A 115,343-nucleotide genomic window follows, 5' to 3' on the forward strand; every position below is an offset into this window, starting at 1 on the left:
ATCCGGAAGCGGTAATGCCGGCGTAGTATCCCCGCACGTTATCGGCTCCCGGCGTCGCGCTTTCCGTTCGGAACAGCAATCCGGCATCGCCGGTGCGGTCGGCCAGCGCAATGTCGGCTTCCAGCGTAAAATCCTTGAATTTCCGGTCCTTCGCAATCGCTTTATATCCGAGTCCTTTCGGAACGGTAAGCTTTCCCGCATCGACGGACCACGGCCCTTCGATTGCCTCCCAATTGTCGTTGATCGATACTTTGTCAAAATGATCGGCAAAATACTCGGGAACCGGCCCGATCTCTTCCGCCTGCGCCTGGCAGGGAGCAAGCAGCGTCATATAAATCGCGAGAACGAGCAGCTGAACGAGCGCTATTTTCGCTTTTCTCATACATGGCACCTCTATTGAATTCAGAATGTAACCCGGCGTTGCCGTCATAATCCTCATTGTCCGGCTAGACGCCCAACCTTCTCCTGCAGCTCGAGCGGGTCTATCATATGGAAGGTATCCAGCACGAAGCCGTTCTTATCGATCAGAAACACCGTGGGCAGCGCATGGAGCTGATACAGATCCGCGGCATGCTTATGCTCATCCAGCAATATCGGATACGAAAGCCGATTATCCTGTATGAACTTCTCCATATTTTCCGGCTTTTCCTCGGTGAACACATTAATGCCGAAAAAATCGACCTGATTCTTGTATTGCTCATACAGCTTTCTAATCATGGGTACTTCAACGGAGCAGGCCTCGCACCAGCTGGCCCAAAAATGAATGACAAGCGGCTTCTCCCTCTTGCCCCCGATCGAATAATAGGCTCCGTTCGTCGCTTTCAAAGTAAAGGCGGGCGCCTTCACATCGTCCGGCCCCGGCTTTCCCTTGGATTCGGCGAGCCGAATAATGTTCTCCAGCTTATGAAAGTCCAGACGCTGTCCGTCGCCGGAAACAGGCTCGGCGCTTCCGTTGGACATGCTGAAATAAAATGGAAAAAAGCTGAGTATGGCCAAACCGATGAACAACCCGATCATCTGTTTCAATGCAACCTCTCCCTTGAAGCTTTTGTCGGAGCTGCCGATTCGATGCGATGGACGAAAAACGGCTCCCCGCAGGTCATCCATAAGGAAACAGATAAGGTATCTTGCGAAAAGATACCTTATCTGCGCAGTTCGTTTTATTCCAAGATCTTCTGAGCGAGCGTCGCCAAGTCTACAAGATCGACGATGCCGTCATTGTTAATATCCGCCTCTTGATACTGCTCCCAATCGGGATCGATCGATTTTTTGCCGTAAGCGGCGGCTACGATAGCAAGGTCGCCTACGGAGAACTTGCCGTCGCCGTTAACGTCGCCGGAGTGAGCCGTGTTGACCGAGTGGATGAACGTTTGCAGGGCCGCGTTCAGCGCGACGATCGCTTGCTCCACTTGTTCCTTGGTCGCTTGCGCATCGTTATAGACGGCGAGCGCCTGATCGATTGCGGTTTGCAGCGCCGCTTTGGAGCCCGGCTTGTATTGGCCGACGGCATTTCCTTCCGTTGCGGTGTCGTGCTTGCTTTGAGCCGTAGCGATCAGCGAGCCCAGCGCGCTCTTGTCTACGCCCGCTGTAATGCGAACGCTCAGCGATGCCGGCTCCAGCTCCGTTTCATTCCCCTGCCCGTCGGCGACGATAAGCTTGGATAGCGCAATCGTGCCGCTTGTCTCCGCTCCCGAGTCTTTCGCTTTCCATTGAAGCTTGAACAGCTCGCCGGAAGCGTCCGCTCCGCTTACATTCGCCGTGATCAGCCGGACATGTCCGGGCTCGGCTTTCTTGTCGACGATGATCCATCCGTCCTTTGCGCTGCTCGCCGATACGAAGTCCAGCCGGTCCGCGTCATAGGTGAAGTTCAAATCTTGCGCATAGACGGTTTGCGTAACATTGTCCAGACTGACCGCCGTCTCGAACGGCTGGCCGCTCACTACGGATGCCGGTCCTGTCAGCGAAGCCGCAGGATCGTTCGTTACGGGAGCGGTGGCGAAGTAATCGAACTTCGCTTGAATCGAGGTAGCGTCCGTAGAAAATGCGTAGAAGCCTACTTTCAGATCGGACAACTGCACGGTCATCGGATCGGCTGCCGGCTTCCAGGCGGAGCCGTCCCAGTAATACGTGGTATAGACGTTGCCCACCTTGCGGATCTGCAAATAGGACGTGTCGTATCCCGGATGAAGAGCCATATTCGTCGCTTTGCTATATTTCGCGTTTTTCTCGTAAGCCGACTCCAGCGATTTGCCCGTCGCTCCCTGCGTATCCCATACATGGCCGAACCTGACGTAATTATCCTCGTTCTGCCAGACGATCAGACCGGCCTGCTGGAAGTTTCTCCTTACCGGGGCGGTTACTTTCGTCGTGATGATGAAGTCGCCGTCAGGCGCATTTTGCAAAAAGACGTTTTTAATCGCATTCGAGCTCTCGTAGCTGTCGCCGTTTTGCGTCTGGATCGTCAGATTGCCCGGATTGGAGGTTAAGCTCCAATAGTCGTTGTTCGGGCGGTAAATGCTCCAAGCGTCGTTCAGCGTCGTGCTGTCGAAGTTGTCGACGGCAGCGCCCTTCGAAACCGGATCGTGAACCAGCGTGAACATGAGCTCCTGCTCCGAAGACAATTGATTCAGCGCTTGCTGGTAATCGCTTGAAGTCGAGCCGATCGCCGCAAGCACTTGTTTGGCCGACTCTATAACGCTATGGAAACGGTCCAGCGCGTCTTGAGGATATTGACCCGGCTTATCTCCCGCCTGGAGCTTGCTGTAAAATTGCTCGGCGGATTGAATGCCGTTCGACAAATCTTCGTTGTTAGTCGTACCGATCAATTCGCGGTGCGCTTTGGCAATACGATCGAAGTCCAGCTTCTCCACTTTGCGGTCGTACGACAACAAACCGTTAATTTCATATTCCACGTCGGAAATTTGCGTATAGATTGCTGCGCTCAAGCCGGGACTCGCTTTCAGATTTTTCAATTGATTGATGAAATCGATGTATTTATCCGTAATTTCCTTCTTGTCTTTCATTTCCTGATACGAGAATACGAGCGGGCTCCACTCATGTCCCGGCGTATGCAGACCGAGACCGCCGTATTCGCCCAAGACGGCCGCACGGGTATCCGTAGGCGTAGGAGCATTCGGAGCAGGGTACGAGTGCATGTCGACGAGATCGCCCGTTCCGGAATCCTGCCAGCCGCTTGCGTTATTGATCAGGCGTGTGGAATCGAGGCTCTTCACATAATTGACGGCGTCCTTCGTCTGCTGGCCGCCCCAGTCGAACTCTCCCCAGCCTTCGTTAAATACGGTCCATTCGATGATCGACGGCGCGCTGCGCAGCTGATCGACCATCTCTTTGTATTCCTTGAGCCATTGCGTTTTGGCGGCTTGCGTAATATCCGATCCGTGGTTGCCCTGACGGTCCTCCAGACTCGGCATATCCTGCCAGACGAGCACGCCGAGCTTATCCGCCCAGTAATACCAGCGGGCAGGCTCTACTTTAATATGCTTGCGGATCGTGTTCATGCCGATGCGCTTCACAGTTTGAATATCGAATTTCAACGCGTCGTCGGTCGGAGCCGTATAAATGCCGTCCGGATAAAAGCCTTGGTCCAACGGCCCCATTTGGAAGACGAATTTGCCGTTGAGCAGCGGTCTTGTAATTCCGTCGACCTTGCCGAGCTTAATTTCCCTCATGCCGAAATAGCTGCTGACTTGATCGACCACTTGATCGCCGTTTTTCAATTGAACCTGCAAATCGTACAAGAACGGATCGTCCGGAGACCAAAGCCGCGGATTAGGAACCGGCAGCTTGAGCTCTTCTCCCGCAGGGCCGCTGATTCTTCCCGCTTCCTGGCCGTCCTTGATGGCCACCGCTTCGACCGTAAGACCTTGGGCCGGCTCGGCAGGGACGGTTAATTTCAATACCTGATCCTCAATGTCGGGCGTCATATCCAGCTTTTCGATATGAGCTGCCGCCACAGGCTCCAGCCATACGGTTTGCCAAATGCCGGATACGGACGTATACCAGATGCCGCCCAGCTTTTTCACCGTTTGCTTGCCGACGGCCTGATCTTCGCCCGTGTCCGTATTATCCAGCACTTGAACGATCAGCTCGTTCTCGCCGGGCTTCAGCTGATCGGTAATGTCGAAGCTGAATGAAGTATAACCGCCCTTATGCGTGCCGACCTGCTGTCCGTTGACGTACACCGTCGCCAAATAGTCGACAGCGCCGAAATTCAGCTTCACCCTTTGACCGCTCCAATCGCTCGGAATCGTGAAGCTGCGTTTATACCACATCAGGTTTTCAACGCGATGAATGCCGGAGAGCACGGATTCCGCAGCGAACGGAACGAGAATTTTTTCCTTCAAGGTTTGCCCCGCAGGAGCGGCCTCTCCCGCTTTGGCCGATTGAAACTCCCATTCGCCGTTCAAATTTTGCCATTGATTCCGCACCAGCTGCGGTCTCGGATATTCCGGCAGCACATTTTCCTTCGTCACCTGGCTCGCCCATGGCGTCATGATTTGATACTTGGATTCATTCTGAAGCGACTTGTCAAAAGCCGGAACGACCGTTCCGTCCTGGGCTTTCAGACCGCCCTGCCCGTCATAGCTTGCGCTGACGAGCCATACATCCTTCGAATAAACGGGATTTTCGAAGGTCAGAACCAGCGTGCTGTCGTCGCCCGGCTTCAGCGACGCCGAAGCGATCGGCCAGTTCGTACCCATCACCTTTATCTTCAGATGATCGATCAATCCGCCCGGAAGCGCTTGAACCGCCTGGTCGAGCTTCACTTCAGCCGTGGCGCCGTCCACGGAAATTTTACCCCCGTAGGAGAACCCGCTAGGCGGAGTCAATGCTTCCGTCGGAACGGCGGATTTGGACACAGACGGGCTGGACCAGCGCAGGTGAATATTGGAGCCTCCGGTATCTTCGAAATATTCGACTTTGATTGTATACTTCTGTCCTGCATTCAAATGGATCGGCTTGCCGACCTGCTCCTTATCCCAATCGTTAACCCAATGATCGATAATCAGCTTGTCGTCGACCCAGAGCCGGAAACCGTTGTCTCCGGTAATGTAGAAGGTGTAGTCTTCCGAGTATTCGGGCTCGATAAACCCGGTCCAGCGCACATTGACTTTATCCTGCTGTCCGGTAAGAATACCGAATGCGGTCTCCAGGCTGCCGAAGTCCAAATTCGGGTCCAGCACCGTCGACTTCAGGGTGCCGAAGTTAAACAGCGGTGAGCCCGAATTCGTATAATACTCCCCTTTTAACCCGTGAACGGCGGAATCGGGAAGCCCCTCCGCAGCTTGCGCCGACGGGGATAGCATACCGCCTGTCGATAACGCAGCGACGGTAGTCGCCACAACAAGCAGCTTGCTTATCTTTCGCTTTAGCTTCATCTTTCTGCATCCTCCTTGAGCTTTAAAATAATATAGGCAGGGGGAGACCGGCCGGCGGCCTCTCCCGTGCTTTAACATGGGATTCCCAATGGCGCTTCACACCGTTCGCCATTCTCAATGATCCAGTGTCATGCTGGCGGCAATAACTGCTAAATCGGCAATATCAATTTTGTTATCATGGTTGATGTCCGCCTTTTTGTATAAATCCCAGTTCGCATCTGCAGACGTTTTGCCATAAAAGGCAGCGGCTATTGCCAAATCTCCAATGGTGTATTTTCCATCTCCGTTCAGATCGCCCTGAAGCACAATAACCGAATTCATAAACGTTTGTACTGCGGCAGTCAAGTCATTCACCGCTTGTTGAACTTCGGTCGGCGTTGCTTGTGGACGTTCGGCAACCGCTCTTGCTTTGTCGATTGCAGATTGCAGAGCTGCCTTGGAGCCTGCGGGATACTGACCCGGCTGCGTACCTTCTGAAGCTGCATTCAGCTTATTTTGCGCATCGGTGATTAAAGCCAGAAGCGTCTCCTTGTCTACAACCCCTATTTGTACACTGTGAGAAACAGCGGCTACTTGTATTTCATGTCCGGTTTTATCAGCCACGATAGCCTTCGACAATGTGATCATCGCGATCTGCGAAGTGGAGACTGCTCGAGCCCTCCAATGCAGAATCAATTGATCGCCGTCTGCCTCTGAGGCTGGATCGCCTGGACTGGCCACCAGCATGCGGACTTGCCCGGATTTCTCCGCTTGGTCTACAATAACCGTTCCTTTCCTGACCGACTCCGCCGAAATAAACTCCAATTGATTCGGATCATAAGTAAAGGTAAGGTCCTGTGCGTATATATTTTGACCGTGTTTCAATTGATAGCCGGTCGTAAATTCGGTTCCTGCGGTTATCGCGTCCGTCCCGTTTAATACCGCTTGCGGCGAAGAAGACTCAACCGGCATTACCGTCAAAGCGGAAGTCGCCTGCATACCGCCAAATGCTGCCGTAATGATCGCTTCGCCCGGGCTGATGGCACGGATCGTACCTTTTCCATCAATGTCAGCTATATTCTTATCGCTGCTGCTGAAGATAACTCCGTCCGTTACCGGCCTCATATCCGTCTCACTGTAGGTGGCGTATACGACAGAAGACACCGTGTCGCCAACCCGCAGCTGTGCAGGAATATTCGCCAATTGAATGGAGAGTAATGGAGCACCTTGCGGCACGGACTTGACTGGGGCGGAATAATCGCTCTCCCCGCTGGAATTAACTGCTGTCGCCACGTAGTAATACGCAGTGCCGTTGGTCAATCCGACATCCGTAAACTCGGTCTGCTTCACTTGTTCAGCTATCCTTGTGAAAGGCCCTTCTGCCGATGATCCCCGGTATAGGTTGTAACTATCCGCACCGCTTAATGGATTCCATGTCAACCGGGTTTGAGCATCGCCGGAAGAAGCGGTTAGTCCTTCAGGCGGCTGCAGCCCCAACTCTCCGAGCCTAGCTAACTCAAACGAATCAAAAGCCATAAAATAGTTCGAGGAATAGCTGTTTTTGCCAACGACTTTGAAATCCAGTTTGGCGCTATTTCCTTGAATGGGAACATTCCCGAAATCGACGTCGTAGTAGTCGAAGGGCCCGTATGTATCCTTAGGACCTCCATACGCCTTTCCGTCTACATACAACTGAAAAATACCGCGAGTTGCTTCCGACTTGACTCTAGCCTTCACATGATATATTCCTGCCGACGGTACAGGGATAGTGTAAGTAACCGAATCCCCAATAGAGGTTGATTCGAGAATGGCGGCAGCCCCTCCGCTCGCTGCAGATTCATTGTATGTCCGGTAAACGCGACCTGGGGTGCCCTGAGCCTTCAGCGATTCAGCTTCTTCATGCAAGGAAGGCGCCTCTGAAGTATCGGACGTAATATAAATTCTGTAGGCTGCCTTGGGAAGCAGAGGCGGAAGCTTCACAGTCAACGATCCGTTAGCAACGGTATAATCGCCCTCCAGCATCGTGTAAGGCGACATGAGTACCTCTGCGGTAGGAATCATCTCTGCCTTAAGGTGCAGCTTCCCGTTTCGGATTAAATAAGAAACATTGCTCAGGTGATTCAAATGCAAGGTTATTTCCGCAGGCTCTCTCCAATTTTCACTCCCGATTAACACAACGGAACGATTCATGGCAGGGTCGTGACTGGCCAAAACTTCTATATTGTTTTTATTAGATGATTCCGCTTTCACTAAACGTCCGGTCATATCTTTATAGGCGTTATACACCCACCAGATGCCTTTGGGTAAAGTGCTGCTGTTTCGATCCGCAAGATCTCCCAGGCTTGCCATAAATTTAGGGTCGTCTCCGACGTAATCCCAAGCCGATTTCAGGCCGTACAGAAGGCCATTTTTCGCGGATCTTTCCAGCCTGGCTATATAGGAGACTGCCATGCCGCTTTCCCATCCGTTAATGTTATTGTACGTACAGCAGCCCTGGTATTCCGTAATGGCGATGGGCATTGGGGTAATGCCGCTCGCGAGCATCCAGTTCTTGATCTCCGCCGTATGCGCTTCAATGTCCAACGCCCCGCCCGATAGCTCATGCCAGCTTAATATGTCGGGCAAGCAGCCTTGCTCTTTGCAGTAGGTAAGAAACTTTTTCAAAAAATCAAAGTTATACGAATCGTCTTCCGGAGCCTGGATTTTCGCCGAAGGATTCAACGCCTTTATTTTATGAGAGGCAACGTTATGCGCTTCCAAATACCTGTTTATGTTTCTGTCCGAACCTGACCACTGCAGCCGGGGCTCGTTCCATGGAATCCAGGAATACACATCATACCCCTTCGTCACCGATTCTTTATAAACGCTTTCTATTACGCTTTCCCAAGTTTTCCAATCCCCATTGTCTCCGGGCCAATAGGTATTGCCCGCTCGGCTGGTGTAATAATAAAGTCCCACCATAAGCTTCGCATCAGTCGCTTTCACCCGGTTATACGTCTTCTCATCGAACAGACTCGGCAAATTCGGGTGATGATCGGCACCTCGTATCGCATTGACCTTAATTCCGTCTATTAAATATTGCGACGGCTTTTCCCCTGATATCCCGTGCAAAAAACCGCTTGCTATTTGCCGGGATGCCCCGTTATCTACCGCATAGTCCACTTCGACCTCATCCGCTGTAACGGCGGCGGCCGGAAGCGGAAGCATCGCTAAACACATCGCCGTCACCATGAGAACGGATAGGAGTCCCCTGATTCTCATTATTTCACTTCCTTTGATTTATTCCTCAATCCGAATGTTCTTGGAGATCAGCAGCTTGTAGATCAGCATTGCCGCTTGCGCCCGGTTCGTCGTTTCTTTCGGATAAATGCCTTGGTTGTAGCCCTCTACGACACCGGAGCCGACCAAAGTCGAAACGCTGCCGACCGCGTAATCGGAGATGTCGCTCACGTCGGCATAGCCTTGCAAAACGGACGCATCCAAGCTGACGGATAGCTTGTTGGCCGCGCGCAGCGCGCGGTCGGTCAGGACGATCATATCTTCCCTGGTCACCGGAGCGCCGGGATGGAAGTTATTGTATTCGTCGCCTTCGGCGATGCCCAAGCTTCTGGCCGCGCCCAAAAGTCCCTCATAATACACACCCTGCGGCACGTCGTCAAAGCGCTCGCCCGCATTCTCCCGAACCTTGAGCAGCCTCATCAGCAGCACCAAATAATCGGCGCGGGTTACCGGCTGCCCGGGACTGAACGTATGCTCCGACGTTCCGTTTACGATGCCCTTGTCGAACAAATAGGCGATCGCTTCCTTGGCCCAGCCGTAATCGCCGAGATCGTCGAACGGAAACAGGCTGTCGATCGCCAGCGCCACCTTGGATTCCGACGCATGGTCGGTGCTTGTCAGAATCGAATCCAGCAGCTTTACATGATCGATCGCCAGCTCCGTCGTTCCTCCCTGCAGCGCTTCAAAGGTTAACGTATACAAGACCTGATCTCCGTCGTCCCCCATCACTCGGCCGATCCGCGTATGCGCAAGCTGAATATGGTTGTCTGTGACAATGGGGGAAACAGAGAAGCCGGGAAGCTCGGTCGTCGCTCCCTTCAACCTCAGCGCGGTCGGGTCAAAGTTTAAATTCACTTCATAGGCGTAGACATCTTTTAGCTCATGGCCTTTAACAATCACTTCCACATTTTCTCCCTTGGACGGCTTATCCGTAGAAAGCGTAAGGGTGAACGAAGGGGAAGGTTCGTCCGCTGCCGCCGCCGGCATGGCAGGTGCGGCCGCAATGACGAGCAGCGCGACGACAAGACCGCATGTAATGATTCGGGGAAATCTCATAAAGGACAGCTCCTTTCCGCGTATTGCCATGAATGTTATCGTGCTTGATTCTGTCGGAGCCCTTGCTCAATGACACGTATTGTATCACGACGAAGCCGGGCTTTGGCTGTATGGTCCATGATGCCGATGTAACCGATTCCAAGAGACTGCTGAACAAGAAACGATGCGAAACAGTGAAAAACCCGGTTATACTGCGGCTTTGTCCCCCCTATGCGTTGATTTCGACCTACGTTAAATATAAGTAACTTCCTCTGTGTTGTATTTAGATTAATAAGAAAATTTTTGCTTTATTCGGCCATTTTCCATTTCCAGGGCCGATTTTGATACATTTTGTATAATCCCGACGAAAACGCAAACAAGCGCCTGTTTCTCGAGGAAACAAGACGCTTGCTCACTGCTGCCGCGCGGGCGATTCGGTTATTTGTTGAATACTTTTCCCGGATTATCGGGCGTAAAATCGGGATATTGAATACGTTTGGTTTTGCCGTCAGAACCTATGTCTAAAATCCGCACAACAACCCCCCCCCCGCCCGACAGACGAATCTGTACGGACGGGGGTATGGCCCTCGTTGTTTAAGTTATAATCCGGATGCCGGGGCTTGCCTCAATGTCGGCCTGACCTTTGACCACAAAGATGCGAACGGTTCCCGACGGCAGCGTCAGGCTAAGCTGAAGCTCCGTTAATTGCGGCGGAATCTGCGGGTTGAAGCGGATTTCCTCCCAGCCCGGCTTGTGCGGCTTCAGCCCGATAATCTCCTCGATCAGCAGCGGAATCGGCGAGCTGGCCCAAGGATGGCACAGGCTGGTGTTCCACTTCTGGTCTTTGCCCCATGCTTCGAAGCAGGTCGTGGCGCCCTCCCGAAGCATATTGACCCACGAATGCTCATCCTCGCCGCGAATCAAATCGTACATCAGGGCATATTCCCCCGCCTCGGCCAATGCCTTCAAGACAAAATACGAGAAATAGACGCCGCAGCTAAACCTTTTGTCACGGATCAGCCGAACGATATTCGGCACGCTCTCCCGCTCAGCCAGACCGAACAGCAGCGGCAGCACGTTGGCGTGCAGCGAAGAATGCCTGCTGCCGACCGCATCGACAAACAGACCGGCTTCAGCATCGTAAAATGCCGCTAAGAACGCATCCTTCAACGGAGCGAGATCTTCCTCCGGAAGCCCGAGCTCTTTTCGAATCTCGTTCATCGTTTTTTTGCAGCCGTAGTAATAAGCGTTGACGACATTATGGCAGCCTTCCGTCACAGGCCGGGTCAGAGGAAAATCGTAACCGTCCCGAAGATTGTCCGGCCAGTCGACCAAATTCCATTTTTCCGCAACATGGTACAATAGTCCGGTATGATCCTTGTATTTGTCGAAATAGGCGACAAGCTTCTCGCCGACCGGGGCCATTTCCATCAGGAATGCCAAATCCCCGGTATGCCGATAATACTGCCACAGCTGCATCGGCCACTGGAGCGAGAAATCGGCGATTTCCTGCATAAAATTGCCCGGCGCGACCGCCATCATCCCCGAACAAACGGCCGTGCTTCTCGCAAAGTCTTCGAGCGCTTTCTTAACGAGCCGCGCATCTCCGCTGAGATACATATGCGTGTGCCCGATGACCGTGTTGTCTCCGAGATATTGGCCCTTCTCCCGACTCGGGCAATCGACGAAGTTTTCCTGCGCGCCGTATTTGACACCGTTCGCGCAAATCGACCAGATTTGGTCGAGCACCGGATCGGAGCTGGAGAACCGGCAGCTGCTTTCGTCGAGCGGATAATGACGGACGACGGCCGCGAAGCTGTCCTCGTCGATCGCTTCTTCGGAGCCGAGCACTTCGACGTACCGGAATGCTTTATATTCGTAAAAGGACAGCACGTCCTCGCCGCCGGATAAGGTCCATACTTCCTCATACTTGCAGTTGCAGCGCAGCTCATAGCGAACGCCGTCCCCGTCCGGATTCAGCTCCTCCCCGCAGCGGATCACGATCCTCTCCCCGCTCCCGCCGCAGGCACGCATCGTAAATTGCCCCGTCAGCTCCGTGCCGAAGTCAATGACATAACGGCCCGCAGACAGCCGCTGTACGGATTGAGGCCGTCTCTCATACACACTGAGCGCCGGAGTCGGCTGCAGCTCCAACTGATGATCCGCAGCGGCGGCGAGTGCCGGGCGTTCCCAATCTGCGTCGTCATACTCCGCCGCCGTCCACCCTTTATGCTCCAGACGACTATCGATATTTTCCAAATATTGGGTATCATAACCGACCGTTTCTTCCCCGATATACTCCTTAGCAGCGGTGCATGTCCAGCTGTCGTCTGTTATCAGGCACAGCCTGCGGTCCGTATACACCTCGGCAATTAAGCCTTGGCGCAAATCGCCGCTGTTCATCGACCGGTTTACCAAGCCCTGGTAATATACGTGAACCGCTATGACATTGGTCCCCGTCCGCAAATAGGCGGCGATATCCAACCGGTTATAGAAGTAATGGGTCGGATAGCTCTGGGCCGGGCCTTGAGCGACGAACACCCCGTTTATGTACAGCTTGTAATAATCGTCCGCCGATATATTCAACTCGGCTTGCTTAGGCGCATCCGTTAATGTAAACGTTTTCCGAAACAGCGTATGCCGGTTTTTCAATGCATCGGGATGCCGGTTTTCTACCGTGTCCAATTCTTTATGCAGCATCGGCAAAGGCTTAACGCCCGAGAAAATCGGATCTTGAATCCATTGCGCAATCCATTGTTTACTCATGAGCCGCTCCTTGGTATCGTATTTGATCATCGCATCGCGAAAATAAACAAACATGTATACCATACCATAGGAAACGGCCCGGAGCTAGGCAAAATATGAATATGCGATGTATAGAATGCGCAGGGCATTGTTCGCATTCCCGCTTGCTATGCTTTATAGTAATAGTATTACCAAACCGACAGAGCTTTCGGGCGGCTTCGGTTCCTATCTTCTCATTCGGAGTGGAAATCATGCTACGCAAAGCAAAACAATGGGATCTGCCTATTCTATTGATCATATTCCTTTTTATGGTATTGAGTACGCTCGTCATTTATAGCGCTACTTTCGATACAAACTATCAAGGGCTGCACAAGAACAATCTGATCACTTATTTGGTATTATTCGTGCCGATGCTCGGCCTCAGCTTATTGGATTACCGCGTCATCATCCGGCATCTATCCTATATATTATACGGCATTGGCATTTTGCTGCTGCTGATAGTGATGTTTAAAGGGATGGATATTAACGGCTCTCAGCGTTGGCTCGACCTCGGCGCAATGGCTTTCCAGCCTTCCGAGATCATGAAGCTGTTCGTCATTCTGGCATTGGCCAATTGGCTGAAAGCCCGCGACGGACACCCGCTCCGTTTCTTCCGCGATTTGCTGCCTTTGTGCGCCCTCGTAGGCGTTCCGTTCCTCATCGTGCTGAAGCAGCCCGATCTTGGAACTTCCGTCGTATTTATAAGCATACTCATCGGAATGCTGTGGATCGGGAATATCCGCATAAAGCATATTGGCATGGGAATCCTTCTCATGATCGCGATCGGCGCAGGCATCACCGCTCTCTACTTTTATAACATGGAATGGTTTTCCAAAATAGTGAAGCCCCATCAGCTAGACCGGATTCAAACGTTTCTCGATCCAACGGCCGATGCGAACAACAGCTGGCATGTGACGAACTCGATCCATGCGATTGCCGTTGGACAGCTGAAGGGAGAAGGCTTCCTGCAGGGAGCGATGGTCCAAGGAGGATTCATCCCTTACGATTATGCGGACTCTATTTTTGTCGTGATAGGGGAAGAATTCGGATTTATCGGCGCCTCGGTGCTGCTGCTCCTCTACTTCGTGCTCATTTACCGCATGATTTATTTGTCCAACCGCACGGCGGATTTGGAGGGCAGATACATGATCGTCGGCATCATCTCCATGTTTACGCTGCAAATATTCGAGAACGTGGCCATGCATACGGGACTGATGCCCTTGACGGGAATAGCCCTTCCGTTCGTCAGTTACGGCGGCAGCTCGCTGCTGACGAATATGCTGGCCATCGGCCTGGTGCTCAGCGTTAAACTTCATCGGAACTGAGCGCTTGCGGCCGGTTCTTACGGCAACCCAATATAGGGGAGACTCTCCGGCCCGATAAACGCGAAACCAAATAAGGCCGAAGCTCCCCATATTCGTAAACGAGCCTAAAAACAAATCGGCCCTGCCGCCGTAAGGCGGGCAGAGCCCTCCGTTAAACGAAACCTATGAAGCCTGCCTGCCTATGAAGCTACTTGACGGCCCCGCCGGTTAAGCCTTTGACGATTTTCTCCTGAGCCAGGAAATAGACCAGCAGGATCGGCAGGCTGGCTGCCGTGAGCGCCGCCATCAGCGCCGGGACGTTCACCGTGAGCTCCCCATAGAACTTCTGCATCCCGAGCGGGAGCGTCATATTCTCCGGGCTTGTAATCAAGACAAGCGCAAAAATAAATTCCGTCCACACGTGAATAAAGTTGTAGATGACGATAGTTGCGAGCGCCGGGGTCACCATCGGCAGAATGACGCTCCAGAATATGCGCCGGTGCGAGCAGCCGTCGATCTCCGCCGCTTCCTCCACTTCCCGAGGCAGCTCGGTCATGAACTGCGTGAGGATAAAGATCGAGATCGGCAGCCCGAAGGCGACGTACGGCCCGATGAGCGCCATCCAAGAATCGTAGATGCCCAAATCCTTCGTCAGCTTGAAGATCGGAATCAAGGTCGAGTGAATCGGCAGCATCATCCCTGAGACGAACAGCATAAATAGCGGCTTGTTCAGCGCAAAGCGCATCCGGCTCAGCGGATAGCTCGCAAGCGCGGAGAAGATGACGATCAGAAATACCGACAGCACCGAAATAAAAACACTGTTGAGAAAGTAGCTGGACAGCCCTTTTTGAAAAGCCAATACATAATTGCCGAATTGAATCGACGTCACCAGCGTAAACGGGCTTTTGAAAAATTCCTGCTGCGTCTTAAACGACGTCATCACCATATACAGGAACGGATACCCGGTAAACACCAGCAGTACGATGGCGGCTGCGTACAAGGGAGCGGAACGGATCGTTTTGAGAGCCATTACAACGCCTCCTTTTTCTTGCGGGCGTACTCCATGTATTGAATAATTCCGGCGGCCAGAAACGCCAGCACAAACATGGTGAAAGCCACTGCGCTCGCAAAGCCCATATTAAAATGAATGAACGCCTGCTTATACATGTAGATTCCCAAGAGCTCCGTAGCGTTGCCCGGTCCGCCGCCGGTCATGATGAAGAAGATGTCGAAAGCCTTCAGCGAACCGACGATAGCCAGAATCGAGGAGGTCACGATGGTCGGCACGAGCAGCGGGAAGGTGATCCGGGAGAACCGGTCCCACGGGCCCGCCCCGTCGATCTCCGCCGCTTCGTACAAATCCTCGGAGATGCCGACGATGGCGGCTTTGAACAGGATCATGTAGAACGGAGCGTACTGCCAGACGATGACGATCAATATCGCGGCCATCGCCGTCTTATTTTCGCTGAGCCAGGCGATATTCTCGAACCCGAACAAGCCGATCAGCTTGTTGACGGCTCCGCTGAGCGGATCGAACATAAACACCCAGAGCATCCCGATCGCCACGGTGGACATCAGAAAGGGCATGAAATAGATCGTCTGGAAAAAGCGCAAGCCTCTGATCGCCGAAAACAATAACAGCGCCATCAGCAGCCCCAGCGGGATTTGCAAAAACACCGAGGACAGCACAACCTTCATATTGTTGGCGAGCGAGCTCCAGAAGACCGGCTCGATAAAGAGCCGGGTATAGTTGGCGATGCCGACAAACGTTTTGTCAGGGCCGCCCTTCCAATCGAACAAGCTGTAATATAACGTTCCGTAGATCGGATAGATGATATACAGCAGGTACACGAGAAAGGCCGGAGCTATAAACATGACGATCGTCCATCTCTTGTCCCGCAATCGTTGCTTCTTCGCGGCCGTTGCCGCATTTGCCGCCGTCTTCTTCTCCCATTCGGCAACCGAGGTATTCATAACGTCCACCTCCCCGCTAAATTAGTTGATATCCGGTTTTGTCATTTCAGAATTTGCTTAGCCTTTTCTTCCATCTTCTTGGCGGCCTCTTCCGGAGTCATCGAGAGTCCGAACAGAGCCTGTGTCGTGTCCTTGTGCAGCTCGGCCAAATCCGGCGGCAGCGTTTGGTCGTACGGCCAGTGAATATCCTTCGCTTTCTCGGTCAGCGCGCCCAGCCGCTTGGCGAATTCGTCCTTGTAGGTGACTCCTTTCACGCCGACGAGCGAGCCGGTGCGATCGGAATACGCTTGAGCCGTCTCCGTGCTAGACAGCTCCTTGATGAGCTCGATGGCCAGATCCGGATTTTTGGATTTGGCCGATACCGACCATACCGGCGCCGACGCACCGCCCAAATCGGAAGGATCGCCCTTGCCGCTCGGCAATATCGGGAACGGGAAGAAATCCAGCTTTTTCTCATAATCCGGTGCTTCCTGGCGCACGTTGTTGACGATGGATTGAGACATGACCAGCATCGCCGCTTGCTCGGTGTACAGCAGCTGGCGGCCTTGTCCGGCATCCCACGGAATGCCGTTGAAGCCTTTGTTGAAAGCGTCGCGTTTCACCAGCTCCTGAATATATTTACCCGCCTGCACGTAGCCGTCGTCGTCGAAGCCCTGACCTTTGCGGCCCAAGGCGTTCTTGAATAAATCCGAGCCGGCGGCGCGATCCGCCAAATACATGAAGTAATAGGCTCCCGGCCATTTCGGCTGATTGGCCAGCGCAATCGGTATGACTTTGTTCTGCTTCAGCGTATCGACGACCTTCAGCAGCTCTTCCCAGGTAGCCGGCGGTTTCAAGCCGTGCTTGTTGAAAATATCTTTATTGTACCAGAATGCCGTGATGGACAAGCCTAGAGGAACGCCGTACGGCTTGCCGCCGAACTTGGCGTTGTCGAGCACCGTCTTCACATAATTGTTCTCGTCGATCTTGCCGGTAAGATCGAGCACATTGCCTTGGTTCACGAATTCCTTCAGCCAGCCGCCGCCCCAGGAATGGAAGACGTCCGGCGGGTTGCCGCCCGACATGGCGACGGCGAATTTCTGCTTGTAGGTGTCGTTCGGCGTCTGCAGCGCCTTGACCTCGACGTCGGGATGCTTTTTCTTGAAACGCTCGACCGCCTCCAAATACACCTTCTCTTTATCGCCCGGATCGATATACCAGAACTCCAGCGTCTTCTTGTCTCCCGTCTTCACCGCCTCGGCGGCGGGCTTCTTGTCTCCCGCGGGCGCCGCCCCGCCATCCGTCTTGCCCGTGCCGGCCGGTGCCCCGCCGCAAGCGGCCAGGAATGCCATAGATATAACCGTCAACGATGTAACTGCCTTTTTCATGAGAAGCCTCCCCTAATGGTTTATACGGTGGTTCGTTTCCTCTCTGGCTGTTCAAATATGTGACACTTTTATTGTAAAATTGCGTCTTTCATTTCAAAAGGGGAGAATCTTCAACAATAGGTTAGAAAAACTTCAGGAGTTCCTCCGATTACCCGCCGTCCTCCTCAGCCGACCCGCTGCCGAGCCGCCGCTCCCTATATTCCGAAGGCGTCAGCTGGTAGTGCCGCTTGAATAGCTGGCTGAAATATTTAACGTCTTCATAGCCGACGGAACGGGCGATCTCGCTTATTTTCGCGGCCGGGTCGCTCAGCAGCTCCCTGGCGCGTTCCAGCTTCTCCCGGACGAGAAAATCATTGAAGGTGCTGCCGGTCTCCCTCTTAAACACCTCGCTTAAATATCCGGGATGTACGTGCACAAGCCTGGCCGCCTGATGGAGATTCATTTTCTGGCTTCCCAAGTTGTCCTTGATATAGCCGATCACGCGCCGCACATAGGCGGCCGCTCCCCGATGCACCGTGGCATGGTATGCGTTCATGATCTCATGCAAATATTGCTGGAGCTTCTCTTGCAGAGCCGGTTCATCCCGGTCTCTCGCGACGGAGAAATCGGCTAAGCTCTCCTTCATCGCCTCGGAAGCGGACATTCTTTCGAACCAACGGGTTCCGCTCAAAGCCAGCGATTGGATATAGGACGAAAAGGATTCATAGGTCAGATCGGGTTGGCTTAAATAATCGCATAACCGCACCTTGAGCCACTGATTCAGCCGAATCGCGTCTCCGGCCGACAGCAGCTCCGCAAGCTCCACTTCCTCCTCGCGCGAGCATAGCGTGCGAGCTCCCTTGCGATGCTCAATCTGCCTGTAATGCAGCATTCGGTCCGGCAGCAGACCCCAATACTTGGACGTCTTCACGGCATCCGAATAGGAATCCGGCAATTGGTTAGGGGAAGCCGCCGGTCGGCCGGCGGCCCCGTAAATCGAGCATTTCAGCAGCTGCTCGATGCTGCCCAAGACGGCGCGCAGCTTCTCTTCCCATGCCGCCCCCTCCACGGGCATTAATGCGGTCACATGCTTGCTCGTGATCAGCGTTTCGCACGGAATCATCTCGCGCAGCATATTTTCGGCGGCGAAGCGCAGCAGCTGTCCGCCGCTTTCGCGCTCTCCCCAGCCTGTCGGCTGCAGCAGCACCACTTGCAGCGGCGTCTTGCCGATCGGGAGCAGCGGGAATGCCGCCGCGAGCCGGGCTTCCTCCACCGCAGCTCCGCCGGTCAGCCATCTCTCCAGCAAATGCTCGCGCATTTCCTTCTCCTGCCGGAACACTTGGCTCCTCGCCCCCCATTTGTCGCGGATGCGCTGGGCCGCACTCACCACAGCTTGAATAATATCGCCGGGGCGGCTCGATTTAAGCAGATAATCGCTGACGTTCTCGCGAATCGCACGCTGCATGTATTCGAAGTCGTCATAGCCGGTCAGCATGATGATCTCCACGTCCGGCAGCAGCTCTCTGGCCTCCTTGGCCAGCGCGAGCCCATCCTTGCCTTCCATTCGGATATCGGTCAGTATCAGGTCCGGCTTCTCTTGCTGTAGACGGTCCAGCGCCTCCTCGGCCGACTCCGCCGGCTCCAGAAGCTCGAAGCCGAGCTTCCTCCAATCGATAACCATGGACAAGCCTTGCCGGATAATAATTTCGTCATCAACGATCAATATTTTCATGTTCGTCCTCCTTCGCCGGAATGATAAAGGAAATCCTTGTGCCCAAGCCGGGCGCGCTTTCCAGAACGAGCTGGGAAGAAGCCCCATAGTGAAGCAGCAGCCGTTCGTTGACGTTGCGCAGGCCGTAGCCGCCGGTCGCATCCTCCGCTTGCTCGGCCGGCTGCAGGATATCCTCGGCAAGCCGGTTCAAGATCTCGGGAGACATCCCGATCCCGTCGTCCTGCACCGTAAAGCGGATGCCTTGCTCCTCCAGCATGGCCGTGACGTAGATCATGCCCTTGCGTTTGACCTTCTGCACCCCGTGAATCATGGCGTTCTCTACGAGCGGCTGCAGCAGCAGCTTCAGCATCGGCAGCCGCCCCGCCCTCGGGTTGACCTCGAAGTGAACGTCGAACCGGCCCGGGAACCGGATCGACTGGATCAGCGCATAATTGCGCACATGGTTAATCTCCTGCTCCACGGAGCAAAAATCCTTCCCCTTGTTCAGGCTGAAGCGTAAAAAATCGCTAAGCGCCCCCACCATATCGGCAATGCGCTGTTCCTGGCGCATCAAAGCGATCCAATGGACCGATGACAGTGTGTTATACAGAAAATGCGGGTTAATCTGCGACTGCAGCGCGCGAATGTCCGCTTCCTTCTTCCGCGTCTCGGATCGGATCAGCTGCTGCTTCAGCCGCTTGATCTGCTCTCCCAGCTGATTGTAGCTGGAGACGAGCTGGCCGATTTCGTCCGGGGATTCCAGCTGGTACAGCGGCATCGGCTCGTTCGGGTCGAGGCGGACCAAGAGCCTCCGCAAAATTTTCAGCGGCTTGGTCACATGCCGGACCAGAAATAAAATCAGTCCCGCAGTCAGCACCGTCGCCAAAGTGACCGCCGATCCCGTCAGCAGCCAAATATACCGGTTCTCTTCGGCATACAGCTCATAAGGGACGAGGCTGACGAGCATCCAGTCAAACTGGGGAATTTTGGTATACAGCACCGTCTTTTTGTCATGGCCCTCGCCTTCGGTATAAACCCCGGACGATAGCGTCGAGTCCAGCAGCAGCGATTCGGGAAACATCTCCTCCCACCGCTTGGAGAGCCACTCTTTGCGGCTGCCCGAAATGACCTCGCCCTGCTTGTCCAGCAGCATGACGTCACCCGGCCCGACGCCGAAATTCGGCGTTCCGAGATAGCGCGACAGCTTCTGCTCGTTAATGCTGATCGCGACGAAGCCGAGCGAATCGAAATTATCGGTGCTTTTCACCGCCCGGAGGAAAGAGAACACGAGCTCCGGTCCGTGAATGCTCTGCGTCCAATACAGCTCCGTCCACTTTTTGCCGGTTAAATTCCAGTCCTCAATGACGCTGGACAGGTTGGAGGAATACAGGTTCGGCGCTTGCAGCGGCTGGGTTTTATTTTTCGAATAAATCGAGATGTTCGTAATGTAATCCTTGGATTGAACCAAATTGGCTATTAACGTAAGAATGCGCGTCCTCTCGGGCGAATCGTAATCGAAGTCGCTCATATACTGCTGAACGTCCTTATCCCCGATTAAGAAGATCGACATATCCTCTACGTCCTGGGCGATAAACCGAACGTTGGCCTGAATCCGCCCCAGCGCGTCGATTCCGGTCTGCTTTGTTTTCTCCTCGTTGACGCGGGAAGAGGTCATGTACGAGAAGGCCCCGAGAAAAAATAACGGAATTACCGTAGAAATCAGCATCATGACGGACAGCTTGGCCTGCAATGATCTGTTCAGTGTCAGCTTCATCTTGTCCTCCGTCGTCAGCGCAGCTTGCCGAGTACACTCGCCTGAGTGTTCTGCAGCTTTTGCGCCAAAATTTCCGGGCTTCCGCCCTTCATCAGCTCCTGCAAACCGTCGCTGAGCGTCTCCACCGCCGCTGTCGTCAATTGGGTCTCATAGGAGGGCAGCAGCGTCACCCCCATCATAAGCTCATGGAGCTCGACGAATAGGGGATGGGCAATGGTGCGGTCAACCTCCATCCGATAACTGACCAGGGTGTTGCTGTCCAAAATTTGCCGCTGGGCAGAAGGGCTCGCCATCGCATAAATCAACCGGAACGCCGCGTCCAGCTTGTCGCCCTCCAGCTTGCTGTTGACCGCAAACCCGTTGCCGACGACCCCCGAGGTGGACATCGGCTTGCCTTTGCCGCCGGGAATGGTCGGCAGCAGCGCCAAATGGGTATGTTCGAGCACATCCTTCGGGGCGCTGTCGATCAGATTGCCGACGGCCCATCCCCCTTCGATAAACATCGCCGCCTGTTTCCGGTAGTACATTTGCTCCATTTGCATATTATCGATATAGTTGAAATTATCCTGGAAAGCCCCTGCTTTAACGAGCTGCCGCATTTTTGTAAGCGCATCCAAAAATTCTTGATCCGTAAACCGGGCGTTATTCTGCGAGAGCACATGCATAAACCAGTCCGTCCCGGTTACACGGTCGGCGAGCGTACTGAAAATGGTCGACTGCGCGACCCAAGAGGACTTGTTGCCCAAAGCGATCGGGGTAATCCCGTTCCGGTTAAACACCTTGATGGCGGCGAGCAGTTCGTCCCATGTGGCGGGCACGCCAACCTCGTATTTATCGAACAGCTCTTGGTTATAAAAGACGAAGGACGTCGGAGACATCGTCATCGGTACGGAATATTTTTTCCCGTCGACCGTGAAGGAATCGAAGGAATGCGCCATGAAGCTGCCCGCCCACTCGCTCTTTTGCCGAAGCAGCGAATCGATCGGCTGGATAAACCCGGCATTAGCGAATTCACGGGTCATCGAATCGGGCCAGATCAGAAACACGTCGGGCAATTCGTCGGCCGCCGCCATCGTCTTAAGCCTCGACCGGTAAGCATCCCGAATAATGCTTTGGACACGAAGTTCAATCTCCGGATTATCCTCGGCGAATTTGTCCAGCAAAGCTCTGAATCTTTCGGATGTGGAATCCTGCCCCGCCCAATCATGCCACACGGTTAAAGTAACCGTGTTCTTCCCGCGATCCGCGTTTCCCTGAACCGGAAGCTCCTGCGCAGGGAGAACTGAGCACCCGGAAATAGTCAGGATGAGCAAAATTCCATGCAAAGGGCAAAGAAAGCGCTTTCCCCAACTGGCAAAACCCATCGTTAGCTTCCTCCCTCTCTTGAGTCCATTGCATAAATTTGGACTAATGTTTCGAACATTTTATCATAGCGGCAAGGCGCGCGGCAATATGGTTTATCGTGAAGCGGCCGAGAGCCGCCCGGGGATGTCCGGTAGGAGCGAATCCTTTTCCGGTGATAAAGAAAAACGGAGCCTCACGGCCCCGTCTTCGGCTTAATGCTTAAACTTAAACCAATTGATATTGAACAAATACCCGCTTCCTCCCGTAAACTTCAGATACACATCGTGCGTCCCCGCAGCGCTGCCGCTTAAGGCGCATGATTGCGTCGCCCAAGTCTGCCAGCCGCCGGTACTCGTGACCGGACAAGTTCCCAGCAGGGTTCCGTTCAGGCTATCCAGTCTGATCTCGATGCTTCCTCCGGCCGTAGTCGCTACTCCTGCCTCGAATTGCGCCGGTCCGGCGGCGCCAAAGTTGACATTTTGAAACGCAATATAATCGCCGTTGTGAATATAACCGACGTTTTGGCCGCCTTCGGAGCTTGCTTCGCTTTTGACGCCCGACATGCTCGTGTAGTTTTCCGCTTCGATCGTCGAATAGGCGTCAATTCCTCCATACGCGGTTTTCAACCAATCCGCCGCACTCAACGTTACCTTCGATGCGCCGGCGTATTGGGTTACCGTGGACACTACGCTGGAGAGCGGGAATGTTTTGTAAGCGTAAGGCAGTTGCTCGGTATACCCGTAAGTGAAAGTAAACGGCGTCGACGGCGGGTTCGATTTACTCATGTTCTCGACCCCGACAATATGCGATGACCACGCCCAATTCCCGATCGTCGACTTGTCGTACCAGGTCATCCCGTTCGTGAACGCATTAACGCCGTTATTGTCCCAGCTGCTGCCGGTATACGTTCCGCTGCTGTTGGTCACAGTCGAATTGACGATTAAGCTATGGTTCATCGCATTTTGGAACAATGCGTCAAACGGCGGATTCATATTGGCCGTATCGTCTCCCTGGCGTTCCGCGCCGACCAGCGGTTCGTTAAATCCGTTATACACGTTCGTATCTCCGGCGATGGAAGCGCCGTTTCTGGCGTTAACTCCGCGCGATAATTTGTCCTTTCCGTAAGTTGAAATCGCTGCGACGGTATCCAAAATATTTTGATGCGTCGAATCGTCAAAATAATTATTGAACAAGTGCCCGGTGCCTTGACGAATCATCGGCAGGCGCTGCCCGACATTCGTGTAGCGGTTATACGCCATCGTGAGCCGGATTCTCTGATTGCCGTCTTTAATTTCGACTCCGTTGGAGCCGACATAGTTCGTATAATCCTTATCGCCGGAGCCCGACAAATGTACTTTGGAGTGGTAGGCCGCATAAGCCATAATCTGATTTTTGGCAGCGCCTCCATTGCGCATTTTATAATACAGGCTCGCAGACGGGTCCAGAGTGCCTGCCGCATATTTTTGCTCCATATAGTCGATAGACTTATAAATGGAGCTGCTCGAAGCCGGATTCGGGTTCGCCGCCAGTCCGAATTCATTCCAGGAGAATGTTACATTGGACGCGCCGTTTTCCAAATCGATCATGCCGTCGGCCGCGATAGAAAATTTGCAATGATCAATCCAAACGTTGTTGGCGCCATTCACCTTAATAAACGTCCAACCCACCTCTTTATGATCGCCGGAGTCGTCCCACTGCCACATTTCGTCAAAATTCAGATTCCGAATCACGATATCGTTGGACGTAGCCTGCAATTTCAGCTCGGCGTGCCTGATCGTCTTACCCGTAGCCGAGAAAATCGTCAGCCCGTCAATATTGGCGATATTCAGCTTGGATAAGCCGGAGGCGATTAACAGCGGATTCGTAAACCCGTTCGACGGATCGGGATATTTGCTGATGAAGCTGTATTGTGCGATTTCAGCGGAAGTGAGAGCTAATTCCGTCCATCCCAAGTTAATATCGGCCGTCACCTCAATCACTTTGACCGCGCCGCTGCCGGCGTCCTGAATCGCCTGCAAAAACTGTTTGCCGCTGCTGACCGTCCGATAATAAGAGGTGCCGACATAACTGCTCCGATCCTTCACTCCTAAAGAGGCGTAACCGGGAACCGATAAAAAGCTGCTGTCGTAACTCGTCTCCACCTTCGTCGCGTTAGGGATCGCGTTAATGACGGCCGCCTCCGCTGCGCCCGCACCCGCAAGAGGAGAAGTAATCAGCAGACCGCCTATAAGTACCGAGCTAAAAACTTTTCTAATCACGCTTCAATTCCTCCTTTAAATGTAAAATGAGCTTATTCATCCCGCCTTGCGCTTATCACCCCCTTCTAATTTAAAGCGTTTTCATAAAATGGCAAATATTTACTTGAATTATACCATAGCGCATGGTATGAATTTAGACATAAAGTATTGAAAGTTAGACAAAAATTGCACTAGGTGGATGAACATGCTGCCGTTCTACGAAATCCAAACGAAAGATTTGAGATTATTCCGCTTAACCAAGCCGTTGACGTTTCCGGCCCACATGCACAGAAACATCGAGCTGCTCTATGTGCTCTCCGGCGTTCAATATGTGCGGATCGATGAAACGGAGTATGCCGTCCATGAAGGCGAGGCGGTTGTCATTTTCTCTGATATCGTTCACAGCTATTTGAAAAAGGGCGACGAGCCCGCCGAAGCTGTTCTGCTCTTATGCAACCCGCGGTTATTGGGAGGCATGTTTCCCGATTTGGAAAATGTCCAGCCGGTCAATCCCTTCGTAGCCAAAGATAGCATTCATGAAGAGGCTGCCTATGCGCTAAGGCATATCAAGAAGAAGGAGGAATTTGCCTTAAAGCTTGGCTGGACTTACGTCATCATGTCCCATCTGCTTCGCCGTCTTGAATTCGCGCAGCGGCCGCGCGTCCCTGTCCGGGATATGTCCCAAAAAATCATCGAATATTTATCGGCAAATTTCAAGGAACCGGTAACGCTCGATTCTCTCGCCGCCGAATTTTGCGTCAGCAAATATTACATTTCCCACATATTTTCCAATAGAATCAAAATGAACCTTCGCAACTGCCTCGGCATGCTCCGCGCCGAATTCGCCGCCCAACTGATCCGCACGACCGATGACTCGTTATCGGAGATCGGCAGCCGCGCCGGGTTCGAAAGCCAGCGTACCTTTAACCGCGTGTTCCACGCCAAATACGGAATGTCCCCGCGCGAGTTCAGACATCATATCCGGAAATGATCTTTAAACGGATGCACTCTCCAGTCTTGTTCGCCGAGCAGCTTCTCGTCGTTCAATACAACGGTATGCGCATGCCGAATCATCTCCGTTCCGTCCATTTGCATGCCTTCATGCAGGTCCGTCAGTACGCCGTCACTCACGAAAGCGAGCGCAGCAGCTGCATACCACCCTATCCGGAATTCAAAGCTGTCTTGGCTGCTTATGCGAAAACGAACTTCCGTATCCGCCTCGCTCAGCTTGTCTTCAATACAATTTGGCGCCTTTTTTTTACCGAAAATTTTGGAGAAAAATGTCCCTTTCTTCCCCTCCATGCGGCTAACGGACAATTCAAATCCCGTTAACCATTCGGTCTGATTCAGATCTCGGTTGGGACAATCATAGACGACAACCTTGAACGGAAGAAATCCGGTATGATTACGGAACGAAAAGCCCGGAGCGATTTCCGCGTCTATATGAAACTTTCTTATTTCAGACAACCATTCAGGGATGATGCTGTCATCAAGCCCTTTAAGATGTACCGAGAGATCATAGCTCATATCCAGTCTCCTTCATCGCGCAATGAACTTCATAATCGACTTGCCTGGCTGTAATTTCAAGCGAAGCATTGTCGTCATCATCCCAGCCTATCTTTCCATCTACCATATTTTAACACAAGTCTCCTCAGAAAACTGCCGCTTATCAAGAAAAAGACCGCGCGAAACGCCGCGCAGCCTTATGCGATTCCCCATATATTTTATCCTGAATTTCGAAAGCGCATAAGAATGCGGTGGCGATCATCCAGGAGCGGATCAACAACTGTGAATAAGTGGGAGTGGGACCAGCGAAATTTTGAAACCAATATCCACATGGGGATAACTCCCCCCTCCCCAGAAAGGGGCATTGTTGTTTTCCATGTGAAATGTTGGAAGCCGTCACTCCAATTGAACCACTTTGGCTTCGATTCGTTTCCATGCATGACGACCGTCGAAATCCTTGATCAGCTTGAGCACGACCGCGCGACTATGCCGAACAAGCGTCGCCGCGCAATGAAAGAACTCCAGTCGGAATCTTGCAATCGTATAACCCTGATGCATCGGTTCGCAACAATCGCGCTTAAAGCGTTCGAACAAATTGTAGGCCAGCAACTTGATCAGCAGATCGACTTCATTCGCTTCAAAATCACTGGTCGCGATCCGGTCCATGGAAAAACCGTCTTTCGCCTCTTTGATGTAATTTTCCATGCAGCAACGCTGGTTGTAAAAGCGCCATAGGTCAATTGGTTCCCACTCCAGGTTGGTTACAATCGCTTCATACTGCCAGTCCTCGTCGAATACGATGCGGCCTTGACCGTCTTCGCAGACTTGCGTCTTACGAATGACCGCTACGCGACGGGGCTTTTTCCAGGACGTAGCTTTGTAAATCAAAGTGATGCCCTCGATGATCCAGTCCTCGTCGACATAGCGCGTCCAGTAGCGACAAGCCGCCACGTCGCTTGCGAGGCGTTTGGTCCATTTCATTTTGCCGACGTAACCGATCTTGCGGCCTTCCCACAGTTGGTAGAAATCCTCGCCGCCAAAGCCTTTGTCGAACCGGGCGTACGCCACTTGGCGCTCGCCGAGCAGTGCGAAGGTTTGCTGCAAAAAGTCGATTGCGTCGGTTGAAGAATGCGTGTTGCCGGGGCGAAGCCTCGCATTCAGATTCAAGTGGGTTTGCCCTTCAAAAGCCAGCAACGGATGGTAGCTGTTTCGTCCGGGCTTATGCGGATTGATGCCTTTGGCCGCGCCGGCCTGCTCCCCGTATACCGTCTCCACCGAGGAGTCCAGATCAAGGATTGGCTTGGACGGCAAGCAGAGATGAATGATTTCCATATTCAGCTTGCGCAGTTCCGTCGGGAGCTGCGGGCAGGATCTGCCCAGACGCGCGAGCTCCTTGTACAGCAAACTGTGATGCGGCAGACGGCCTCCCAGAAAACGACAAAGCAACACATCGTGCTGTAACTTGCGGAAATGAAAAATACGCCCGCAGCCCAGCATCCAGCCAACCATTAGATAGAGCAGGATGCGATGAACAGGAAAAATGGCGTTGTGCGCTTTGCCGCCGGAAAGGCGCTGCATGGCCTCGGCGAGCTTGATTTTTTCGAGATAGGCCAAAAAGATTTTGACGCCGCCGAAACTCGTGGCGTTCTGCAGCGAAAATTCGCTCTTGATTTTGCTGACCGGTGTGGTAGACTTCACCTAAAAGGTGCTCCTCTCTTTGGGTGATGTTGTCCTGGACAAACACCATTCTACCAAAGATTTGGAGCCCTTTTTATGTTTTTAATGCGCAGTACTTTCGAAATTCAGGTTTATTATAAATTTCCCCGCATCAAAGAGCAGCGGTCTTTGTACCTGCTTTCCTAGAATGGTGAAATGAGAAATTCGGCTCCGTTTCCGGGTCGGCTCCGTCTTTACTGCACCAGCTGTGCGTGGCGAAACAGCGAAGGGTCCTTCGGCGTCGTTCCGACTCCCGAGCCCCACTGCAAGAACCCGTCGCGGGAATCGCCCGTGGACCCCCGATCGTCGTCATTCACCAGGAACGACATTCCGACGGTTTGCGCCGGCGGTCCGTCAAACCCGAGCGACTCCCACGGCACAGAGATGACATAGCGGATGACGCCGCCGCTTTGAACGATGCTCGCTTGCGCGCCGGGAGTCGGTCCCGCCTGCTGGCCGGCCGGCGCTGCGAAGGTGTATACCGCCGGTCCGCTGTCGAGAAGCGCCGCGCCGAATTCGACGCGCTCGCCTCCAGCCTGCCCCGGCGCCCGGTCGTAGATGCTGAACTGGATGGAATCGGTCTGCCACATGGTACCCGGCACGCGCGCTCCGAAATGTTTGTCGTCTGCGATCGTGGCGTCAATCACAAGCGCATCATTGTTGTAGTTCATATACAGCTGCCCGCTTAGATCGCTGTCACCGCTGCGCGTCCCCAGCATCGATACCCAGCTCGCTTGCGTTGCCAGGTCGATTGCAGGCAAGGTGCGGTGGTCTATGGGCTCGATGGGAGCGTAGGAAATCGTTCCGGACAAGGCATCCGAACCGCCGACGCTGTCGACGGCCACGCTATAGCTTAAGGAATCGAACAACGGGATGCCGGAGAGCGGGACGCGCATCGACGCGGTTTCACTTGCAGGGACATACACCGCAGACGATACGGTCCCTGATGCCGGCCCGACCTGATAGGTCACTTGAGTTACCGCGAGAGTGCTGCTCCGATTGTTCTTCAGCGCGATGTCGAGAAAGTAGCTGCGGGACGCCGCATCCGATGTAATCGTCGGCTGGACGCTGATCTCGAACGGCTTGACGACCGTTGTCGCCGCCCTCAAGCCGGCAATAAGACTCGGATTGTGCGTATGCTTGTTTTTGCCCCCTTTTCCCGGCTGCGCTTTCATCACGTCTACGGCTACGGTCCGCTGACCGAGGAGCGCGCTTGCAGGAACGCTGACGTCGGCGCTCGTTACTTTGCCCGGAGAGGTGCGCAGCTTAACCGGCTGCGCCCCGTGCGCCATGATGGTCAGTTCATTGGGAAGATCCGTCCTGCGATTCGAGCGGTCTGCAGTTACCGTAACTTGGACCGTATCTCCTTGGATCGACTGGCCGCCAACTTTCATTGTGATCGCGGACTGCGTCGCCCCCAAGCGGTTTATGCCGCCTGTGACGTAGATCGGACTGCCGGTGAGCGTAAGAACGACCTGGCCGTCTGTCGGATTGACCGTCTGCGTTGAGCCGTACTCATTCGTGATGCTCAAAGGCTGGGTCGTGTGCAAAGCAACGGTCTCGGAGCCGGTGGACCACATCACCCGAGTCGTCGAGCCTCCTCCCGTGAACGGGTACGAGTAGGCGGTAGCGGAACCGAGGTCGTCGCGCGCGCCAAGCGTCTTTCCGGTCACCGCGCGAATGAGCACGGCGTTGGCGATAGCGCCCGGTTTCGGGGCTACACCGGCTACGCCGGCGACCGGCTGCCTGAACAGCCCAAAATGATGCTCCCTATTATTGGGGTCCGTACCGTCATCCATGGCGGAGTACCAGTTGAAAACGTCCACGCCCGCAGCCTTTGCCAGCACTTGAGCGCGCACCAGATTATCCGCTTGCTGGAGCTCGGTGGAGCCTGGGGCATACGTCGGCCAACCGTTCTCCGTAATCCACACGGGGACATTCCGGCTCCCGGCCGCCTGCTTCACCTGCTGCACCAGCGCAGGAAGCTTCGAGACCAGCAATGTGTGCTCGGGCGGGGTGTTTGCCCCCTCCAGAGCGTAGCCGTAGACATTCGTCGCGAACGTATCGATGTAGTTGATGCCGCCGGCCGCGAAAAAGGCATTATTCCAGTTATCGTCAATCGTGGAGGTAATCGGGCCCATGACGTTCGCGTCCGGGTTTCCTTCGTGAATCGGTCCGTACATCGCTTGAAGCATCTGCACATAGCAGGCTGCAGTAGTGCCGCATGCGCCGTTGTTGAAGCCGGTGCCGTTAAACTCGTTGTAGATGTTGAAGTCGCTGACCTTGCCCATATAGTGTGCGGCGGCAGCTTTCCCGAACTGGCCGAATGCGGCCAGACCTGCCGCAGAGCTCGGCGTTTTCCCGTTGTCGTAATTGGCGTTGTTGTAGGCCAGGACGCCCTGAGGGGTCATGCCGAGGTCAAGAGCCTGCTGTGACTTGGCTTCAAAGTCATACCCGGCCCAGTTGTACACGCCCGGCTGCTTTTCAATGAGCGACCAATTCACATCGCTTCGAACGTGTCCGTAGCCGATGGTCGCCAAAGCGTTCATCAGCCCGTCTTCAAGAGATTTGTAGTGACCGAAATGGGTGCTGATCCCGAAGAAGGAGCCGGGACTCAACGCGTCCGCCGGCGGCGGGGTCACAATGCCGAACGTTGTGGTGTGCGTTACCGTTTGGCCGTCAATCACGCTTGAGAACGTGAGGTTGTAGAATCCGGGCCCAAGGTCCTGCACGGATAGCGGAGCATGTCCATCGGCGCCTACGGGGATCGATCCCGTGCGAAGACTAACGCCCTGATCATCTGCAATGTCGTATGAAATCGAGTCGCCCACCGTACCGAAATCAAGGCTTGCCGAATCGGTTGTGAAGAGCAGGCTCGGGTTCATCACCGACAATGCCGGTGTCGTTGCAAAGGTCACTTGGACTCGTGCGAAGCAGATTTCTGGCATGACCCCGTTAACGCTGTGAACGCGCAGACGGAAATCCGCGCCGTTCGTGCCGTTGGCGAACTTGATTCCGCTCAGTTCAAAGATCTGGCTTTTCCAAGTTTGACTGCCGCTCGTGGGCATCCACGGGGTAGCCTGATAGGCGTTGCTCTGGCCGTCGTACTCGATAGCCATGGTCGTCGCCGCTGCGTCAAAGTAATCGACGGCCACAATCGCATACGTCGCGCCTGCAGGCTTCGCGGAGCTTGCGACATCGACATAGATATAGGGATTCAGCGGATTTTGCGACGTCGCCCAGCACGCCGTGCCGCTTTGGGTCGTCGCGGCATGCGCCGGATCTTTGTCCGCGTCGCCGGGCCAAGCCTTGCTGACCCCGTTGTACGCGGGGGGCGAACCTAGTACTTCGTAACGGAAGAAATTAATGGTAAAGCTACAGCCAGCCGATTTATTCAATAAAAAGATATGAGGGACTGGCGATGGAAAAAAGATGGGTAGTCGAATTGAGCCAAGAAGAACGCGAACAATTAGAACAACTGATCAATAAAGGGAAAGTGGCCGGTCACAAAATCAAACATGCGCACATGTTGCTGAAAGCCGACGAAGGCGAACATGGACCGTCGTGGCCAGATACTCGGATTGCAGAAGCCTATAATGTGAGTGAAAGCACCGTTCGGAATTTGCGAAAACGGTTAGTAGAAAAAGGCTTTGAAGCCGCGCTGGAGCGAGAAAAGCAAACCAATTATAGGACCAAGCTAGATGGCGAAGCCGAGGCGAAACTGATCGCGATCGCATGCAGTCAGCCGCCGGAAGGCTACAGCAGATGGTCGGTTCGGTTGCTCGCCGATCGCTTGGTCGAACTGGAAATCGTCGATGCCGTTTCGCACATGACCGTGCAGCGGGTGATGAAAAAACAAACTCAAACCATGGTTGAAGAAGCAATGGTGTATTCCGGAAGCTTCCGGCGAGTTTGTCGCACGCATGGAAGACGTGTTGGATGTCTACCAGCGTCCTCATGATCCCAAGCGCCCATTGGTCTGTCTGGACGAAACGAATCGGCAACTGACACGGGAAACGCGGCCCTCCATCACCGCCAAGCCGAATCAGCCGGAACGGATCGACTATGAGTACAAACGCAATGGCGTCGTCAATTTGTTCATGATGTTTGCGCCGCTGGAAGCCAAACGTCATGTGTACGTCTCGAATCAGCGAGCGCGAGTCGATTTCGCGGCCTGCATCAAGGAATTGGTGGACGTTCACTATCCCGAAGCCGACCGGATTGTTCTTGTCATGGACAATTTGAACACGCACAGCGTCGGTTCGCTTTATGAAGCATTTGAACCCGCTGAAGCCAAGCGATTGGCGGACAAACTGGAAATCCATTATACACCGAAGCACGGAAGTTGGCTCAACATGGCCGAAATCGAAATTGGTGTCCTCAGTCGCCAAGCCTTGTCCGGTTATGTCTCTACAAAAGAAGAAATGATCGCACGCGTTGCGGCTTGGCAAGCCGCACGGAATGCTGAACGCTCCACCGTCAATTGGCAATTTACGACACAGGACGCTCGGGTCAGGCTCAAAAGGTTATACCCTGTAATTTAAGCGTTACGGAGTACTAGAACCGCGTCGGCCTGCGGCTGAGCAGCGGCGGCTTGGGGCGCCGTCTCTCCAAGAATGCTGACGGCCACAAGCAAAACAAGCATCAAACGGATCATCCACTTTTTCACGAACATCAATTTCACTCCTTTATCTTGGCCCTAAGGCTAATTGCAGGCATTTGTAAGCGTTTACTATTTTGGGTTTATACGACCGCCTCGACGTAAACTAAAAAAGTAACGGAACAGGCGGCCTGACCGGCCGCCCGGATACGGAAACGATAGCTCGCTCAGCTTGCTGCCCTTCAAGATTCTTTCATTTCTGCCGCCCACGCAGCGCTTGCAGGCATCGGGGTCCGCTCCACCTCCCCTTCGATAAATTGCCCCCGCAGCTGGAGAATGAACCGGATGTGGGCGGGGTTAACCTCCCGGACATCCTCGAGCCCCTGGAACACGCAGAGCGCGGCGGCCGTTCCCGCCGCTTCCCCGATGGCGCTGACCGAAGCCATGATCCGGTAGGAGCTGTGGGCTTCGTGAGTGCCGCTGATGCAGCGCGAGCTGAGCAATAGATTGGCGCAGCCCTTGGGAATCAGCGAACGGTACGGGATATGGTAATAGCCCGGCTCGGGAATGCTTTCCAGCCTGGTTGCGCCTCCATCCGGACTATGAATGTCCAAGGCATAGGCGCATGCCGCCACCATATCGTCAAAGCGCCTGCTCTGCAGGCAGTCCTCTGCGGTCAATACATATTCTCCGACAATGCGCCGCCCCTCCCGGATACCCAGCTTGGGGGCAATGTAATCCAGCTTCGCATGATGGAAAGCGGGATGCTGCCGGATCGTCTCAAACAACTCCTGCGCCTGCCGAATGCCCTCCTCCTTGCCTCTGGCAACGGTTTCCGGCCGGGTCGGGTCTACATCCAGCACCGAAGTGGAGTTGAACAGCAGCGCTTTTCCGTCCGGATAAGGAAAACAAGTGATGCTTTGCCGGGGGTTGCCGGTGCGCCCCGCCGCTTTCATGTCGAGATAATAAGGCAGCAGCTCCTTGCGCAGCGAATGAATGGCCTGCCATTGCCGAATATCCGGCTCCTTCAGCAGGGAGCAGTCGATCCCGCTGACCTTGAAGGTGGCGGTGGCGGACTGCAGCTTACCGTCGCCTTCTCTGCCCAGTTGATACTCCATTCCCGCCAGCGCGGAAAGGTTGCCGTCAGCCGTGGCGTCGAGGTATACTTTGGCGGTAACCGCAGCCGTGCGGCTGCCCTCGATATGCAGACGGACAATGCGTCCGTCCTGCCGGTCCGCTTGCGTCACCTGACAGTTCGTCCATAACGTAAGGGTCGGTTCGGAGGCCAACAGCCTCTCGTACGCAGCCTTCAGCTCCTGCTCGTCGTAAGTGGGAACCAGCTTCTCATTGTAATGCGTATATGCGGCGGGAAATAACTCCCGGTGAATGCCGCTCGTAATCGGTCTGCCCTGCGAATCCCGGAAGGTGCATATCAGCGATACGCTGGAAAATACGCCTGTTCCCCCCACTTCCCCGGCTTGCTCAAGCAGCAGCACCTTCATCTGCAATCTTGCCGCAGCCAGCGCCGCGCTTATTCCTCCGACGCCCGCTCCCGCGACAATAATATCAAAATCAAAAGACTCGCTCATGACGCACCTCGTTTTCTTGACATAACCGCATTATTTCTTGGCCTGCTTCGCATACAGCTCCGTATAATCCTTGATCATCTGATCCCCGCCTTGAGCGCGCCACTTCTCCACTTCTTTGTTGAAGCCGGCTTCATCAAGGGTTCCCATAATGAATTTGACGCGAGCGTCGGCAATGATCTTGTTCAGCTCCGTTCCCTTCTCCACAGCAGTCTGGGAGATCAAAGGCTCGGCCGGGTTGGATACTGCAATGGGCTCATTGTCCTTCATCATGATGCGGAATTTATTGTCCGCTTCTCCCTTGCCCTTCCAAACCATCAGCGCGCCGTCATAAGTAGGCAGCTGCTTGAGCGGAGATACCTCGTTCGCATAAGCCGTCTGGTCGGAGATGACCGGTTCTCCGTCCGCTCCTTTGGTATAATGGACGCCCTCGATCCCCCATGTCCACGTATACATCATTTGATCGTCGACGATTTTGTCGAAGAAACCGAGAAGCTGCTTCAGCTCCGCCTCCGACTTGACGGTCGCTTTCGGGAACACGAACATGCCGTTGTATCCCGTGGTTGCAAACACCCGCTCTCCCTTAGGTCCTTGAATTCTGCTGACAATATCGATCTTGGCGGCCGGATTCGCTTTCTTCAGCTCGTTTCCTCCGGTAATCACGAAGTCCAGGGTCGTAAACAGCATGCCGGCCTTGCCTTGATAAAATTGCTCCTGCTGCTTGCTGCCTTTGGTTGCCGCAAAATCCTGGTTAATCAGCTTTTCGTCGTAGAGCTTCTTATAAAATTTCATGGCGTCCATATTTTCTTTGGTCATGAACATGGGAACGGCTTTGCCGTCCTGAATATCCCATTGGTTGGGCGCCCCGAAGAACGAAGCGATCGTCTGGAAGCCGGTCAGCCCCATGGAGCCGGCGTTTCCGGAATCCTCGGCCTCTACGAGCCCGAACGTATCGTTTTTGCCGTTTTTGTCCGGATCGTTTAAGGCGAACGCTTGGATGACCTTGTAGAGATCGTCGATCGTCTTCGGCTGCTGCAAGCCCAGATTATCCAGCCAATCCTGGCGGAAGGCGATGCCCTGGCGAGCCAGCGCTCTGGCGCGGTATAGCCCGTACACCTTGCCGTCCACGGAAATATTGTTCAGCACCTGTTCATTGGCGTTGTACTTGCTCAGATTCGGAAACTCCTTGAGATAAGGCCCGATCTCCCAGAACATGCCCGACCGCTCCGCATTGATAATGGATGACGATTTGGTATCCCCGATCATCAGTACCTGAGGCAGGTCATTGGAGGCGATGGAGACGTTAACCTTGTCATTGTAAGCGGACGCCGGAACCCAAGTGGTATTGATCTTGGTATTCGTGTATTCCTCGATCTTCTTGACAATCGGATTGTCGGCCTTGGGAGGCTCGGTCGACGTATACTGGTTCATCATCGTGAATGTTAACGGCCCGCCGGCCGCCGCATTCGCGTTCTTCTCTTCCTGGTTGCCTCCATTACCGCCGCACGCCGACAAACCGGCGGCCGTCACGATAGCCGCGATACCCGTTAATGCCATTTTGCAATTGAACTGTTTCATGTCTTCTTCCCCTAGTCATACTTAAAAATATTGTATCAAAAGATGAACGAAAGGTTCATCCTTTAACCGAACCGAGCAGCACTCCCTTGGCGAAGTGCTTTTGCAAAAACGGGTACACCGACAAAATCGGGACCGTGGAAAACACGATAACCGCCATGTTAATAATCTTGGACGGCGGCGGAGGCGCCTCGTTCATATCGGACAGCCCCTTCTCCGACAAGATGACGATCTGTCTTAACAGAACCTGGATCGGCCATTTTTTCGAATCGTTGATGTACAAAATAGCGCTCAGGAACGTGTTCCAATGCGTTACCGCGTAGAATAGCGCAAAGGTGGCAAGAGCGGGCAGCGATAACGGGATGACAATCCGGAATAAAATTCCAAGGTCGTTGCAGCCGTCGATCTTGGCCGATTCCTCCAGTCCGTCGGGCAGCTGCTGGAAGAAGTTTTTGATGATAATCATATTAAAAGCGCTGATTGCCCCGGGAATGATAAGCGCCCAGTAGGTATTGGTAAGATGCAATGCTTTGACGATCAAGAAGGTCGGTACGATACCGGCATTAAACACCATCGTGAAGATTACCATAAGCATGACGGGCCGGCGTCCGTACAAATCTTTGCGCGCCAGCGGATACGCCATCAGCACTGTCAGCAGCAGGTTCACAAGCGTCCCTATTACCGTCACCCCGATAGTAACGGCCAGGCTGCGAAGCAGTATGGTCGTAGAGAAGATGTAGCGGTAGCCCTCAAGCGAGAATTTCGTCGGAAATACGAGGAAGCTTTTGGCCAGCACCTCCTGCTCCGTCGCGAAGGAAATCAGTAGAATATATAGAAACGGGATGAGCATCACAGCCGCTACCAACAGCAGGATGGCGGCGTTCGCCCAGTCGAACAGACGGGTTCCCCAGCTTCGATTTTGTTGATGCATCGATTAGTACACCCCTTCCTCGCCGATTTTTTTGGCAAACCAATTGGAGCCGATGACCAGTACAAATCCGACGACCGACTTGAAAAGACCGACGGCAGTGCTGAAACTGAACTGTCCTTGCGTAATCCCCGCCGTATATACATAAGTGTCGAACACTTCCCCGACCTCGCGGTTAATCGGGTTCAGCATCAGGAAAATTTGCTCGAAGCCAGTATCCAGAAACGTGCCGAGCCGGAGAATAAACAGAATAATAATGGTAGAACGGATGGTCGGAAGCGTCACATGCCATAGCTGGCGCAGCCTTCCCGCACCGTCCATTTTGGCGGCTTCGTAAAGCTGAGGGTCGACTCCGGCCAAGGCGGCGAGAAATATAATGGTTCCCCATCCCGTTTCCTTCCAAATCACTTCCAATGTGATCATAGTTCTAAACCAGTCCGTGCTGGCGAGAAAATTGATCTTGTTCCCGCCCATCGCCATGAAGGCTTCGTTGACCAGTCCTCCGTCGATCGTAAAGAACGTGTAGGCGATGCCGACCACCACGACCCAAGAGACAAAATGCGGGACGTAGATGACGGTTTGTACGGCCCGTTTGAATTTCTCCCGGCGCACTTCATTAATCATCAGAGAGAGCAGGATCGGTGCGGGAAAAAAGAAGATGATATTGTATCCGGCCAGCACCAGCGTATTCCTTAGAAGCATCCAGAATGCCGGATCATGGAACAGCCGCTCGAAGTGCTTCATGCCGACCCACTTGCTTCCAAAAAAACCCAAGTAAGGCTGATAATCCTTGAAGGCCATAAGAAGTCCCCACATAGGGGCGTATTTGAACAACAGGAAGTAAAGCACCCCGGGGGCCAGCATCCCGTACAGCCATTTGTTCCTCCGTATCTGGCCCCAGAAATAAAGTTTCTTCGGCTTAGCAGCAGACATATCCAGCGCAAGATTTCCTTTGATTTGATTCATCTTCGACTCCACCTTCGTGTTTCGTGTCTTTTTTGTGCGTATCTTCACGATAAGCGGCCGGCAAGCCGGCGTCTATAATCGAAGGATAATCATCAGGAAGGGAGTTTGCCGCTGCGGGGGCTATAATCATCATCACGTTCGGAATAATCATGTTCACATCAACATGAAGAAGACCCCCGACGACAGGCTGGGAAACCTATCGCGGGGGTCTTCGGACTACAACGTTTATATTTTATGATGGCCGTGCAACTCCCTGTATTGTCCGGGCGTCATATTCTCCATCTTGCGAAAAAAACGGATGAAATTTTGAGGATTGGTGTAGGTTAACCGTTCCGCGATTTCCGCGATCTTCATATCCGTCTCGACCAGCCATTGCTTCGCCGTCTGCAAACGGTAGTTTTGCAGGTACTCGCTGAAGCTGATCCCTTTTTCCTTGCTGAAAAGCGGTCCCAAATAGTTAGGATGGTAATTCAATTGCTTCGCGCATGCCTCCAGGGTAAGCTCGGTGTCGAAGCGCCGGTGGATCAAATCCGCTAGCTGATCCGATATTTTCTTGGCGTGAGACTTGCTCTGCTGCTCCAGCCTGCGCATGATCGGGGCAATGACCGTATCGCTGAACCAGAGGCGAATTTCCTCTTGGGATGTAAGATCGAGCAGTCTGTCAAAAAGCTGCTTTTCCTGATCGGGCGGCAATTCCGTCTCCGTATCCTTCTTGGTGTCGGCTGTTGTCTCAGACTGTCCGAGCTCAGTCAGCATCGTGTACAGCCTGACCAATGCCATCCGGTATTGGCGCCAGTCGGCTTGTTCTTGAAAAATAAGTCCGATGCAGCGTTCCAGCAGCTCTTCAGCCCTTGTCCGCTCCGCCAGCTTAACCGCATCGTACAGCTCTTTGGCCGCACGGTGCGGGAACACGCTGGTTACTACGTCCTCGGGCTGGACATCGTCGATAAACAGAACGGATTCCGGGCCGTAACGAACCCGGTAGCGAAGCGCCTCCAGCGCCTGCTCGGCGGAGACGGAAATATCGATGAGCCGCTTCTCCGGACGGCTGATGCCGATGCTAATTTGCAGCTTCAGATAATGCAGCACCGTTCTCCGGATCAGCTCCGCCATGGCAAACAACCGGTTTTTGTACTCCTCGTCCGTAGTTCCGGCGCCTCCGACGACCGTAATCTGGGATTGTTCCAGCAGCACGGGGTCCAGCCGTTCCTCGGCGGGAATCAGCTCGCCGGCGATATTGGCGATGGCGAAGAGCAGCAGATCGCGGTCATTTTCATTATACTGGGACTTCTCCAGAGAATCGATCTGAATGGCGAGCACGGCATGCCACTCCCAATCGGCGTGATATCCGTACTCTTTCCATCTGGCCGGCAGCTGAGACTCTTTCTCTTCGCCGCGAATTAGCTTCATGACAAAAAACTGCTTCAGCTCCCGCACTTGTCCCGTAAGTTGAGCCACGAGACGGGATTCCGTCTGCAGCATCGATTGCAGCCGATTGCCGATCATGGCGAATTCATCGGTGCGGGCTTCTTCCGGCGGCTCTCCGAATCTGTCGGCCATCGTCGCGACCAAATTCCGAACCGGCCGATAGAACGTACGGGAGCCCAGCAGCGCCAGCCCGCCGGTTACCAGAACCGTAAGCAGGCATACAAACAGAGTGACCCAGCCTATTGAGCGGGAATCCTGTGTAATATCCTTTATGGATACGGCAGATACATAAATCCAGCCATTATAGCTTGATCTGCGCATGATAACGCTTGTGTTATCCCCGTCAAGCTCTACGTTGAATTGCCCTTCCGTTTCGCTTCGCCTTTGCACCTCGGCGGCCAGCTGCTCCAAGCCGGATGGCTGAACAATGGGATCGCTTCGGGACAACAGACGATAATCTTGATCCATGACCATGATGCTGCCGATCCGGTTGTCGGCCGCCAGAAGTCTCGCCAGCTGCGATTCGGCGATGGTTACGATGGCCAGTCCGTCGGCTTTCAGCGAATTCAGCGGGATTTTCTTCACAAGATGAATGCTTGGCGAACTCTCGTCCTCATCCGTTACCCACAGAGAAAATGAAGGCAGCTTCTCATATCGGAGAAGCCGATCCGGATTCTTGATATCGTCGAATGTAAAAATATTGTTGTTGTCGACGCCCCATTGACCTTTCAAATTCAGTATCGTCATATTGTTGATCGTCAGCTCGAAGGTTTGGCTGCGCACCATGTTCTGGTACATTTCATTATAAATCTGATAATGGGCTGCCGAGTAAGGCAGCGACATCGCATTCACGACAAGGGGCGAGCCAATATACTGTGTAACCGAATGATCGATCGTCTTAAGAATTTGCTCCACGCGAAGCTGGGTCTGCTGAAGCGTCGCCATGCTGCTATGGTTGACCTTGTCCTGAACGATCGAGGAGGCTTTATAATAGGAGATGATTCCGACGACGATAGCCGGAATAGAACCGATGAGCAGACTGTACATCAAGAGACGTGTGAAATATTTGCTGGAACGAATTTTCATAGGATCTCCCTCGCAAGCCGTTGTGCCTAATGTTTCTCCTAATTATAGAGACGAGACCGAAGGAAGTCCATAATCAGGGCATAATCATTAGAACGGATTGTCGGGCGAAGGCAGCGCCGAGGTTATGAAGAACGATTCGGCATCGTTCGTGATGCAGTTTGACCGGGGATCGTACAATCGCTTATCCGTTCAGGTATGCTTCCGCCCCCACGAGAAAAGCTGCTTCCCGGCAGAACGACCAGACAGGAAGCAGCTTCTTCATCTTAGTATCTATTTCAATTGCAAGGCTCTCAGCACAATTGCCGCCGCCTCGGCGCGGGTCGTGTTCGCTTTAGGCCTTACGGTACCTTCTTCGTATCCGTTAATCAATCCTTTGACTGCTGCGGCGGCAAGCGCCGCACGAGCCCACTCGGATACCTCCGCCTCGTCCGCGAAGCTGATGTCGTTGGCGCTCAGTTCGATGTGCGCGACGCGAACTACGATCGCCGCCGCTTGTTCGCGGGTAATCAAGTCGTCCGGACCGAAGGCCTCGTCCTCATACCCGTCGACGATACCGATCGCCGCTGCCGTTGCAATCGCCTCCTGCGCCCAATGTCCCCGAGTGTCGGCGAAGCTTTTGCCGTTTTGCTGCTGCAGTCCGAAGGCTTTGACGATAACCGTCACGAATTCGGCTCTTGTGATACGGTTATCCGGTTTAAACGTGCCGTCCGGATAGCCGTTGATCGCGCCGAGCCGCACCAAATCTTTGACACTTGCTTCGCTCCAGTGTCCCTTCATATCGGAGAAATTCACTCCGCTAGTCTGAGGCGTTTCGGTCGTGCCGGTTTTTTCGATGCCCAGCACGGCGAATTTAGTAAAATGCGCGACAGAGCCGGATACTTCTGCGCCGGCCGTGTTCACACGCTGATCATCCAACGGTATCCATTCGCGTGTCTGCTCGTTCAGCCAGTACAGCCCAATCGTATATTGGTTCGCATCCGCTTTCGCGTTGTCGTAAGGAAGCGTAATGACAATAGGCTTGACGAAGTCGCCGTCCCGATCCTTCGTAATCTCATAGACGTCGCTTAGCAGAACCCATGCCTGGTTTGTCGGCAAGCCCGCGGGATCGCTTACTTGGTTAATGGTTATTTGCATGGAGCTGTCCGAAGCCGCCGCAGGAACTTCGATCCGAACTCCGTTCAAGGTCAGCGTTCCTCCGTCGACACCCGAGACCGTTCCGGTATTGACCGCTGCGCTGCCGCCGCCTCCGCCGCCGTTCCGGCGGTTCGAAGGGGTAACCGGCGCGTAAACGACAAATTGGGTGAAATGCTTCGTCCATATGACCAGATCGCCGCCTACCGTAATAACCGCATCTCCGCCGTCCGCAATTTCCCGGTTAGCCGCCTCTTGAGTATCCTCCGTCACCGTGCCCGTAATCGGTACGACCGCGCCGTCCTTGATGAAGCCGGCCAAATTCCCTCCCTGATTCGGGATGAGCAAGCGTACGGCCTGATCGAAAATTAGCGATTCGTCCGGCGCGCCGACTTCAATAACGGCGTTCACAATAGCGTTACTGACGCTAACGCCGCTGCTGCTCCGTATCTCCGGAAGCCGGATCGTGCCGTCCCAGCCGGCGGAAGCCGATACTTTCGTCCCGGCCGGAAACACCGCCGTCACATTGCCCAGCGTAGTCGCCGCCTGGACTTCGATGAGCGGAAGCATCGCTTCCTTCCGTTCTCCTTCGGTTACAGGAGTAACGGCAATCCTGGCGTTTGCAGCGCCTGCAGGAACGCTGATCGATACAGGATCGTTCGCGATTTGCACCGGCGTATCGCCGCTTGCCGTGATGGCAGCCGCTCTGACCGCGTTTACGGTATACGTCTTGCTCACGCCGTCTTTTGCCGCAACCGCAATTTCGATGACGTTGCCGCCTACATTAAGCGGGATGGCGGCGCTCGCTTGTCCGCTCGCTGCCGGAAGGCCGTTCACCGTCAATTCGGCTGCAGAGTCGTATACGTTAGCCGTGACGGCAAGACTCGATACGCCGTTGCCGACTTGAGCCGTATACGCAGTAATATCCGGCGAAAAAGCGGGACTCATCGTTCCGTTCGACAGCGTCAATCCGCTCAGTTCAGCGCTGCCGGTTTCTGCTGCCGCTCCCCGGGTCACATTTACGGTATACGTGCGGACGGAGCCGTCCTGCGCCGTTATGGTGAACGGAATGGCATTGGTTCCGTCGGACAGACTGAACGATTGCACAGTTCCGCTAGCATACGGGCTGCCCTTGGCCGTGAGCGTCGCTTTGCTGTCCGTAGCCGTCGCTTTCATCTCGATGGACGTTATCGTGTGATCGACGGCTACCTCATACTGGGTCACTCCGGCTGCGAAGGGCGGGGACAACGCGCCCGCATTGACGGACAATGCGTCCAGCGTCGATACGTCGATCAGCTTACCGGCCAGCATGCCGCTGTGGACCAGCGCAAAATCGGCCGCAACCTGATGCGAATAGTCTTCGGCGGCATTTAAGATGAAGGCTTCCAAATCGCCCCAGACCGGAACGATCTGCGCCGCAAATCGATCCTCGAACTTGTAGTTCAATTGTGCGGATATGCCGTTCAAACGGGCATGCGCATAAGCGTAAGCTTTTGCCGCATCCGTTACGTATTGCTCCAGATCGGCTTTATTGGAGAAAGTTTTGTCGGTGTAATCTCCTTTAAATGGCGATACTTCCCGCACCAGGTAGGAGCGGCCGGAGCCCTTCAAAACGCCCAGGTAGGCGTCGGTATCCGGCGACATTTTGAGATAAGCGTCTTTGGACAAGTACGCATCCCGCAGCTGCTCCTTGACATCGAGCAAAATGTCGTCCGTGCCGGCCGCGCTCGCTCCTTCGATCAGAACGTTATAGCGTGTCGCGCCTACGCTGCCGATGCCCTGATGGATGCGCCGTGCGATGTCTTTAATCGTGAAATAAGAGTTGAACTGCTCATCGTCCAGATTCGGGAAGTTCCTTCTAAGCTCGGCCTTGTAGGCTTCCCAAGCGGCTGTAACCTCTGCGATCTCAGCCTCGGATGCCGATTCATACTTGTCCTCGTTGCCGACGATTTTAATTTTTCCGTTCGCCGCCCGCTTGCCCAGCAGCTTTTGCAGCGCTTCGTCGTAGGAGCCGGTAGATACCTTGTCCATCACTTTTTGCGTATAAGTGGTTACATTGCTTCTCGTCAGCTTGTCCGCTTTGCGGGCGGCATCGCTGCGGATGTCGAGCAGAGTGTTTTTGTACGTTTCCAGGAAGGTCTGGGACACATCGCGAAAATCGGCGTCTTGAAGGCTGGAAATGCCTGTGCTGTCCTTATCGGATTTCACGACGTAAACACTCGTTACAAAACGCAGCAAATCGTTATAAAAGCTTCCGATGCCCGCGGAATCGGGATCGTTCAGATCGAATACCATAACGCCTTTGTTATCGTTAAAAGTTCCCACGTTTTGAATGTGGGCGTCGCCTTGCGTATACGTTAAAATTTCCTTCCAGCCGGGGATGACCGTGCCTGGAGAAGGGATGACACCGGAATTCAGGTCCGAGCGGAATAAAGCGTTCGTGCCGCGGAAAAACGTAAACGCGTTCGCTCCCATCGCGTCGCTTCCGTATTTATAGGCTTTGATCGCCGGATCGTTAAAGAACGTGTTGTCCGCTATAATATTTTGCTTCACAGCGTTTTTGCGCGCCTCGTCGGAACGGACAGGCTGGCTGTAACGAAGCAGCGAGATTCCCGTAATCGGATCGGAATCCTGCCAGCCTTCGCCCTGCACAGCCGAACCGTTCAAGGTTACGCTGAGCGGCATCGTGTTCATCACGGGCGAATTCGCTATGCCGGCAACGGAGAAAAGGATCATGCTGTCTTTGCTCCGCCCCTCGGCCTTGATCGTCCAATCGCCTGCGGGCAACCCGTTCACGCTGTAATAAGTAGAGCTGATGACGCTGTCCCAAGGCACGCCCGCGGACAGCTGAATTTGGAACTGAGCGTTCAATTCCTTCGCCCCGCTCATGCGGATTGCCGACGATGCCGGTTCCGGCGCGCCGACGATCTTGTTGGCGGGCGTGTATTTGGCCAACGTAATCGTATATGGCCCCTGGTCGGCGATGACGGCAGCGGTCGGACGGTTCGTCTGATTCCATGCGCCGGGAAAAATGCTGACCGCAAGGTCGGTGTCCGCAGCGACATTGCCGGAGCCGTCTCCGGTTACTGTGAGCTTGATCTCGTCGCCGTTGGCACTGGCCGCCGCTGTCAGACCGGCAGGAAGCCCTACTACGGCGAAATCGCCGGCATCCCACGCGCCCTGCTTGACGATGCCGTTGACGGCCTTCAGCGTGATCGCATTATAGCCGGGGTCCACATCGGAGCTTGAGCTCATCCGCACGGTCTGGCTGCTTTCCGCAATCGCATAAGCCGCCGTACTGTCCGAATTGCGCGGTTTTGCGCTGTTGACCTTCTCGAAATCTCGTCCGTTGTTTCTTGTATCCCAGTTGTTGCCGCGGTTCGGATAGGCTGCAGCCGGTCTGCTTGTCGCAGGATTCAACGGATCGAAGACGTAGCGTTGAATCGTATTTTTTTTGCCGGCTTCGGGAGCCGGTGTGCCGCAATAGGCGTCGACGGCACCGTACCCGACGAAATCGACGACGCTGCTTGCCAGCGGATCAGCCATCGGGTCTGCGGCCGTCAATGCGCTGGACTGGTTCGATAGGACCAGCTTGCCGAGGTTGTTGTCCAGCTTGAAGGCGGGTTGTTCGGCGTCCGAAGACGGCAGGTTCTTGTTTGCGCCGACCGTTCCGTTGCTGCCGAGCCCGATCAAATAATAGCCGTAGGCGGGAATATCCGCCGTTTTAGTACCTAAATCGACTTTTTTCCAATTGCTCTTGCCGTTATCGGCAAATTGAACGGACCAGCCCGAGAGCGGGATGTCCTGGGCGGTCGGGTTAAATAATTCGACAAAATCCTGCGCGTACAGACTATCCGTATCGTTCGCTTTTCCCCCGTAAAACTGGCTGATAACCACGTTCTCCGCCAGATTGCCGATCTTGACTGTACAGGCGGACGATGCTGCCGCATAGCTCGTCCCTGCGACCGTCCACAGCGACTGAACCGCTACTGCCGCCGCAAGGATGGAGGCCATCCAGCGTTGATTTAATGTTCTCAAATCGTTCGTACTCCTCTCTCATCTCCAAATCTTAAGCTATTCTATCATCTGAATGTAAAATGAGAGGGGCAGAGAGATTAAGCCAATGTAAAAAATTCAATGAGAACAACGTTTATCGACGTCCTTGCAGCAGCCACAAAAGCGGCTCCCGGATCGCCATATTGCGCCGAATTTCCGTGTCCTGCGGGTCCTTATCGAGGCAAATCCACAGATCGACGCATTCATCCCGCTTCAAGGCCAATCCCGCGAACAGCAGTGAAGATATGCCCGCAGGCCAACCATCGAAGGCTTCGACATCGGGCGGGTAAGGCCAGCTTTCCTTATTAACCAGGTACGGGAACAGAAATCGAAGCCCCTGCTCAATGCTGCGGCCATCCGGAAGGCGGTAGGCCCATAAGTTGTCCTCAGGCGTCGAAAGCACATGGCATAGCGTCACCAGATTATCCAATTGAAAGATCGAATACGCGTACGGCTTGGTGCGGGCCAGCTCCCGCGGGAAGCTTCCGTCCACATCCATTTGATCGGGCAGCAGCTTTTCTTTGTACCTTTTTCTGCAAAAATCCATCATGGCGTCGTTTCCGGTAAAATGGGCGAATACGGCAGCTTGAACAAACCAGCAAACGCTGTGGTTGTTACACTCGTTCATCTCTTCGAGCCCGTTCGCATGCGTGCTCATCCAACGCAGATAATCGGCGAACCATAGCTTCAAGCCTGCTGCGACTTCCTCGCACATATGCGGAGAAGACAGCAGCGCCTGAACCGCGATCGGAACATCGATCAAATGCAGCGTATCAATGATGCCGATTCCCCTGCCTTCACAAACGCCTGGAATCGCTTGCGCGTATAGGAGATGAGGGTTCATTCGAGTCTCCTCGTCCAGAAAAAACCGCTTCAAGAATAGCACGGCCTTATCGGCGAACTCCTCCTGCCCCGTAACGGCGTAAGCGCTGGCGAGCCGGGCGACATGGGTTCTCATCTGCCGCAGCAGGATGCGGTGGCTGTGGAAATTGTCCGGATTACTTTCGCCATCTCTGCGGATGTAGGGCAATCCGTCCGGAGTTCCCGGATTCGGCCACCAATAGTCGCCGTTCGAATAATAGTCGTGCATATTACCGGGACTCATCATAGCAACCGCGTCGGTAATATGGACCGGTTCAGCCTCCAAGGACATCTTCGCTTTTCGTATCATGAGATCCGGGTTAAACAAACGCTCCAGGCGATCCCGACCGACGGATGTCATAAATGGCAATAGAAACAGCTCCTCTTTATAAAAATACCACTGTACAGCGTCGTTCGGCACCATACAGCGGTATTTATATCGGTTTATTATTTACTGATAAGGCTTCTCGCGTTGAAATCAGGGATGACTACGCGCTTGACGGTGCCGTCCTTCTCCGCGGTGTCAAGTCCTTCGTTGTAGCGCTTGTTCATATCATCGATCGCTTTATCGAGCGGAAGCACGCCGAGAATGTACTCCGCAACGACGCTTTGCCATGCTTTTCCTTCCACCTTATGAACCGGATACACCGGCCAAATCGCGTCGTCCTTCGGCGCAAAATCCTTGAAGTTTTTCAACGACGGCTCTTTCGCTTGCGAGATTACGGAAGGGATAAGGGCAACTCCTTTGCCTTGCTCGAAGTACGGAACGAGCACATCGTCGCTATAAATGAACTGCATGAATTCCCATGCTTCTTTCTTATGTTCGCTGGTCGAAGAGATATACAGCCAATTGCCGGCCGCGTTAATATAGTTAGCTCCTTTCGGTGCCTGGCCGTCAATGGTCGGCACTTGCGCTACGCCCCAGTTGATTTTGGTCGGAAACTGGGAGTCATACACGCTAGGTTCGGCAGATAGAGACATGTACATCCCGATCTTGCCGGCGGCAAATTGATTTCGGAGCGGGTCGATGTCGAGCGATTCGTAACCCGGCAGCATACTGTTATTGTCGACGATTTTCTTAATCGTTTCCACATACGGCTTCAGTGTGGAGAAATCGTATTTACCGGTTTTCCAATCATAGATGTCCTTGCCGTCCAGACGCATCATCGGCATGATGCTTCGCTCGTAAGCGGCCACCGGATTTTTCATATTGAGCGCGAAGCCGTATACACCCTCCGCTTTGCCGGCTTCGGTAATTTTTTGCGCATAGGCGACAAGCTCGTCAAGCGATTTCGGCGGTTCGGTAAGTCCCGCCTTGGCGAACAAATCCTTGTTGTAGATCAAACGGAAGGTCGAGCCGTAGTTAGGCAGACTGTAAAGCTTGCCGTCGAATGAGTTGATCCCGTCCAGCTTAAGAAGATTTTCGCCGAATCTCGTCTTCAGCTCCGGTGTGATATAGCTGTCAAGCGGCTCGATAGCCTTCATTTTAACCAAATCGTTGATCGCGAGCTTGCTCTTGGCGTTCATGATGTCCGGCGCTTCTCCGGCCAGAATGGCTGTTTGCAACGCTTGCTCGTAGTTATCGGTCATCACTTGATATTCGACTTCGACATTGCTTTTATTCGTTTCGTTGAACTGCTTGATTTTTTCCTGCATCAGATCGGTGTCGTGACGGGCGTTCGTCCAAAACTTCAGTTTCATCTTTTGTCCGGAGGCGGTGGCATTACCTTTGCCGTTGTCCGTCGGTTCTGTCGTTGCACAGCCCGCCGCAATCAGCGAAAGCGCCAGAAGTCCGGCTACAGCTGCTTGTTTTTTGCTCTTCATCGTTTGCTGCATCTCCTTATTCTAATTCGGTTTCGTTATCTATAGCTGATTATAAATTTCATAGCTTCAGAGCGGTAGAGCGGTAAATTTCCGGAGAGGGGGGATTTTTTTGCGATCCTTGCCCCTCTTGTTACCCTTTTACCGAACCGCTTGTAATTCCGCCGATAAAGGACTTGTTGGTCATGAAATAGACGACCAGAATAGGCAGTATCGACAGCATGGAGCCGGCCAGCATCAGGTGCCATTCCGCAGCGGCGTTCGTTGAGTACTTCAAGGAAATGACCCCCACCGTCAGCGGCCTCAGACTTGGGTTCGTCATTGTAAAAATCAGCGGCAAAATGTATTGATTCCATGCATCGCGGAACGTAAACAGACCGACTACGCCGAGTCCCGGCCCAAGCAGCGGCAGAATGACCCGCCAATATATTCCGAAAAATCCGCATCCGTCGATGGTGGCCGCTTCGTCCAGATCCTTCGGAACCGCTTTAACGAAACGTTCCAATAGGAAAATATAGAACGACAAGTGAGTGCCGATAAAAATCAAAATGATGCTCCACAGCGATTTATGCATATGAACCGACTTCATCATATCGTACAGTGGGCGATATGTAATCGCGCCGATCGTAATGAACATCGTCGCAGCAAGCACGAACATGATCGTCCCTCGTCCAGGGAAATTCCTTCTTGCCAGCGCATAAGCGCCCATAGAGCAGATGATCAGGTTCAACACCGTCGATATGACGGAAATGAATAAGCTGTTCCACGTATATAGCGCAAAATTCGCTTTTTTCCAAGCTTCGATGTAATTAGGCCACTGCCAAGCTTTGGGTATCATGTTTGTGCTGCCGAGCAGTTCGGAGTTGGTTTTGAGCGAGCCGAATAAAGTAAACAAAACCGGATAAAGAATGGAAAATACGATGATGAGCAAAAACAGCCAAACGATCACCCAACCGATCATCGAAGCGAGGCGAACGGAGGATTTGGCCCCCATGCCGCCGGCCGGATTGACTCTTGAAGAAATGCTGTTCATAGTTGGCTGACCTCCTTAATGCGACTCGCTGGACTTGCGCGAGATAAACAAATATAGTCCGGTAATGATTCCGACAATCAAGGCCGATACGAAGCCGGCCGCAGCCCCGTAGCCGTATTGCTGCACAACCGCTTCTCCTTCGGATACCGGGAAGAACAGCTTATAGATGTATAAATACATCACTTCCGTTTTCCCGACAGGCCCTCCGGCGGTCAATACCATGATGCCTTCATAGCTCTTGAGCGTATTGACGATCGCCAACATGATGATGATCTGCATCACGGGTCCGAGCATCGGAATCGTGACGTGGATGAACTGCTGAGTTTTGTTGGCGCCGTCGAGCGAAGCGGCTTCGTACAGATCGTTCGGAATGCCCTGCAGTCCGGCGAGGAAAAGCACCATGTAATTGCCGAGCGCTCCCCAGATCGCCACGATAATCGCCGTCGCCATCGAGTATTTAATGCCGAGCCATTCGATGGGGGATTGGATAATGCCGAATTGAATAAGAACGTTGTTTATAATGCCGTTGTACGAGTTGAACATCAGGTAAAATACGAGCGAAATGACCGCCGCACTAATAATCGTCGGCATGAACAGAATCGCGCGGATTGTGTTTTTACCGAAAAGCCGGCTCTGGTTCAAAATAAACGCCAGAATCAGCGCCAGCGGCAGCGTCACAATCAGCTTGCCGAACGTAAACACCCCGGTGTTCCTTACGGACTGCCAAAATTCGGCGTCCCGGGTAAACAGGCGGACGAAGTTGTCCATCCCGATAAACCTCGCGTCGGAAAAGCCGTCGTAATCGTAAAACATATATTTGAACGCCCAACCCATCGGGTAAATCGTAAAGAGAGCAAGCAATATAACGCATGGAAGCACCATAAGATACGGACCGGAATACTCTCTCCATTTTTTTTTGAGTAACATTGACGGTTAATCTCCTTTCTCCTGTTGTGTTTGCTAAACCAAGTATACGGGCGCTCGGCCGATTCCACTAGGGAGGCAATTTTCATCAGGAGGGGGGAGATTTTACGCTGCCGTCATTCGTCGAGAGTTACCGTTCCAAGCAGATGATCCCGGTATCCGGATGGCGTCATTCCGGTTTTTTTCTTGAATATTTCACGAAAATATCGTCGGTCGTGATACCTGAGTCGTTCCGCCACTTCATAGATGGGGATATGCGGATCGGCGAGCCATTGCTTCGCTTGCGCCAGCTTTCTGTCTGTAATAAATTCCACGAAGGTGATCCCGGTTTCTTTTTTAAATAAGCTGCTCAGGTAGTTGGGGCTTACACCGACATGATCGGCTACAGCGGGCAGCGTAATCGTTTGCAGCAGGTGCTCCTCGACGTACTGCTTAACCTGCTCGGTGATGTTTTTCGTTCCATTCTGAATCCACAATTTCACCTGCTGCGCGGAGGCCATACAGAGCTCGAAGACCCGGCTGCGCAGATCCGCCAAGCTTGTGTCCTCGAAAGTTCCAGGCCACGTTCTGCTGAAATCGTCGGACAGTCCGCCCTCGATATCCATTTCCAACATCTGACGGTACAATACCGCAGCCAGCTGAATGCAGGAAAGACGGGTTTCCTGCGGAGTGCATTCGCTGCTGTGCAGGCTGGTGAAAAAAACATCCACTGCTTGCGGAATAAGCTCCGTTTGTCCTCTTCGGACGACGCTCATCAACTCGTTCTCCGCGTGCATCGGGTATTCGCGCCCCCGGAGACGGTAGCGTGACAGATCTTCGTAGTGAATAACCTGATTCATGTCGAAGAAAGACATATGCTCGATGGCTTCGCACGCCTGCCGGTAAGCATCCGGCAGATCCTTCAGCTCCGGACAAAGGGAGCTTTGCCCCACAGTGACGGTAATTTTGGAGTTTTGTTCAATGGATGTTCTGCAGTATTCGGCAAATTGCAGCAATTGTAGCTTTACTTCCTTCTCTGATTTGCCCGGATCGTAATTGACGAGCAAGGTGTGCCGTCCCCATTCGGAATAAAACGCGACGCCGTTCCCCCACGAGACCAGGCAGTCACGGATGATATTTTCGACGATAAACCGCGTCAGCTCCACTTCCTGAACGGGCTGTTGGGAAATCTCGGCGAACCGGTCGATCGAAAAAACAAGCAGCCCGAAGTGCGCCGGCTTCACGGGTATTTCCGCGAAATTCCACTTGTCCTGCAGCCGCAAAGGCTGATGATCCCGGAACAGAACCATTTCCGTCAAATATTGCTGCCGCATGGCCGGGAGGCTCACTTGCACTTTCCGCTGAAACTGCTTGCGCTGCTCTTCCATCTCAAGCTGCTTGCGAATGGCGGAAAGCTCCTTTTCGATGATCGTCGTCAGCTCTTTAATATCGACCGGTTTCAGCACATATTCGGATGCGCCGAGTGAAATCGCCTGCTTGGCGTAATCGAATTCGTCATAGCCGCTCAACACGATGAACCGGATCTGTCGCTGCTCCGTTTGCAGCCGGCTCATGAGCTCGATGCCGTTCATATTCGGCATCTTGATGTCGGTGATCACCAGGTCGGCTGGAAAGGAAGCATACTTGTCCAAAGCCTCCACCCCGTCCAAGGCGATCTCCACTCGATCGACGCCTAGCTCTCCCCAGGGCACGTGCTTACGAATCCCCAGTACCACGCTCTCTTTATCATCCACCAGCATTACATTCATCGTTGATCACTCCTTGACGCAAAAAATTTGAATTTCCATGACTGTACCTGCTCCCAGGCTGCTTTTGGCGCGCAGACAAGCCCGGTCTCCGAAAAAATACAACAGCCGTTCCTTAATGTTAGCGATCGCATACCCTCCGCTTTGAACGGAGACAGAGTCATCGGCATGCTGAACTGATTCATTAAAATCTTTGATACGCTCAGGCGGAATGCCACAGCCGTTATCTTTGACCTGCAAAATGACCGTGCCCGACTCCATGACCCTGCAGGACACATGGATATGGAAGTCTTTATATTCGTTGGCCTTAAATGCATGCAGGACGCAATTTTCGACGAGCGGCTGCATGATGATTTTGGGCACCAGAACGTGTTGAGCGCGCGGGTCCGCTTCGATGTCATAAGTGAACTGCCTCTTGTACTGGTGATTCACCAGCTTCAAATAATGCTCCACATGCTCCATTTCACTGGCGATGGTCGTTTCCTCTTTGCCCTTGTTAAGGCTGAGTCGAAAAAAACGCGATAAAGACAATATGATCTCAGGAGCTGCAGGGTCCTCGAACTCAAGCGACTTCCAATACAGCTCATCCAGCGTATTGTATAGAAAATGCGGATTGATCTGCGCCTGAAGCGCTCGCATCTCCGCTTGGCGCTTGGCCTTCCCTTCCTCGAGAATTTGCCTCAGCAGGCCTTGAATACGCTCCAGCATCTCGTCAAACCGGTTACCGAGCTCGCCGATATCGTCCCGGTAAGCGGAAGAGAAGCGCACGTTAAGATCACCCAGCTTGACCTTATTCATCAGCATCATCAGCTTACGCAACCGATTGGTTACCCATTTGGCAATCCAATTGTTTACAAGGAACGAAACGATCAATAAAAAAACGGTCATCAAAATCGTGAAATACTTGATGAACTCGACCTTCCTGAGCAGAGTATCCTTCGGCTGGACGACGACAGCCCGCCACTGCGTAAACGGGATTTCCGAATGGTTGACTAGGACCGTTTCCTTGTTGATATCCATTTCAAAATGGGACGGCGCATCCTTCAAACGGGCGAGCGCTGAATTTTGAATAAATTCCGCCACAGCCGAAGATTCCTCGGACATCAGCAGAGGCTTGCCGAGCTCGTCCAAAATGAGGGAAAAGCCTTGCGGGACAAGGTGGATGCTCTTCAAATTATTGACGAATTTTTCCGTCGATAGCGTCATCACCAGGTAGCTGTCTTGATCCAGGTAACTCATATCCGCCGCCGGCCTTGTGAGCAGGCTGATGACATCCCCTTGACCGCCGAATAACGGATCACTTTGGCTGTGCACCCACACGTTTTTCGGTGAGTTGACGATTGCGGCATAATAAGGCGTCTCGCTAAAGGGTATATTTTTCTTCTCAAAGGGCCCTTCAAAAAAATCTCCCCTCGGCGTATTCATATAGATCGCCTTAATCGAAGTCGAGTTGGTCCGCATTTGTGAAAACAACGAGAACATCGTATTGAAAACCTTCGTATAAGGTTCATTCGTTTTATTCAGGCTCCAGCTCATCGCCAGCTTCATCGCTTCGCTGGAATTGATCAGGTACATCCGGTCGCTGACATTCTTCATTTCATTGCCCATGTAGCCACTCAGTTGATTTACCGTTTGGTCGGCCGCGTTATAGGCGTAGTCCTGCAATATTCGGGAAGCTTCATTATAAGAGAATGCTCCCGTTAGCGGAACCGCCAAACAGACGACGATTGATGTAGTAAGGAATACTTTACGCTGCAAGCTGTAATTTTGAAATGTGGTTAAAATCCGCCGAATCAGTCCCATTCGTGTCTCCCTTGGTTGAATTTTTCCGCTTTGCCCCTTTCATTATAAGGTAAGTATTATACAGAATGAAGTCTGCAATAATGTAATGTTTTCACATGCCGTGCTCGCTGCTGTCGTTGTGCAGATTTTGACGAGCTTGTACCGGCACCGGCTGCAGATCGCTACGTTACGCCTGCCGGCTCCTTATCGGCTGCCGCAGAGTAGCGGAGATCGCCTCCGCCGTCGGCTATGCCGATCTGAAATTTTTCCATCGGCTATCCTATAAAAAAACCGGGGTCGCCCCCCGGCAATTCTGGTCGCAATCGCAATCTGGCTAACCGAAAGTGTCATCGCAAGAAAACGGCCCCAGTCCCATGGAATACAGGACCGAAGCCGTCTAATGCTTTTACTTATTTATTTATACCGTTTCCTTAACGCGGGCTGCCGTTCCACACAGCCTATCACCGCGGGGATTATACGTTTATCAAAGCTGGTTCTTGACCATCATCTGATGAATTAACTCCCGATTGCGGCTGTTGAAAATATCATTATGCGAAGATACGGTTCCGCTCTGATGCGCTTCAGGCTGCAAATACAGCTTAGCCTGGTTTACCGCATTCGCCGCATCTTGAAATGCCCCTGCAATCAAGTGCAGCTTCTTATCGTATTTCAGAATATCTCCCGCCGCATAAATGCCCGGCACGGAGGAGCCGCTGGGGTCCTGACCGTCAATATAATGCCCGTCGATCAGCTTAAGATCCACTTTGCTGTTCTCCAATAAGGAGCGGTCTCGTTCGTAACCATGATTGATAATCACTTCGTCAATTGCCAGCTCGTCTACCTCGCCCGTTAGATGATTGGTCAGCTCGACTTTTTCAATCTTCTCGTGATTGGGATGGGCCATCAGCTTCGTTATCGTAGTGTGGAAGAAACATTTCACAGAGCTGTTCAGCAGCTGCTTCACTTGGGCTTCATGTCCGGACAAAGCGTCTTTTCGATACGTCAAATACACTTGACGGGCGATGGGCTCAAGCTCGTTCGCCCAATCCACCGCCGAATTTCCTCCGCCGGAGATGATCACCGTTTTATCCTTGAACCGCATAAGCGATTTGACGACATAATGGAGGTTCGACACCTCGAACTTCTCGGCGCCTTCCAGGTCAATTCTTTGAGGCTCCAGAATGCCTCCGCCGATCGCTACGATGACCGTTTTGGTATAATGCTCTTCTCCCGATGCGGCCCGCAGCTTGAATAAGCCGGAATCATCGCGCTCAATCGATTCCACTTTCTGATTCAATACGACGGTCGGATGAAACGTTAATCCTTGTTCCACCATCTGTTCGATTAATTTTTCGCCAAGGATGGGGGTAAGGCCGCCAACGTCCCAAATCATTTTTTCCGGATATACATGAACTTTGCCGCCCAGTACCGGCTGATACTCGATCAGCTTGGTTTTCATTTCCCGTAAACCGCTGTAAAACGCTGCAAACAGTCCGGCCGGTCCCCCGCCAATGATCGTAACGTCGTATAATTCCTCGTGCTTCATGATCTGGATCTCTCCTTTGCTGCGAACCATGGTTTCGTATCCTTATTGAGATAATACATTGTTAACAATCGTCTTGACCCCGAGTTCGATTCCCAGCGGTCCTCCGGCTGCAATCGAGCTGTCCAAAGGATACATATGCTTGTTCTTGACGGCATGAAGCGAATTCCATACAGAATCGCTCTCCAAGTTTTTCAAATATCCCTTTAATTTCTGGGAAGATCCTCCCAGATCGGCGACAAACATGTAATCGGGATTCATGGTCGCCAGTCCTTCCAGAGAAATCTGTTCTCCTTTTTTGGACATATCGACATATTGGCTCGGAGGATTCAAGCCAAGCCCGCTGTCCTTATTGAACACGAATTGAGTGGTAAAGGCCCAATATTGCTTATCTCCCAGCATCGTTACGCCAAACGTTTTATCGTTGTATGCTGTGAGCCGCTCTCTCGATTGCGCAACGAAAGCTTCAATCCGCGCGATTTCATCTTCTGCCTTCTGTTCTTTGCCGAAAATTTTTCCGTATTCCCGCAGCGCGCCCTGCCAGTTGTTTTCGTTGCTGTCGACGGTAATGACCGGGGCGATTTGATCCAGCTTGCCGCCGTAGCTCTCATACCGGTTTGAGACCGCGATAATCAAATCCGGGTCAACCGCCAGCAATTTCTCTATATTGGGGCTGGCTATCGAACCGAGATCCTCAATCGTATTGTTTTTGTACGGGGCCAAAGATTCCCACTCGCTGAGCACATTGATGTCCGTAGCGGCTACAGGGGATTCGCCAAGTAAAAACAGATGCTCGAAATTACGGAAAAACAAGAGGGCGACCTTCTCGGGTTTCTTCTCTAGCACGACCTCGCGGCCAAGCGCATCCACATAAGTTCTCGGCCATTTAGCCGCTTCCTGCCCGCTGGTTCCGGACTTGTCAATCTCCGCTGCAGGCGCTGCCGTATTCGGTGATCCGGCTGTGCCGGAATTGGACGTCCCGGCACAGCCGGCTAATATACTTACCAAAAATACAATGGAGACCAACAGTCCCATAAATCGTTTCATGCTAACTCCTCCGATGACAACTTTGTTTTGCCTTGTTAATGGCCAGTTTAGCAAAACCGATTTTAGATGTGAATGGAGCCATCCTGAAATCCATATGGATTATTCCTGAAATGACTCCTGAACTCACCGGGGGAGACGCCGAACTGCTTTTTAAACAAACGGCTGAAATATAAGGCGTCGGCATAACCGACGCTGTTGGCCACCTCGCCGATCGGCGCGTCGGTAGCCAGCAGGCCATCCTTGGCTTGGTTCAGACGATAGGCCATCAAGTAATTGCCCGGTCCCATACCCGCGTACTTCTTAAACACATAAAACAGCCTGTTTTCATTGATATCGTTTTGTTCCGCTAATGCTCGCACGGTCAGCGCGTCCATATAATGCTCATGGATATAATTCGAGATTTGCTCAAATAGCGCTTGTTCACCGTCGCTGCTTTGGTTGCGGACGCAAACGAATATCTCCTCCAGTACGCAGCGGAATATCGTCTCCGTCTGAAATGCCGTAACGCCTCCCGGCTGGCGGGACAATCGCCACAGAAGCTTAAGCAGCTCCGTCAGGCGGGGGCTTTGGCCCGGTGCAAGCTGGAAATGCGATTTGAGCAGAGAAAAGCCTGTCGGCTCGGGAGCGCAGATGCGATAGTGTACAAGCAGGTACTCCCAGCGGGTATTGCCGATCACCTTTCTATCCAATTTCATATTCGCTCCGCCATGAACCACAACTCCCGGCGCTAATATATAAGGCGTACCGCCAAACACAAATTCCGCCTTCCCTCTTAATGGAAATACAAAACCGGGAAAAGCTTCGGTATAGCCGTCGCCGCGCCTTCCCGGATCATGCCCGTACAGGCTGACTTGCTCTACCCGAAACGAGGTATGAGCAAAATGCTCGGCGAGCTTGTTAATGTCGATTTTCATTGTACACCGCTCCCACTTGCTCCTTAATGAGTAATCGCGTCGATAAATCACACACTTTAATCATACTCTTATCGATATTGATAATCAATATCAATTGATTCAAACAAAAAACCGGCCCCAACGTAAAGGACCGATTTTAAAGGATGTATGATTTTATAGCGGGTTAAAGAACTAAGATGTACTCGAAGCCCGTCAAGCTGTGCTTAGACTATCTTTTTAGCCGCCTCTATGAAGATATTCCGCTATCCGCCCTTGCCGAGTTTACCGGATACAAACCCGAATCGAGCAAGCCATTTGCGCAATACGCGCATGAGCTTCTTATACTTACGCTTTGATAGGCGCTGCCGTATTCATGTCGGCGCCTGCAGAGGCAGATGCTGGTTCAGACACTTCGGAAGAAGACTGCTCCTTCGCTTTCTTCTTTTCTCTCAACAAAAAGACAAGAGGAATGCAAATAAATGCCGGAATCGCCGAAATGTAGAACGTATCCGCAATGCCGCGAACCAGAGCTTCCTTCTGCATAATGCCGGCCAAATAGCCGATCGCCGTACTGCTGCTCGTCGCGGAATCGACGCCGCCCTGCGCCAGAACCCCGGATAAAGCCGAGATGAAGGAGGCCGCAGTATCCGAATAGCTGGGCACATTTTCCGTTATGCGATAATAATGAAGATATTGCCGCGAATTCATGAGGGTGGTCAAGATAGCGATCCCCATCGAGCTCATCACTTGGCGGGTTACGTTAGAGAGCGGCGACGCATCATTGATCAGTTCTTTGGGCACACTGCTCATCCCAACCGTCGAGATTGGCATCATGCATAGCCCGATACCGAAGCCGCGAATCGTCAGGATGACATTGATCCACAGATGCGACGTATCCGCCGTGAGCATGCCAAGCTCATACGTCGTTACGCCGAGGATAAGCAGCCCGACAACGCCCAGCGGGAGAACGCCGATTTTCTCCTGAAGCTTCCCGCTGATCGGCATCATCAGTGCCATGACTACCGACTGCGGAAGCAGTAAAATACCGGAATCCAGTGCTGTCATGGATTGCACGTTCTGCAAATAGATCGGCATCATGAACGTGCCGCCCATCATGGCCATCGTGATTAGCCCCGCAGTTAACGTACTTGCGCTAAACCGAAGGTTTTTGAACACCTTCAAATTAAGAAGCGGCGCCTCCGCGGTTAATTCCGCCCACAGCAGCAGCGCAAAGCTTACCGCCGAGATGAAAAACAGCGTGACGATATACAGCGAAGTCCAGCCTTCCGTCTGCCCTTTACTCAGGGCGAGCAGCAGCGATCCGAAAAAAATAACGGACATAACGGCCCCGAGTGTATCAAACTTCAGGTTGGTCTGTTTCACGCCGTCTTTTAAAAAGAAATAACTGGCTGCGGCTGCAACGATGCCAACCGGCACATTCAGAAAGAACAGCGTTCTCCAGCTGTAATACTGGATTAAGAAGCCGCCGAGCGTAGGACCTAGTGCCGGCGCCACCATCGCCGCTACCCCCCAAATCCCCATCGCCAGACCGATTTGCTGGCGCGGTACAATCGTATAGATAACAGCCATTCCGATAGGCATTATGAAGCCGCCCGTTAACCCTTGAAAAATGCGAAACGCAATCAGGCTTGAATCATTCCACGCGAGGCCGCACAATAAGGAGCCTACCGTAAAGCCGATTACGGAAAGAAGGAGCACCTGCTTGCTGCCGAATCGGGCGGACAAAAAGCCGCTTGCGGGAATAACGACCGCGGACGCCAGCATGAAGCCGGTGACAACCCATTGAATCGTTGTTGTCGGCACTCCGAATACGGTAGACAGCTTGGGAAGCGCAACGTTCACCAAGCTGCTGCTTAATACCGATACGAAGGTAGCCAAAATGATAGCAATCAGAGGCAGCCAAAAATTGGACTCCTCCTTATGTTCGAGCGGAGGAACCGCTGCTGTAGATTGAGACTGGTCAGCCATGTGAAACGCCCCCTATTCTATCGTCACCTTACTGCCGTCCAATAACTGCTCCGATGGATTAAGGACGATTTGTACACTGCCTTTCAAATTCGGATTGTCCATCACATAGACCCAGTCCGCGCTTTTGTCCGTTGTCGCGACTTCAATCAGTTTCGCCGTACCGTCCTGGATTGTGAAAACAAAGGTTTTATTATCTTTTTGAATCAGTGCGCTTTTCGGTACTTCCAGCCCGTTCTGGGCATAATCTTTCAGGTATACCTCTGCAAGCATCCCCGCCAGCAGTAAGCCGTCCGGATTGCCGATCGTCACTTTGACCGGGAACGTCGTGCTGTTCTCGTTGGAAACCGGACTTACGAAAGAAATTTTTCCCGCGAACGTTTTGTCCGGCAAATGGAGAACTCTCACTTCAACATCAGAGCCAGCCTTCATCTTGCCGATTTGCGCCTCCGGCACGCTAAGCTCTACTTGAACCGGGTCCATCTTCACGATGGTTAACAGCATCGTTCCAGCCTGCGCCATCTCGCCCGGCTGGATGTTCCGTTGTGACACGATGCCGTCGATCGGTGAGATGACGGATGCATCGGCAAGAACATGGTTAGACAACTCCAAACTCGCTGCAAGCCGTTCCACATCGGCCTGCAGCGCTTCGATCGTATTGGCGGTGGCTCCGCTCTTGGCCAGATCCAGCTTGGACCGTGCCGCAGCTACCTGGGCTTCCGCCGCCTTCTGCTGGGCCGAACTCTGATCGTAGGCCGCCTTGGCTTTCTCATATTCGTATGTGCCTTTATCCATATCCTCTTTGGTTACGGTAGACGTACTATCATACTTATTTCTCAGACGGTTGTATGTCTTCTGCGCCAGGTCCACGCCGGATTTGGCCTGCTCTACGGCAGCGTTCACCTGGTTTAAGGAGGCTTCGGCGCTTTGAACCGCGCTCTCGAGGCCTGCAATCTCCTGACTGCGGGCGCCGGCCTGAGTGTCAGCGAGCTTCGCCTTGGAAGCGACCAGCCCCGCTTCGGCCTGCTTCGCCTGCGAGATCAGATCGTCGGTTTCCAATTGGATCAGCAGATCCCCCTTCTTCACGACAGCCCCTTCGTCCACTTTTACCTCAGCGACTTTGCCGCTCGTTTTAGCTACGATCTTATTCTCCTGATCCGGAATAATTTTACCGCTCAGACCGTAATCGACGCTTTGTCCCAGCTTGACTGCTTGAACCGAAATAACTTGCGCTGCGCCTGCCGTGTTGTCGGCTACTCCGCATCCGGGCAAAGCAAAAACAACGGCTAATGAAAGGATCGCCCGGAGCCATGCCGTCTGTTTTTTTCTCATGGTTATGTCCCCTCCCCTTAGCCTTTCAAACGAATTTTGATCGTAGTATTCATGCCCGGAATGATCGCGAGTCCTGCTTGGTCATCGATGGAAATTTTGATCGGTATGCGCTGCGTTACCTTGGTGAAATTGCCGCTTGAGCCGGAAGCCGGAGCTAACGAAACGGCTGAGGCCGTCGCTTCGCCGATCTCCATTAATTTGCCGTGCAGCGTGTTCCCCGGGAAGGTGTCGACCGTAAAATCGACCGTTTGGCCAAGCTTGAGGCGATTGAGATCTCCTTCTTCAATGTTAGCGGAAACGTATAGCTTCGTTTTGTCGACAATCATGGCCACTGTCGTGCCGGGTGAAACCACCTCACCCGTTTTGGCCATCGTCTTGATCACCGTTCCGTCAATAGGCGAACGAAGCGCGGCCTGATCCAACCCCCGGCAGCAACAATCACCGCAACCGCTAGGATAGTATACAAAGCTTGCTTCCTCTTCATGATTTCTCCTCATCCTTCTTCTCTAATAAGTTCCGAATGATTCAGGTGTTTCACAATTATTTCGCATACGAAATATAAATGCGCAAACGCACTCTGAAGAAAACGTCAGGTTCACCTCGCTGTTCAAACCAAGTTGATTGCAAATTTAATTTACATACTGTTGTATAATGGACATCACTTAAAATAGATTACAGGAGGAAGAACCGAATTGACAAGCAACACATAACGGCATTGTGTAAAATAATAGACACACTCTTTTGATTCGTAGCCTACTTTCAAAAAATACTACATTTTTTTGTAAAATTGTATTTTTACACAAATATCATTCGGGGAATTAGCGTCACTCCAGCAATAAAGAGCGAGGTTCCGGGTAGATCCCGACGAACGTTCGCTCTTTTTTTCTAAGGGATTATTCAAGAATCGCGGTCTCCCGGGCACGAATATTGCGCCTAAGCGCATTGGCGACCTCCCGGGAAATTTGATTGCGCTCGTACAGCAATTGGACTTCGTTGCGTTCCGCCTGAATGGCGATCCACTGCAAATCTCGTTTCGTTTGCTTATTTCCGCGAGAAGCCTGATAGGGTGCCGATAATTGCTCCCGGATAAATCGGTAATGGTGGATCACATCCGCCGCTTCGCTCTCGGGAGAGGCGGAACCGATGCTTTCGAAGGTTTCAATGACGGCGTCGCACGTTCGAAGTTTGATGTTTCGCAGTTCCTCCCAATCAGATGCCGATATAAGGAATTTTTTTCCGGATATATAGCCGACGATGCTCTTAATCAGCCGCCGCAGAACGATGAGCCAAGGCTGAACCCGCCCAGATTCGATCTGTTCGATTTCGCTCAGGTTCCATAAGGACAAACTAGCATGCCGTTCACTTATAACACCGCTATCGAGCAGCTGGCATATGACATCGCGCTCGATTTCTATAGCTTTGATTCTCAACCCTGTCTTACGGCACTTGCGCTTATCGAATTGTGCATGCCGAATCCAACGATGATATTGAGTGATGACCAGCGCGGCCTCCCCTTCATTTTCTTCCGTTGTCGCATGACGGACCGCTAGTATGGCGGAACGCATCATTCTAAGCTGGCCTTCATGCTCCTGCTTGGCCATATCCTCCTCGCCGTCCTCCGTTTTATTTCTGGCCAACAGCGGCAGAAAGATGCTTGCCGACAGCAGAGACAGCACGATGACGCAGGCAGCCAGAAATATGGTCAGGCTTCGTTCGGGGAAAGGATCGCCGCTCGCGATGGTTAACGGAATCGTCATAGCGCCAGCAAGCGTCACTGCTCCGCGAACGCCCGACAGCGAGGTCATCGTTAATAATTTGAGAGAAACTTTCGTTTGATTCGGATTTTTCATGCGTGAATAAGCGAAGACCCATACGAAACGAAGCAATATGAGCAGAATATAGATCGCCACAGCGTACCCGATGACTACGAAATTATTAAAGTCCGCGCTTTCGAAAACAACGCTAAATACGTCGGGGAGCTGTACGCCGAGCACGATAAACACGAGACCGTTCAACAAATAAGCGATAATCGACCAAGTATGATCGGCCGACTCATCAGGACGGGATTTGATTTTGTGGGAATGATCCCGTTCGATCGCATGCACGACACCGCCGGCAACGGCCGCAAGAATACCGGATAAGCCGAGCTCTTCGGCTATTAAAAAGAGTGTGAACGGAGTCAGAATATGAATTAGCGTATGTAAGGTCTCATTCTCGAGACCCGAACGGCGGAGCAGCGAACGTATTCCGGTTATAACGACAGCTGTGACGGCCCCGGCGAGAAGACCGCCGATGAAAATGACCAAGAAGCTCATTGTGGCGTTCGCTAATGAAAAAATGCCCGTGACGGCAGCAGCAATGGCGAATTTGAATGCGACAAGGCCCGAGGCATCGTTCATCAAGCCTTCGCCTTCCAACAAATGCAGTAAGCTTTTGGGCAAACGGATTCGTCCGGCCAACGCACCGACAGCCACTGCATCCGTCGGAGATAAAATCGCAGCAAGCCCGAACGCTACCGGAAGCGGCATTGATGGAATCATCCAATGAATGCAATAGCCAACGACAAATACGGTGGCAAATACGAGACCGACCGCAAGTAAAAAAATTGGCGTGCGAAGGCGCCACAACTCGCCTCTGGGTGTATGCTTTCCGTCGTTATATAGAAGGGGCGCGATAAATAACACGAAGAAAAGTTCAGGCTCCAAATAAAAATTGAAATGCGGAGAAACCAACGTTATTGCGCTTCCTAGGGCAATTTGAATCAGCGGAACCGGAATGGACGGAAACAGATGATTTATCACATTCGATATCCCGATCAAGGCAAGGAAAATGAGTATTGTAACAAATAATTCCAATTGCAGAATCTCCTCCACGTTGCTTAGATGATTTGACGGACGGCGCACTTAATGGAATGGTTGTTCGCGTGCCTTCTTCATTGTTTCCATCCATCGCGGCATTCAAACCGGCCTGGCTTAAAGCGGCCATTCTCTTCAAAGAGCAATCCTTCGGATTATACCGACTGATCGTGACTTAATCTACACATTGTTGTATAATTAACAGCATATAAATTTGATTATAGGGAAGACAGCCATATTTACAAGCGACACATCACGAAAAAATGTAAATTAGAATACAGAATAAGTCGTTTCTGTAGTTTATCTTTCAGAAATACTACGGTCGGGAAATCATTTGAAGTTTTTAATCCTATGAAGAAAGGACAGAACGGATGGAGAAGATGCCTCCTCGTACAGACCCTCGTGTACTTCGTACACGCCAACTGCTTAGAGATGCCTTTATTGAATTACTCCATGAAATGGATATCGAGAAAATATCGGTCAATCGCCTCACCGAACGAGCTACTATCAACCGCGTTACCTTTTATCTGCATTATAGGGATATTCCCGATATGCTTGAAAAGATGGCGGATGAAATGATTTCGGAAATTAGAGGGGTTTTGCAAAAAACACCGGCAAGCTCTAATTCTCCGGAAGAAGAGCTGTCGGTGCTGGTTCATCTGCTTGAGCATATTGCAGAGCATGCCCAATTTTATAAAGCCGTTCTTGCATTGAAACGCATTCCGATCTTTACAGACCGTCTGTTAAAGCTGCTGGCGGAGTTAGTTAGCGCAAGAATAGTAGAACTCATAAAAGAAGGCTCCCGTTCGACGGATGGTATTCAACAAGATATTGCCATCTGGTACGGATCTTCCGCCTTAATTGGCACGATCGTTTCCTGGCTGCGCAATGACATGCCGTATACACCGCTCTATCTTGCCAAACAGTTTTATTTATTGCGGACGTTACCGAGATAAGAGGCAGGAAGACAAAGCCGGCGTCTGGGCAGAGCAAAACTCGATCATGCGGAATGCTCAGCTTTCATGATGCGGTCTTTTCCATATTCTGCACTATCGTTTGCTCCAATGGATTAAGGCAATATCATGAATCATGCCGTTTTTTCGCTGCGTCGGAAAGGTCACATAGGTATGCGCAATATTCAACTCATGCAAAATCTCGGATAACACTTCCGCTCGTTCCCGTTCCGTAACATGCTCATCCTTTTTCACTCGAAGCGGTCCTGCAAATGGCCTGCCGACAGACTGTATTAAAAATACATGACGTCTTGCGGTTTCGTTCATTTTCAGCAAGCTTGCTTTCATATCGCGAATACGGTAAAAAGCGTTGGCCCCAAATACGATATCCGTCTTAAGCTCAGGAGCATCCTCCCATTTCGTAATGATCGCTTTAGGAATAGGCCCGTCTTCGCTCGGCCAGCTGCCGCATAGCTCTGTATACATCGCCTGCGATGGTTCAATAAGTGTAATCTCATCGACATAAGGGGCAAGCAATTGGGTAAAGCCTCCCGTTCCAGGCCCGATCTCAAGCAGATGATCCGCAGGCGAGATCAAGCTGTAGACGGTATTCATTAGAGCCTGGGCGTAAGGGGCTAACGGATTTCGGCTATCATATGCCGATGCATAAGTAGACCAGTACTTTTCTTCCTCTGCATCAATGGCTACGCGAGAGTCTTCCTCTGCCGCTTGCTCCCAGGCTTGAATCCAATACTCGGAAGGCATCAACGAGAATATTTCACCTTGGTTTGGCATGGGCTGTTCTCTCCTTTATGTTCATGGGTTCACACTGAGTCGCTGCACGATGAGCAGCAGCCATATACATCAAATTTATACTGCAGCGGTCTAAAATGATCCGGAAGTTGTTCCGTCAGCTTCGACGGATCGAAATGCATGGAGATGATTTTCTCGCAATGCACGCATATCAGATGATAATGTTCTTGCTGGGCATGGATGCAGCTCATCTTGAACTTGACGCAGTCGTCGTAAACGAATTGTTCAATCAACCCCAGCCCCCTAAATAATCGGATATTTCTATAGACGGTATCGTAACTGATACCCGGATAGATTTTGGACAAATCGTTGTGGACATCCATTGCCGAGACAAAACCGGGTGCTTCCAGAAAAACGAGCAATGTCTGTTTACGCTGCTTGGTAATACGAGCCCCATACGCCGACAATCGTTGTATCATCGCATGTAGTCTGTCCAGGTCGGCAGCTTGCAAAGATCTCCGCGCTTTCCCCTTAGCAGGTTTCGGCATAAATACACCTCCTTGCCGTTCACAAGGCAAGTATCAAATCAAATACATCTTATAGTAATTATTACGATTTGTAAATAGTAATGATTACTTTTAGTCGTTATTTGACAGCTTGGCTCGCAATAGCTATACTTTACATTAGTAATAATTACAATTAAGGAGTGAGATTAATGACTGACACCGATATTCGCGTACCCGTCACCGTATTGACCGGATTCCTCGGCGCAGGTAAAACCACTCTGCTCAATCATGTGCTTACCGCTGAACATGGCCAAAAAATCGCCGTCATCGTCAATGAATTTGGCGAGGTCGGCATCGACAACCAGCTTGTCGTCGGAGCAGACGAAGAGATTTTCGAAATGAACAACGGTTGCATCTGCTGCACAGTACGCGGGGATTTGATTCGCATTTTGGGCGAGCTCATGGATGCCAAACGCGGCATCGGCGATCGCAAAGCGGAATTCGACCGCGTTTTGATCGAAACAACGGGGCTTGCCGATCCCGCACCCGTCGCTCAGACTTTTTTTGTTGATGAAGAAATGGCCGATTTTTACCGTCTGGATGCCATCGTCACGGTCGTTGACGCTCGCCATGCCGGCCAGCATCTGGATGAAGGCCACGAAGCTCAGGAGCAAGTCGCTTTCGCCGACGTTATGCTGCTCAACAAGGTGGATCTCGTTTCGGAAGAGGAACTGAAGAGGCTGGAAAGCCGTCTTAGAGTTATGAATCCGACAGCCAAAATATACCAGACCGAGCGCTCGAACATTGACATCGATAAAGTGCTCGGCATCGGCGCCTTTGATTTACATAAAAAGCTTGAACTTGAGCCGGGCTTCCTCGAAGAAGAAGACCATGAACATGACGATGATGTAACGTCTATCGTATTGAAGGAAGAGCAACCGCTTGATCTTGGTAAGCTGGAAAAGTTTTTGAGCGTATGGCTCTCGGAGCATGGCGTCGATACGTTCCGGTATAAAGGAGTGTTAAACATTAAAGGAGTAAAACAGCGGGTCGTTTTCCAAGGCATACATATGCTGTTCGACTCCACCGTGGATCGGGAATGGAAGCAGGGAGAAGCAAAGCGCAGCGAATTCGTAGTCATCGGGCGCAGCCTGGATGAAGCCTGGTTTAAAGAGCAGTTTGCCGCCTGCGCCGCCCAATGAAAGCCTGTGTAAACTGAACAAATCCCCCAAAAGTGACGTGATGCTCCGAAGCTTATTCCGTCCGCATCCAGCCTAAGCTGGATCGGCGTCTAACCATTCCTCTGGGATCGTTCTATGGGTAGACTTTCCTTTCGGGGGAGCCCACGGATATCCACAGGATATGGCTGCGCTTCATTTCCTAAACAATTAAAAATCGGCTTCTCGCCAAGTTCAAATCCGAGCCTGCGAGAAACCGATTTTTTTTCGTTGCTGCCAAGCACCGACGGTTCCACTGGTTTAAGAGGAACTCCGGCCTCTATGAGGCCGGTTACAACGATGCGCCGAGCGCCTGTTTCAACAGTGTCTGCGCGGGCCTTCCAACATTAAGACGTTTTCCGTCGCTGTAGCCCTCCTCACGGTCGGCCAGTTGCGCTGCGAGCCGCTCGCGCCAGTTCTCCAGGCTGGTCCGGTACCGCTCATCGTCCGCAAGATTAATCAGCTCCTGCGGATCTTGGCTTAAGTCGAACAGCTGCTCCCGCCCGCTCTGGGAAAACCAAATATATTTAAGTACTCCGTCTGTCATGTAATGGTTCGACATGTCTTTACATTCGTGCTCGCCGTGAATCGCATTACGCCAATCGACGCGCTCCCCCCTTGCCAGCGGCAGCAGGCTTTGACCGTCGACCGTCTCGGGAATCGCCGCACCGGCTGCATCTAACAATGTCGGCATAATATCACGGATCTCAACGACCTGATCGTTCGTTGTATTCCGGTTCAGCCTCAAGCTCCCGCCCGGATCGGCCAGAATGAAAGGCACCTTCGCGCTTCCTTCGTAAGGCAATGCTTTGCGGAAAAAGTGATGGTCTCCAAGCATTTCTCCATGATCCGACGTGAACAAAATCACTGTGTTTCGCAGCACATCGTGTTCCAGCATCGCCTGCAGGAACCGGCCGATCTGATGGTCGATATGGGTAATCAGCGCATAATAAGCGGCTTGCGCCCGCTTCAGCCTATGGCGCGGCACGATGCCTTTATTCGTAATCGGGTTCAAACCGCACCGATCCGGGTCATCCGCTTGCGCCCACGTCCCGACTGCCGGCGAGGGGAAATCCGCATCAGCGTACATATCCAGAAATGCCTGCGGCGGATCGAACGGCGGATGAGGCCGGACGAAGGACATGCTCAGGAAAAACGGCTTGCGCGGATCGCGCCGCCGCAAGAAATCGATCGATTGGGTCACGACCCAATTCGTCGGATGCAGCGCCTCAGGCAAATGCCATGGACGGGCTACCGTCGAGGCGTTGCAGTCCAGCCCCAGATCGAGAAGGTCGCAATCCGCTCCCGCCCGTTCCCTCAGCCACGGCAAATAATCGTCGCAGCTGTCGTAAAACTCGGCTGCGGTATTGGCCGTGCGAATCCGGTTATGGTGCAAATAACCGTCATGCATGACTACGTTGTGGAACCCGCACAGGCTGCGGGCAGGGTATACATGCATCTTGCCGACGCACTGCGTATGGTAGCCGGATGCCGCGAGCACCGAGGGGAGCGTATGCTCATAATCCCATGGCACTTGATCCTGGTAGCCAATCCGGCCATGGCTGCGCTGGCTCATCCCCGTGAGCATAGCCGCGCGGGCCGGGATGCAGCTGGGTGTCGCGGAATACGCGCTGCGGAATAGAACGCCAACGCGGGCGAGCTGATCGAGATTCGGCGTATCTACGACAGGATGGTTCAAGATGCTGAGACAGTCGCCCCGCATCTGGTCTACGGAAATGAGCAATAGATTCGGTTTCATCATACAAGCTCCTTTGGAAAAAATAAGATAGCGGCTAACGGACGAAAGTGAATGCCGCCTTGTCACCTATCCACTCCAGGCTCCATGTCTCCTTTAACTTCGCCTGGCTGAGGCTAAGCAGCAGCTCCCCCTTCTCTCCGGAGGTTACTTCCAGCTTCAGCCCCTCAGCTGCCTCGACCGCTCCCGACTCGCCGCTCGCGCCGCTTATGCTGAGCGCTCCGCCGTCAGCCTCGTAGCCAAAGGCGTGGATGAACAAAACCTCCCGCTCCGCTGCGGCTGAACCCGGTACCCGATGAATCAGCGTCTGCCGGGATCCGCTCGGCGGATTATCCGGCGTGCGCGCCGTCATCATCTCCGAAGGCTCGGAGCACCAGCTTGCCTGCAGCAGCCGGCCTTCCTTCATTCTCCAGACCAGCGATTCGGCGCTCTCATGCCGCTTGATCTGCTTCTCATGCAGCCATTCCTGCGACAGAGCGCTTAGCGGGGCATCGCAAGACTGCCATGGCCTGTTATCCTCCAAGCCGCCGCTCATATGATACAGCAGGTCGATCTCCCGCTCCGCCGGGACGGTTGCTTTGACAATATCCAGCAGCAGGCGATCGGTTAAAGCGTTAACTCTTCGCACACTCACGCCGTAGTATGCCTGCTCATCCCACGGGCACATCTCCGGAGGCAAAATCATCGAGCCCTGCATCCGGTAACCGCCGCCGCGCCAGTCCATCGCAGCTTCAATCCAGGCCCCCCACGGCTCTTGGCGGTACTGCAGCAGCCGCCCGTCGCCCGGCGGCTGATCCTTGCCGTTCAAGCAGATCGTATTATGCGAATACGTATGCTTGAACCAGCCGTAATGCGCCGGCACGCCATAGGCGGTCGTGCCCGGGTCGATGAACAGCGGCACGCTGCCGGCGCTGAAGGACAAGCCCAGACGATCCATATGGTCGTGCTCTCCGCCGAAAGTGCTGTGCTTCGCCAGCAGATGCCAGCCGCTGCGGTTCACCAGCTTGGTCAAGCCGCTGATAGCCGAGGTATAGTCGGAGAGCATCAGCTTCGTCAGAGCGCCGGTAACCGGCCCTCCGTCAAGCTCCTCCCCGAACCATAACGCTTCTATCGAATCGCGTTCGACGGGATCGAAAGCTGCCAATTGCATTTGACCTGCGGGCCGCTCTATTCCCCTGCCGTAAGCGAGGCGCAGCAGCTCGCCGTATCTGGGGTCCTTGTACCACGCGTAAGCCATTTCATAATAAGGCGCGAGCGAAGCAACGGACATCCCGTAGCTCGCATCATTCAGATTCGGCAGCGTGCCATCCGGCAAAATGTAGCTTAACGGCAAATCGAACATGCGCTTAAGCACGGGAAAATCAAGCAGATCCCACTGCGTGCCTTCGACGAGAATACAGTATTGCAGCAGCGAATGGCAGCCGTAGAAATGATATTGGAAGCTGCCTTCATACCACAGGCCGTCGTCTAACACTCCCCGTTCCAGCTGATCGAGCAGTCCATAGGCTCCCTCGAGTCCCGAACGATGGATCGTCTCATCATCCAGGAGAAATCCGAGCATACTGATCGCCGAAGTGATCAGCATCGCATGATTATGCAGCTGACGCTCCTTGCGGCTGATAAGAAACGCAACGCAGGGCCGCAGCAAGCCGCTTTGGATCGAGCGCTTTTCCTCGCTGGTCAGATGACTTTCCATCAACCGATAGGCGCAGCACAGATCGATAATCCAGTGCGCTTCGTCGAGCGTCTGGGCGAACAGCTTTCCCGGTCCGTTGTAGGGGATATTCCCGTGAACCTCGTAGCCTGAATAGTGCTTGGCATAAGCGAGCAGAACCTCGCGAAGCCGTGCCGCTGCCGCGGGGTCCTGTGCGACCAGGGTGTACACCGCCAAGTCCTTCATTCCGCTGCCCAGCTGCGAGTGAGCGAGCGTCACCCAGGCCCCGTCGTACGGCTCCCCGCTCCATTTCTTCGCGCACACCGGACACTCGTGCAGTCCCGGGCGGCGCCAATCGAAGCGAAGCCGCGTGCCGTCGTCGCTGCAATAGTAATAATGCGCCCAATCTCCCCGCTCCTGCTCGGATATGGGATATTCGACAGCCAGGGCGGCCCGGGCGCGGCCCGCCAACTGTTCCCATGCCTGCCGATAGGCGGGATCAGAGGCATTGCGCAGCAGCTTCTTCAACCGGAGGGCATTCATAGTCGGTTCCTTCTTTCCGGAAATAGGTAATAGGTTATTTTGCTCTTCCTGATCAGCCTTGCTCAGCCTTTGACTGAACCCGAGGTCACCTGCATAAACGACTTGTTCGCAAGCACATACACGATCAATAACGGTAAAATCGACAAGCAAGCCCCCGCCATCATATAGTGGGTCTGCGCCGCCGCCGAGATGCCGTAACGAAGACCCGCCAAGCCGACGGTCAGCACCTGCAGCTTCGGCTGGCTCATCGTGAACACGAGCGGCAGGATGTATTCGTTCCAGGCCCCCCGAAAAGTAAATAGCGCCGCTACGCCAAGACCCGGCTTTAACAACGGGAATATAATGCGGGTATATATCCACAGCTTGGAGCAGCCGTCGATCATCGCTGCTTCATCGAGCTCTCTGGGGATCGCCTTCACGAAGCTGAGCAGAATAAAGAAGATGGAGGCATGGCCGCTAATCAAAATAATAATAACACCCCAAAGCGATGTGTGCATATGCAGCTTCACCATCAGCTCGAACTGCGGCCGAAGCACGACCGCGCCAATGGAAACGAACATCGTCGCCGCCTGCAGCGCGACATAAAACCTTTTTCCTGCATAATGCAGCCGGTCAACCGCATAAGCCGCCATCGAGGCGACAATAAGGGTGCCTACCGTCGCAAAGCTGCTGATAAACAAGCTGTTCCACGTATAGGTGGAGAAATGCGCCTGCTGCCATACCTCGGCGTAGTTGTTAAAATGCCACGCCTGCGGCAAAATCGTCGCTCCTCCCGTAAGCTCCGCGTTCGATTTGAAAGAGCCTAACAAAGCTATGACGACGGGAAATAGCGTCAACAAAGCGACAAGCAGCAGAAAGATCCACAGCGCCGATTTTTTCACAGCGGACAAAATCGACCACGCGGGATCGGCAGACTGAAGCTTTACGGCATCCGTTGTCATCGGTACACCTCCTGTAAGTTTTGCGGACGGCGGCTTATTCGTACACCTTATTCATCCGTTTTGACGCGTAGAAATAGAGCAGAGTTACCACACCGACGATAAGGGCCGTCACGAAACCGACGGCGCTGCCGTAGCCGATCTGCTGTTCAACCGAGCTGCCGGACGTCGCGATCGGGAAAAATTGCTTGTACACGTATAGAAACATCACTTCCGTTTTGCCGATCGGCCCCCCCTCCGTCAATACCATAATGCTCTCGTAGCCCTTCAGCGAGTTGATGATCGCCAGCATAACAACCATTTGGAGCACCGGTCCGAGCATCGGAATCGTAATGTACCAAAACTTATGCACGGCGTTCGCCCCGTCGAGAGAGGCGCTTTCGTAGACGTCGTTCGGAATATTTTGCAGCCCGGCGATGAACAGGAGCATATAGTTCCCCACTGCGCCCCATACGGCAATAATGATGACGCTGAGCATAGCATGTTCCGGCCCCAGCCAGTCGATGGCTTTATCAATGATATGAAAGCGTAGCAGGAACTGGTTCAGAATTCCGTTGAAGGAATTAAAGATGATGAAAAACACGATCGAAATGACGGAAGTGCTCACAATCGTCGGCATAAAATAAATCGCCCGGAGCAGATGCTTCCCGCGCAGCCCCCGATTGAGAATAACCGCCAGGACGAGCGATAACGGAAGCGTCAGAATGAGCTTGCCTCCCGCGTAAATAAAGGTGTTAACGACGGAATCCCAATAGGTCTGATCGTGGAACAGCTGAGTGAAATTGCTCAGGCCGACAAACCGCTCTTGGCCATAGCCCTTGTAATCGTAGAACATATACCGCATCGCCCAAAAAATCGGGTAGACGCCGAATACGAGTGTCAGCAGCAGACTGGGCAGCGTAAATCCGATACCCGGAAGCTGCTCGCGCCATCTTCTCATTTGAAACATGGAATCGCACCTCCTCTTAAGCTATATCTTTTTTTAAAAAGGCGGAGCCTTCAGCATCCGGCTGACAGGCTCCGTTATACAGTTCTATTTCGCAAACGTTCCTTGCATTTTAGCAGGATCAAAGCTTGCATCCGGCTTCGCCGTCACTTCGCCGTTCGCAATCGCTTTGTCTAAGGATTCGTTATAGCGCTTGTTCAAATCCGCTATCACCTTGTCCAAATCGCCGCCTTCGAGAATATATTTCCAGAACGCATCCTCGTATTTGACGCCTTGTACGGTCACGGTCGGCACAATCGGCCATACGCCGTCATATTTATTCGGCAGGAAGCCTTCAATGCCGTTAATATCCGGCTGTTTCACTTTGGAGATAATGGAAGGAACCATCGAGATGCCGTAGCCCTTCTCATGATACGGCTGCAATATATCGTCGCCGTACATATAATTAATGAATGTCCAGGCGGCGTCCTTTTTCTTGGAGTCTTTGTTAATGGCAAGCCACTGGCCGCCCAAGAAGCCGGAAGCTCCCTTGATCGAGCCGTCGATCGTCGGTGCAGGCGCCGCAGCCCAGTTGATTTTTGCAGGGAACTGGCTCTTGTACACGCCCGGCTCCGAGGAGAAGGATAAGTACATCCCGATCTTACCTTCGGCAAATTGGGCGCGCAGCGGATCGATATCAAGCGCTTCCATGCCGGGCAGCGTACTGCCGTCGTCGCGCATTTGCTTGAACGCCTTCGTAATTTCTTTAAACCCGCTGAAATCGTACCGGGCGGTTTTGAAATCGTAGCCGAAGCCGCCGTAGCCGCTTAATTCGGCGATAACCCGCGCGGAGCGGCCCCATGCGCTCGACGGCGTCTTGAACGGCAGCGCGAAGCCGTAAGCGCCTGTCGCCTTCCCCGCAGCCGTCAGCTTCTTGGCGTCCTCGACCAGCTCCGCCAGCGTCGTCGGCGGCTTGGCAATGCCGGCCTTGTCGAATAAATCCTTGTTATAGACAAGGCGCATCGTGCTTCCGTAATTCGGCAGGCTGTACATTTTGCCGTCGAACTGGTTCAGGTCAGGCATCGCCGGAAATTTCTTTTTCTGCTCCTCGGTCAAATACTCGTCGATCGGGGCCATGTAGCCTTTTTTGTAATACGTCTGGATCGTATTTTCCTTCACCCGGAACACGTCAGGCGCCTGGGCGGCGGAGAAAGCCAAGTCCAAGGCTTGGGCATAATCATCGGCCTTGACGACCAGCTCCACCTCAATATTGTCCTTGTTCGTCTGGTTGAATTTGTCAATTACTTCTTTGATATAATCCGCATCATGCCGGTCCAGCGTCCAGTACGTGATCTTCGTTTTCTCTCCGGGCTTCGCGCCGGTATTACCGGCAGCGGCGCCTTTGCCTGCATCGTCCGAACCGCCTCCGCATGCGCTCAAGCTCATGGCCAGCAGTACGCTCACCGCCGTTACGGCTGTCTTTTTCATCATGGTTTGCCTCCCCTGTATTCTGGTTCTTGTAAGAGCTCTTGCTGTTTATTGTAATGGATTCGTCCTCTTCGCAACATGAGGCAAAACAAAGAAAAAGGGCAGAAATTCATCATTTCTGCCCAATATACGCATCCTTGAATTCCGAGGGCGTCTGGCCCGTATGCTTCTTGAACACCTCGCTGAAATAGCGTCTGTGCTCATACCCGAGCGAAAGAGCGATCTCTTGAACCTGATAATTTTCGATCAAGAGCCGCTTCGCCCGTTCGATCCGCTCGGCCGTGACGAATTGGTTCAACGTCGTGCCGGTCACTTTTTTGAACAGGCTCGCGAAATGCCCGCCGCTGATGTTCATCTGCCTCGCGCAATGCTCGACCGTCAGATCCAGGTGCAGATTCGACTTGATATATTCGACCGCGCGGTGAATGAGCTGCGTGGAATCGCTGGCCCGCTCCTTCTCGATCCAGGCGCAGCCGGCTTGGCACAAGTCCCTCAACAGCTGCTGAAACGGCTTGATACCGTCGAGCGCTTGACTGCTGCGGTCGCGTATTTGCAGATCATACGGCTGCAGAACAGCGAGCGGCACCAGCTCGTAGAACGCGCGCAGCATAACCAGAGCCAGCTCATAGTACATGCTTCGGACATATTGCGGGTCCGGCAGCGGATGGAGCTGCGTGACGTCGTCGAACAAGCGCTCCAGCGCGAGCAGCGATTTGTCCCGGTTTCCTGCCCTTAGGGAAATGAGCAGCTCCTGCTCCTTCTCCTGGGTGTATCTCGGATAAGCCTCCTGCTCCCTCGGCGCATCGGCAAGACTGAAAACATCGTTGCCCCCCGTGTAGAAATGATAGGCCAGCGCCGATAACGCCGACTTGTAGGAATGCGGCAGCCTGTATATATCCTCGACGACCGTACCGACGCCGATTGAGATGGTGAACTTGGTGCAGCTTGCTATATTCGCGCAGCAAGCCTCCGCAATCCGCCGCGCTTCTTCCTCCCGCTCGCAGTTAATGATGCACGCATAGTAGCTGGGACCGTCCCGGACGACGATACCGCGGGTCTCTCCGTGAAGCGTCTCCTCGATGATATTGTGCAGCGCGAACCGGACCAGCTCGATCTCATGAATCGGCTGAGAGGCGTACTTGTCCATGAAATGGTCGATTTCGATAATGAGCACCGCAAGCCCCTCCGGCACCAGGTCGACATGCATCTCCTGCCAGTAATCCCGCGCCTCCTCGGGACGCAGTTTATGCTGCAGCAGCCGGCCGAAATATTCCTGACGCAATAACGGCAAGCTTTCCTCAACCTTCTTCTCCATCGCCTGAATCCGCTCTTGCTGATTATATTCGCTCTCCAGCACCTCCTTGGCTTCGAGCACGACTTTCGTAATTTCCCGTATCGAAAAGGGCTTTTTCACAAAATCAAACGCCCCCAGCCGGATCGCCTGCTTCGCATATTCGAAATCGGTATAGGCGCTGAGAATAATAATTTTGCATTGCGGAAGCAGGTCGATTATGCGCCGGGTCATCTCCAGTCCGTCCATGCGGGGCATGCGGATATCCGTAAGAATAATGTCGGGTCGCGTCTCCTGAATGAGCGCAAGCCCCTCTTCCCCGTTTTTCGCTGTGCCTGCGACCTTGATGCCGTAAGTATCCCATGGGATTTTGGTGGCGATCATTTCAACCGTGCTTTTGATATCGTCGATAATACAGATGTTAAACCGCATATCCGTTGTCGGCATAGCTTCTTTCCCCCTCGTGCAGCGTGATGATGAACTGAACCTTGGTCCCCTTCCCCGGCTCGCTATAGTAATGGATCGACGCGTTCTCCCCATAGAACAGCCGCAACCGATCGCCGATATTTCTCAGCGCATAGCCTTTCCGGGGAACAAGCGGCCCCTCTATCGATTGCCGCACACGGTTCACATCCATGCCTATGCCGTTATCCTCGACGGATATATACAGCACTTCTTTCGTCCGCCTCAATTCAATCCGGATGCGGCAGCCCTCCTCGCGGTCTTGGAAGCCATGCAAAATCGCATTTTCCACGAGTGGCTGCAGGATCAGCTTCGGAATGCGGAGCTGCAGAATAGACTCGTCCTCCACATCAATATGGAAATCGAACCTATCCTCATAGCAGTTTTGCTGAAGCGTCAAATAGTGGCGGACATGCAGCAGCTCCTCTTCGATCAGCAAGATGTCTCTCCCTTGGCTTAAGCCCAGTTGGAACATGGTAGATAGCGATAAAATCATTTCGTTGACAGCCTCCGTATGACCAAGCACCGACTTGCAGTAAATCGTATTCAGCGTGTTGTACAGAAAATGCGGCTCCATTTGGGCCGACAAAGCTTTAATCTCCGTCTTCCGCTTCTCCTCTTCTCCGAGCTTGACCGTCTGAATCAGCTTCTTAATTTCATCGAGCATCAGGTTGAACCGCATCCCGACCTGGGATATTTCGTCCTGGTACACACTGTGGAACCGGACGTCCAGATCATTGTGCTCCACCTGCTTCATCAGCATATGCAGCCGCAATAACGGCCGGAGCAGCAAGCCGGTCAGCATGTTGGACAGCAAAAGCGCGAGCAGCACGAACCCCACGATAAAAAGAAGCGTCAGCCACTTGATCGCATCAACTTCCTTAAGCACCACCTGCTTGGACTGCGTGTCGTACAAAATCCACCCTTCTCCCACATTGAGCCGGGTGAAATTAATCAGGTAATCTTTTCCGTCAATAACGTAGCTGAAATTACCGCTTTTTTCTTCCCCGTCAAAATGCTGCAAAAATGCCGGTGCCATGCGCCACGATTCCTGTGCGACGCCGCTATCCTTCGCGTTGCCTATGACAGGCTCGCCCTCCTTGTTAATCAACGAATACCCGGTGGGGCTGCTGACCTGATCGACGATCAGATTTTGCAAGTCTTTCTCCTTAATGTTGACGACGATGAATACATCCTCCACGTACTTCTCTCCGGAGCCGTCGATGACGAAGGAAACGACCCTGTCTTTTCCATAAAAAAAGGAATCCTCGTGACCTTCCATCCATACGCCCCGCTGCTTCGATTTGATTTTCTTGTACATGTCGGATTGATAGAAGGAGCTGTCGTTTAACCGCGTGTAGGTAGTAGGATAAAAATCTCCGATCGGCGTAGCGATCAAGACCGATTGAATAAAATCGTCGTTAAACTTCAATTGCGCCAGGATCGGCTGAAGCGCGGATAAACGGGCGTAGTAATAACCCGCATCCCCCCGTGAAACGTCGCGCAGCACCTCGATGTAAGGATCGCTCATCTTGAGCGACATGATCGACAGGACAATCTTCTTCAACTTCTCATCGAGCACCTGCGATGATTTGTTGATCGTATCCTGACTTAGCCGAAGGGCATTGCGCTCCACAATACTTGAAGAGATGGCGTAGGAGCTCCACCCCGACGCGGCAATCGCCACCGTCATGAGGAGGACGAAGGACACCCATATGCGTTTTTTGAAAGAGAGGCGATACAGCAGCTGCTTCATCATGTTACACCCCTAAACCGTTAAAATGGATTGTAAACGTATTCAACATAGGGGAATAAAATCCTCTTTAGAGGCGATAAGCTGGGGAGGACATGCATAATGCCGTCGATAGACGGTGCAGGGGCCAAATCTGAGGCGTGCGAAAAGAACCCTGCCGGCGCACAATTCGCAAGGTTGCATTGTCCGTAGATCTCGGGTCGATATTTACCGAAATAATATCGCATACTTACGACGATTTCAATCATTATTTTTCGCGAAGAAGTAGCCGATTGTCTTTCGGAACCGCAGTTGAAAGATAAGCTGAAGCTGAACATGGTAATCACGGTTATCGATGCGGAATATGTGATGGATTACAATAGCATTTTTGCCGCAGACCGTGAGCTTGTCCGGACGCTTAGAAGACAAATTGAAGTGGCCGATTTACTGCTCGTCAATAAATGTGATCTTGTATCCAAAAACCATTTGCAGAAGGTCGGCAACAGTATGCGCAAGTACAATCCGGTTGCTCCTATCCATTTTACGATACAAAATAATATCGATCTTCAAGGTCTGCTTCACGGAATCGAGCCAAACGCCTACCATTCGGCACTTCCCAAGGTCAGGTTCAAGACGCTGCAGCATGCGCATGCCCCTTCACACCGCCATGAAGAACATCATCATCATCATCATGGGGGTCATGAGCATTCGTACTCACGCCTGGCAGAAGGCGAGATATTCGGGCGATCCTTATCTGGTTGTTATCGGCATTGATATAGATACGCAGAAAATGAAGGACAGCTGGTTGAGCTTGTGGGACACTGAGTAAACTGTAGCGAATTCGTAGCTATAAGGCACAGCTCTTGGGCAGCACCACCATCAACCAACGGAGAAGCAATCGGTTCCTGCCGTTTGCTTCTCTTGCTTGTTAACGGGCCGTGGAAGAGTGCAGCTTCGGTACGGAACGACTGGTTATAAATGAAAAAAAGGCCTTGCTGGATTGCATTTATCCAGAAAAGGCCTTGATCGTCTTTAAGTTGGGCTGCAAGACCTAATGCCCACTATTGATCCTTCGCTACCTCGCAGGAATACTCGTTGGCCGCCAAACGAATCGTCCGGTTCCGAAAGGAAAGCTGCTTCTCTTCCGCCGAATCGTTCCAGAACACGAAGAGCCTCTTCCCGTCGTGAACGTACTCCGTCTTGATCACGCCCTCCGGAAGCTCAAGGTCGGTATCCAGCGAGAAGACGCCGTGATAGAAAAACTCGGCATAGCGTTCGCGCTGCGCGATCAATTCCTTAATATGGGCCGCATAGGCCGGAACGGCGGCGACGGTAGATCGGCAGCGGTAAATCGCGATATCGAACCGGTAGCCGTAGACGAACGCAAAATTCAACTGCTGCTTGAAGTCGCTTCTCTCGTCGTGAATGAAGCGATTGGACATGATCGTTTCCGGGAACGTCTGCCGGTAAAGCTCGGGGAACGCATCGTCGTCCTTGGAGGTCGCGTACCCGCAGCTGTGATGGAAGTCCATAATCGGGGCATAGCAGTCGATTACAAATTCTGAGCCGAACGCTTTATCCCCTGTGCATAATTCGCGCAATTGCTGAAGATTGCACCGCCGCCATACGGTTTCGCTGTCCCCGCGGTTCCCGTGATGATGCGAGTCATCGAAGCAGAGATGGGGAAAATGCCCCGCAATCTGATCGTAAAAGATGGAGTCCGAGTTATAGCTCAGCTTCTGTTTGCCGACGCGAAGCAACTGCTCGCTCCATTCGTCTGTGGCCTGGCAAGCGGAGACGAAGCTTTTGTAGCCGAAATTGCGCAGCAGCATGCCGTCGTTGCTGAATTTGTAATGCTCCCTGTACTCTACGCCGTCAATGTCTTTGCGGCAAATCCGGCAGCCGACTTCCTTGTAATAGTCCGACTTCACATCGATCAGCACGCCGTTGGTATATAAGGCGATCCGGCCGCCCCGCCTTTGTACCTCAGCAATCGCCGCCTTCAGTCCTTCCTCCCCGCCAAGCGCAGGATCGGGCTCATAGACGGGATAACCGTTATCGAAGCCGCCCTTCCACCAGCCGAACAGCAGAATCATGTTCACGCCGACCGTCCGGCCTTCCTCGTAAATTCGCGGAAGATCCTCGTATTTGTAATAGATTTTGCCGAATTGATGCTTCATGATGATGCGCTGCCAGCCGTTAAGCTCCTGCACCCACTCCGGCCGATTCGGCTCGCTAAACCAGCCGGCCGCCCATTGCCGATAGATCGCCGAGCCTTGCCGCCAGTCTCCGCGAACGAACGCCACGACGGATACGGGGGAGGATACCTCTTCTCCCTTCCGTGCCAACGGGAACTGCGAGATGGCGAGGAGGAGACGCGGATCGCTGTTCCTCGGACCTATCCCGGCCGCCAGCACACAGGAGCGGAACTGATCGTCATGCCGGCCCACATAGAGAAAATGCGAGCCGCTCTGCACGCCGAACCAAGCCATGCTGGCGAAGCTCGGATACGTCATGTCGAGCCACACCTCGTTGTCGTCACTGTACTTGTATTCGCTGTGCGCCCGATCAATCGTGGTCCACGGATCGGCCAGCCGGTGCCCGTGCCCTTGGCTGCGGTACAGGACATCGCGGCTTCGCTGTTCGTCCGCCACTACGGCCAAATCGACGAACGGCAGCTTGACCTCGTTGACCCGCGCTTCGCTATTATTGTTAATCGTGTACGAGAACTGCAGGCTGCCATCGACCGCGCGGACCCGGACGACGAACGATACCGGATACGCGTTGCCGTCCTCCGCCACGAGCCGGTCGTAACGAATATCCAAGCCATTCGTTACGGCGCTGACAGCCCCTGACTGTTTGCTTGAAGCTACCGTCATATCCCGAAACTCGCCGTCATCCAGCTGCAGCCGCCAGAAGTCGGCTCCGGGCGACTCGCGCAGGGGAAGTCCCTCCGTCGTCCAGCTGCCGAACCGTCCTTCCGGATCGACGGCAAACTGCAATTCTCCAGCTTTTATTGCCAATGTCATCACGCACACACTTCCTTCTGTAGTTATCTCAAATAAAGACCGCCGTTCACATCCAAGGTAATGCCGGTAATATAACGGGCTTCGTCGCTGGCGAGAAATACCGTCGCCGCCGCAATATCTTCAACCGTTCCCAATCCCAGCGGGACGGAGGCAGACAATTGGGCAACTTTCTCATCCCCATGAGTTTGCTGCAGCAGCTCGGTTTCGATAATGCCAGGGGCGATTGCGTTCACTGTAATTCCATACGGGGCAGCCGTTCGGGCAAGCGTCTTGGTGAATCCCATCTGCCCGCTCTTGGTCGCGGCGTAATGAACGTGTCCGTACAATGCCCCTTGGTGACCGACGACGGAGGAGTTGGAAATAATTCTTCCGCTTCTTTGCGGCATCATCATTTCCATTGCATACTTCGAGCATAAGAACGTGCTCGTCAAGTTGTTGGCGATCATTTCGTTCCAGCTCTGCAAAGACGTCTCGACGATCGTTTCCGCTCTTGACGTGCCGGCATTGTTGACAAGAATATCGAGACGGCCGAACTTCTCCGTTATAGTCCGGAACAACCGCTCCACATCGTCTTCCCGGCTCGCGTCGGCTTGAACGGCGATACTTGTCCGTCCCATCTCCTTGATGCTCTCGACAAGCTGCATCGCATTTTCCGTAATATGTAAAGAATTGATGACGACATCCGCTCCGGCTTTGGCCAGCCCGAGAGCGATACCGCGTCCGATTCCCCGTGACGAGCCTGTTACCAAGGCTACTTTTCCCGCTAATGTAAACATCCGTATGTCCTCCCGCTCTTAGTTTGCTTAAAAATAAGGCTCGGAAGCCGGCGGCCGAATCTGGGTCAGCGTTCCGTTATAATGCCGCAAATCGTGAGGAGCGTAAGGATGCTGCAGCGCTGCTTCCTCATCCAGCTCGATGCCTAAGCCCGGCTTATCCGGAATCGTCATGTACCCGTCCTCAAAATGCAGCTGTTCATCTGTGATGTCCTTCCGCCAAGGCACATCGCTCGCCATAATTTCCAAATAAAAAAAGTTCGGCGTGCATGCCGCGAGCTGCAGCGTGGCGGCGTTGGCCACCGGCCCGCTCGGGTTGTGCGGGGCGAATGGAATATAGTTCGCCTCGGCCATGGCGGCAATTTTTCGACTTTCCATAATGCCGCCGGCATGGCTGATATCCGGCTGAACGAAGTCCAGCGCTTTGTTCTCGAACACCTCGCGGAACGCATAGCGCGTGAACAATCGTTCCCCGCCGGCGACGGCGACCGGAGATTTCCGCCGCACCTCCGACATCGCGCTCACATTGTCCGGCGGGATCGGTTCCTCGAACCACACCGGGTTAAACGGCTGAAGCTCCTGCGCGATCTTGATCGCCGTCGGCACGTTGAACCGGCCATGCCCTTCGATAAACAGGTCGACATCGCGGCCGACCGCATCCCGCACCGCGCCGATGCAGGCGATGGCGCTGTCCAGCTCCGCGTTCGTGATGGTCATATACGTCTTGCCGAACGGGTCCCATTTGAGCCCCTTGAAGCCGCGTCCAACCGTTTCCCGCGCTTTAGCGGCGAAATCTTCCATTGACGATGCGCCGGCGAACCAAGCGTTGGCGTACACCTTGACCTTCTCATGAACCTTGCCTCCGAGCAGCCGGTGGACGGGGACGCCGAGCGACTTACCGTTGATATCCCACAGCGCCATCTCCACCGCGCTAAGCGCCGACATCAGCACCGCGCCGCCTCGCCAATAGGCATCCCGGTAAATGTTATGATAGTGCGCCTCGATATCCAGCGGGTTTTTGCCGATCAAATAACGCTTAATGTCTTCGATAGCCCCGGCAACCGCATGCTCCTTGTATTCCAGCGTCGCCTCTCCGATCCCGGTAACGCCTTCGTCCGTGTACAGTTTGACGAACACGAAATTCGTACGGTAGCAGTCGACAATGAATGTTTTTACGTCTACTATTTTCATCTCCACACCCCAAAATATATATGCCGTTGATTGCAGCTCATTATTTCTTCTCCGAATGTTCCTTTTTATAAATTTCTGTCGCCTGATCAATCCACTTCTGACCGCCGGCATCCAAATATTTTTTCTTGAACGACTCGTATTCTTTGTCAAGATCGCCTTTGGATATGATCAAGGAAGCGAATCCCTCGTTAATGATGTCATCCAACACCTTCTTCTTCTCGCGCTCAATATCCGGCACCTCGTACAAATAGGCATCTTCGATCACGTTATCGTTCGCAAGCTTCAAGCCGGCTTTTGTTTTATCGTTCAGCAGTTGAACGGAGAAACCGCCAATTCGATTCATCACGCCGTTGTAAGCAAATCCGCCTTCATTCCGCAGGCTCGCTGCATCGTCATAAGGCTTGATCCACTCAAACTTGCCGTTGTCCATCTTGTAGTGCTTGCCCTCGATTCCCGCCCACGTCAGCTTGTCGCCTTCGTCGCTGATCAAGAAATCCAATACCTTCATGACTTCTTCCGGATGCTTGGAAGCTTTGCTAATGTGCATCCACGGACCGGAATCTTCCAGATACAGGCGCAAAGTGCCGCCTTGATTGTTCGGGCCTTTGATCACGGTATACTCAAATTCCGGCGCCGGATTTTCAACATAGCGGGTCAGCCAGTTTTGCGTGGTTCCGTTCGGGGTATAATCAAACGCCCCCATCTTGCCGTTCCATAGCTTCTCAAATTCTTTCAGATTGGAAATTGTAGCAAAATCAGGCTCCATCAAGCCTTCTTTATACAGCTTGTTCAGGAATTTAATACCGTCCATGAATCCAGGCTGCAGCACCCAAGGAGTCACTTTGCCGTCGATCAGCTTTCCTCTTCCGACCGGAACGCCGTATGCCGCGAAAATATGGTAGAACGTCTGGTATCCGGAACCATTCCCTAAGTAGGCTCCAAGGCCGATCGTATCCTTCTGACCGTTGCCGTCCGGATCATTATTCACGAATGCTTTTAACGTCGCATAGTATTCGTCGATCGTCTTCGGCACAGGCAGCTTCAATTTGTCCAGCCAGTCTTTGCGAATCGCCAAAGCGCTTCCGAATCCCCAACCGCGCGGAATCGCGTATATTTTGCCGTCTACTTTGGAAACGCCTTTTAAGATGGAGCCTTTGTTGTCCATAATATTTTTTCCATACGTATTTAATAAGTCGTCCATCGGAATAATCACTTGATTTTTGACCAGTTCGCTGATCTTTGCCTTATCCGAGTTCAGGAATGCATCGGGCATATCATTGGAGGCGATCATCGTATTTAATTTGGTCCCCATGTCGGGAGAATCGACGGCCAGAAACTGGACGTTTACGCCTGTCCGTTTGCGAATTTCCTGAACAACGGTGTTGTCTTCCGGAAAGTTAGTGCTTTTGTCAATCAAAATGCGCACCGTTACCGGTTCTTTCGGTTTGCCGCTATCGCCGGCAGCCTTACTGCCATCGACCTCATTGCTTGTGGCTCCCCCTTTGGAGCAAGCAGTCACACTGATCATTATCGCGGTGGTCAGCACCAACGCGACCGACTTCTTCAACTTCTCCATGCACATACTCCCCTTTTGAATCTAATTATTTTGAGAGCCATTTTTTCGCTCGCAAAAACTAACCTTTGATCGAGCCGATCATAACGCCCTTGACGTAATACTTTTGCAAAAACGGATAAACAACCAGCATCGGGATAACGGATGCGACAACGGTAGCCATTTTCACCGATTCCTCTGTGACCAATCCTATCGTCGAAGCAAAGTTCTCTGTACCTTGAACCTGCTGCAGCGAGCTGCTCATCAGCATCGTTCGCAAAAACACCTGAAGCACTTGTTTCGAATCGGAATTGATGTAAAGAATGGCGTCAAAATAGGAGTTCCAATGGGCCACGCCATAAAATAAAGCGATCGCAGCAATGACAGGAGCCGATACAGGCAAAATGATCGAAAATAAAATGCGCATCGGAGCCGCTCCGTCTATATTTGCCGACTCTTCAAGCTCGGGTGGCAAACTTTGAAAGTAGTTTTTCATGATGATTAGGTTCCAAGCGCTGATCGCACCCGGAATAATGAGCGACCAGAGCGAATTGATCATCCCGAGCTCTTTGACAATCAAGTAATTCGGGATCATGCCTCCGCTAAACAGCATGGTGAAGAAAATGAGCAGCGTGATCGCGTTTCTCCCGACAAACCGTTGAACGGATAAGGGATAAGCCAGCATGGCCGTAAACACAATATTGATCGCGGTCCCGATGACCAAACGAAAGATGGAGTTTCCATAAGCCTGGAAAATCCCTTTGCTATGCAGAAGCATCTCATAGGAGGACAACGAAAACCCTTTCATCCATAAAAACAGTCCGCCCCCCATAGCCAGCTTCGGATCGCTTAACGAATACATCAGCACATGCCAAAATGGATACAAGGTCACGATAGACAACAATAGCATGACGATATTCAATCCGAATTGCCATATACGTTCCCCCAACGACTCTCTCACCAGGCAATCCTCCTTCCAACGAATCCGGTTACATCAAACCGCTTTCCGGATCGATTTTTTTCGCAATATAATTGGTGAATAAAACAAGCACCAGGCCAATAAGTGACTTGAACAAGCCTGAAGCCGTAGCCAAATCGTATTTGGCATCCTGAAAAGCGAGCTTGTAAATATATGTATCCAAAATTTCGCTTACCTCGTAAACCTGCGGATTATACAGCGCAAATACTTGATCCAGACCGGCGTTAAGTATGCTTCCCACACGGAAAATAAGCAGGATGACGATCGTCGTCCGCAAACCGGGCAGTGTAATATGCCAAATTTGCTGCCACTTCTTCGCGCCGTCCACTTTAGCGGCTTCGTACAACTGCTGGTCGATGGTGGCGATGGTAGCGAGATAAAGCACGGTGCCGAAGCCCGCCTCCTTCCAAATATTCGAGACGACAAGCAAGCTGCGGAAATATTCCTTGCTGCTCAGCAAATTGACGATCGAACCGTTATATCCGAATAATTGAGCGATTTCTCTAATCACGCCGGTAGACGGGGACAAGATCGCAAACAAAATGCCCGAGATAATGATCCAAGATACGAAGTGAGGCAAATAAATCGACGTCTGAACAAATTTCTTGTACATCTCATGCCTGAGCTCGTTGAGCATAATGGATAAAATAATCGGGATCGGAAAAGCAAACACAAGCTGGTACAAGGAAATAATGATCGTGTTTTTCAATGCCCGGTCAAACCCATACATGCCGAACAGCGTTTTGAAATTGTCGAAGCCGACCCATTCGCTGGCGAAAAAACCTTGATAAACATTGTAGTTTTTGAACGCGAGCAGGATACCGTACATCGGAATGTAATGGAATACAAGGAAAAACAAAATTCCCGGCAGCGCCATGAAATATAAACCTGAATTTCGAAAGTACTGCGCATTAAAAACATAAAAAGGGCTCCAAATCTTTGGTAGAATGGTGTTTGTCCAGGACAACATCACCCAAAGAGAGGAGCACCTTTTAGGTGAAGTCTACCACACCGGTCAGCAAAATCAAGAGCGAATTTTCGCTGCAGAACGCCACGAGTTTCGGCGGCGTCAAAATCTTTTTGGCCTATCTCGAAAAAATCAAGCTCGCCGAGGCCATGCAGCGCCTTTCCGGCGGCAAAGCGCACAACGCCATTTTTCCTGTTCATCGCATCCTGCTCTATCTAATGGTTGGCTGGATGCTGGGCTGCGGGCGTATTTTTCATTTCCGCAAGTTACAGCACGATGTGTTGCTTTGTCGTTTTCTGGGAGGCCGTCTGCCGCATCACAGTTTGCTGTACAAGGAGCTCGCGCGTCTGGGCAGATCCTGCCCGCAGCTCCCGACGGAACTGCGCAAGCTGAATATGGAAATCATTCATCTCTGCTTGCCGTCCAAGCCAATCCTTGATCTGGACTCCTCGGTGGAGACGGTATACGGGGAGCAGGCCGGCGCGGCCAAAGGCACCAATCCGCATAAGCCCGGACGAAACAGCTACCATCCGTTGCTGGCTTTTGAAGGGCAAACCCACTTGAATCTGAATGCGAGGCTTCGCCCCGGCAACACGCATTCTTCAACCGACGCAATCGACTTTTTGCAGCAAACCTTCGCACTGCTCGGCGAGCGCCAAGTGGCGTACGCCCGGTTCGACAAAGGCTTTGGCGGCGAGGATTTCTACCAACTGTGGGAAGGCCGCAAGATCGGTTACGTCGGCAAAATGAAATGGACCAAACGCCTCGCAAGCGACGTGGCGGCTTGTCGCTACTGGACGCGCTATGTCGACGAGGACTGGATCATCGAGGGCATCACTTTGATTTACAAAGCTACGTCCTGGAAAAAGCCCCGTCGCGTAGCGGTCATTCGTAAGACGCAAGTCTGCGAAGACGGTCAAGGCCGCATCGTATTCGACGAGGACTGGCAGTATGAAGCGATTGTAACCAACCTGGAGTGGGAACCAATTGACCTATGGCGCTTTTACAACCAGCGTTGCTGCATGGAAAATTACATCAAAGAGGCGAAAGACGGTTTTTCCATGGACCGGATCGCGACCAGTGATTTTGAAGCGAATGAAGTCGATCTGCTGATCAAGTTGCTGGCCTACAATTTGTTCGAACGCTTTAAGCGCGATTGTTGCGAACCGATGCATCAGGGTTATACGATTGCAAGATTCCGACTGGAGTTCTTTCATTGCGCGGCGACGCTTGTTCGGCATAGTCGCGCGGTCGTGCTCAAGCTGATCAAGGATTTCGACGGTCGTCATGCATGGAAACGAATCGAAGCCAAAGTGGTTCAATTGGAGTGACGGCTTCCAACATTTCACATGGAAAACAACAATGCCCCTTTCTGGGGAGGGGGAGTTATCCCCATGTGGATATTGGTTTCAAAATTTCGCTGGTCCCACTCCCACTTATTCACAGTTGTTGATCCGCTCCTGGATGATCGCCACCGCATTCTTATGCGCTTTCGAAATTCAGGATAAAAGCTTGTCCTTGCGGATTTGGGTCAGTTTCCTTCTCCGCTGTTCGGACTTCGCAGTCATGTTGAGATTCGTCACCGTTCGTTCATATGGCACGCCCATCTCCCTTTCGTTGTAAGCGTTTTTATTTTGTCGAAGACACCTGCTTATTCAGAAGATGTCGCCTTACTTATCCTTTTCCGGCCGTCTTGATTCTTGCGATCAAATCGTCCTTCGCCTTGATGACGTGATCGCTCGTAATGGCTGCCGCAGCCTCTGCATCCCGATTTTTTAAAGCATGAAGCAGCAGCCGATGATCGTTCACGACATCCTTCACCCGGCTTGACCCATATTTATGGCGCAGGCTGTCGATTAAACCCCAGTGCCGGTCAATGACGCGCATCGCCTCATCGTTCTGGGCAAGACCATTAATAATTTTGTGAAAGCTCTCGTTCAGCTTCAAGGACAGCGAAACATCGCCTTCCTCCACCGCCTGCTCATATTGCTCTTCAATCTCGACGAGTTTCATATAATCATGATCGCTCATATATGGAACTCCGTTGCGAACAAGCATGGTTTCAATTGCCATTCTGACATCGTACATGTCGGAGACGAATTTCTCATCGACCTCCCGTACGCTGGCTCCTTTTTGCGGCAGCAGGTTGACGAGCCCTTCCCCTTGAAGCTGCTGAAGCGCTTCCCGAATCGGCATCTGGCTGACGCCGTACCGAGTGGACAAATCGATAATCCGGAGACGAACACCAGGTTTAAATACACCCGATAAAATATCTTCGCGCAGTTTATCGCGAACCCGCGAATAAGTCGTTTCATTAAACGACGATTCTGATGATGTTTGCATCATTTTATCCCCCTTCGATTGATTCGATATTGTATCAAATATCTCATGATTGATATTGTATCAAATAATTTTCGTGCTGTAAATCATTGATTTGATATTGTATCAAATATATATTATTGAATTCCGTTCCAGAAAGATCGCGAGGTTTCCGGATCAGCTTCACATGCAGCTATTGTTATTTTGGCGAATTGTTGCGGTCTTGATGCCCGTCTAGATTTGACTATTTTTACGAAATTCAGAGGCGTTGATGCCCATCTTCGCACGGAACACCCGGCTCAAGTACGAGCCGTTCTCATAGCCGCACATGGAAGAGATGGCGTCCATCGTGTAATTCGTTTCGAGGAGCAGCCGCTTCACCTCTTCCAGCTTCAAACGGGTCGCATACTCCTTCGGGGACAGGCCGTATTCCAGCCGGAACCGTCTCGTTAATTCCGATTGCCGGATGCCGAGCATCTCGGCAATTCGCTTCATAGTCAAGCCGCTGAACAAATTGTGGTGAATGTAGCCGGCCGCCTGCCGCATTTGCGGATCGGTTCTTTTCCTTCGCTTCTGCGCGTACTGCCCTTCCATATCGCCCAGATGGAGCAAATCCATCAGCATATGATTGGCGATCTTCGTCTTGTACGATTCGCTGCCATGCTCGCGCCAAGCTTTTCGCAAATAAGCATAGGTGGACGACAGACGATTGACGTCGCTGACAGTTACTTTGCCGACCGGGAGCGAATCGAAGGTGGGGTCCGGCTCGAGCATCGGACTGTAGTTGAGCATATGGAACGTAATTTCTCCGAATGATCTGCGCTTGAATAGAACACCGGACGGTACGAACACAAGATCGCCGAACGAAGCTTTACCTGTATGTTTGCCGACGCCGTATTCGAAGGCGCCTGTTTCTACGCCTAGAATGACATGCTGTTTGTGAATTTCTTCCGGCTTGATAAAGCCGGGCTGCGGACCTGCATATACATAAAATTTCAACTCGTGTGACGGTGTGTACAAACGTATCGCCTCCTTCCTTCACCATTTTAATTTATCATGACCAAAGCCGAGGCGGGAATCGAGAACATTAAAAAAAGTACAGAAACTATATAAAATCTGTGTATTTCTATTTCAACTTTGTGTGTGTAAGATGAGGGTGTGGTCCGTTATCGGCATTACGAAAGGCGCTGGTTTGGCAGCCGTCGACGTGTGCCCTGGTCGTTATTGCGCTCGGAGCGATCTGTTGGGCGGCTGCAAAGACGTGCCGGTCAAATTTCCGCTCAGCTCAAACGTCGTGCTGATTTGGCTTGCCGGCAGCTTATGGAGGTGAGGCTGGGAACAGCTTGACGGATTACCGCTTTTATGAAAACGTTTACAATTTAACCGTTCATGACAAGAGGTGATTATTCATGAAACGCTAGCGAAAAACGAAACGCGCCGGAAGCACCCGACAAGCCATTACGGCTGCAGAGTTGACACGAATTCTAATTAGAATGGAGGCTTGAATAAGTGGGAAGCAGACGTGCACTATTCAGAGCTGCAAAATTCATGATCTTATGCTTTTTAATATGCAATATGTTGATATGGCCCTTGCTGAGCCAGGTGGCCCATGCAGACGTTATTGACACGCATGACCCGATTGAAGTAAGCGTCGACTGGGGTACAACGGGGAAAACGATCCCCGCTTACGCATACGGATTAAATTCCAATGGACTATTACAAGATTCGTATACGACGGATGCCAACTTTATGTCGCATCTTCGTTATTTGAACGGTAACAAAGGGCTTGTGCGCATTCATAGTACAAGCATGATTAGTACAAGCGGCTGGATCAATGCGGACCTCACCTGGAGCGAATCCAAAATCGTCGCCGCTCTGACACCCTTGGCAGCGGAACATTATCCGGTCATGATCAACATTCCATATGGACCGAACGGCCAAACGGACTATTTGGATGCGGATACGTTCGCCGCTTTCGCCGCCGAATTGGTGCGTATCGTTAATGTGGAGCACGGGCTGGGCATTGCCTATTGGGAAATTCCGAATGAAAGAGAAAGCGGCTTCGTGAATCCGGGATTGAATGCTTCGGCAATGGCCAATCTGATCCGCAAAAGCTATACGGCTATGAAAGCGATCGACCCGTCGATTCAAGTCGGCGGACCGGCCGCAAGCGATGTGAACGTCTCCTATATTAGCAATGTGGTCCAAGCGGCTTGGCCCCAAATCGACTTCGTTACGATGCACGCGTACAGCAGCGGACAATCACGGCCGGGTACGGACAATCAGGCATATGATCATGCCCAGAAGCAAGGCGTACTTGTCAACTCGCTGCGCTCCGCCCTGCTCGCGAACAACTCGCAAGCCGATCTGCCCATATTGATTGACGAATACAATATGACTTGGGATACCGATCCCCGCCTGCATACAAGCAAGGAATCCGTCTACAGCGCGCTGCTCGTCGCGGGTGTCATCGGCGGAGCCGGGTCAGGAGTCAATTTCTGGCATGCCGAAAGCTCCTACATGGGCCTGATGAACGACCGCAGAGAACTGTACGATACGGCGGATCTGAATCATTGGTTCAATCGTTTTTTTCACGGACAAGCAGCAGCCTCCGTATTCCCCGATAAGTCCAAAGTAGACGGATTTGCAGTCAAAGGGGATAACCGGAATTCAGTTTTACTCGTAAACAGGACGAATAACGAACAACTTGTGCGCTTGCAGCAATCCGGCTCGCAGCTGACGAATCAAGCCGCGGCGTCCAGTTGGGATTTGTATCGGATTGATGAATACGGCTCTTCCCATATGCCCGGGATCGATGGGAGCCAATGGCCGACAACGGGAATTTTGCTGCCCGCAAATTCCGTAACGATTGTAACGTCAGGCACAGATGTGACGATAACGGAGCATATCCCGTATACGCTCACGAATAGGAGCTCGGAAACATTATTAACGGTCACCGGCTCCGCTTACGGTTACATTCATGAGCAGAACCGGTTGTCCGCCCAACAGCGCTGGGTGTTCCAATCGGTTGGAGCCAACGTATACGAGGTCCGCTCCTACGCGGACGGAAGCTTGCTGTCAATACCCGATGGAACGAACGGGACCATTACTCAGTGGAAGCTGCTGCCGGTTGGCGGGGACACGTTCGAACTTCAAGCGGCGGGAACCACCTCGGCACTGTCCATCTCCAACGACCCGCTTGACAACCATGTGCGGCTGGACCCTGATGCATCGACGGCAAGGCAGCAGTGGACGTTAGCCTATGCAGGCACACGTACCGAAATTATCGATCATGCGCAGCATCTGTATCAAATCGTTAACAAAGCGTCGGGAAAAGCGCTGCAAATCGGCAATTCACGGAAGACGGAAGGCGGAATCGCCAATCTCCAAAAGGATGAAGGATTAGCCAGCCAAAAATGGAGCTTCCGATGCTACGCCGATTGTTCCGGCTTCCGAATCACGAACGCGAACAGCGGACAAGTCATTCACGGCGCAGCCGGGTCGCTCATTACTCAAGCGCCCTTCTGGTACGACCCTCCCAGACAACTGTGGACGTTGGAGAAACAAGCGGACGGCTCCTATGTAATCCGGAATAACTTATCCTCTCAAGTGCTGCAGCCTAAAGAGGGGAGTTTGCTGGAAGGTGCTCTAGCCGTAAGCGGCCCCTATACCGGAGCCGATGATCAGAAATGGTATATTTCTAAAGATACCCGAATTCCTGTTGCACCGACGATCGACGAGGAATCGGACTATATTCTGCAAAATTTGGCCACAGGGAAAGTCATCTCCGTACCGAACTCAAGCACAGCGAATGCTGCGGCTGTCACGCAAGCAGCGTATACGGGCAATCCGGAGCAGCTTTGGCAATTTAAATGGTATAGGTCCGGAACAAGAATCATCAACAAAAACAGCCAGCTGCTGCTGGCGCCTAACTCGTCATCGCTTTCTATCCAGCAAACTTTCGCTTATCACGATATAAATCAGCAATGGATATTGGAGAAGCAGAGCGACGGTACTTACATGCTCATCTATGCCGCCAACCGAAAAGTGCTGCAGCCTGTGGGCGGAAGCAGCGCGGTTGGCGTCAGATACGAATGGGTCGAACCGACAGGTGCAAATGAACAGAAATGGATTCCGATCCGAAAATAGCTTGAATGAATCAACCATGAACGCTCGCGATCAGCGGCGAATTGCATCAATACCCGGCTGATCGCGGCTCGTGCTTGTTTTGCTTGGCCTTGACTATTACTTCGAAGACGGGCTCCGCCACTATCACGGTTGGGACAAATCGGGCTGTACGAAAAGCCATACCGTGTCCAGTGATTATCATCTTTTTATAAAAAAAGAGAGGGGCTCCTCCTGGGCTCCCCCTCTCTTCTCCTTAACTACACCTGCTATAACCGCAGTTGCTGCAGCTTTTGCAGCCTTCCGTATTAATCAGCGAGGCGCTGCCGCAAGACGGGCACAGGTCGAGCGAGGTCGCCGAGTTGCGGGTCACTGCGTATTGCGCGGTCGTCTCCATGACGACCTCTTGGGTTGCGGTGACGTAAGTCTCCGCCTCGTCGGAGAAGTCGCCGTGCATTTCGAGCGCCTTCGCTACGGCGTCGGCGATCGATTCCACGCGGTTTGCGCCGAAGCCGATGGCGCCGGAGCCTCCGATGCCTTTCAGATGCTTCGTCAGCAGCTGCACTTTGTTGCCGTGATCGCCGTAACGCAGGAACAGGGAGATGACCCGGCCGAGCGCTTCCGACATGGCGAACACGTCGGAACCGGCTTTGCCTACGTTCAGGAAAATTTCGCTAGGCGTCCCGTTCATGTCGTTGATCGTAATGTACGCCATACCGAACGGCGTATTGAATTTATATGTGGCGCCGCGCAAAATTTGCGGACGGCGTTTATATTCCTTATCCAGCACGGAAAACGACTTGCTCTCGGAAGCCGCCGCTACGGTAACGGACGCCGCTTTGCTCACGACGGCGGTTTCCTCCGGCTTGGCCTCGGCCTTGATCGTTTCCGCTGCCGCGGCAGGCTTCTCTTCCTTCTTATCCGTCGACAGCACCTGCACGTCGCGGCTTCCGTCGCGATAGATCGTTACTCCCTTACAGCCGAGATCGAAGGCCAGCTCGTACAGCCGCTTCGTTTCTTCTACGGTGAAATCCGCCGGACAGTTGGCCGTCTTCGAGATGGAGCTGTCCACCCATTTCTGAATGACCGCCTGCGCGCGGATATGATCTTCCGCGGACAAATCCATAGCGGTTACGAAATAGTCCGGAAGCTCCTCGTTCGGATGGGCATCCTTCCACTGCTGCGCGATCGGCACGTACTGCTTGTCGAAGCCGAGCCGGCTTTGACGGTAATATTCGAAGGCGAAGTAAGGCTCGATTCCGGTAGAAGTACCGACCATCGTCCCCGTGCTTCCCGTCGGCGCCTGGGTAATGACCGTGACGTTGCGCATCCCCTTCTTCTGTACAGCGGCTCCTACTTCCGGATAGACGGCCGTCATATTTTTCATGAAGCCGCTTTGCAGAAACGGTTCGGCGTCGAACTGCTTGAAGCTGCCTTTCTCCGCGGCAATGTCGGCAGACGCCAAATAAGCTTCCTTGGCCATAAAGCCGTATAATTGATCAAGGAATACGAGCGATTCAGGACTGCCGTAACGGATCTCCAGCTTGATCATCAGCTCCGCCAGACCCATCGTGCCAAGCCCTACGCGGCGCTCGCTCTGCTGATTGACGCGATTCTCCTCAAAATGATAAGGCGTCTTGTCGATGACGTTGTCCAGGAAGCGCGTGGAATAACGGACGACCTTGCCAAGCTCATCCCATGCCACATCCTGCTTGTCGGCATCGTAAAACTTCGACAAATTAATGGCGGACAAGTTGCACACGCCCCAGGCGGGCAAGCCCTGCTCTCCGCACGGATTCGTACAAATAATCGGGTTGAAATACCAGCTGTTGGACATCTGGTTATAATATTCCATGAATACGACGCCGGGCTCCGCGGATTTCCAGGCGGATTCGATGATCGTATGCCACACGTCACGCGCTCTTACGGTGCGGTGCACATTCACTTTCTTGCCGAGCTTCTTCCATTTATCCAGATCGCCGTCCCACAGATCGTCGTATTCGGCGTCTGTCGTATCCGGATAGACAAGCTCCCAATCCAAGTCTTCCTTGACGGCTTTCATAAAGCCGTTGCTTACGCAGACCGACAAGTTGGCGTTCGTGATTTGCCCCATCGTCTGCTTAACCGTAATGAAGTCGACCACATCGGGATGCCAATCGTTCATCATCAGCATCAGGGCGCCGCGGCGGCTGCCCCCCTGCTCGATCAAGCCCGTCGTGTAGCTGAACAGCCCGCCCCATGATACGGCTCCGCTGGAAGATCCGTTCACGCCCTTCACGACGGCGCGGCGCGGTCTCAAAGACGACAGGTTAATGCCGACTCCCCCGCCGCGCGCCATAATTTCGGTCATTTCCGATAATGTGCTCATGATGCCGCCGCGGCTGTCGTGCGGAGATGGAATGACATAGCAGTTAAACAGCGTCAGCTCGTCGCTTGCATCCGCGCCCGCCGCGATCCGTCCGCCCGGAACGAGCTTCCAGTCGTCAAGAATGTATTCGAATTTTTCCTTCCACTCCTGCCGCTTCTCTTCGGTCGGCTCCACGGAAGCCATCGCCCCCGCCAAACGCTCCCACATCTGCGCCGGCGTCTTCTCGACCGTTAACGTCAGCTTTTCTACGGACGACGTTACGACATCGCCGCTTCTCACCTTCACTTGAACTTGATTGCCGTCCCTGGATATGACTTCTCCGACTTCTTTGGCGGGAAATTTCGGATCGTCCTTCGTCAGCACGAGCACCGTATCCCCGACTTTTGTATTTTGAGTGTCCGCATCTTTCATCGCATAGCGGTCAAGAAATATCTTTTCGCTTAATCCTTCGAGTCTATTGCCGCTCCCGTTCTCCGTCATCAATACAATAACCTCCCGAAAATTAGAATGCTGCAAATCATCACAACATCTGGTATGCGAAATCCATTATACATCACAATATATTGTGCTTCTAATGGGTGAGTAGCGGAATTTGGAAACTGGTACAAGACGTAGGGCCGAATGCTCTTATTTCCTCTTGAAATCGCTCTTTTTCGCCGCCGTCGGCTTCATTTTTTTCGACAAAAATCAGTACCATCCCGCCGCCAAAAATGCCAAATTACCTACTAGAGACCTATTGGCATTCCTTCGTCTACCGGTACCGAAAGCATCTTCTTCATCGGCCTTTGACATCCGCTTCCGTCATTGATACGCTATCAGTAGAAGCAGGTGCCTATGATCAGTTCGCACTGCTGCCGGTCAATATATTATATCACAAACCGGCACGATATACAAACAAACGTTCGTATACATAATTACAATCAGGAGGCTTTCCTATGTATTTGTACCAACATGAATTTCTCCCGAAGGATGAACTTCGTATTTCCTCCGATGACCGCGGTTACTACTTCGGCGACGGCATTTACGAGGTGTTTCGCGTCTATAACGGCATGCTGTTCGAGCCAGCAGGCCATTACGAGCGGCTCGAACGAAGCGCGCGCGACGTCCGGATAAGCCTCCCCTATTCCATAGACCGGCTGGACGGCCTGCTGCGGCAGTTAATCGAGCTGAACAAGCTGAGCGAAGGCATCGTCTATATGCAAATTACCCGGGGCGCGGCGGAACGGACCCATGCTTTCCCCAAACAGGCGGAGCCGATACTTACGGCGTATTGCAGCGAGCTCGCAAGACCGCTGCAAGCTCTGGAGCACGGCATCGCAGCGGTTACGGCCGACGATATCCGCTGGCTTCGCTGCGATTTGAAGACGCTCAATCTGCTGCCTAACGTCATGGCCAAGCAAGCCGCACTCGATCAGGGAGCTCAAGACGTCATCTTCCACCGCAGCGGCACGGTGACCGAATGCAGCTCATCGAACATTATGATCGTGAAGGACGGCGAGCTGCGTACCCACCCGGCCAACCACCTGATTCTGCACGGCATCACCCGCGCCGTCGTGCTCCGCTTGGCCGCAGAGCTGCATATTCCCGCGAAGGAAGAAGCGTTCACGCTGGACGATTTGAACAATGCGGACGAAGTGTTCCTGAGCAGCACGACGATGGAGATTACCCCTATCGTTTCGATCGACCGCAAGCCCGTCGGCAGCGGAGCTCCCGGCCCCGTAACCCGCAAGCTGCAGAGCGCCTTCGAGCATCTGATCGGCAGCGGCAACGACGGCGGCCCGCAAGCGTAACGCTCTGCCTTCCTCTCACCATCGGAGGAGGATAACGTACTCAACGAGAATGGCCCCTCTCGGATAATAAAATGATCAGCCCCAAAAAACCTCCGGAGTCATCTCCGGAGGTTCCATGCTTCGTTCGCGTATTTATCCTTAACCAGCTGTTCAACGAGCGTCAGCTCGTAATCCGTCAGCGCGCCTTCCTCCAATTGAACGCCGAGCCCTTCGGCCATCCCAGCCCGAAACGCTTTTTCGACCTCCGGCAGTTCGACCGGAGCCCGGCCAAGCCCCCGGCAAATGTCGTTAATCGCGACCGCCTTTTGCGAAAATTGCTGTTTCAATCTCTCTTGAATGCGTTCGTTCTTGAACTTCAAGACGCGAAACAATTGGTCCGCATCCATATCGAGCAGAATCGATCCGTGCTGCAATACGACCTGCTTTTGCCTTGTTTGCGCGCTTCCGGCGATTTTGCGCCCTTCGACGACCAGCTCGTACCACGAAGGAGAATCGAAGCATGCCGACGAGCCCATGGAGGCGTATTTGCTCTTGTCCTCCTCGCTGGCAAGCTGTACCATCTGTGCGTCCAGCCCCAGCTTGCGAAAGCCGAGCAGCAGCCCTTCGCTCAGCACGCGGTAAGCTTCCGTCACCCCGCTCGGAATGCCGGGATAGCTCTCCGCCACGATAATGCTGTACGTCAGCTCATTATCGTGCAGCACCGCTCTCCCGCCGGTCGGTCTGCGAACGAATCCGAGTCCCTCTTCGGCCAGCCGTTCGAAGTCGACTTCCTCGGCCTTTTGGAAATACCCGATGGATAAGGTCGGAGGCTCCCACCCGTAGAAACGGACCGTAGGAGGTACTTTGCCCTCGCTGTGCGCGATCAGAATCGCCTCGTCGACCGCCATATTATAAGAAGGATGATGCATCCTGTTGGAAATAAAACGCCATATTGCCGTCATGCTGTCTACCTGCCTTTCCTTGTTGCTGTTCATGAAGCCTGCCTGGCTTCCGGTTGCTTGATTCGCCGCACTCCTAACGCTTGGGACATATTTCTCTCGCATCCGTCACATTGTCCAGCTGAAACTCGCCCTCCGGTTTCTCCGACGGATCCAGACCGACGAAGGCGATCGCTCCATCCTCGCCCAGAACGGCGAACCGGTTGTCCGCCGGTATCGGCGCGATATCGACAGGCCGGTGGTCCCATGTCAGATGAAGCTGTTTGCGGCTTTTCAAATCGAGCAGCGCCAGCGGCTTCTCCAGCTCGACCGAGCCATCTGCCGCATCAAAGCGGTCAATTAGCATTTTACCCTGCATCGCCGACATCGTAAAGGAGTACGGTTTAGTGTTCGACACGAAGTTGTTCATCAGCTCGTATGGAGACTCGGCGGTATTGAATTTATAAATTTTATTGGACCATTCGCTCTTATGGCGCTGGGAGATCATCATATAAATATCGCCGTTGGAATCGACGCTTACCCGATCCAGCGGATAACGTCTGGGCTCTTGAATCAGCTTGCCCCATTCGCCGCTTTGGATATCGGCCTTGTAGACGTTCGAGCTCGTTTCGGCGTTGTTGGAGGTCACGAAGTAGACGTCCTTGCCCGCTCCCTTCACATCCTCCACGCCTCCGGGCACAAGCCAGTCCTTGATCCATTTGTGCTGCTTCAGCTGATAAATGCCGACCCGGGTCATATCCCCGCCTTTTTGCGGCGTTTTATCCGCAGACGACACGAACATCAGATCGCCGAATACGTAATGGTACTTCGGCGCCATTTTGGGCGTAGCAAGCTGCAGAAAGCGGTCCCCCTGTTTCTCTCTCACGTACAATCCTTTGAATGCCTTCGGATCGTCCGGATTATATACGGTGACGACCGTATGATCCCCGGTGTAGCTGATCCCGCTGATCGGCTGGGACGTCTGCAGGATTTGCTTGCTTCGCTGCGTCCGGCTGTTCACGCTGAATACCTGATACGGATCCGCGACAAGCAAATCTCCCGTCTCGTCGATCGCCTTCGTAACTTCCTCGTCGATAGGCAATGCCTGCGGCTTGGCATCCCGGCTCGCATAATAAACCGTGCCGAGGCCGACCAAAAGCGCGGCTGTCAGCCCCAATACCCATTTCTTCAAGTCGAATCCTTCCTCCCCCTTGCTACTAAACATCATAATGCATTCATCCAAGTTATGAAAGGGCTTCTTTTCGTCCATACTAAAAATGATAGCTTTGCCTGCTCTATCAATGAAACTTGCGGAAATTTCCGGATTGTTTTCATCAAATGGAGCAAGCGATTCATTAGCGGTCGGACACGGCTGCCGGGGCTTAACGCTCAGCCGCAGAGCTTAGTGCAACGGCCCGATGCAAGCCCTGCTGTCATCAAGATGCCCGCTTTCCTTTCCCGAAGGAAGGCGCCCAAAGGAGGGCATACCATGCAAACTGGCAATAAACTTGAACATGTGAGACCCTTTAACGAGCATGTACAGCTGCATTTTGACCGGGAATGGTTCGAGCAGTTGCATGAAAGAGCGCAGCGCAACGGTCCCTGGGACGATTGGACGCTGTATCAGCTCGCTTACGAGGCGGAGCAAGCCAGTCTGATCTCCAGCTTCGACCAGCTGCAATCTCTCGTTCATATCCAGCAGCTGACGCCGATGCCCCATCAGATCGATACCGCCAAAAAAGTGCTCACGGAGATGAGAGGCCGGGCCATATTGGCCGACGAGGTCGGTCTCGGGAAAACGATTGAAGCCGGATTAATTTTAAAAGAATACATCATCCGCGGTCTGGTCAAAAAGGTGCTCATTCTCGTGCCCGCTTCGCTCGTGCTGCAGTGGGTGCGCGAGCTGAACCAAAAATTCGGCATACCGGCCGTAGCGCAAAAAAAAGAATACATGTGGGCGCAGTACGATATTATCGTCGCTTCCATGGATACGGCCAAGCGCGATCCGCACCGGGACATCGTGCTCGGGATGGAATACGACATGCTGATCGTCGATGAAGCCCACAAGCTCAAAAACAAAAAGACGACTAACTACCAATTCATCAACGAGCTGCGCAAAAAATATTGCCTGCTGCTGACGGCAACGCCCGTCCAGAACGATTTGAGCGAGCTGTACAATCTCATCACTCTGCTCAAGCCCGGCCAGCTCGGCGGCCAAGGCAGCTTCCAAGCCAACTTCGTCGTCGACAAGCGCATTCCGAAAAACGAGGAGCAGCTGCAGCAGGAACTGTCCAAGGTCATGATCCGCAACCGGCGCAGCGACGGCAACGTCAATTTCACCAAGCGGATCGTCCGCAATATTCCTTTGACGCTCTCCCCCGAGGAACAAGCGCTCTACGACGGCGTGACCGACTTCGTCAAGGGCCGCTACCAAGAGTCCGAGGGCGATATCAGCAGCGCGCTTTCGCTGGTTACGCTGCAGCGCGAAGTGTGCAGCAGCCGCGACGCCGTGTTCATTACATTGGTGAACATGTTCAAGAAAACGGCGGAGGATTCTCCCGTCCGCCAGCGCATTTGGCAGCTCGTCGAGCTGATCCGCAGCATCAAAGCCAACACCAAAGCGGAAAAAGCGATGGAGCTTGTCCAAGAAATTAACGATAAAGTGATCATATTCACCGAGTACCGCGCTTCGCAGGAATATTTGCTGAACTATTTGAAAGAGCATAAAATTACCGCCGTTCCCTACCGTGGAGGCATGAACCGCGGTAAAAAGGACTGGATGATGGATCTGTTCCGCAACCGCGCCCAGGTGCTGGTGGCGACGGAGGCCGGCGGCGAAGGAATCAATCTGCAGTTTTGCCACAACATGATCAACTTCGACCTTCCTTGGAACCCGATGCGCGTGGAGCAGCGAATCGGACGCGTGCACCGGCTCGGCCAGCAGGACGATGTCAAAATCTATAATCTGTCCACCAACGGCACGATCGAAGAATATATTCTGTCTTTGCTGCATGAGAAAATCAATATGTTCGAGCTGGTCATCGGCGAGCTCGATACGATTCTCGAACGATTCGAGCAGTCTCACTCGCTGGAGAAATCCATTGCGCAGATGATTCTCTCCTCTTCCGAGGAGGAGCTCAAACGCCAGATGGACGATCTCGGCCGCTCGTTCACGACAATCCGCACGGAAGTGGAACGCGATTCCGCCGCCAGGGACATCTCCCGCTCCCATATGATGCCCGGCGCCGTCGGACAGATCTTACCTATTACCGGCGAAGCGGAGGCATCCCCATGAAGACTGAACAAATTCAAAGCTTCGTTATGCGCTACCTCGAAGCGGAACAATGCGACATCCTGGAGAAGCATCCCTCCTACGTCACGGTCAAGCTGTCTCCTTCCGCCGACAAGGAGCTGACGTACCGGCCGTATTACTGGAACTTTGTCGAACGGACCGGCGCCGTCCCGGAGACGATGACGTGCACGTTCATCTTCGACCCGGAGGGGCATAAGGCCGCGCAGTCCGCTGCCGGCGCTCAAGCGGGCGCAGCCGGAGCCCAGCCGGGCGCTGCTTCTGCGGGCGGGACGGCGCTCTCTCCGCCCCCCGGCGAGGGAGCGCCGTCGCCGGGAACCGCCGGCCCCGGCCCCCAAGCGCCGGGCGCCCCGCAGCAGGACAGCATCCTGGGACGCTATTTCGGCTTTGTGCCGACGCAGATGACATCCCGGGTGCCTAAAGATGAAGTGACGTTCGGAAGCCGCAGGCTCGGTCAAATTTTCGACGCGGTGCGCAGCAAAGGGCGCTTCGTCCACCTGTTCGAGCAGTTCAAGCCCGAGCAGCAGAAATCGGCGCCGCCGCCTACGATCGCCTACGAAACCTGGATGCAGGTAAACTACAAGGTCGAGCTCGCCTGCGATATGAAGCGCAGCGAAATTCATTCGCTGGGCGTTCATCTGGTCACCGGGGAAATTCGCGAGCATTTCCAAGAATGGCTGCAGACCAAGCGGCTGTCCCCGCGTTTGCCCGCTCATGTCTACATGATTCCGGATAAATTTACGCTGCCGCGGGCCGTCATTTATTTGGAGCAATATTTGGAGAACCGGCTTAAGACGTACGATCACCGCTGGGCGGAGGACGCCAAGCTGCGGCTTCAGGACGAGCTGGAGCGGATTCGTTCGTATTACGAAGCTTTAATTCAGGGGGCCGAACCGGAGAAAAAAGCGGAGATCGAAGCCCAGTATACGAACCGTCAGCTTGAAATCGACTGGCAGTTCCGGCCGCGCATTCAAATATCCGTCATCAATTGCGGTCTGTTTCATCTGCATGCGGGGAATCTGCCTACGAATTGACGAATTCCGTTCATTTCCAGCAAAAATAGAAGCAAACTTTTTTTTGCTCCGCTACAGGTTCTAACAAACTTTTCAAGGCATATTTTATACAATAAGGGCATAGCAGCTGCTTCATGTGACAGCATCCGTGCCCGACAAACCATGACAAGCAGGTGAATGGATGAAAAAAACGTTGTTTAGGCTTTCCTGCCTTTTGCTCTGGACAAGCCTGCTGGTTGCAAAGCCGCTCTCCTCCGCCGCGGTACCGGACAACCCGCCCATTCCGGCACAAGCTCTGGCGCCCGTTATGCAGGATGGCACAGTCACAACGCCGACCTTCCTGGACGCGGTCAACCAATTGATGAAGCAAATCGCAGGCCAGCAAGGCTTCGAGGCATGGAAGCAAGCCTCGTGGACCAGCTATCCGCTGGGGCCGGGGCAGCACGGCTGGATCGTTCTGCTCAAAGCAGGCGGCGCCGAAGTCGGCTACATGGTCATCTATGCCGATCCCGACAACCCGGACAAGTACAAGCTTGCCGAATACGGCAGCGGCAGCGCTCCTCTCTTCAGCTTAAACACTCTGTACCAATCTTTGGTACAGCTCGAACTCATCGATACGTCCTACAAAGCCGAACGCTGGTACGCCGATCCGTTTCATGCGGTATGGCTGGTTTCCGCCGGCGAACAAAACTATTACATCGATGCCAAGACCGGGCAGCCGCTCCCGTTAAGCTCCGTCCAGGAGCTTCAGGACGCTTCCCTTGCAGCCGCGCCCCCGCCCCGGATCGGGCCGGACCATACGGTCGCCGCCAGTCTGCAGACCGACGCTTTCGATCCGTACGACCGGCTGCCGTGGGTGAAGGGCCAAGCTGTCTCCTTCAGCCGATTCGAGCTTCTTGCAGCCGCTATCAAGGAGCAGCGCAAGCTGACCTTCGTCGCCGAGCTGTACGGCCGCACCGTAACGCTGCCGTTAGCCGTAACGGGCTACCACCGTTGGTCCGACGAGGAAGCGTTTCTGCTTCTCGACCAAGACGGGCCCAGAGCCGTTTCGTATGCCGCCGTTTCCGCGGCCGGCCGGCTATTCCCTTAGGTTTTTCTCCTCCTTCCCTATATAGAAGAGCTTCCCGTCCCTTCAGGCTCGAGCCTTTGCTCGCGCCGAGGAGAGAAGCTTTTCATTTTTTTTTGCGCCAGCGAAGTCCTTCCATCCACATGCGCAAAGCTAGCGGGAGCATGCCGAACCAGCGGTACTGCCAATGCTCGCGATGCTCTCTTTGGCTTGCCCTCGTCTGTTTGCGGATTTCCTTCGGCGTTTCCATATATTCCACAAATCGCTCTGTTACATATTTTACCAATTCATCCCCTTTGGCGATATGCGCTCACCTCCAAACGGCTCATAGTAGCCATTGTTGCCAGATTCAGCCCGCTCCAAACCGCGCCGTTAAGCGGCGTCGAGGCCCGACTCCTTCCCCGTTAAGCGAAGCGGTCCGCGAGCTGGACATCGTTGTCAGCCGTTTTGACGCGCCAAATGCAAATCACCCGGTATCCTCAACGCTGAGGATACCGGGTGACAAAAGGGCATACCTTACATTTTCTCAGGGGCTTCCAGACCGATCAGGCCGAGTCCGTTGCGCAGCGTAATCTGCACGCACTTCACCAGCGCGAGCCGCGCTTCGCGCAGCGCTTGATCGTCCACCAGAATCGGACATTCATGATAGAAGCGGTTGAAGGCTTGAGCCAAATCGACCAAGTAACGACTCACTACGGACGGCTCCAGCTTGTGCATCGCCTGCTCGACCCGCTCCGAGAACAGGTACAGCTGCTTCAGCAAGCCTTGCGAGGCCGCGTCCGGCAAGAGCGACGCATCCAATTGAGCGGCCTGCCGGGCGAATTCGATTCCGTCTCCTCCGTTCGCTTTACGCAGCACGCTGCAGGCGCGCGCATGCGTATACTGCACGTAAGGACCCGTCTCTCCCTCAAAGTTGAGAGCCACGTCCCAGGAGAATACAATGTCCTTAATCCGGTTATTGCTCAAATCGTTGAAAATAATCGCGCCTACGCCGACTTGACGGGCGACCTCGTCTTTATTTTCCAGATTCGGATTTTTCTCTTCGATAATCGCTTTCGTCTTCTCGATCGCCTGCGTAAGCAGCTCCTCAAGACGAATCACGTTCCCTTTGCGCGTTGACAGCTTAGCCCCTTCGAGGCTCACTTTGCCGAACGGCACGTGAACGAGCTTGTCCGCCCAGTCGTAGCCCATCAGCTCGATCACTTTGAACCATTGCTGAAAGTGCAGGCTTTGCCCCGCATCCGTGACATAGACGCATTTGTCGAAGTCATACGTATTTTTGCGGTAAATCGCCGCCGTAACATCCCGCGTATGGTACAGAGTGCCGCCATCCTTTTTGATCATCAAGGCCGGCGGCATATTGTAATCGTCCAGACGCACGAGCAAGGCTCCGCCGTCTTCCTCCAGCAGGTTCTTCTGTTTCAGCTCGTCGACGACGGCCGCCATCTTGTCGTTGTAGAAGCTTTCGCCTGCATACGAATCGAAGCGAACGCCGAGCAGATCGTAAATTTTTTGAAATTCCTTCAAGCTGATTTCGACGAACCATTTCCATAGCCCGAGCGCTTCCTCGTCGCCTTGCTCCAGCTTGACGAACCAGGCGCGCGCCTCGTCCTCCAGCTCCGGCTTAACGTCCGCTTCGTCATGGAACTTCACGTACAGCCGCTGCAGCTCGTCAATGCCTTCCGCTTCGACTGCGTCTTTGTCGCCCCATAGCTTGTAGGCGACGATCAGCTTGCCGAACTGGGTTCCCCAGTCTCCGAGATGGTTGATGCCGATACAATTATATCCGAGAAATTCGTAAATTTTGTAGATTGCATTCCCGATCATCGTCGTCCGCAAATGCCCGATATGAAACGCTTTGGCAATGTTAGGCGAGGAGAAATCGAGCGCGATGTTGCGTCCCTGGCCGATGTTCTGCGAGCCGTAACGTTCCCGCTTCTCCAATACTTCGCCGATGACGCCGGAGGCGAAGCCCGCCGGGTCGAGAAACACGTTCAAATAACCGGACACCGCTTCCACCCGTTGGATGGCGGGATGCCCCTGCCAGTTCGCTTTGAGCTCCTCCGCGATGGCCTGCGGCGCTTTGCGCAGCTGCTTGCTCAGTTTGAAGCAAGGCATAGACAGATCGCCCATCTGCGGATTCGGCGGATATTCGATCAGCTCCGCGATCGACTCCGCAGTCACCCCTTCCAGCTGGGAAGCGAGCTGCGACGCCAATATATTCTTGTAATCCATCATGATTAACCCCTTTCGAATCTTCAAGCCTTACATAATGAGAAAAGCTCCTATCCGGAGCTTTTCCACGGAGCATGACCCTGCCGTTGAATGCAGCATCCCATGCCGTTCAGAAATGATCTGCACCGCTCGACAAAGCACCCCAAAAGGGGTGCTCGTCATACCAAAATCATAGTCTGCCATCATTTACATATGTAGCTATTATATCGGTCCGTAAAAAACGAGTCAAGTTCCCGGTCCGGCCATTCGCTTACGAAATCCGGAACCTCCGCACCAGCGAATCCAGCTCCCGGCACAACGTCTCGATCGAATGCACCGATTGCGTAATCTGTTTCATCGAATCCAGCTGAACGACGGATAAATCGGCCGCCTGGGCGGATTGCTTGGACGAATTTTTGGCGATGGACGCCGTCTCCAGCACCGATGCGGACACTTCCTCGGAGCCGGCCGAAATTTGCTCGGAAATGGCGGATATTTCCGTAATCTGCTCGTTGGTATGCTGGGCTTTCTCCACGATGCTGTGGAACCCTCCCGCCAGTTGATTGACGTACATCTTGCCGGTCTGCATCTCCCGGATTTCACGCTCCATGGCCTCGACCATATGGGATACCTTGCCCTGAACCGCTTCGATCAACTCGGCGATATGCTCCGAGGATTGCTTCGATTGCTCCGCGAGCTTGCGGATTTCTCCCGCTACGACGGCGAAGCCTTTGCCTTCTTCTCCTGCCCGCGACGCTTCGATCGAAGCGTTGAGCGCAAGCAGATTGGTCCGGGCGGAAATATCGCCCATCACTTTTACGATCTCGCCGATTTCCTCCGAATGCGCCGATAGCCCCCGCACCGCTTCGGACGACACTTCCACCGACTGGTGAATCGAATCCATCTGCAGCAGCACTTTATCGAGCGTTTCGCTTCCGAGCTCGGCGGCCTTCAGCGTATCGTACATCATCTCCGCCATGGCCATCGACGCATCGGCGATTTCGCCCATCCCTTCCGAGATCTCCTCCATCGCCCGAGCGCTTTCCTCCGTGCCTTTCTCCTGCGTGGCGGCTCCGGTCGCAATTTCCTGCATCGCGGTATTCATCGAGTAAATTGAAGTGACAGTGCGATCGGCATCGCCGGCGAGCTGGCGCGTCGTCTTGTTGACCTCGAGGGATGTCTCCTCGATCGTGACGATCATCGTCTTGAGCTGCTGGTTCATCTGGTTGACGGATTGAACGAGACTGCCGATTTCATCCTTGCTTCTCGTTTGGATCGGCTCTCCGGTCAAATCCCCTTCGGCGATCCGCTTCACTCTCTCGCTGATCGCTTCGATCGGCTTGATCATCCGGCTGATCAGCAGGAATGCGACGAACGCCGCTGCGATCGGGAAAATCCCGCCGGTTTGCAGCGTGAACTGCAGCATATTCCATGTCCGGTTTTTCAAGATTGAAGCGTCGAAATCAATCGCCATCATCGCCACGATCTCCTTGGACGAATCATGGTCGGCGAAGATCGGCGCATAGCCGGTTTTCCGGTCCCCGTCGCCAAACGTATACACGGACGAAGCCGCCGGATGCTTCATATTCACCATCATATCGATCGCTTCGCGGTCTATATAAAATTTGTCGCCCGCCTTGAAGCCTTCCTGCTGCAGGTTTTTGTCGGGTACAAGCAGCACTCCGCTCAAGCTCATAATTGAAGCGTTCTTAAAAATCGGTTTGTGATCGACAATCCAATTCACTTTATCCTGCAGCGCCTTCGAGGCTTGGCCGCTTGCCAATTCCTTGATTTCGGCGGTTGTCAGCAGGCCCGAGGTAATGCTTGCGCAGCCGATCAGCTCATCTCCCGCGGCCTGGTCGATCTGCTTGTAATTGACATAGTAGCCGATGGCCAAAAGAGACAATACGCTGGTTACAACCGCAATGACGACCAGCCAAGTTACCTTTCCTACGATACCTAATTTCACAGATGTCCCCTCTTTTCCTTTTGCCAAGATATGGTGTGATTTCATAGTATAACTAACGTATACGGCTCACTGTGATTTTTGTCACACCTCATGCGATTTCCATAACCTTCCCACCAAAATGTAAATAGTTTGTTACTCTTTGTCAACGCATAAGCTGATATAATCATGTTAAATAAGCAAGAAAGCAGGCGATCCTATTTTGCCGATCACATCCCGGATGCCGCTGGTGTTGTTCTTACTGATCGCTCTGGCCTGCAGCGGCTGCTCCTTCACCAAGGACCCCCAGTCCTACATGCGCATGCCGAAGCTGCCCGACGATAAGGAGAACTTGAAGCAGGTGATTCAGCAAGCGATGCCGGCGGGAGCTTCCTTCATTCATCCCAAAAACTCAAGCGATCCCGGCTCCATATATTTGAAGGATCTCGATAAGGACGGGGTTCCGGAAGCCATCGTCTTCTACCAGACCCCGGACAAAGACGTTCGGGTCAAAGGCATGCTATGGCAAAAAAGCGGCGACAGCTGGAAGCTGCTGAGCGAGATGGAAGGCGAAGGCTACGAGCTCGATACGCTGCTCTTCGAGGACGTAACGGGCGACGGAGTCGACGATATTTTGGTCGGTTATTCCGGCGGAGCCCGCATCAATAAAGGTCTGGTCGTCTATCATTTGGTCGATCGGAAGCTGACGATCCTGTACCAGGCTCCTTATACGGAGCTGGTCGTCGACGATCTGAACCAGGATAATAAGAAAGATATTTCGATTCTGACGCTGGAGCGCAACGTATCGGCCAAGATGTCGACGCTGCAGTACGATCACGGCTTTCAGCCTGTCGGCTCGATTGCTCTGGACCCTTACGTGAACGGGTATTCCAGCGTCACCGCCGGTTTTGTCGCAGAGAACAAGCGCGGTCTTCTGCTCGACGCCGGGGTCGGGGCGCATTCGTCGACGACTCAGCTCGTTTATTTCGATAACGGGCAGCTTGTCAAAGCGTTTCCGGACGACAAGCTGCCGCTCAGCCCCCGTTCGGCCAAGAGCGGCGACTACAACCATGACGGCATTATGGAAATTCCGATCGATGTCGCCCCGCAAGGGTCGGAAAATGCCGCTTATGCGGTAACTCCCTGGATTACGCAATATTATCGCTGGGACGGACGGCAAGGGCTCGGCGACACGCCGCTGTACGAACGCTACTACGATTATGAGAACAGCTTCTATTTGGATATCCCGAGCGAGTGGAGGGATCGGTTTAGCGTGCAGCGTTCGGCGGACGGAACCCGGATCGCATTCGTCTCCTCGGTTACGGGAGAAACGTTGGCGGATTGGAAGACGATGCCGGCCGATAGCTGGGACGCCTCCGATCCCGAGTGGAAAGAGATCGGGCGGACGGACAAGACGGTTACTGCGCTTCGCCTGACGGAGAACAGCAAGCCGCTGCTTGGCAGCTTCCATCCGGTGCTGGATCTTGAAAGACAGGAGTTGTCCGATCATGTCAATGAATAAGGTACTGATTCTGGAGGATGAAGAATCCATCCGCAGCTTTATCGTTGTCAATTTGAAAAGAGAAGGATTCCATATTATAGAAGCGTCCGACGGGCATGAGGCGCTTCAGCGGTTTCGCGAGCATCCCGACATCGCAGTGGCTCTACTGGACGTGATGGTTCCCGGACCCGACGGGTTCGAGGTATGCCGGCAAATCAGGGAAGAGAGCGAACGGATCGGCATTATTTTCTTGACGGCCAAAGTGCAGGAGCAGGACAAAATTTTCGGTCTCTCCCTCGGCGCCGACGACTATATCAGCAAGCCGTTCAGCCCCGGAGAACTGATGGCCCGCGTCCACTCCCTGCTGCGCCGGGTTCATCTCCAAGCTCCCTTCCTTCAGCATGACCCCGTCTCTCGATCCGGCCCGTTCGAACTTCATACCGAGCTGCGCGAGTTCAAAAAACACGGCAGCCCCATCGATGTGACGCCGACCGAGCTCGCTCTGCTGCAAATGTTCATGGAGCATCCGGGCATCCCTTTAAGCCGGGACAAGCTGCTGGATGAAGTATGGGGAGAGCATTACGTCGGCGATCCCAAGATGGTCGACGTGAACATACGCCGGGTCCGGCAAAAAATCGAGGAAGATCCGTCCAGGCCGCTTTATATCGAAACCGTGTGGGGCTACGGCTATAAATGGAAGGACCCGAATAAATGATGCGCACAGGAATCAAACGGCTGGTCGTCTCCCACTACGTCCTAGTCGTGCTGCTGACGCTGATTTTGGTCGAAAGCGTGTTTATTTATTCCGTCCGCACGTTTTACTACAACAGCATCTTCAACAGTCTCAGCAACCACGCTCAGGTGTCCGCTTCGTTCTACAACAAGTTCCATAATAATTTGAACGTGCTGACTTTCGAAAGCCAGCTGCCGGAGGTTACGGAAGCGTTCGCCCATGACAACGCGGAGCTGCAGGTCATTAACAATCAGGGTACGGTGCTGGCCAGCACCAGCGGCTTTGCGGTCCGCGAGCAAATCGCCACTAAGGACGTGAAGCTAGCGGCGCATGGAGAGACGGGAAGCTGGATCGGCAGCAACGCCGTCACCCGCGAACGGGTCATGGCGGTGTCCACGCCGCTGGAATGGAACGGCCAGCCGATTGCCGTGCTTCGTTATGTAACGTCGCTTGAAGAAGTCGACCGCTTCATTCGCAGCGTGGCCGGAATCGCGGTGCTGATCGGGTTCATCATTTTGTCGGCGGTCTCCTTAATCAGCCTTGCGCTGGCCAATTCTATCGTCAAGCCGATCAACCGGATTACCGCCGCTTCCGCGCTGATGGCCAAAGGGCGCCTTGACACCCGCGTCGACGAATCGTACCGGTACGAGCTCGGGGAGCTGGCTCGGACCTTGAACTTCATGGCGCAGGAAATCGTCAAGAGCGATAAGCTGAAAAACGATTTCATCTCTTCGATTTCCCACGAGCTGAGAACCCCGTTAACCAGCATTAAAGGCTGGAGCGAAACGATCTTGATCGGGGATATGCAGGACGCGGAAGAGACCAAGACAGGTCTGAAGGTCATATCCAAGGAAACCGATCGGCTGGTAGGGCTCGTCGAGGAATTGCTCGATTTTTCCCGGCTGGAGCAAAAACAGCTTGCCCTTGACATCCAGACCTTCGATATCCGCGAGCTGCTAAGCGAAGTCGTGCTGCAGCTTGCGTCCAAAGCCCGGGAAAAGCAGGTGACCTTCGACTTCGCATGCTCCGGCTCCAATGCCGGGGCGGTCCCCGGAGATGAGAACCGGCTGAAGCAGGTCTTTCTCAACATTGCCGATAACGCCGTCAAATTCGCCTATCCGGAAACGGTCATCGAGATCAGAGTCGCGGAAGAGGATGGAGATTGCGTCATTTTTATTCATGATGAAGGGGTCGCCATACCGGAGGAGCATCTCGCAAGAGTGACGGAGAAGTTTTATCAAGTGAACCCTCAAGGCGAAGGCACCGGCCTCGGACTCGCCATCTGCAAGGAAATCGTCGAGCTCCACGGCGGCGCGCTCGCGTTGGAGAGCTCAGAGCAGCGGGGAACGTCCGTCTCCGTTCGGCTACCTTTTCGCAACCAGGCCACAGGAACGCTTTAACAGCAACGAAAATAGCCGCCCTCCGCAAGCTCTGCAGGGGGCGGCTACTTGTTGTCGCCGTCAATAAAAAACAATAAGTGCGTTAAAGCATTTTTTGCATCAGGATCACATCGAGCATCCGGTCGAACTTGAAGCCGACCTCCCTCATCACCCCGATATATTCGAAGCCGTACAGCCTGTGCAGGTAGATGCTGCTGTCGTTGCCTTCGACGATACGCGACAAGACAGTATGCAGCCCGGCTGTCTTTCCTTCCTCCAGCACCCGCTGGATCAGCTGCTTGCCAATCCCTTGGCCGCGGAAGTCATGATGGATGTAGAGCGAGAGCTCCGAGGTGCGTTCGTAAGCCAGACGGTCGGAATACGCATTGAGCGAGGCCCATCCGACAACCGTCCCTCCCAGCTCGGCCACTATGATCGGATAGCGCGATCCGTGCTGGTCAAACCAGGCTTCTTGCTGTTCCAAAGTACGCTCTACGGTGTCAAAGGTTGCTACGGTGTGCAGGATGGCTTCATTATAAATGTCGAGAATTGCCTTTACGTCCGCCTTCGCTGCCGTTCGGATCATCATTACCAGGTCACTGCCTTTCCAAATGAAAAACCATCTGTTATCGACAAATAATAACAGATGGTTGTATTATTTAAGGTTAATGCGGTCGCAAGAACTCGGACTTCCACGGGTCCACACGAACGTGAAACTTACGAAATAATTATAACACAAGCGGAATTAAAATCAAGGATGAGGAAGCGGCTTGGCGAATGAACGGGCGCTATCCCTTCCCTTTGGTCCCGATCTGCCGGGCAACGCGCTCTCCCAGCTCCGGGCTCGCCTGAGCCAGATAACCTACCACAATCTGCTGCAGCTCCGGCACGGCAGCTCCAAGATCGGAGGCAATGTTGTGGACTAAGTGCTCTTGAAGCACAGGCGGCAGCGAGCTATAAAATTGCCCCGGCTGCGTAAAGTCATCCCCTTTGGGAGGTGCAGTGCGCCCAAGCCGCCCTGCCACATAGCTGCCGGTGCCGCTTGTTACCTCGTCTGACGGCTTCCAGTTCGCCTGCTGGTTGATCGGGATGCTGCGGAAATCCGGTCCCAACCGATAACGCTGTGAATCCGTATAAATATTGGCGCGGCCTTGAAGGACCCTGTCGAATGAAAACTCGGCGCCCTCCAGCATATTGGACGGGGAAAAGGCCAGCTTCTCCACCTGTTCTTTATAATTGTCGGGATTGCGGTTCAGCACCATCTTGCCGACCGGCTGCAGCGGGTACTGCCGCACATCCCACACCTTCGTATCGTCCAGCGGATCGAACGGCAGCGCAGCTTCGTCCTGCGGATTCATGAGCTGTACATATAGCCCGTATTCCACCGTCTTTGCTTGAGCAATCGTGTCATAGAGATCCTTGCCCGCATAATCCGCGTTCTCGCAGGCGAGCCGCGCCGCCTCCTGGCTATCGATATACTGCGCGCCGGCTAGCGGAATCCAGTTGTATTTCACATATGTACGGACATCCTGCTCATTCTTCCAAACATAAGTACTCACGCTGTAACCCGGAATGTGACGGAAGCTCTTGACCGTACCCAGGTCGGAGTATAGCTGCAGCACGAAATGCGTCGCTTCCGGATTTTTCGCGTAGAAGCTCCAGAACCGATTGGGGTCCATCAAGTTGTTGACGGGCGACGGGTTGAAGGCGCTGACCGTCTCTACAAACCGCATCGGGTCCCGCACCGTAAACACGGGAAGATGGTTGCATATTAAGTCGAAGATACCTTGCTCGGTATAAAATTTAGTCGAGAAGCCGCGCACATTGCGCGAAGTGTCCGGCGTCCCCCTGTTGCCGGCCGCCAGCGAGAATCGGACGGCAACGGGTACTCGTTGACCCGGACGCTGCAGAAAACAAAGCTTCGTGTAAGCCGCCATAGAGTTAACCGTCTCGAAATAACCGAAGGCTCCGAAGCCCTTCACATGCAAAGGGCGCTCTCGTATAGTCCCATGGATAAAAGTTTCGTTTTTTTCGTGCAGCATAGTATCTTGTTCCAAAATCGGGCCGCGCCCCCCTACCGTCTGCGAGTAGCGCGACGGTTGCGAGCCGCCTTGCCATTGCGAAGGAGCGGCGCCCTGCTCACTTTGATTGTCGGTGTGATCGCGAGCGTTCTTGTCGTCCATTTTTCTGCCTCCTATACCTTCATTCTCAGCAATATATGCTTGGCTATAGGTTATTATGATCCCGAGGATGGCTTTCGCCGCCTTATACGCCCGCCGCGCCATTCCTTATACACTCGGATAAAGACACGTCCATCTTATGCCTGGTCCTGCATATTAGCTTATCTCGCCGGGCATAAACAAAGCCGCTGAGAACCTAAATATATTAGATGAGGCGAGGCAAATGGAAAGATAATATAAATGCGTCCAATAAAAAGCGTGAACAATTAGAGCAGTTCATTCATGGATATTGTTTCCAAACAACTAGGTACTACCGTACCCGATGTGAAGGAGTCTCCCGTATCATTCAAAATGGCGATGCTGTATAGGAGCCGCTGGATTGATTGCGTGATGAGGGGAACGTAACGGATTCGGATTCGGAGTTTGCGGGCAGATTTGTCAAGGCAATGGCCCAGCAGAGATTCTGGGACCGTCCAAGCTTTCTTTATCTGAACGCAAAAAAGCTCTTGAACTGTCGCAAGGACAAATTCAAGAGCTTGTTCATTGTAGGGTTGGTGCGGTCGAGAGGACTCGAACCTCCACGGGGGGTTAGCCCACACGGACCTGAACCGTGCGCGTCTGCCAATTCCGCCACGACCGCATATAAATCGTCTCTTTCGATACTCTCGAACGGGACAAGAATGATAATATCATCACTCGCCCGTATCTGTCAAACTATTTTTTAAGATTTTTTAAAAGATCTCGGCTATTCGGCATGCGGGGTGCGTCAATCCAAACATTCGTAAATGACCCAAGCGATAATCCCCCATATTGGAAGCGTAAACAAAATGCCGTACATCGTTCCTTTCAAAGCGGAACCTTCGGTGGACATCTTATCTCCTCCCCGCTAACGAGTTTTCCCTGCATAACTGCATACCCGGCAGGGTCCGGATATTATATATATGCGGCTCAGGAAGCCGGTATGCCGAAAATACGGCTGCGCCTATCATCATTTCCGTTCCTCATCCATATATATAGGACATGGGGGGGATCGGAATGATTTTATTGCAGCTGGCTATGGGCATTATCGCCGCGTTGTTTCTTTGGGGTCTGATCAAATTTACGTTTCAGGCGATGTTATGGGTCGTCGGCATCGTGCTGGTCGTCAGCTTCATCATCCCAGGAGCGCTGCTGTTCCTGAGCGGTCTTATGTTCATTCTGATCGGAATGCTGGCCACGCTCGGATTGCTGTATGTTATCGGCGCATTCCGTCCTTGACATACGAACCCCAACGCGGGTTCAGCCTTCCCTGTACGCCCTAAGGGCTCTCGCCGCCCATTCCTCGACTGCCTGCGGATCGGCTTGCACCGGGATATCGAACAAATGAGTGCCCTGCTCCTTATCCGCGCTTAGTCTAATGAGTTCTCCGCCGAACCCGTCATCTCCTGCCCTCTTCACCTTCACGGCGTAAAAATCGTCCAATCGAACCATACGCTCCGCTTCCATCCGACTTTTTGCCCCTTTCGTCGATATATATCGCATGATCTTCGTATTGTCTCAGGCCGGGCGTCGAATTATGCAGTATCGGCACGGGAAGAACCGCTGAAGCTTGTGCTAAAAAAAGCGCCGGATGAGAACCCTATTCATCGGGAGGTGATCGCTTTGGCAGGGAGAAACAATAAACCCGATAATACCGGACCGGCAAGCCAGCCGTCCCGCCTGGACCAATTCGGAGACAAACTGGCGGAACCCGCGAAGCAGCCGAAGAAGGGCGCGGCTTGCGACTCCGAATCTTAAAACGCTTAACCATGACAAAAAAACCGGAAAACAAGCTCCCCGGACCGCCAGCGGCCGGAAAAGCGATGATTCCGGTTTTTTTCTTATCTTTCGAGATAACGGCCGACGGAATAGCTCACCGCTTCATATACCGTTCTGCCGATCAAATAGCCGAGCACGGTCGCCGTCCCCGCGTACCGGTAAGAGCGCCCCCGCTGCGTAGCCGCTATAATCACCGCGTCCGTAGTCGTGCCCGTGGCCGTCTCCCCGCTTTCGTCGATGCGGATTTGACAGTCCTGCAAAGCAGCCGTCTTGGCCTCGGTCGCCGTAATGACGCAGTTAACCATCGCCGCATCCGTGAGTGTCCCGTCGATCAGCGCAATCACGTTGATCGTCCCGGGAAACAGCTCGTCCCGCTTCCGCTCGCTCCCGGCCCGCGCCTTATTGCCGAGCCCCGCGGTAGCCCAGACGCATACTCGCAAACCTTCACCGTCCGATCGCTCCGAAAAACCGCGGTCCCGCACCCTCGCCGCCGTCAGCAGCGCTGCCGTCCCATCGGCGGGAATACCCTTCATATGCATAAAACGGCGCATTTCTGCCATCGGATCGTCGCTCGAATAGTTCTTGTCCACCTGACGGTTGACGAGCCGGTAATGCCATCCCAAGCCTTCTCCCCACATGGACGAGTTCAGCGTCCGCAGCGGTTTGCTGCTTTCGATCATATAATAGCTCGCATAACCCGCTTCCGTTTCTTTAAATACGATATGCTCTATGGACGGATCGCTCCGCAGCCGCCGATTTTCAGACAAGCCCATTAAGACTCTCCGATCCAATCGGCGTTGCGCTTCTCCGATGCGGGTTGATACAAATACCTCCGGTCGAGCTTGACTATATGCCGGTTTGACTTGCGAATCATCACGGTATTGTCGTCCCAGGCGACCACGAGCCCCCGTACATCGTTCACAGGGTCGGCGTCCCTTACGACGCGGACTTTAATCCCGGCGATCCGGTATTGATCCAACTGTTCGTCGCTGATCATAGCAGTGTGCCCTCCTTGGTTTTCTTTGAGGAAGCGGACGTTTCGCCGCCGATAATAAGAATAGAATACACTATTCAGGGTATACAATAAACAGAAGCTTAAGCCAAAGAATACGCATGTTCGAGAGGAGCCCGCAATCCGTCATGGAGAAAAAAACGTATTACATCGCCGTCGCTTCCAGCGAAATTTTGGAGCCCGAAAACATGACAGGCAATTTTGAATTTGAAATATCGGCGACCGAGGAAGAAATCGAGCAGCTTCGAGAAATGTTCGAGGATTCGGAGGATGCTCACGACGATACGGCCGCCCGCGCCATGATTCCTGTCCGAGAGTATCATTTCGATAAAGAAAACGATGCGGCCGACTACTACTTGCGCGAAATTTACCGCAAAATTCATGAGCTCGGCACACCGG

Annotated in this window: 83 protein-coding genes, 1 tRNA gene and 1 pseudogene (2 of these 85 only partly in view); 19 read left to right on the forward strand and 66 right to left on the reverse strand. The window is 53.1% G+C overall.

The features are described from left to right. The 6 genes from SK3146_RS09155 to SK3146_RS09180 form a co-directional block, all read right to left on the reverse strand. Positions 1–382 carry the beginning of a 3-keto-alpha-glucoside-1,2-lyase-like domain-containing protein gene (locus tag SK3146_RS09155; RefSeq protein ID WP_249864787.1) on the reverse strand. Its footprint begins 3,956 nt before the window's first position, so the window shows 382 of its 4,338 coding nt (coding positions 1–382); its start codon is at positions 380–382; the stop codon falls past the left edge of the window. Positions 383–435: 53 nt separating this feature from the next. Further along, complete coding sequence (locus tag SK3146_RS09160; RefSeq protein WP_249864788.1) at positions 436–1,107, reverse strand: TlpA family protein disulfide reductase; 672 nt, start codon at positions 1,105–1,107, stop codon at positions 436–438. 53 nt (positions 1,108–1,160) lie between these two features. Then, on the reverse strand, positions 1,161–5,399 hold the full coding sequence (locus SK3146_RS09165; RefSeq protein WP_249864789.1) for a PA14 domain-containing protein: 4,239 nt from the start codon (positions 5,397–5,399) through the stop codon (positions 1,161–1,163). Positions 5,400–5,513: 114 nt separating this feature from the next. Further along, the gene (locus SK3146_RS09170) at positions 5,514–8,609 is read right to left on the reverse strand and encodes a cohesin domain-containing protein (protein WP_249864790.1); all 3,096 of its coding nucleotides are present in this window, start codon (positions 8,607–8,609) and stop codon (positions 5,514–5,516) included. Between the two features lie 48 nt (positions 8,610–8,657). Beyond that, complete coding sequence (locus SK3146_RS09175; protein ID WP_249864791.1) at positions 8,658–9,713, reverse strand: S-layer homology domain-containing protein; 1,056 nt, start codon at positions 9,711–9,713, stop codon at positions 8,658–8,660. A 573-nt stretch (positions 9,714–10,286) separates the two neighbouring features. Then, positions 10,287–12,458, reverse strand: coding sequence for a family 78 glycoside hydrolase catalytic domain (locus SK3146_RS09180; RefSeq protein WP_249864792.1), 2,172 nt, complete (start codon positions 12,456–12,458; stop codon positions 10,287–10,289). A 230-nt stretch (positions 12,459–12,688) separates the two neighbouring features. Here SK3146_RS09180 and SK3146_RS09185 point away from each other — a divergent pair, with 230 nt between their 5' ends. Next, positions 12,689–13,801, forward strand: a complete 1,113-nt coding sequence (locus tag SK3146_RS09185) for an FtsW/RodA/SpoVE family cell cycle protein (protein ID WP_249864793.1) — start codon at positions 12,689–12,691, stop codon at positions 13,799–13,801. A gap of 187 nt (positions 13,802–13,988) precedes the next feature. Here SK3146_RS09185 and SK3146_RS09190 read toward each other — a convergent pair whose 3' ends face one another. The 7 genes from SK3146_RS09190 to SK3146_RS09220 form a co-directional block, all read right to left on the reverse strand. Next, positions 13,989–14,810 (reverse strand): carbohydrate ABC transporter permease, encoded by an 822-nt coding sequence (locus tag SK3146_RS09190; protein ID WP_249864794.1) that lies wholly within the window; start codon positions 14,808–14,810, stop codon positions 13,989–13,991. Further along, complete coding sequence (locus SK3146_RS09195) at positions 14,810–15,754, reverse strand: carbohydrate ABC transporter permease (RefSeq protein WP_249864795.1); 945 nt, start codon at positions 15,752–15,754, stop codon at positions 14,810–14,812. Before SK3146_RS09195 ends, SK3146_RS09190 begins: the two co-directional genes overlap by 1 nt. A 41-nt stretch (positions 15,755–15,795) precedes the next feature. Next, a complete protein-coding gene (locus SK3146_RS09200; RefSeq protein ID WP_249864796.1) occupies positions 15,796–17,121 on the reverse strand; it encodes an extracellular solute-binding protein in 1,326 nt (441 codons plus the stop codon). Positions 17,122–17,269: 148 nt separating this feature from the next. Further along, entirely contained in the window at positions 17,270–18,832 is a 1,563-nt protein-coding gene (locus tag SK3146_RS09205; protein ID WP_249864797.1) for a response regulator transcription factor, read from the reverse strand. Then, positions 18,813–20,585 carry a cache domain-containing sensor histidine kinase gene (locus SK3146_RS09210; protein WP_249864798.1) on the reverse strand — a complete coding sequence of 591 codons (1,773 nt, stop codon included), beginning with the start codon at positions 20,583–20,585 and terminating at the stop codon, positions 18,813–18,815. The genes SK3146_RS09205 and SK3146_RS09210 overlap by 20 nt, the downstream gene beginning before the upstream one ends. Positions 20,586–20,599: 14 nt before the next feature. Continuing rightward, positions 20,600–21,949 (reverse strand): extracellular solute-binding protein, encoded by a 1,350-nt coding sequence (locus SK3146_RS09215; RefSeq protein ID WP_249864799.1) that lies wholly within the window; start codon positions 21,947–21,949, stop codon positions 20,600–20,602. A 192-nt stretch (positions 21,950–22,141) separates the two neighbouring features. Further along, positions 22,142–24,187 carry a carbohydrate-binding protein gene (locus SK3146_RS09220; protein WP_249864800.1) on the reverse strand — a complete coding sequence of 682 codons (2,046 nt, stop codon included), beginning with the start codon at positions 24,185–24,187 and terminating at the stop codon, positions 22,142–22,144. 178 nt (positions 24,188–24,365) lie between these two features. On the opposite strand from SK3146_RS09220, the gene SK3146_RS09225 reads away from it, so the two are divergent. After that, positions 24,366–25,157 (forward strand): helix-turn-helix transcriptional regulator, encoded by a 792-nt coding sequence (locus tag SK3146_RS09225; protein WP_249864801.1) that lies wholly within the window; start codon positions 24,366–24,368, stop codon positions 25,155–25,157. Here SK3146_RS09225 and SK3146_RS09230 read toward each other — a convergent pair. The 3 genes from SK3146_RS09230 to SK3146_RS09240 form a co-directional block, all read right to left on the reverse strand. Further along, positions 25,142–25,633: a hypothetical protein gene (locus SK3146_RS09230; RefSeq protein ID WP_249864802.1), complete on the reverse strand. Its 492-nt coding sequence runs from the start codon at positions 25,631–25,633 to the stop codon at positions 25,142–25,144. The genes SK3146_RS09225 and SK3146_RS09230 overlap by 16 nt on opposite strands. Positions 25,634–26,068: 435 nt before the next feature. Then, the gene (locus SK3146_RS09235; RefSeq protein WP_249860377.1) at positions 26,069–27,370 is read right to left on the reverse strand and encodes an IS1380 family transposase; all 1,302 of its coding nucleotides are present in this window, start codon (positions 27,368–27,370) and stop codon (positions 26,069–26,071) included. A 212-nt stretch (positions 27,371–27,582) separates the two neighbouring features. After that, positions 27,583–30,786 (reverse strand): hypothetical protein, encoded by a 3,204-nt coding sequence (locus SK3146_RS09240; protein WP_249864803.1) that lies wholly within the window; start codon positions 30,784–30,786, stop codon positions 27,583–27,585. A 23-nt stretch (positions 30,787–30,809) separates the two neighbouring features. Between SK3146_RS09240 and SK3146_RS09245 the strand changes: the two genes are divergently transcribed. Beyond that, positions 30,810–31,932, forward strand: a protein-coding gene (locus tag SK3146_RS09245) for an IS630 family transposase (protein ID WP_249864804.1) whose coding sequence is annotated in 2 segments (ribosomal slippage) — positions 30,810–31,240 and positions 31,239–31,932 — 1,125 coding nt in all. Because the reading frame shifts where the segments join, the coding sequence is not laid out codon by codon here. Here SK3146_RS09245 and SK3146_RS35000 read toward each other — a convergent pair. The 21 genes and pseudogenes from SK3146_RS35000 to SK3146_RS09345 all read right to left on the reverse strand — a co-directional run bounded on the left by SK3146_RS35000 (position 31,929) and on the right by SK3146_RS09345 (position 62,672). After that, positions 31,929–32,063, reverse strand: coding sequence for a hypothetical protein (locus SK3146_RS35000; RefSeq protein WP_283942815.1), 135 nt, complete (start codon positions 32,061–32,063; stop codon positions 31,929–31,931). The genes SK3146_RS09245 and SK3146_RS35000 overlap by 4 nt on opposite strands. A gap of 167 nt (positions 32,064–32,230) precedes the next feature. Continuing rightward, positions 32,231–33,577, reverse strand: coding sequence for an FAD-dependent oxidoreductase (locus SK3146_RS09250; protein ID WP_249864805.1), 1,347 nt, complete (start codon positions 33,575–33,577; stop codon positions 32,231–32,233). A 30-nt stretch (positions 33,578–33,607) separates the two neighbouring features. Beyond that, the gene (locus SK3146_RS09255; RefSeq protein WP_249864806.1) at positions 33,608–35,152 is read right to left on the reverse strand and encodes an extracellular solute-binding protein; all 1,545 of its coding nucleotides are present in this window, start codon (positions 35,150–35,152) and stop codon (positions 33,608–33,610) included. Positions 35,153–35,207: 55 nt separating this feature from the next. Continuing rightward, a complete protein-coding gene (locus SK3146_RS09260; protein ID WP_249864807.1) occupies positions 35,208–36,080 on the reverse strand; it encodes a carbohydrate ABC transporter permease in 873 nt (290 codons plus the stop codon). Positions 36,081–36,083: 3 nt separating this feature from the next. After that, on the reverse strand, positions 36,084–37,010 hold the full coding sequence (locus tag SK3146_RS09265; RefSeq protein WP_249866241.1) for an ABC transporter permease: 927 nt from the start codon (positions 37,008–37,010) through the stop codon (positions 36,084–36,086). 258 nt (positions 37,011–37,268) lie between these two features. Next, positions 37,269–39,557, reverse strand: coding sequence for a helix-turn-helix domain-containing protein (locus SK3146_RS09270; protein WP_249864808.1), 2,289 nt, complete (start codon positions 39,555–39,557; stop codon positions 37,269–37,271). A gap of 270 nt (positions 39,558–39,827) precedes the next feature. Continuing rightward, positions 39,828–44,726, reverse strand: coding sequence for a DUF2252 family protein (locus SK3146_RS09275; protein ID WP_249864809.1), 4,899 nt, complete (start codon positions 44,724–44,726; stop codon positions 39,828–39,830). Positions 44,727–44,838: 112 nt separating this feature from the next. Beyond that, positions 44,839–45,966, reverse strand: coding sequence for an alginate lyase family protein (locus SK3146_RS09280; RefSeq protein WP_249866242.1), 1,128 nt, complete (start codon positions 45,964–45,966; stop codon positions 44,839–44,841). An 86-nt stretch (positions 45,967–46,052) separates the two neighbouring features. Continuing rightward, complete coding sequence (locus tag SK3146_RS09285) at positions 46,053–47,429, reverse strand: ABC transporter substrate-binding protein (protein WP_249864810.1); 1,377 nt, start codon at positions 47,427–47,429, stop codon at positions 46,053–46,055. A 130-nt stretch (positions 47,430–47,559) separates the two neighbouring features. Further along, positions 47,560–48,459: a carbohydrate ABC transporter permease gene (locus SK3146_RS09290; protein ID WP_249864811.1), complete on the reverse strand. Its 900-nt coding sequence runs from the start codon at positions 48,457–48,459 to the stop codon at positions 47,560–47,562. 15 nt (positions 48,460–48,474) lie between these two features. Then, entirely contained in the window at positions 48,475–49,386 is a 912-nt protein-coding gene (locus tag SK3146_RS09295; protein WP_249864812.1) for a carbohydrate ABC transporter permease, read from the reverse strand. A 113-nt stretch (positions 49,387–49,499) separates the two neighbouring features. After that, positions 49,500–51,131 carry a response regulator gene (locus SK3146_RS09300; RefSeq protein WP_249864813.1) on the reverse strand — a complete coding sequence of 544 codons (1,632 nt, stop codon included), beginning with the start codon at positions 51,129–51,131 and terminating at the stop codon, positions 49,500–49,502. 6 nt (positions 51,132–51,137) lie between these two features. Next, entirely contained in the window at positions 51,138–52,931 is a 1,794-nt protein-coding gene (locus SK3146_RS09305; protein ID WP_249864814.1) for a cache domain-containing sensor histidine kinase, read from the reverse strand. Positions 52,932–53,394: 463 nt separating this feature from the next. Beyond that, positions 53,395–54,456 carry an NAD(P)/FAD-dependent oxidoreductase gene (locus SK3146_RS09310; protein WP_249864815.1) on the reverse strand — a complete coding sequence of 354 codons (1,062 nt, stop codon included), beginning with the start codon at positions 54,454–54,456 and terminating at the stop codon, positions 53,395–53,397. Between the two features lie 42 nt (positions 54,457–54,498). Continuing rightward, complete coding sequence (locus tag SK3146_RS09315) at positions 54,499–55,500, reverse strand: ABC transporter substrate-binding protein (RefSeq protein WP_249864816.1); 1,002 nt, start codon at positions 55,498–55,500, stop codon at positions 54,499–54,501. 62 nt (positions 55,501–55,562) lie between these two features. Further along, on the reverse strand, positions 55,563–56,414 hold the full coding sequence (locus tag SK3146_RS09320; RefSeq protein ID WP_249864817.1) for a helix-turn-helix transcriptional regulator: 852 nt from the start codon (positions 56,412–56,414) through the stop codon (positions 55,563–55,565). Positions 56,415–56,738: 324 nt separating this feature from the next. Next, positions 56,739–58,382, reverse strand: coding sequence for a DHA2 family efflux MFS transporter permease subunit (locus tag SK3146_RS09325; RefSeq protein WP_249864818.1), 1,644 nt, complete (start codon positions 58,380–58,382; stop codon positions 56,739–56,741). 12 nt (positions 58,383–58,394) lie between these two features. Beyond that, on the reverse strand, positions 58,395–59,711 hold the full coding sequence (locus SK3146_RS09330) for an efflux RND transporter periplasmic adaptor subunit (protein WP_249864819.1): 1,317 nt from the start codon (positions 59,709–59,711) through the stop codon (positions 58,395–58,397). 17 nt (positions 59,712–59,728) lie between these two features. Next, positions 59,729–60,133: pseudogene (locus SK3146_RS09335) on the reverse strand (HlyD family secretion protein); the annotation flags it as partial. A gap of 471 nt (positions 60,134–60,604) precedes the next feature. Continuing rightward, complete coding sequence (locus SK3146_RS09340; RefSeq protein ID WP_249866243.1) at positions 60,605–62,512, reverse strand: Na+/H+ antiporter; 1,908 nt, start codon at positions 62,510–62,512, stop codon at positions 60,605–60,607. Then, entirely contained in the window at positions 62,406–62,672 is a 267-nt protein-coding gene (locus tag SK3146_RS09345; RefSeq protein ID WP_249866544.1) for a hypothetical protein, read from the reverse strand. Before SK3146_RS09345 ends, SK3146_RS09340 begins: the two co-directional genes overlap by 107 nt. A 265-nt stretch (positions 62,673–62,937) precedes the next feature. Between SK3146_RS09345 and SK3146_RS09350 the strand changes: the two genes are divergently transcribed. Further along, entirely contained in the window at positions 62,938–63,522 is a 585-nt protein-coding gene (locus SK3146_RS09350) for a TetR/AcrR family transcriptional regulator (protein WP_249864820.1), read from the forward strand. A 93-nt stretch (positions 63,523–63,615) separates the two neighbouring features. Here SK3146_RS09350 and SK3146_RS09355 read toward each other — a convergent pair whose 3' ends face one another. Together SK3146_RS09355 and SK3146_RS09360 are read right to left on the reverse strand one after the other, a co-directional pair. Next, entirely contained in the window at positions 63,616–64,314 is a 699-nt protein-coding gene (locus tag SK3146_RS09355; protein WP_249864821.1) for a hypothetical protein, read from the reverse strand. A gap of 29 nt (positions 64,315–64,343) precedes the next feature. Further along, entirely contained in the window at positions 64,344–64,820 is a 477-nt protein-coding gene (locus tag SK3146_RS09360; RefSeq protein ID WP_249864822.1) for a Fur family transcriptional regulator, read from the reverse strand. Between the two features lie 167 nt (positions 64,821–64,987). Here SK3146_RS09360 and SK3146_RS09365 point away from each other — a divergent pair, with 167 nt between their 5' ends. Next, positions 64,988–65,980 (forward strand): CobW family GTP-binding protein, encoded by a 993-nt coding sequence (locus SK3146_RS09365; RefSeq protein ID WP_249864823.1) that lies wholly within the window; start codon positions 64,988–64,990, stop codon positions 65,978–65,980. Positions 65,981–66,287: 307 nt separating this feature from the next. On the opposite strand, the gene SK3146_RS09370 is transcribed toward SK3146_RS09365, so the two are convergent. The 7 genes from SK3146_RS09370 to SK3146_RS09400 form a co-directional block, all read right to left on the reverse strand. Continuing rightward, positions 66,288–67,757, reverse strand: a complete 1,470-nt coding sequence (locus SK3146_RS09370; protein WP_249864824.1) for an arylsulfatase — start codon at positions 67,755–67,757, stop codon at positions 66,288–66,290. 31 nt (positions 67,758–67,788) lie between these two features. Then, positions 67,789–69,933, reverse strand: coding sequence for a heparinase II/III domain-containing protein (locus SK3146_RS09375; protein WP_249864825.1), 2,145 nt, complete (start codon positions 69,931–69,933; stop codon positions 67,789–67,791). 77 nt (positions 69,934–70,010) lie between these two features. Continuing rightward, the gene (locus SK3146_RS09380) at positions 70,011–70,889 is read right to left on the reverse strand and encodes a carbohydrate ABC transporter permease (RefSeq protein WP_249864826.1); all 879 of its coding nucleotides are present in this window, start codon (positions 70,887–70,889) and stop codon (positions 70,011–70,013) included. A 34-nt stretch (positions 70,890–70,923) separates the two neighbouring features. Next, a complete protein-coding gene (locus SK3146_RS09385) occupies positions 70,924–71,826 on the reverse strand; it encodes a carbohydrate ABC transporter permease (RefSeq protein ID WP_249866244.1) in 903 nt (300 codons plus the stop codon). Positions 71,827–71,919: 93 nt separating this feature from the next. Continuing rightward, positions 71,920–73,302, reverse strand: a complete 1,383-nt coding sequence (locus tag SK3146_RS09390; RefSeq protein WP_249864827.1) for an ABC transporter substrate-binding protein — start codon at positions 73,300–73,302, stop codon at positions 71,920–71,922. Positions 73,303–73,411: 109 nt separating this feature from the next. After that, on the reverse strand, positions 73,412–75,037 hold the full coding sequence (locus SK3146_RS09395) for a response regulator (RefSeq protein WP_249864828.1): 1,626 nt from the start codon (positions 75,035–75,037) through the stop codon (positions 73,412–73,414). Further along, complete coding sequence (locus tag SK3146_RS09400) at positions 75,012–76,811, reverse strand: cache domain-containing sensor histidine kinase (RefSeq protein WP_249864829.1); 1,800 nt, start codon at positions 76,809–76,811, stop codon at positions 75,012–75,014. The genes SK3146_RS09395 and SK3146_RS09400 overlap by 26 nt, the downstream gene beginning before the upstream one ends. A gap of 285 nt (positions 76,812–77,096) precedes the next feature. Here SK3146_RS09400 and SK3146_RS09405 point away from each other — a divergent pair, with 285 nt between their 5' ends. Further along, on the forward strand, positions 77,097–77,558 hold the full coding sequence (locus SK3146_RS09405) for a GTP-binding protein (protein WP_249864830.1): 462 nt from the start codon (positions 77,097–77,099) through the stop codon (positions 77,556–77,558). Positions 77,559–77,845: 287 nt separating this feature from the next. Here the strand turns inward: SK3146_RS09405 and SK3146_RS09410 are convergent, their stop codons facing one another. Genes SK3146_RS09410 through SK3146_RS09435 form a run of 6 tightly spaced genes read right to left on the reverse strand, consistent with a single transcriptional unit; the run spans position 77,846 to position 85,185 of the window. Beyond that, positions 77,846–79,813 (reverse strand): DUF6259 domain-containing protein, encoded by a 1,968-nt coding sequence (locus SK3146_RS09410; RefSeq protein WP_249864831.1) that lies wholly within the window; start codon positions 79,811–79,813, stop codon positions 77,846–77,848. A gap of 23 nt (positions 79,814–79,836) precedes the next feature. Then, on the reverse strand, positions 79,837–80,589 hold the full coding sequence (locus SK3146_RS09415; RefSeq protein ID WP_249864832.1) for an SDR family NAD(P)-dependent oxidoreductase: 753 nt from the start codon (positions 80,587–80,589) through the stop codon (positions 79,837–79,839). Positions 80,590–80,616: 27 nt separating this feature from the next. Next, the gene (dgoD, locus tag SK3146_RS09420) at positions 80,617–81,777 is read right to left on the reverse strand and encodes a galactonate dehydratase (RefSeq protein ID WP_249864833.1); all 1,161 of its coding nucleotides are present in this window, start codon (positions 81,775–81,777) and stop codon (positions 80,617–80,619) included. A gap of 40 nt (positions 81,778–81,817) precedes the next feature. After that, a complete protein-coding gene (locus SK3146_RS09425; protein WP_249864834.1) occupies positions 81,818–83,353 on the reverse strand; it encodes an extracellular solute-binding protein in 1,536 nt (511 codons plus the stop codon). Positions 83,354–83,411: 58 nt separating this feature from the next. Then, positions 83,412–84,290: a carbohydrate ABC transporter permease gene (locus SK3146_RS09430; protein ID WP_249864835.1), complete on the reverse strand. Its 879-nt coding sequence runs from the start codon at positions 84,288–84,290 to the stop codon at positions 83,412–83,414. 28 nt (positions 84,291–84,318) lie between these two features. Continuing rightward, on the reverse strand, positions 84,319–85,185 hold the full coding sequence (locus SK3146_RS09435; protein ID WP_249864836.1) for an ABC transporter permease: 867 nt from the start codon (positions 85,183–85,185) through the stop codon (positions 84,319–84,321). Between the two features lie 119 nt (positions 85,186–85,304). On the opposite strand from SK3146_RS09435, the gene SK3146_RS09440 reads away from it, so the two are divergent. Next, positions 85,305–86,606, forward strand: a complete 1,302-nt coding sequence (locus SK3146_RS09440; RefSeq protein WP_024982794.1) for an IS1380 family transposase — start codon at positions 85,305–85,307, stop codon at positions 86,604–86,606. 343 nt (positions 86,607–86,949) lie between these two features. Here the strand turns inward: SK3146_RS09440 and SK3146_RS09445 are convergent, their stop codons facing one another. Together SK3146_RS09445 and SK3146_RS09450 are read right to left on the reverse strand one after the other, a co-directional pair. Next, a complete protein-coding gene (locus SK3146_RS09445) occupies positions 86,950–87,621 on the reverse strand; it encodes a GntR family transcriptional regulator (RefSeq protein ID WP_249864837.1) in 672 nt (223 codons plus the stop codon). Positions 87,622–87,828: 207 nt separating this feature from the next. Further along, positions 87,829–88,614 (reverse strand): helix-turn-helix domain-containing protein, encoded by a 786-nt coding sequence (locus SK3146_RS09450; protein ID WP_249864838.1) that lies wholly within the window; start codon positions 88,612–88,614, stop codon positions 87,829–87,831. A gap of 130 nt (positions 88,615–88,744) precedes the next feature. Between SK3146_RS09450 and SK3146_RS09455 the strand changes: the two genes are divergently transcribed. Both SK3146_RS09455 and SK3146_RS09460 read left to right on the forward strand, forming a co-directional pair. Beyond that, complete coding sequence (locus tag SK3146_RS09455) at positions 88,745–88,924, forward strand: hypothetical protein (protein ID WP_249864839.1); 180 nt, start codon at positions 88,745–88,747, stop codon at positions 88,922–88,924. A gap of 245 nt (positions 88,925–89,169) precedes the next feature. Further along, complete coding sequence (locus SK3146_RS09460; RefSeq protein ID WP_249864840.1) at positions 89,170–91,743, forward strand: RICIN domain-containing protein; 2,574 nt, start codon at positions 89,170–89,172, stop codon at positions 91,741–91,743. A gap of 232 nt (positions 91,744–91,975) precedes the next feature. On the opposite strand, the gene SK3146_RS09465 is transcribed toward SK3146_RS09460, so the two are convergent. Next, positions 91,976–94,567, reverse strand: a complete 2,592-nt coding sequence (locus tag SK3146_RS09465) for an adenosylcobalamin-dependent ribonucleoside-diphosphate reductase (protein ID WP_249866245.1) — start codon at positions 94,565–94,567, stop codon at positions 91,976–91,978. A gap of 455 nt (positions 94,568–95,022) precedes the next feature. Here SK3146_RS09465 and dat point away from each other — a divergent pair, with 455 nt between their 5' ends. Beyond that, complete coding sequence (gene dat, locus SK3146_RS09470; protein WP_249864841.1) at positions 95,023–95,877, forward strand: D-amino-acid transaminase; 855 nt, start codon at positions 95,023–95,025, stop codon at positions 95,875–95,877. A gap of 98 nt (positions 95,878–95,975) precedes the next feature. On the opposite strand, the gene SK3146_RS09475 is transcribed toward dat, so the two are convergent. Next, positions 95,976–96,818 carry a lipoate--protein ligase family protein gene (locus tag SK3146_RS09475; RefSeq protein WP_249864842.1) on the reverse strand — a complete coding sequence of 281 codons (843 nt, stop codon included), beginning with the start codon at positions 96,816–96,818 and terminating at the stop codon, positions 95,976–95,978. Positions 96,819–96,891: 73 nt separating this feature from the next. Further along, positions 96,892–98,022, reverse strand: a complete 1,131-nt coding sequence (locus tag SK3146_RS09480) for a hypothetical protein (protein ID WP_249864843.1) — start codon at positions 98,020–98,022, stop codon at positions 96,892–96,894. Positions 98,023–98,283: 261 nt separating this feature from the next. Here SK3146_RS09480 and SK3146_RS09485 point away from each other — a divergent pair, with 261 nt between their 5' ends. From SK3146_RS09485 to SK3146_RS09495, 3 genes are all read left to right on the forward strand, one after another. Further along, positions 98,284–100,089, forward strand: a complete 1,806-nt coding sequence (locus tag SK3146_RS09485; protein ID WP_249864844.1) for a DEAD/DEAH box helicase — start codon at positions 98,284–98,286, stop codon at positions 100,087–100,089. Next, positions 100,086–101,138 carry a YqhG family protein gene (locus SK3146_RS09490; RefSeq protein WP_249864845.1) on the forward strand — a complete coding sequence of 351 codons (1,053 nt, stop codon included), beginning with the start codon at positions 100,086–100,088 and terminating at the stop codon, positions 101,136–101,138. Before SK3146_RS09485 ends, SK3146_RS09490 begins: the two co-directional genes overlap by 4 nt. A gap of 160 nt (positions 101,139–101,298) precedes the next feature. After that, positions 101,299–102,207 carry a hypothetical protein gene (locus SK3146_RS09495; protein WP_249864846.1) on the forward strand — a complete coding sequence of 303 codons (909 nt, stop codon included), beginning with the start codon at positions 101,299–101,301 and terminating at the stop codon, positions 102,205–102,207. A gap of 82 nt (positions 102,208–102,289) precedes the next feature. Here SK3146_RS09495 and SK3146_RS09500 read toward each other — a convergent pair whose 3' ends face one another. From SK3146_RS09500 to SK3146_RS09510, 3 genes are all read right to left on the reverse strand, one after another. Then, positions 102,290–102,487: a YqzE family protein gene (locus SK3146_RS09500; protein WP_249866246.1), complete on the reverse strand. Its 198-nt coding sequence runs from the start codon at positions 102,485–102,487 to the stop codon at positions 102,290–102,292. 212 nt (positions 102,488–102,699) lie between these two features. Beyond that, on the reverse strand, positions 102,700–104,418 hold the full coding sequence (argS, locus tag SK3146_RS09505) for an arginine--tRNA ligase (protein ID WP_249866247.1): 1,719 nt from the start codon (positions 104,416–104,418) through the stop codon (positions 102,700–102,702). A 250-nt stretch (positions 104,419–104,668) separates the two neighbouring features. Then, entirely contained in the window at positions 104,669–106,366 is a 1,698-nt protein-coding gene (locus tag SK3146_RS09510) for a methyl-accepting chemotaxis protein (RefSeq protein ID WP_249864847.1), read from the reverse strand. Positions 106,367–106,583: 217 nt separating this feature from the next. Between SK3146_RS09510 and SK3146_RS09515 the strand changes: the two genes are divergently transcribed. The 3 genes from SK3146_RS09515 to SK3146_RS09525 are packed head-to-tail and all read left to right on the forward strand — an operon-like array spanning position 106,584 to position 109,976. Further along, positions 106,584–107,864, forward strand: a complete 1,281-nt coding sequence (locus SK3146_RS09515) for a hypothetical protein (protein ID WP_249864848.1) — start codon at positions 106,584–106,586, stop codon at positions 107,862–107,864. Next, a complete protein-coding gene (locus SK3146_RS09520) occupies positions 107,857–108,558 on the forward strand; it encodes a response regulator transcription factor (protein WP_249866248.1) in 702 nt (233 codons plus the stop codon). The genes SK3146_RS09515 and SK3146_RS09520 overlap by 8 nt, the downstream gene beginning before the upstream one ends. Next, entirely contained in the window at positions 108,555–109,976 is a 1,422-nt protein-coding gene (locus tag SK3146_RS09525; protein WP_249864849.1) for a sensor histidine kinase, read from the forward strand. Before SK3146_RS09520 ends, SK3146_RS09525 begins: the two co-directional genes overlap by 4 nt. 82 nt (positions 109,977–110,058) lie before the next feature. Here SK3146_RS09525 and SK3146_RS09530 read toward each other — a convergent pair whose 3' ends face one another. From SK3146_RS09530 to SK3146_RS09540, 3 genes are all read right to left on the reverse strand, one after another. Beyond that, positions 110,059–110,544: a GNAT family N-acetyltransferase gene (locus SK3146_RS09530; RefSeq protein ID WP_249864850.1), complete on the reverse strand. Its 486-nt coding sequence runs from the start codon at positions 110,542–110,544 to the stop codon at positions 110,059–110,061. Positions 110,545–110,743: 199 nt separating this feature from the next. Then, the gene (locus SK3146_RS09535) at positions 110,744–112,138 is read right to left on the reverse strand and encodes a catalase (protein WP_249864851.1); all 1,395 of its coding nucleotides are present in this window, start codon (positions 112,136–112,138) and stop codon (positions 110,744–110,746) included. A 549-nt stretch (positions 112,139–112,687) separates the two neighbouring features. Continuing rightward, positions 112,688–112,775, reverse strand: a tRNA-Leu gene (locus tag SK3146_RS09540). A gap of 395 nt (positions 112,776–113,170) precedes the next feature. Here SK3146_RS09540 and SK3146_RS09545 point away from each other — a divergent pair. Further along, entirely contained in the window at positions 113,171–113,392 is a 222-nt protein-coding gene (locus SK3146_RS09545) for a hypothetical protein (RefSeq protein ID WP_249864852.1), read from the forward strand. A gap of 21 nt (positions 113,393–113,413) precedes the next feature. On the opposite strand, the gene SK3146_RS09550 is transcribed toward SK3146_RS09545, so the two are convergent. Further along, a complete protein-coding gene (locus SK3146_RS09550) occupies positions 113,414–113,620 on the reverse strand; it encodes a hypothetical protein (protein ID WP_249864853.1) in 207 nt (68 codons plus the stop codon). A 156-nt stretch (positions 113,621–113,776) separates the two neighbouring features. On the opposite strand from SK3146_RS09550, the gene SK3146_RS35005 reads away from it, so the two are divergent. Continuing rightward, the gene (locus SK3146_RS35005; RefSeq protein WP_259617505.1) at positions 113,777–113,911 is read left to right on the forward strand and encodes a hypothetical protein; all 135 of its coding nucleotides are present in this window, start codon (positions 113,777–113,779) and stop codon (positions 113,909–113,911) included. Positions 113,912–113,994: 83 nt separating this feature from the next. On the opposite strand, the gene SK3146_RS09555 is transcribed toward SK3146_RS35005, so the two are convergent. After that, a complete protein-coding gene (locus SK3146_RS09555) occupies positions 113,995–114,705 on the reverse strand; it encodes an adenosylcobinamide amidohydrolase (protein WP_249864854.1) in 711 nt (236 codons plus the stop codon). After that, the gene (locus SK3146_RS09560; protein ID WP_249864855.1) at positions 114,705–114,929 is read right to left on the reverse strand and encodes a hypothetical protein; all 225 of its coding nucleotides are present in this window, start codon (positions 114,927–114,929) and stop codon (positions 114,705–114,707) included. The genes SK3146_RS09555 and SK3146_RS09560 overlap by 1 nt, the downstream gene beginning before the upstream one ends. Positions 114,930–115,072: 143 nt before the next feature. Between SK3146_RS09560 and SK3146_RS09565 the strand changes: the two genes are divergently transcribed. Further along, positions 115,073–115,343 carry the 5' portion of a hypothetical protein gene (locus SK3146_RS09565; protein WP_249864856.1) on the forward strand. It continues 41 nt past the right edge of the window, so only the first 271 of its 312 coding nucleotides appear in the window; its start codon is at positions 115,073–115,075; its stop codon lies off the right edge, out of view.

This window comes from Paenibacillus konkukensis (assembly GCF_023523925.1).
Taxonomy (GTDB): Bacteria; Bacillota; Bacilli; order Paenibacillales; family NBRC-103111; genus Paenibacillus_S; species Paenibacillus_S doosanensis.

Bases quoted from the DNA above. Each gene is read 5' to 3' on its own strand.
- SK3146_RS09295 (WP_249864812.1), bottom strand. From the start codon at position 49,386: ATGTTACTCAAAAAAAAATGGAGAGAGTATTCCGGTCCGTATCTTATG.
- SK3146_RS09400 (WP_249864829.1), bottom strand. From the start codon at position 76,811: ATGATGAAGCAGCTGCTGTATCGCCTCTCTTTCAAAAAACGCATATGG.
- SK3146_RS09315 (WP_249864816.1), bottom strand. From the start codon at position 55,500: ATGAAACGATTTATGGGACTGTTGGTCTCCATTGTATTTTTGGTAAGT.
- SK3146_RS09160 (WP_249864788.1), bottom strand. From the start codon at position 1,107: ATGGATGACCTGCGGGGAGCCGTTTTTCGTCCATCGCATCGAATCGGC.
- SK3146_RS09350 (WP_249864820.1), top strand. From the start codon at position 62,938: ATGGAGAAGATGCCTCCTCGTACAGACCCTCGTGTACTTCGTACACGC.
- SK3146_RS09270 (WP_249864808.1), bottom strand. From the start codon at position 39,557: ATGAAAATTCGTTCCAGCAAATATTTCACACGTCTCTTGATGTACAGT.
- SK3146_RS09560 (WP_249864855.1), bottom strand. From the start codon at position 114,929: ATGATCAGCGACGAACAGTTGGATCAATACCGGATCGCCGGGATTAAA.
- SK3146_RS09175 (WP_249864791.1), bottom strand. From the start codon at position 9,713: ATGAGATTTCCCCGAATCATTACATGCGGTCTTGTCGTCGCGCTGCTC.
- SK3146_RS09515 (WP_249864848.1), top strand. From the start codon at position 106,584: ATGCCGCTGGTGTTGTTCTTACTGATCGCTCTGGCCTGCAGCGGCTGC.
- SK3146_RS09215 (WP_249864799.1), bottom strand. From the start codon at position 21,949: ATGGGTTTTGCCAGTTGGGGAAAGCGCTTTCTTTGCCCTTTGCATGGA.
- SK3146_RS09490 (WP_249864845.1), top strand. From the start codon at position 100,086: ATGAAGACTGAACAAATTCAAAGCTTCGTTATGCGCTACCTCGAAGCG.
- SK3146_RS09550 (WP_249864853.1), bottom strand. From the start codon at position 113,620: ATGGAAGCGGAGCGTATGGTTCGATTGGACGATTTTTACGCCGTGAAG.
- SK3146_RS09170 (WP_249864790.1), bottom strand. From the start codon at position 8,609: ATGGTGACGGCGATGTGTTTAGCGATGCTTCCGCTTCCGGCCGCCGCC.
- SK3146_RS09250 (WP_249864805.1), bottom strand. From the start codon at position 33,577: ATGAGCGAGTCTTTTGATTTTGATATTATTGTCGCGGGAGCGGGCGTC.
- SK3146_RS09410 (WP_249864831.1), bottom strand. From the start codon at position 79,813: ATGACATTGGCAATAAAAGCTGGAGAATTGCAGTTTGCCGTCGATCCG.
- SK3146_RS09360 (WP_249864822.1), bottom strand. From the start codon at position 64,820: ATGCCGAAACCTGCTAAGGGGAAAGCGCGGAGATCTTTGCAAGCTGCC.
- SK3146_RS09485 (WP_249864844.1), top strand. From the start codon at position 98,284: ATGCAAACTGGCAATAAACTTGAACATGTGAGACCCTTTAACGAGCAT.
- SK3146_RS09320 (WP_249864817.1), bottom strand. From the start codon at position 56,414: ATGAAAATCGACATTAACAAGCTCGCCGAGCATTTTGCTCATACCTCG.
- SK3146_RS09390 (WP_249864827.1), bottom strand. From the start codon at position 73,302: ATGATGAAAAAGACAGCCGTAACGGCGGTGAGCGTACTGCTGGCCATG.
- SK3146_RS09290 (WP_249864811.1), bottom strand. From the start codon at position 48,459: ATGAACAGCATTTCTTCAAGAGTCAATCCGGCCGGCGGCATGGGGGCC.
- SK3146_RS09475 (WP_249864842.1), bottom strand. From the start codon at position 96,818: ATGACGGCAATATGGCGTTTTATTTCCAACAGGATGCATCATCCTTCT.
- SK3146_RS09210 (WP_249864798.1), bottom strand. From the start codon at position 20,585: ATGAAGCTGACACTGAACAGATCATTGCAGGCCAAGCTGTCCGTCATG.
- SK3146_RS09445 (WP_249864837.1), bottom strand. From the start codon at position 87,621: ATGATGCAAACATCATCAGAATCGTCGTTTAATGAAACGACTTATTCG.
- SK3146_RS09465 (WP_249866245.1), bottom strand. From the start codon at position 94,567: ATGACGGAGAACGGGAGCGGCAATAGACTCGAAGGATTAAGCGAAAAG.
- SK3146_RS09545 (WP_249864852.1), top strand. From the start codon at position 113,171: ATGATTTTATTGCAGCTGGCTATGGGCATTATCGCCGCGTTGTTTCTT.
- SK3146_RS09280 (WP_249866242.1), bottom strand. From the start codon at position 45,966: ATGACATCCGTCGGTCGGGATCGCCTGGAGCGTTTGTTTAACCCGGAT.
- SK3146_RS09180 (WP_249864792.1), bottom strand. From the start codon at position 12,458: ATGAGTAAACAATGGATTGCGCAATGGATTCAAGATCCGATTTTCTCG.
- SK3146_RS09555 (WP_249864854.1), bottom strand. From the start codon at position 114,705: ATGGGCTTGTCTGAAAATCGGCGGCTGCGGAGCGATCCGTCCATAGAG.
- SK3146_RS09370 (WP_249864824.1), bottom strand. From the start codon at position 67,757: ATGATGAAACCGAATCTATTGCTCATTTCCGTAGACCAGATGCGGGGC.
- SK3146_RS09225 (WP_249864801.1), top strand. From the start codon at position 24,366: ATGAACATGCTGCCGTTCTACGAAATCCAAACGAAAGATTTGAGATTA.
- SK3146_RS35000 (WP_283942815.1), bottom strand. From the start codon at position 32,063: ATGTTCGTGAAAAAGTGGATGATCCGTTTGATGCTTGTTTTGCTTGTG.
- SK3146_RS09530 (WP_249864850.1), bottom strand. From the start codon at position 110,544: ATGATGATCCGAACGGCAGCGAAGGCGGACGTAAAGGCAATTCTCGAC.
- SK3146_RS09305 (WP_249864814.1), bottom strand. From the start codon at position 52,931: ATGGGACTGATTCGGCGGATTTTAACCACATTTCAAAATTACAGCTTG.
- SK3146_RS09435 (WP_249864836.1), bottom strand. From the start codon at position 85,185: ATGGCGCTGCCGGGAATTTTGTTTTTCCTTGTATTCCATTACATTCCG.
- dat (WP_249864841.1), top strand. From the start codon at position 95,023: ATGTATTTGTACCAACATGAATTTCTCCCGAAGGATGAACTTCGTATT.
- SK3146_RS09310 (WP_249864815.1), bottom strand. From the start codon at position 54,456: ATGAAGCACGAGGAATTATACGACGTTACGATCATTGGCGGGGGACCG.
- SK3146_RS09265 (WP_249866241.1), bottom strand. From the start codon at position 37,010: ATGTCTGCTGCTAAGCCGAAGAAACTTTATTTCTGGGGCCAGATACGG.
- SK3146_RS09285 (WP_249864810.1), bottom strand. From the start codon at position 47,429: ATGAAGAGCAAAAAACAAGCAGCTGTAGCCGGACTTCTGGCGCTTTCG.
- dgoD (WP_249864833.1), bottom strand. From the start codon at position 81,777: ATGAAAATAGTAGACGTAAAAACATTCATTGTCGACTGCTACCGTACG.
- argS (WP_249866247.1), bottom strand. From the start codon at position 104,418: ATGGATTACAAGAATATATTGGCGTCGCAGCTCGCTTCCCAGCTGGAA.
- SK3146_RS09520 (WP_249866248.1), top strand. From the start codon at position 107,857: ATGAATAAGGTACTGATTCTGGAGGATGAAGAATCCATCCGCAGCTTT.
- SK3146_RS09185 (WP_249864793.1), top strand. From the start codon at position 12,689: ATGCTACGCAAAGCAAAACAATGGGATCTGCCTATTCTATTGATCATA.
- SK3146_RS09455 (WP_249864839.1), top strand. From the start codon at position 88,745: ATGAGGGTGTGGTCCGTTATCGGCATTACGAAAGGCGCTGGTTTGGCA.
- SK3146_RS09260 (WP_249864807.1), bottom strand. From the start codon at position 36,080: ATGCATCAACAAAATCGAAGCTGGGGAACCCGTCTGTTCGACTGGGCG.
- SK3146_RS09165 (WP_249864789.1), bottom strand. From the start codon at position 5,399: ATGAAGCTAAAGCGAAAGATAAGCAAGCTGCTTGTTGTGGCGACTACC.
- SK3146_RS09325 (WP_249864818.1), bottom strand. From the start codon at position 58,382: ATGGCTGACCAGTCTCAATCTACAGCAGCGGTTCCTCCGCTCGAACAT.
- SK3146_RS09395 (WP_249864828.1), bottom strand. From the start codon at position 75,037: ATGCCGACAACGGATATGCGGTTTAACATCTGTATTATCGACGATATC.
- SK3146_RS09355 (WP_249864821.1), bottom strand. From the start codon at position 64,314: ATGCCAAACCAAGGTGAAATATTCTCGTTGATGCCTTCCGAGTATTGG.
- SK3146_RS09415 (WP_249864832.1), bottom strand. From the start codon at position 80,589: ATGTTTACATTAGCGGGAAAAGTAGCCTTGGTAACAGGCTCGTCACGG.
- SK3146_RS09365 (WP_249864823.1), top strand. From the start codon at position 64,988: ATGACTGACACCGATATTCGCGTACCCGTCACCGTATTGACCGGATTC.
- SK3146_RS09195 (WP_249864795.1), bottom strand. From the start codon at position 15,754: ATGAATACCTCGGTTGCCGAATGGGAGAAGAAGACGGCGGCAAATGCG.
- SK3146_RS09330 (WP_249864819.1), bottom strand. From the start codon at position 59,711: ATGAGAAAAAAACAGACGGCATGGCTCCGGGCGATCCTTTCATTAGCC.
- SK3146_RS09535 (WP_249864851.1), bottom strand. From the start codon at position 112,138: ATGGACGACAAGAACGCTCGCGATCACACCGACAATCAAAGTGAGCAG.
- SK3146_RS09190 (WP_249864794.1), bottom strand. From the start codon at position 14,810: ATGGCTCTCAAAACGATCCGTTCCGCTCCCTTGTACGCAGCCGCCATC.
- SK3146_RS09200 (WP_249864796.1), bottom strand. From the start codon at position 17,121: ATGAAAAAGGCAGTTACATCGTTGACGGTTATATCTATGGCATTCCTG.
- SK3146_RS09425 (WP_249864834.1), bottom strand. From the start codon at position 83,353: ATGGAGAAGTTGAAGAAGTCGGTCGCGTTGGTGCTGACCACCGCGATA.
- SK3146_RS09525 (WP_249864849.1), top strand. From the start codon at position 108,555: ATGATGCGCACAGGAATCAAACGGCTGGTCGTCTCCCACTACGTCCTA.
- SK3146_RS09460 (WP_249864840.1), top strand. From the start codon at position 89,170: ATGTTGATATGGCCCTTGCTGAGCCAGGTGGCCCATGCAGACGTTATT.
- SK3146_RS09380 (WP_249864826.1), bottom strand. From the start codon at position 70,889: ATGACAACGGATGCCGTAAAGCTTCAGTCTGCCGATCCCGCGTGGTCG.
- SK3146_RS09205 (WP_249864797.1), bottom strand. From the start codon at position 18,832: ATGAAAATATTGATCGTTGATGACGAAATTATTATCCGGCAAGGCTTG.
- SK3146_RS09255 (WP_249864806.1), bottom strand. From the start codon at position 35,152: ATGAAACAGTTCAATTGCAAAATGGCATTAACGGGTATCGCGGCTATC.
- SK3146_RS09385 (WP_249866244.1), bottom strand. From the start codon at position 71,826: ATGAGAAGATGGCGCGAGCAGCTTCCGGGTATCGGATTTACGCTGCCC.
- SK3146_RS09300 (WP_249864813.1), bottom strand. From the start codon at position 51,131: ATGAATGTAATGCTGGTGGATGATAAAGAGAGCGTGGTACTGGGGATT.
- SK3146_RS09480 (WP_249864843.1), bottom strand. From the start codon at position 98,022: ATGATGTTTAGTAGCAAGGGGGAGGAAGGATTCGACTTGAAGAAATGG.
- SK3146_RS09495 (WP_249864846.1), top strand. From the start codon at position 101,299: ATGAAAAAAACGTTGTTTAGGCTTTCCTGCCTTTTGCTCTGGACAAGC.